88 protein-coding genes, 4 pseudogenes and 1 riboswitch (2 of these 93 only partly in view) are annotated in these 115,343 nt (G+C 70.6%); of the genes and pseudogenes, 68 read left to right on the top strand and 24 right to left on the bottom strand.

Going from position 1 to position 115,343, the window contains the following annotated elements; all coding sequences use genetic code 11:
• Positions 1–118, top strand: the final stretch of a protein-coding gene (locus OG349_RS10865) for a DUF2255 family protein (protein WP_327234416.1). It extends 245 nt beyond the left edge of the window; the window shows 118 of its 363 coding nt (coding positions 246–363); its start codon lies off the left edge, out of view; the stop codon is at positions 116–118.
• Positions 119–217: 99 nt separating this feature from the next.
• Here the strand turns inward: OG349_RS10865 and OG349_RS10860 are convergent, their stop codons facing one another.
• The gene (locus OG349_RS10860) at positions 218–631 is read right to left on the bottom strand and encodes a DUF6415 family natural product biosynthesis protein (protein ID WP_327234415.1); all 414 of its coding nucleotides are present in this window, start codon (positions 629–631) and stop codon (positions 218–220) included.
• A complete protein-coding gene (locus OG349_RS10855; RefSeq protein ID WP_327234414.1) occupies positions 628–1,071 on the bottom strand; it encodes an ATP-binding protein in 444 nt (147 codons plus the stop codon). The genes OG349_RS10860 and OG349_RS10855 overlap by 4 nt, the downstream gene beginning before the upstream one ends.
• 274 nt (positions 1,072–1,345) lie before the next feature.
• Between OG349_RS10855 and OG349_RS10850 the strand changes: the two genes are divergently transcribed.
• The 3 genes from OG349_RS10850 to OG349_RS10840 are packed head-to-tail and all read left to right on the top strand — an operon-like array spanning position 1,346 to position 2,642.
• Positions 1,346–2,227: a helix-turn-helix domain-containing protein gene (locus OG349_RS10850; RefSeq protein WP_327234413.1), complete on the top strand. Its 882-nt coding sequence runs from the start codon at positions 1,346–1,348 to the stop codon at positions 2,225–2,227.
• 5 nt (positions 2,228–2,232) lie between these two features.
• The gene (locus OG349_RS10845) at positions 2,233–2,448 is read left to right on the top strand and encodes a DUF397 domain-containing protein (protein ID WP_327234412.1); all 216 of its coding nucleotides are present in this window, start codon (positions 2,233–2,235) and stop codon (positions 2,446–2,448) included.
• The gene (locus tag OG349_RS10840; RefSeq protein WP_327234411.1) at positions 2,445–2,642 is read left to right on the top strand and encodes a DUF397 domain-containing protein; all 198 of its coding nucleotides are present in this window, start codon (positions 2,445–2,447) and stop codon (positions 2,640–2,642) included. Before OG349_RS10845 ends, OG349_RS10840 begins: the two co-directional genes overlap by 4 nt.
• A 282-nt stretch (positions 2,643–2,924) precedes the next feature.
• On the opposite strand, the gene OG349_RS10835 is transcribed toward OG349_RS10840, so the two are convergent.
• On the bottom strand, positions 2,925–4,409 hold the full coding sequence (locus tag OG349_RS10835; protein WP_327234410.1) for an aldehyde dehydrogenase family protein: 1,485 nt from the start codon (positions 4,407–4,409) through the stop codon (positions 2,925–2,927).
• Between the two features lie 104 nt (positions 4,410–4,513).
• On the opposite strand from OG349_RS10835, the gene OG349_RS10830 reads away from it, so the two are divergent.
• Entirely contained in the window at positions 4,514–5,077 is a 564-nt protein-coding gene (locus tag OG349_RS10830) for a TetR family transcriptional regulator (protein ID WP_327234409.1), read from the top strand.
• A 59-nt stretch (positions 5,078–5,136) separates the two neighbouring features.
• On the opposite strand, the gene OG349_RS10825 is transcribed toward OG349_RS10830, so the two are convergent.
• Complete coding sequence (locus tag OG349_RS10825; protein ID WP_327234408.1) at positions 5,137–6,270, bottom strand: FAD-dependent oxidoreductase; 1,134 nt, start codon at positions 6,268–6,270, stop codon at positions 5,137–5,139.
• A gap of 127 nt (positions 6,271–6,397) precedes the next feature.
• Between OG349_RS10825 and OG349_RS10820 the strand changes: the two genes are divergently transcribed.
• The gene (locus tag OG349_RS10820) at positions 6,398–6,736 is read left to right on the top strand and encodes a hypothetical protein (RefSeq protein ID WP_327234407.1); all 339 of its coding nucleotides are present in this window, start codon (positions 6,398–6,400) and stop codon (positions 6,734–6,736) included.
• Here the strand turns inward: OG349_RS10820 and OG349_RS10815 are convergent.
• Positions 6,672–7,682 (bottom strand): aldo/keto reductase, encoded by a 1,011-nt coding sequence (locus OG349_RS10815; RefSeq protein WP_327234406.1) that lies wholly within the window; start codon positions 7,680–7,682, stop codon positions 6,672–6,674. The two genes, OG349_RS10820 and OG349_RS10815, sit on opposite strands and share 65 nt — an antisense overlap.
• Before the next feature lie 167 nt (positions 7,683–7,849).
• Between OG349_RS10815 and OG349_RS10810 the strand changes: the two genes are divergently transcribed.
• From OG349_RS10810 to OG349_RS10790, 5 genes are all read left to right on the top strand, one after another.
• On the top strand, positions 7,850–8,716 hold the full coding sequence (locus tag OG349_RS10810; RefSeq protein WP_327238524.1) for a helix-turn-helix transcriptional regulator: 867 nt from the start codon (positions 7,850–7,852) through the stop codon (positions 8,714–8,716).
• Between the two features lie 71 nt (positions 8,717–8,787).
• Positions 8,788–9,261: a MerR family transcriptional regulator gene (locus OG349_RS10805; protein WP_327234405.1), complete on the top strand. Its 474-nt coding sequence runs from the start codon at positions 8,788–8,790 to the stop codon at positions 9,259–9,261.
• On the top strand, positions 9,258–9,590 hold the full coding sequence (locus OG349_RS10800) for a thioredoxin family protein (RefSeq protein ID WP_327234404.1): 333 nt from the start codon (positions 9,258–9,260) through the stop codon (positions 9,588–9,590). Before OG349_RS10805 ends, OG349_RS10800 begins: the two co-directional genes overlap by 4 nt.
• Positions 9,591–9,748: 158 nt before the next feature.
• The gene (locus tag OG349_RS10795; protein ID WP_327238523.1) at positions 9,749–12,034 is read left to right on the top strand and encodes a HelD family protein; all 2,286 of its coding nucleotides are present in this window, start codon (positions 9,749–9,751) and stop codon (positions 12,032–12,034) included.
• 124 nt (positions 12,035–12,158) lie between these two features.
• Positions 12,159–14,282, top strand: coding sequence for a SpoIIE family protein phosphatase (locus OG349_RS10790; RefSeq protein WP_327234403.1), 2,124 nt, complete (start codon positions 12,159–12,161; stop codon positions 14,280–14,282).
• Positions 14,283–14,924: 642 nt separating this feature from the next.
• On the opposite strand, the gene glgB is transcribed toward OG349_RS10790, so the two are convergent.
• The 4 genes from glgB to OG349_RS10770 form a co-directional block, all read right to left on the bottom strand.
• Positions 14,925–17,126: a 1,4-alpha-glucan branching enzyme gene (gene glgB, locus OG349_RS10785; RefSeq protein WP_442806376.1), complete on the bottom strand. Its 2,202-nt coding sequence runs from the start codon at positions 17,124–17,126 to the stop codon at positions 14,925–14,927.
• A 725-nt stretch (positions 17,127–17,851) separates the two neighbouring features.
• Entirely contained in the window at positions 17,852–19,300 is a 1,449-nt protein-coding gene (locus OG349_RS10780) for a maltokinase N-terminal cap-like domain-containing protein (protein ID WP_327234401.1), read from the bottom strand.
• 192 nt (positions 19,301–19,492) lie between these two features.
• A complete protein-coding gene (treS, locus tag OG349_RS10775; protein WP_327234400.1) occupies positions 19,493–21,217 on the bottom strand; it encodes a maltose alpha-D-glucosyltransferase in 1,725 nt (574 codons plus the stop codon).
• Positions 21,214–23,202: an alpha-1,4-glucan--maltose-1-phosphate maltosyltransferase gene (locus OG349_RS10770; protein WP_327238522.1), complete on the bottom strand. Its 1,989-nt coding sequence runs from the start codon at positions 23,200–23,202 to the stop codon at positions 21,214–21,216. The genes treS and OG349_RS10770 overlap by 4 nt, the downstream gene beginning before the upstream one ends.
• 521 nt (positions 23,203–23,723) lie before the next feature.
• Here OG349_RS10770 and glgP point away from each other — a divergent pair.
• The 4 genes and pseudogenes from glgP (at position 23,724) to OG349_RS10750 (ending at position 29,675) form a co-directional block, all read left to right on the top strand.
• Positions 23,724–26,411, top strand: a complete 2,688-nt coding sequence (gene glgP / locus OG349_RS10765) for an alpha-glucan family phosphorylase (RefSeq protein ID WP_327234399.1) — start codon at positions 23,724–23,726, stop codon at positions 26,409–26,411.
• Between the two features lie 182 nt (positions 26,412–26,593).
• Positions 26,594–27,823: pseudogene (locus tag OG349_RS10760) on the top strand (alginate lyase family protein); the annotation flags it as partial.
• Entirely contained in the window at positions 27,803–28,258 is a 456-nt protein-coding gene (locus tag OG349_RS10755) for a ricin-type beta-trefoil lectin domain protein (RefSeq protein WP_327238521.1), read from the top strand. The pseudogene OG349_RS10760 and the gene OG349_RS10755, both read left to right, overlap by 21 nt.
• Before the next feature lie 175 nt (positions 28,259–28,433).
• Positions 28,434–29,675 (top strand): alginate lyase family protein, encoded by a 1,242-nt coding sequence (locus OG349_RS10750; RefSeq protein WP_327234398.1) that lies wholly within the window; start codon positions 28,434–28,436, stop codon positions 29,673–29,675.
• Positions 29,676–29,760: 85 nt separating this feature from the next.
• Here the strand turns inward: OG349_RS10750 and OG349_RS10745 are convergent, their stop codons facing one another.
• The 4 genes from OG349_RS10745 to glgX form a co-directional block, all read right to left on the bottom strand.
• On the bottom strand, positions 29,761–31,794 hold the full coding sequence (locus OG349_RS10745) for a M4 family metallopeptidase (protein WP_327234397.1): 2,034 nt from the start codon (positions 31,792–31,794) through the stop codon (positions 29,761–29,763).
• Positions 31,795–32,357: 563 nt separating this feature from the next.
• Complete coding sequence (locus tag OG349_RS10740) at positions 32,358–34,259, bottom strand: ABC transporter ATP-binding protein (protein WP_327234396.1); 1,902 nt, start codon at positions 34,257–34,259, stop codon at positions 32,358–32,360.
• Entirely contained in the window at positions 34,256–36,136 is a 1,881-nt protein-coding gene (locus OG349_RS10735) for an ABC transporter ATP-binding protein (RefSeq protein WP_327234395.1), read from the bottom strand. The genes OG349_RS10740 and OG349_RS10735 overlap by 4 nt, the downstream gene beginning before the upstream one ends.
• A 72-nt stretch (positions 36,137–36,208) precedes the next feature.
• Positions 36,209–38,473: a glycogen debranching protein GlgX gene (gene glgX, locus OG349_RS10730; RefSeq protein WP_327234394.1), complete on the bottom strand. Its 2,265-nt coding sequence runs from the start codon at positions 38,471–38,473 to the stop codon at positions 36,209–36,211.
• A gap of 150 nt (positions 38,474–38,623) precedes the next feature.
• On the opposite strand from glgX, the gene OG349_RS10725 reads away from it, so the two are divergent.
• The 13 genes from OG349_RS10725 (at position 38,624) to OG349_RS10665 (ending at position 52,247) form a co-directional block, all read left to right on the top strand.
• Positions 38,624–39,844 (top strand): L,D-transpeptidase, encoded by a 1,221-nt coding sequence (locus tag OG349_RS10725; RefSeq protein ID WP_327234393.1) that lies wholly within the window; start codon positions 38,624–38,626, stop codon positions 39,842–39,844.
• Positions 39,845–39,988: 144 nt separating this feature from the next.
• Positions 39,989–41,296, top strand: coding sequence for a L,D-transpeptidase (locus OG349_RS10720; RefSeq protein ID WP_442806375.1), 1,308 nt, complete (start codon positions 39,989–39,991; stop codon positions 41,294–41,296).
• A gap of 101 nt (positions 41,297–41,397) precedes the next feature.
• Complete coding sequence (locus tag OG349_RS10715; RefSeq protein WP_327234391.1) at positions 41,398–42,168, top strand: enoyl-CoA hydratase/isomerase family protein; 771 nt, start codon at positions 41,398–41,400, stop codon at positions 42,166–42,168.
• 261 nt (positions 42,169–42,429) lie between these two features.
• Positions 42,430–42,954: an ATP-binding protein gene (locus OG349_RS10710; RefSeq protein ID WP_327234390.1), complete on the top strand. Its 525-nt coding sequence runs from the start codon at positions 42,430–42,432 to the stop codon at positions 42,952–42,954.
• Positions 42,955–43,124: 170 nt separating this feature from the next.
• Entirely contained in the window at positions 43,125–43,769 is a 645-nt protein-coding gene (locus tag OG349_RS10705; protein ID WP_327234389.1) for an ADP-ribosyltransferase, read from the top strand.
• 102 nt (positions 43,770–43,871) lie between these two features.
• On the top strand, positions 43,872–44,087 hold the full coding sequence (locus tag OG349_RS10700) for an EF-hand domain-containing protein (protein WP_161309364.1): 216 nt from the start codon (positions 43,872–43,874) through the stop codon (positions 44,085–44,087).
• A 208-nt stretch (positions 44,088–44,295) separates the two neighbouring features.
• The gene (locus tag OG349_RS10695) at positions 44,296–45,108 is read left to right on the top strand and encodes an MIP/aquaporin family protein (RefSeq protein WP_327234388.1); all 813 of its coding nucleotides are present in this window, start codon (positions 44,296–44,298) and stop codon (positions 45,106–45,108) included.
• 194 nt (positions 45,109–45,302) lie between these two features.
• Positions 45,303–46,361 (top strand): L,D-transpeptidase, encoded by a 1,059-nt coding sequence (locus OG349_RS10690; protein WP_327234387.1) that lies wholly within the window; start codon positions 45,303–45,305, stop codon positions 46,359–46,361.
• Between the two features lie 134 nt (positions 46,362–46,495).
• Positions 46,496–46,891: an LPXTG cell wall anchor domain-containing protein gene (locus OG349_RS10685; protein WP_327234386.1), complete on the top strand. Its 396-nt coding sequence runs from the start codon at positions 46,496–46,498 to the stop codon at positions 46,889–46,891.
• A gap of 71 nt (positions 46,892–46,962) precedes the next feature.
• Entirely contained in the window at positions 46,963–47,640 is a 678-nt protein-coding gene (locus OG349_RS10680) for a class F sortase (RefSeq protein WP_327234385.1), read from the top strand.
• Positions 47,641–47,778: 138 nt separating this feature from the next.
• Positions 47,779–48,561 carry an SAM-dependent methyltransferase gene (locus tag OG349_RS10675; RefSeq protein WP_327234384.1) on the top strand — a complete coding sequence of 261 codons (783 nt, stop codon included), beginning with the start codon at positions 47,779–47,781 and terminating at the stop codon, positions 48,559–48,561.
• Positions 48,562–48,687: 126 nt separating this feature from the next.
• Complete coding sequence (locus tag OG349_RS10670) at positions 48,688–50,037, top strand: bifunctional glycosyltransferase family 2/GtrA family protein (protein ID WP_327234383.1); 1,350 nt, start codon at positions 48,688–48,690, stop codon at positions 50,035–50,037.
• Entirely contained in the window at positions 50,034–52,247 is a 2,214-nt protein-coding gene (locus OG349_RS10665) for a glycosyltransferase family 39 protein (RefSeq protein WP_327234382.1), read from the top strand. The genes OG349_RS10670 and OG349_RS10665 overlap by 4 nt, the downstream gene beginning before the upstream one ends.
• Positions 52,248–52,278: 31 nt before the next feature.
• On the opposite strand, the gene OG349_RS10660 is transcribed toward OG349_RS10665, so the two are convergent.
• On the bottom strand, positions 52,279–53,433 hold the full coding sequence (locus OG349_RS10660) for a PP2C family protein-serine/threonine phosphatase (RefSeq protein ID WP_327234381.1): 1,155 nt from the start codon (positions 53,431–53,433) through the stop codon (positions 52,279–52,281).
• A 232-nt stretch (positions 53,434–53,665) separates the two neighbouring features.
• Here OG349_RS10660 and OG349_RS10655 point away from each other — a divergent pair, with 232 nt between their 5' ends.
• From OG349_RS10655 to OG349_RS10645, 3 genes and pseudogenes are all read left to right on the top strand, one after another.
• Entirely contained in the window at positions 53,666–54,763 is a 1,098-nt protein-coding gene (locus tag OG349_RS10655; RefSeq protein WP_327234380.1) for a hypothetical protein, read from the top strand.
• Positions 54,764–54,881: 118 nt separating this feature from the next.
• Positions 54,882–55,268: pseudogene (locus OG349_RS10650) on the top strand (nuclear transport factor 2 family protein); the annotation flags it as partial.
• Positions 55,242–55,730, top strand: coding sequence for a YybH family protein (locus OG349_RS10645; protein WP_327238520.1), 489 nt, complete (start codon positions 55,242–55,244; stop codon positions 55,728–55,730). The pseudogene OG349_RS10650 and the gene OG349_RS10645, both read left to right, overlap by 27 nt.
• A 54-nt stretch (positions 55,731–55,784) precedes the next feature.
• Here the strand turns inward: OG349_RS10645 and OG349_RS10640 are convergent, their stop codons facing one another.
• Complete coding sequence (locus OG349_RS10640) at positions 55,785–57,239, bottom strand: tyrosine-type recombinase/integrase (protein WP_327234379.1); 1,455 nt, start codon at positions 57,237–57,239, stop codon at positions 55,785–55,787.
• A gap of 44 nt (positions 57,240–57,283) precedes the next feature.
• Between OG349_RS10640 and OG349_RS10635 the strand changes: the two genes are divergently transcribed.
• The 5 genes and pseudogenes from OG349_RS10635 to OG349_RS10615 all read left to right on the top strand — a co-directional run.
• Positions 57,284–58,720 (top strand): IS1380 family transposase, encoded by a 1,437-nt coding sequence (locus OG349_RS10635; RefSeq protein ID WP_327238519.1) that lies wholly within the window; start codon positions 57,284–57,286, stop codon positions 58,718–58,720.
• 998 nt (positions 58,721–59,718) lie between these two features.
• Positions 59,719–60,546 (top strand): glycoside hydrolase domain-containing protein, encoded by an 828-nt coding sequence (locus OG349_RS10630; RefSeq protein WP_327234378.1) that lies wholly within the window; start codon positions 59,719–59,721, stop codon positions 60,544–60,546.
• A 714-nt stretch (positions 60,547–61,260) separates the two neighbouring features.
• On the top strand, positions 61,261–67,533 hold the full coding sequence (locus OG349_RS10625) for a DNRLRE domain-containing protein (protein ID WP_442806374.1): 6,273 nt from the start codon (positions 61,261–61,263) through the stop codon (positions 67,531–67,533).
• A gap of 137 nt (positions 67,534–67,670) precedes the next feature.
• On the top strand, positions 67,671–67,952 hold the full coding sequence (locus OG349_RS10620) for a hypothetical protein (RefSeq protein WP_327234377.1): 282 nt from the start codon (positions 67,671–67,673) through the stop codon (positions 67,950–67,952).
• A 135-nt stretch (positions 67,953–68,087) separates the two neighbouring features.
• Positions 68,088–68,249: pseudogene (locus OG349_RS10615) on the top strand (IS5/IS1182 family transposase); the annotation flags it as partial.
• Between the two features lie 11 nt (positions 68,250–68,260).
• On the opposite strand, the gene OG349_RS10610 reads toward OG349_RS10615, so the two are convergent.
• Positions 68,261–69,078 (bottom strand): IS5 family transposase gene (locus OG349_RS10610; protein WP_327234376.1). Its coding sequence is split into 2 segments (ribosomal slippage): positions 68,261–68,730 and positions 68,730–69,078, totalling 819 coding nucleotides; the frame shifts between segments, so codons are not numbered across the junction.
• Between the two features lie 90 nt (positions 69,079–69,168).
• Here OG349_RS10610 and OG349_RS10605 point away from each other — a divergent pair.
• Both OG349_RS10605 and OG349_RS10600 read left to right on the top strand, forming a co-directional pair.
• The gene (locus OG349_RS10605; protein ID WP_327234375.1) at positions 69,169–69,615 is read left to right on the top strand and encodes a hypothetical protein; all 447 of its coding nucleotides are present in this window, start codon (positions 69,169–69,171) and stop codon (positions 69,613–69,615) included.
• A gap of 40 nt (positions 69,616–69,655) precedes the next feature.
• Positions 69,656–70,578 (top strand): annotated as a pseudogene (locus OG349_RS10600) (transposase family protein).
• 519 nt (positions 70,579–71,097) lie between these two features.
• Here OG349_RS10600 and OG349_RS10595 read toward each other — a convergent pair.
• From OG349_RS10595 to gcvT, 4 genes are all read right to left on the bottom strand, one after another.
• Positions 71,098–72,480 (bottom strand): L-serine ammonia-lyase, encoded by a 1,383-nt coding sequence (locus tag OG349_RS10595; RefSeq protein WP_327234374.1) that lies wholly within the window; start codon positions 72,478–72,480, stop codon positions 71,098–71,100.
• Between the two features lie 191 nt (positions 72,481–72,671).
• On the bottom strand, positions 72,672–73,940 hold the full coding sequence (gene glyA, locus OG349_RS10590; protein WP_161311766.1) for a serine hydroxymethyltransferase: 1,269 nt from the start codon (positions 73,938–73,940) through the stop codon (positions 72,672–72,674).
• A gap of 17 nt (positions 73,941–73,957) precedes the next feature.
• Complete coding sequence (gene gcvH / locus OG349_RS10585; RefSeq protein ID WP_327234373.1) at positions 73,958–74,335, bottom strand: glycine cleavage system protein GcvH; 378 nt, start codon at positions 74,333–74,335, stop codon at positions 73,958–73,960.
• 153 nt (positions 74,336–74,488) lie between these two features.
• The gene (gcvT, locus tag OG349_RS10580) at positions 74,489–75,625 is read right to left on the bottom strand and encodes a glycine cleavage system aminomethyltransferase GcvT (protein ID WP_327234372.1); all 1,137 of its coding nucleotides are present in this window, start codon (positions 75,623–75,625) and stop codon (positions 74,489–74,491) included.
• 169 nt (positions 75,626–75,794) lie between these two features.
• Positions 75,795–75,893: riboswitch (glycine riboswitch) on the bottom strand.
• A gap of 206 nt (positions 75,894–76,099) precedes the next feature.
• Here gcvT and OG349_RS10575 point away from each other — a divergent pair.
• The 10 genes from OG349_RS10575 to OG349_RS10530 all read left to right on the top strand — a co-directional run bounded on the left by OG349_RS10575 (position 76,100) and on the right by OG349_RS10530 (position 87,901).
• Positions 76,100–76,828: an AAA family ATPase gene (locus tag OG349_RS10575; RefSeq protein WP_327234371.1), complete on the top strand. Its 729-nt coding sequence runs from the start codon at positions 76,100–76,102 to the stop codon at positions 76,826–76,828.
• A gap of 89 nt (positions 76,829–76,917) precedes the next feature.
• Positions 76,918–77,652 carry an enhanced serine sensitivity protein SseB gene (locus OG349_RS10570; RefSeq protein WP_327234370.1) on the top strand — a complete coding sequence of 245 codons (735 nt, stop codon included), beginning with the start codon at positions 76,918–76,920 and terminating at the stop codon, positions 77,650–77,652.
• Positions 77,653–77,808: 156 nt separating this feature from the next.
• Positions 77,809–78,594 (top strand): enhanced serine sensitivity protein SseB C-terminal domain-containing protein, encoded by a 786-nt coding sequence (locus OG349_RS10565; protein ID WP_327234369.1) that lies wholly within the window; start codon positions 77,809–77,811, stop codon positions 78,592–78,594.
• Between the two features lie 487 nt (positions 78,595–79,081).
• Positions 79,082–80,083, top strand: a complete 1,002-nt coding sequence (locus OG349_RS10560) for an ABC transporter permease (protein WP_161309848.1) — start codon at positions 79,082–79,084, stop codon at positions 80,081–80,083.
• Positions 80,084–80,147: 64 nt separating this feature from the next.
• On the top strand, positions 80,148–81,929 hold the full coding sequence (locus OG349_RS10555; protein ID WP_327234368.1) for an ABC transporter substrate-binding protein: 1,782 nt from the start codon (positions 80,148–80,150) through the stop codon (positions 81,927–81,929).
• Positions 81,930–82,045: 116 nt separating this feature from the next.
• Positions 82,046–83,044 carry an ABC transporter permease gene (locus OG349_RS10550; RefSeq protein ID WP_161309850.1) on the top strand — a complete coding sequence of 333 codons (999 nt, stop codon included), beginning with the start codon at positions 82,046–82,048 and terminating at the stop codon, positions 83,042–83,044.
• The gene (locus OG349_RS10545; protein ID WP_327234367.1) at positions 83,041–84,141 is read left to right on the top strand and encodes an ABC transporter ATP-binding protein; all 1,101 of its coding nucleotides are present in this window, start codon (positions 83,041–83,043) and stop codon (positions 84,139–84,141) included. The genes OG349_RS10550 and OG349_RS10545 overlap by 4 nt, the downstream gene beginning before the upstream one ends.
• Positions 84,138–85,352: an ABC transporter ATP-binding protein gene (locus tag OG349_RS10540; protein ID WP_327234366.1), complete on the top strand. Its 1,215-nt coding sequence runs from the start codon at positions 84,138–84,140 to the stop codon at positions 85,350–85,352. Before OG349_RS10545 ends, OG349_RS10540 begins: the two co-directional genes overlap by 4 nt.
• Before the next feature lie 88 nt (positions 85,353–85,440).
• A complete protein-coding gene (locus tag OG349_RS10535; protein WP_327234365.1) occupies positions 85,441–86,094 on the top strand; it encodes a trimeric intracellular cation channel family protein in 654 nt (217 codons plus the stop codon).
• Positions 86,095–86,737: 643 nt separating this feature from the next.
• Positions 86,738–87,901: a cysteine desulfurase family protein gene (locus OG349_RS10530; RefSeq protein ID WP_327234364.1), complete on the top strand. Its 1,164-nt coding sequence runs from the start codon at positions 86,738–86,740 to the stop codon at positions 87,899–87,901.
• Here the strand turns inward: OG349_RS10530 and OG349_RS10525 are convergent.
• Positions 87,898–88,632, bottom strand: a complete 735-nt coding sequence (locus OG349_RS10525; RefSeq protein ID WP_327234363.1) for an N-acetylmuramoyl-L-alanine amidase — start codon at positions 88,630–88,632, stop codon at positions 87,898–87,900. The genes OG349_RS10530 and OG349_RS10525 overlap by 4 nt on opposite strands.
• Positions 88,633–88,693: 61 nt before the next feature.
• Between OG349_RS10525 and mnmA the strand changes: the two genes are divergently transcribed.
• Complete coding sequence (mnmA, locus tag OG349_RS10520) at positions 88,694–89,827, top strand: tRNA 2-thiouridine(34) synthase MnmA (protein ID WP_327234362.1); 1,134 nt, start codon at positions 88,694–88,696, stop codon at positions 89,825–89,827.
• A gap of 33 nt (positions 89,828–89,860) precedes the next feature.
• The gene (locus tag OG349_RS10515) at positions 89,861–90,784 is read left to right on the top strand and encodes an acetamidase/formamidase family protein (protein WP_327234361.1); all 924 of its coding nucleotides are present in this window, start codon (positions 89,861–89,863) and stop codon (positions 90,782–90,784) included.
• 28 nt (positions 90,785–90,812) lie between these two features.
• Here the strand turns inward: OG349_RS10515 and OG349_RS10510 are convergent, their stop codons facing one another.
• Entirely contained in the window at positions 90,813–91,598 is a 786-nt protein-coding gene (locus OG349_RS10510) for an alpha/beta hydrolase (RefSeq protein WP_327234360.1), read from the bottom strand.
• Between the two features lie 91 nt (positions 91,599–91,689).
• Complete coding sequence (locus OG349_RS10505; protein ID WP_161308308.1) at positions 91,690–92,019, bottom strand: DUF427 domain-containing protein; 330 nt, start codon at positions 92,017–92,019, stop codon at positions 91,690–91,692.
• 106 nt (positions 92,020–92,125) lie between these two features.
• Between OG349_RS10505 and OG349_RS10500 the strand changes: the two genes are divergently transcribed.
• From OG349_RS10500 to OG349_RS10450, 11 genes are all read left to right on the top strand, one after another.
• Positions 92,126–92,665: a TIGR00730 family Rossman fold protein gene (locus OG349_RS10500; protein WP_327234359.1), complete on the top strand. Its 540-nt coding sequence runs from the start codon at positions 92,126–92,128 to the stop codon at positions 92,663–92,665.
• A 62-nt stretch (positions 92,666–92,727) separates the two neighbouring features.
• A complete protein-coding gene (locus OG349_RS10495) occupies positions 92,728–93,417 on the top strand; it encodes an SDR family oxidoreductase (protein ID WP_327234358.1) in 690 nt (229 codons plus the stop codon).
• Positions 93,414–94,424, top strand: coding sequence for a methionine synthase (locus OG349_RS10490; RefSeq protein WP_327234357.1), 1,011 nt, complete (start codon positions 93,414–93,416; stop codon positions 94,422–94,424). The genes OG349_RS10495 and OG349_RS10490 overlap by 4 nt, the downstream gene beginning before the upstream one ends.
• Before the next feature lie 21 nt (positions 94,425–94,445).
• Positions 94,446–96,746: an NAD-dependent DNA ligase LigA gene (gene ligA / locus OG349_RS10485; RefSeq protein WP_327234356.1), complete on the top strand. Its 2,301-nt coding sequence runs from the start codon at positions 94,446–94,448 to the stop codon at positions 96,744–96,746.
• Positions 96,747–96,985: 239 nt separating this feature from the next.
• Positions 96,986–99,097, top strand: coding sequence for a putative bifunctional diguanylate cyclase/phosphodiesterase (locus tag OG349_RS10480; protein WP_327234355.1), 2,112 nt, complete (start codon positions 96,986–96,988; stop codon positions 99,095–99,097).
• A 201-nt stretch (positions 99,098–99,298) separates the two neighbouring features.
• Complete coding sequence (gene gatC / locus OG349_RS10475) at positions 99,299–99,595, top strand: Asp-tRNA(Asn)/Glu-tRNA(Gln) amidotransferase subunit GatC (protein WP_150487524.1); 297 nt, start codon at positions 99,299–99,301, stop codon at positions 99,593–99,595.
• Positions 99,596–99,601: 6 nt separating this feature from the next.
• The gene (gene gatA / locus OG349_RS10470) at positions 99,602–101,131 is read left to right on the top strand and encodes an Asp-tRNA(Asn)/Glu-tRNA(Gln) amidotransferase subunit GatA (RefSeq protein WP_327234354.1); all 1,530 of its coding nucleotides are present in this window, start codon (positions 99,602–99,604) and stop codon (positions 101,129–101,131) included.
• Positions 101,128–101,370 (top strand): hypothetical protein, encoded by a 243-nt coding sequence (locus tag OG349_RS10465; RefSeq protein ID WP_161308315.1) that lies wholly within the window; start codon positions 101,128–101,130, stop codon positions 101,368–101,370. The genes gatA and OG349_RS10465 overlap by 4 nt, the downstream gene beginning before the upstream one ends.
• A 16-nt stretch (positions 101,371–101,386) precedes the next feature.
• The gene (gatB, locus tag OG349_RS10460) at positions 101,387–102,895 is read left to right on the top strand and encodes an Asp-tRNA(Asn)/Glu-tRNA(Gln) amidotransferase subunit GatB (protein ID WP_327234353.1); all 1,509 of its coding nucleotides are present in this window, start codon (positions 101,387–101,389) and stop codon (positions 102,893–102,895) included.
• 139 nt (positions 102,896–103,034) lie between these two features.
• A complete protein-coding gene (locus OG349_RS10455; protein ID WP_327234352.1) occupies positions 103,035–104,342 on the top strand; it encodes an SLC13 family permease in 1,308 nt (435 codons plus the stop codon).
• A gap of 257 nt (positions 104,343–104,599) precedes the next feature.
• On the top strand, positions 104,600–106,033 hold the full coding sequence (locus OG349_RS10450; protein ID WP_327234351.1) for an RICIN domain-containing protein: 1,434 nt from the start codon (positions 104,600–104,602) through the stop codon (positions 106,031–106,033).
• 17 nt (positions 106,034–106,050) lie between these two features.
• On the opposite strand, the gene OG349_RS10445 is transcribed toward OG349_RS10450, so the two are convergent.
• Positions 106,051–106,977: an oxidoreductase gene (locus OG349_RS10445; protein WP_327234350.1), complete on the bottom strand. Its 927-nt coding sequence runs from the start codon at positions 106,975–106,977 to the stop codon at positions 106,051–106,053.
• A 151-nt stretch (positions 106,978–107,128) separates the two neighbouring features.
• On the opposite strand from OG349_RS10445, the gene OG349_RS10440 reads away from it, so the two are divergent.
• The 7 genes from OG349_RS10440 to OG349_RS10410 form a co-directional block, all read left to right on the top strand.
• Positions 107,129–107,773: a TetR family transcriptional regulator gene (locus OG349_RS10440; protein ID WP_327234349.1), complete on the top strand. Its 645-nt coding sequence runs from the start codon at positions 107,129–107,131 to the stop codon at positions 107,771–107,773.
• Positions 107,774–107,829: 56 nt separating this feature from the next.
• Positions 107,830–108,426 (top strand): TetR family transcriptional regulator, encoded by a 597-nt coding sequence (locus OG349_RS10435; RefSeq protein ID WP_327234348.1) that lies wholly within the window; start codon positions 107,830–107,832, stop codon positions 108,424–108,426.
• Positions 108,427–108,589: 163 nt separating this feature from the next.
• A complete protein-coding gene (locus tag OG349_RS10430; protein WP_327234347.1) occupies positions 108,590–110,836 on the top strand; it encodes an MMPL family transporter in 2,247 nt (748 codons plus the stop codon).
• The gene (locus OG349_RS10425; RefSeq protein WP_327234346.1) at positions 110,814–111,356 is read left to right on the top strand and encodes a GNAT family N-acetyltransferase; all 543 of its coding nucleotides are present in this window, start codon (positions 110,814–110,816) and stop codon (positions 111,354–111,356) included. The genes OG349_RS10430 and OG349_RS10425 overlap by 23 nt, the downstream gene beginning before the upstream one ends.
• A gap of 115 nt (positions 111,357–111,471) precedes the next feature.
• Entirely contained in the window at positions 111,472–112,125 is a 654-nt protein-coding gene (locus OG349_RS10420; protein WP_327234345.1) for a hypothetical protein, read from the top strand.
• Between the two features lie 231 nt (positions 112,126–112,356).
• Positions 112,357–112,530 carry a hypothetical protein gene (locus tag OG349_RS10415; RefSeq protein ID WP_327234344.1) on the top strand — a complete coding sequence of 58 codons (174 nt, stop codon included), beginning with the start codon at positions 112,357–112,359 and terminating at the stop codon, positions 112,528–112,530.
• 146 nt (positions 112,531–112,676) lie between these two features.
• Positions 112,677–115,343 carry the 5' portion of a helix-turn-helix transcriptional regulator gene (locus OG349_RS10410; RefSeq protein ID WP_327238517.1) on the top strand. Its footprint extends 363 nt past the window's final position, so only the first 2,667 of its 3,030 coding nucleotides appear in the window; its start codon is at positions 112,677–112,679; its stop codon lies off the right edge, out of view.

The following is a 115,343-nucleotide window of genomic DNA, read 5'->3' as shown; positions in this document are numbered from 1 at the left end:
CAACGAGAACGTGGACGGCGCGTACAGGTCGAAGTACGCCGCAAGCCCTTCGCTCCCGGATCTCCTCAACCCGGACGTCCGCGGCCTGACCCTGCGCGTGATCCCGCAAGGCGGCTGAGCCGGACGGCCGGTACTCAGCGACGCCAGAGCGCGAGGACGAGTGAGCCCCCTACGGCCGTCACCGCGAGGACGTAGAGGGCCTGCGCCCTGAGCGGGCTCACCGTTCCTTCCCCGTCCGGTGCGACCGGTACAGCGCGGTGAGCGATTCGGCGACCGCCGCCAGGGCGCGCAGGTGCTCGTACGCGGTGAAGGGCGGGGTGTCCGGGCCCGGCCGTACACGCGGATCGAGCAACGCGTACGCCTCCCGGTGCACCGCCCGCGCCGGCGGGGCGTCGGTGTCACCGAGGTCTTCGCGCAGCAACAGGTGTACGTGGCCCCGGAGTTTGGTGGTCGTGATGTCCACCCAGGCCCGCTCGGGGAGGTCGAGGCGCCGGGCCAGGGCCTGTTCGACGGTGTGCGCGATGGTCAACAGGTCGACGGGGAGGGCGGCTTGGTCCGTGCGCCCCAGCGCGGCAAGTAATCGACGGAGGGTGTGACTGTCCGTCGAAAAGAGCGAGTCGTCGTGGTTCACGGCGAACTGGCCCCCTCCGTGGCCACGGTGCACCAGGTACGAGTCCCCCGCCGCCCCCACTGCCGCGCGAGCGCCGCGACGAGGAACATGCCACGCCCGGTCTCGTCCTCGGCGTTCGGCGGCCGCACCTTGACGCACGCGCGTGACTGATCGTCCACCTCGATCCGTACGTCCCCGGCCCCGTCGTACGCGAAGAGAAACCGCACCCGCCCGCCCCGCCCGTGCACCACGGCGTTGGTGACGATCTCGCTGACGAGCAGTTCGACGGTCTGAACGGTGTCCTCGGCGAATTCCCGCTCCCGGAGAAGCGCCCCGGCGACGCGCCGCGCGTACGCGACACGGCGGGTATCCGGCGCGAAGGAGAGGCTCAGCCGTAGTGCGTCCCCTATGCCGACGAGGTTGGTGGGGGCGGGAGTTGGGCGCTGCGTGAGGGGAGGCATCGCGGGTCCTTTGCGTTGAACCGGGCCGGCCGAGCATGCTCACGCACAGCGTCGACTTCGCTGCAATGCGTGAGTTTCGGGTACAGCCTGTCACTGGCATCGCTAGCCTTGGAAGCGTTCTCGTGGAAATCCACGAGCAACTTTCCGCGTGAATTGCCCTCCCTGTGAGGGGCGTTCACGAGCTACAACGGTGTCTCCCGCTCTGACGCAGAACGTTCCTTGCGGTGGTGGGAAGAACGCCGACACACTGGGAAGTGCGCAGAGAGGACAGCAGATGATCACGGACATCGAGTCGGCAACGCCCGCTCTGTGCCGGTTGCAGTTAGGCAGCGAACTGCGTCAACTTCGGTTGGAGGCCGGACTGACGTCGACGCAGGTCGTCAGGAAACTACTCTGGAGTCCCTCCAAACTGACCCGTTTGGAGACCGGGGAGAACGCCACCGTCGAGACGTCAGACATCATGGCGCTCTGCCAGATCTTCGAGGTCGACGCGGAGACGGCTGAAGAGCTGAAAGGCTACGCGGCGGTCACCAAGACCAAGCGGGACTGGTGGCAGTCCAAGAAGTACCGGCCAGTCATCACCCCGAGTTTCAAGGCGTTTCTCGGTCTTGAGGCCACCGCTTCGGCGCTGTACGACTACGAGTCGGAGTTCGTCCCGGGCTTGCTCCAGACCGAGTCGTACGTGCGCGTGATCTACCAGCGCGCGCACCAGGGCCTCAGCGACGCGGAGATCGACCGGATGGTCGATGTGCGCATGACGCGACAAGCAGTCCTCCACCGAACCGACTCGCCGCTCAAGTTCACTGCGATCATCAACGAATCGGTGTTGCACCGGCAGGTGGGAGGGCCGGACGTGATGCGCGCGCAACTTGCCCACATCATCGAGGCGGCCTCTGCACCCAACGTCCGGGTCCAGGTGATTCCCTTCAAAGCGGGGGCCCACCCGGGCATGAACGGGGCCTTCATGATCTTGCAGTTCCGCGACCGCGTGACCCTCAAACCCATCGCCTACTTCGAGAACTTGGCGGACGGCTGGGTCACCCGGCGGGAAGGGGACGTGGAGATGTACGAGGACGCGTTCAGCGACCTACAGGCGCTTGCCCCAGGGCCACAGGAGTCCCTGAGCATGATTGAGAAAGCAATGAAGGAGCATTGATACCGATGACCACCACGGCTGACGCGCTGATCGGCGCCGACTGGTTCAAGTCCAGCTACAGCAACGACCAGGGCGGAGCTTGTCTGGAGGGCGCCCGCCTCGTCGGCGGCGCGATGGCCGTACGCGACTCCAAGCTTCCGAACAGCCCCGTATTCGTTCTTACCGGCCCCGCCTGGGCTACCTTCGTTTCGGCCCTCACCGACAGGGAGTTCGGCGCATGAACAACGTGCAGTGGTTCAAGTCCAGCTACAGCGACAACAACGGCGGCAACTGTGTGGAGGGCGCCCGCTTGGCCGGCGGCGCGATGGCCGTACGCGACTCCAAGCTCCCGAACAGCCCCGCGTTCGTGACGAACGCCCCCGCGTGGACCGCGTTCGTCGGAGCCCTCGCCGAGGGGGAGTTCGGCGCGGTGTGACCGTAAAAGGGCTGCTCCCCACCCCGGGAGCAGCCCTGGGCAGTCGCCCCGGTCCGGCCGTGGCTCCGTTCCGGATCACCGGTCACATGAGAGGGCGATGGGAGGACGCGTACTCGTCCGCAGCGCGGTGAGGGCAGGCGGCCAGGCTGCCGCGCACCGGACGATCGACCCGGGCCAACGGCTCGGGGACGCGATCGACGTCCCCGTAACAGTCGTACATCTGCGTCCAGTTCACCACCTGAGCATGGAATCGTCCCGGGGTGCCGAGGTCCCCGCCACGCGTCAGAGGTGGACCATCACCGTCTTCGTCTCCGTGTACGCGTCCAGGACCTCGATGCCGTGTTCGCGGCCCAGGCCCGACTGCTTGAAGCCGCCGAAGGGGACGGTTCCCGCGCTCATGTCGGCGTACGCGTTGATCCAGACCGTGCCCGCGCGCAGGCCGCTCGCCGTGCGGTGGGCGCGTTCCAGGTTGGTGGTCCATACCGAGGCGGACAGGCCGTAGATGGTGTCGTTGCCCTGGGCTATCGCGTCGGCGGTGTCGGTGAACGTCATCAGGGACGCGATCGGGCCGAAGATCTCCTCCCGTACGACACGGGCGTCCGGGCCGACGTTCTCGATCAGGGTGGGCGGCATGTACAGGTCGTGGCCGAGTTCGCCGGCCGTGTGGAGTGTGCCGCCCTCCTCGCGGGCGATGTCCAGGTACGAGGACACCTTCGCGAAGTGCTGGGGGGAGGCCAGCGGGCCCATCCGGGTGTCCGGGTGGAAGGGGTCGCCGAGGGTGAACAACTCCATCTCCTGGAGCAGGAGTTCGCGGAAGCGTTCGCGGACGGACTCCTGGACGAAGATCCGGGTCCCGGCGACGCACCCCTCGCCGCTGCCCTGGGCGAATCCGGCCACGGCGCCCTTCGCCGCGGCCTCCAGGTCGGCGTCGTCGAAGACGATCGTGGGGGACTTGCCGCCCAGTTCCAGGGTCACGCGCTTGAGGTCCTTGCTGGAGACCTCCAGGATGCGCTTTCCGACGGCCAGGGACCCGGTGAAGGAGATCTTGTCGACGCCCGGGTGGTGGGTGAGGGCCTCGCCCGTCGTGACGCCGTCGCCGGTGACGATGTTGACGACGCCGGGCGGCAGGTCGGTGGTCCGGAGCAGTTCGCCGATCCGCAGCGCGGACAGCGGGGACCAGGCGGCCGGCTTGGCGACCACGGTGTTGCCGGTGGCCAGCGCGGGCCCCAGTTTCCAGGCCAGTTGCAGGACGGGGCCGTTCCAGGCGGTGATCGCTCCCACCACGCCCAGCGGCTGGCGCAGGGTGTAGTTGAAGACCGCCGGATCGGACGGCGCGGTCTGGCCGTAGATCTTCGTCGGCCAGCCCGCGTAGTGCCGGAAGACCTCGACGGAGTGGTCCACGAGCCAGCGGGTCATCCACAGCGGGCCGCCCATGTCGAGCGAGTCCAGGACGGCCAGTTCCTCGGCGTGGGCCTCGATGACGTCGGCGATCTGGAGCAGCACCTTGCCGCGCTGGTACGGGGTGATGTCCGCCCACGACGGCGCCTCGAAGGCCCGCCGGGCCGCGGCCACCGCCAGATCCACGTCCTCGGCGCCACCGGAGGCGACGCGCGCCAGCACCTGACCCGTGGCGGGATCGAACGTCTCGAAGGTCGTACCGGCTCGGGGCGCGGTCCATACGCCGTCGATCAGCAGTTTCTTGGCCGCGCCGTCGAGGAACGCGGGGGCGGGGCGCGCGGCGGCGTCCAGCGTCAGGGGGATGGTCATGAGGGTCTCCTGGTACGTGGCAAACGAACTGGTTCGTTCTTCTCCTCGAACGTACCCCGGCCGCCGCGATGAGGCAAACGAACCAGTTCGTTTAAGATGGGGGCATGGACAAGGGACAGGCCAGCAGGCGACGCCTCCTCGACGCCGGCGCCGTCGAATTCGCCGCCCACGGCATCGCCGGCGCGCGGGTCGACCGCATCTCGGCCGACGCGAAGGTCAGCAAGGCCCAGATGTACGCGTACTACGGCAGCAAGGAGAGCCTCTTCGACGCGGTCCTCATCGACCAGGTCGCAGGCATCCTCGACGCCGCGCCGCTGACCCCCGAAGATTTGCCCGGCTACGCCGTCCGCCTCTACGACGCGTACCTCGACCGTCCACAACTGGTCCGCCTGGCCACCTGGGCCCGCCTGGAACGCACCCCCACGGGTTTCCTGTTCACGGAGGCGGACGAGATCCCCAAGATCGAGGCGATCGGCCGGGCGCAGGCCGCCGGGCACATCGACCCCGCCCTGTCGGCGGCCGACGTGCACTCGATGGTGATCTCCATGGCCATGACCTGGTCACCGAGCAGCCTCACCTACACGGCGACCACGGCCGACCCACCCGCCGACCACGACCGCCGCCGCAGCAGCCTGGCGACCGCGGTCCGCCACGCCTTCACGCCCTGACCGACCCGCTGCCCCCCGCACCTGTCGGCTGAGGCGGCTTCGGGACACGCGCCCACTGGTCAGGACCGCCCTTGCGGAACGCCGTTGAAGAAGTCGATGAAACCGAACGGCGCGCGGTCGCCCAGGACCAGGTCCAGGATTTCGTGCGCGTCGGCGTAGAAGGCCTGGCTTCGGGGGAACAGTTCCTCTTCGTAGGCGGTGAGGGCCGCTTCGATGTCGTCGGGGTGGGCGGCGATCGCCTTGGCGAGTTCCGCGCCGTCGAACATCGCCAGATTGGCGCCGTCCCCGGACGGCGGCATCAGGTGCGCGGCATCCCCGAGGAGCGTCACCCCGGGCGTACGGTCCCAGCGGTGTCCGTCCGGGAGCGTGTGGATCATGCGCGCGACCGGGGCGGTCCCGCCGTCCGTGATCAGCGCGGTGAGGTGGGGGGCCCACCCGTCGAACTCGGCCGCGATCCGGGCGCTCGCGGCGGCGGCGTCGGTGAAGTCGATGCCGGCGACCCACTCCGCGGAGCGGTTCAGCTCCACGTACGTGTGCAGGACGTTCCCCGCCTCGCGGTGCGCGACGATTCCCTTCCCCGGGGTCAGCGCGTACATCGCGCCGTCGCCGACCGCTTCGGCCGTCGCGGAGTGCCGCTCGTCGACGTCGTGCAGATATGTCTCGACGAACGTCGTGCCTACGTACTCGGGCCTGGCGTCGGAGAGGAGCGGCCTGACCCTGGACCAGGCGCCGTCGGCTCCGACGAGGAGGCCGGTGGTCACGGTCGAGCCGTCGCTGAGGGCCAGCTCGTGCCGGCCCCCGCCCAGCGCCCGGACACCTGAGACCTTGCTCGCCCACCGGACCGTCCCCTCGGGCAGGGAGCCGAGCAGGATCCGGCGCAGGTCGCCGCGCAGCACCTCGGGGCGCGACGTCGAGTCGCCGGGGACGTCGAGCAGCAGCTTGCCGTCCTTGTCGAGCACGCGCGACGCGTCGGCGCCCTCGTGGATGATCGCACGGAACTCGTCGGTGAGGCCGGCGTCCGCGAGCGCGCGCTGCCCGTCGTCCTCGTGGATGTCGAGTTGGCCGCCCTGTGTGCGTGTCGCGGCAGTGGCGTCGGCCTCGTAGACCGTCGCGGGGATGCCGTGGACGTGCAGGACGCGGGCGAGGGTGAGGCCCCCGAGGCCGGCGCCGACGATCGTGACGGGTGTGGTCATCGTGATTCCCTTCCGAAGATGGATGGAACTCCGTTCCACTCCTTATGTTGGAACGAAGTTCCAACGTGAGTCAAACCGGCCGGCACGGCGACCAGGACACAGCAAGCCGATCGACGCACACGCGTGGATGGGTGCCCTGCTCTCCCGTACGCCGTCGCCGGTCGCGATGCCGCAGATGTTCGAAGGCTTCGGCGGACACCTCCAGGCGCTCGGCGTGCCCGAACGGGCGCGGTTCGACTCCGCGTCCGCGCTCGTGAGCCACACCCCCGGCGTCGCCGGGCAGAACGCCGCGAACGCCCAGCTGTTCCCGTACGGCACCGACCGGGCGGCGGTCCTGGGCGAGGCCGCCGCGCAATGGGCACGGCTCGATCCCGCCCCCGTCGGACGGCCCGCCGCCCCTGTCAGAAGCGCCGCAGGCGCTTGTCCGCCAGGGATGGGGGTGTGTAGTAGATGTCGTTCTGGTTGACGTTCGTGCCTGGGGGGACGATGTCGTCGATACGGTCCAGGATGTCGTCGCTCAGTTCGGTCTCCGCGCCCGCCAGTAGGTCGTCCAGGTGCTCGGGGCGGCGGGGGCCGATGAGGACCGACGTGATCGCCGGGTGGGAGCGTACGAATGCCGTGGCCAGGTGGGACAGGGGCATTCCCGCCTCCACCGCCAGTTCTGTCAGGCGTCCGACCGCCTCCGCCTTGGTCTGGTTGGCCGGGACGGACAGGTCGAAGGTCGCGGGGCCCCTCGCCGCGCGGGCGCCCTTCGACGGGTCGGCGCGGCCCGAGAGCCAGCCGGAGCTGAGTGGGCCGTAGGTCAGGACGCCCATGCCGTAGCGCTGGACCGTGGGCAGGACGCTCGACTCGATGCCGCGCAGCAGGATCGAGTACGGGGGCTGTTCCGTACGGAAGCGGTGGTGGCCGCGCCGTTCCGCCGTCCACTGCGCCTCCACGATCAGCTCGGCCGGGGTGCACGAGGAGCCGATGGCCCGGACCTTGCCCGAGCGGACCAGGTCGGAGAGGGCGGCGAGCGTCTCGTCGATGTCCGTGTGGGGGTCGGGGCGGTGCAGTTGGTACAGGTCGATGTGGTCGGTGCCCAGCCGCCGGAGGCTGTTCTCCACCGCTTGTACGATCCAACGGGGCGAGCCGCCCCGGCGGTTGAGGTCGTCACCCATCGGCCAGCCGAACTTCGTCGCGAGAACGACCTCGTCACGCCGGCCCTTGAGCGCCTTGCCGACGATGTCCTCCGACTCGCCCTCGCTGTAGACGTCCGCGGTGTCCACGAAGTTCACCCCGGCGTCCAGGGCGCGGTGGATCATCCGTACCGACTCGTCGTGGTCGGTGTTGCCCATCGCGCCGAACATCATCGTGCCGAGCGCGACCTCGCTGACCGACATGCCCGTACCGCCCAGAACCCTGCGCTTCATCGCTCGCTCCTCGGCCCTTCCGTTCCGGTGACTCACCTTTCACACAACCATCGGTGCGTGCGGTTCGCAGGGGTGGCGGGGAGCCCCCTTTCACCGGGGGTCCGGTAGTACCCCTCTCGCGCGGCGCGGCGCCGTCCGCCCCGTCCTACGCTGGACGAGTGACCGACATGTCCTCCTCCGGCGGCAACTCCGAGCTCCGGGAGTTCCTGCGCTCGCGCCGCGCGCGCGTCACCCCCGAGGACGCCGGGCTGCCCCCGCACGCCGGCGCACGCCGGGTCCCGGGGCTGCGGCGCGAGGAGGTCGCCCAGCTGGCGGGGGTGAGCGTGGACTATTACGTACGGCTGGAGCGGGGGCGCGGCAGCAACGTCTCGGAGAGCGTGCTGGACGCCGTCGCGCGCGCCCTGCGGCTGGACGACACCGAGCGCGGTCACCTCTTCGCCCTGGCCAGGCCCACCCGCAAGCAGGGCCGGCCGCTGCCGCCCCAGCGCGTACGGCCCGGGATGTACCGGATCCTGGACACGCTGACCGACACCCCGGCGCTGGTGCTGGGCCGCCGTACGGATGTCCTGGCGTCGAACCCGATGGCGCGGGCGTTCTACACGGACTTCGAGGCGCTGCCGCAGCGGGAGCGGAACATGGCCCGCTTCCTCTTCCTGGACGAGGCGGCCCGCGACCTGTACGTGGACTGGGCCGCGTCCGCGCGCGGCACGGTCGCCGCCCTGCACCTCTACGCGGGGCGCAACCCCCACGACCCCCGGCTGGCCGAGCTGATCGGCGACCTGTCGCTGGGGGACCAGGACTTCCGCCGCTGGTGGGCGGACCATGACGTGCTGCGCCGTACGTACGGGAGCAAGCGGTACCACCACCCGCTGATCGGCGAGCTGACGCTCGACTACGAGGCGCTCAACCCGACCGGTGACCCGGAGCAGACCCTCGGCATCCACACCGCCGAGCCGGGCAGTCCCTCGGCGCACGCGCTGAGCCTGCTGGCGGGCTGGACACGGGAGCCGGCCGCCGGACACTCCGTGCCTTGACCGTTGCCTTGGCTCGGCCCTCGGCCCTCGCCCTTGGCTTGACGCCGACGTCAACGCTTACCGTCGACACCATGCGCATCGGCGAGCTGGCGGAACGGGCAGGCACCACCACCCGGGCCCTGCGGTACTACGAATCACGCGGGCTGCTGCCCGCCCGGCGGGCGGTGAACGGCTACCGCACGTACGACGAGGACGATCTGCGGCTCCTCCAGCAGATCAGGACCCTCCAGGACTCCGGGTTCGACCTGGAGGAGACCCGGCCCTTCGTGGAGTGTCTGCGCGCCGGGCACCCGGCCGGGGACGCGTGTCCCGCCTCCCTCGACGTCTACCGCCGCAAGCTCACGGAGCTGGACGGGCTGATCGACCAGCTCCGGTCGGTCCGCGCGCGGGTCGGGGCGCAGCTGGCGCAGGCCGAGGCGGAACTGCCGGGCGGTCCGGAGCCTCTGTGCGACCTGACCGACGCGCTGGCCGAGGGAATTCATCGAACGCGCCAAACACGTCAAACACGTCGAACACGTCAAACTCACGGAGGTACGGACGCATGATCACGATCGAGGGTGTGGACGCCGTCACGGACACGGACTTCGACGCGGTGGTAATAGGGGCCGAACTGCCGGTCCTGGTGGAATTCACCGCCGACTGGTGCCCGCCGTGCCGGCAGCTCGCGCCCGTCCTCGGCGCCGTCGCCGCAGAGGAGGCCGGCCGCCTCAAGATCGTTCAGCTCGACGTGGACACCAATCCGGTGATCACGGCGCGGTACGGCGTGCTCGCCATGCCGACGCTCCTGCTGTTCCGCGACGGCGAGCCGGTGAAGTCGATGGTCGGCGCCCGGCCGAAGCGCCGGCTGCTGGAGGAGCTGGCCGACGTGGTCTGACGCCTTTCGCGCGTGAAAAAGCCCCCACCGAATTGACGGTCGGGGCTTGCGTCCGCGTATATTGGTTGTTTCATGTCTCCGTGCGATGTGCGATTAAAGACATGTCTCAAGCAATGGATGCAGCGTATTGGACAGGGGCTCAATTGTCAACCGAGGAATTGCAGAACGAACAGCAATTCGTCACTCTCCTCTACGAGCGACTCGACGCGCTGAGGGAGCAGGCCGAGGACGCGGTGCGGGCCACCGCCGGACAGGTCAGCACCGGCCGGCAGGCGAGGGTCGAGCGTGACATCACCGTGGCCGAGCAGTCCGGCCGGGTCTCCTCCCTCAACGCCGTCGAGTCCGGCCTGTGTTTCGGCCGGATCGACCTCGCCGACGACACGATCCACCACATCGGGCGCATCGGCATACGGCGGGACGACGAGGAACGCACCCCCCTGCTGGTCGACTGGCGCGCCCCCGTGGCCCGGCCCTTCTACCTGGCCACCGGCTTCGAGCCCATGGGCCTGCGGCGCCGCCGCCACCTGACCACCCAGGAGCGCCGGGTCACCGCCTTGCACGACGAGATCATGGATCTCACCGACACCCGCCGCACGGGGTACGAGGACGCGGACGCCGACGCCGTCCTGCTCTCCGCGCTCAACTCCGCGCGTACGGGCCGGATGGCCGACATCGTCCAGACCATCCAGGCCGAGCAGGACCGCGTCATCCGCGCCCCGTACCGGGGTGTGCTGGTGGTCGAGGGCGGGCCCGGCACCGGAAAGACGGCGGTCGCGCTGCACCGGGCCGCGTACCTGCTCTACGCCTACCGCGAGCAGCTGGCCCGCCGCGCCGTGCTGATCGTCGGGCCGAACCCGGCCTTCCTCGGCTACATCGGCGAGGTGCTGCCCTCGCTCGGGGAGACCGGTGTGCTGCTGGCGACGACCGGGGAACTGTTCCCCGGCGTACGGGCCGCCGGGACGGACACCCCGGCGGCGGCCGAGGTCAAGGGCCGCCTCGGGATGGCGAAGGTGCTCGCCGAGGAGATCGCCGACCGGCAGTCGCTGCCCCAGCCGAGCGTCGAGATCGCGCACGAGGACCACGGCACACTCGTCCTGGACCGCGAGACGGCGGCCGAGGCCAGGCAGCGGGCCCGCGAGACCGGCCTGCCGCACAACCTGGCCCGGCCGACCTTCGCCTTCCGGGTCATCGACGCGCTCACCGCGCAGCTCGCGGAGCGCATCGGCGCGGATCCGGAGGGCGGGCCCAACCTGCTGTCCCCGGAGGACGTGGCGCAGCTCGGCAAGGAGGTCGCCACCAGCCGTGAGGTGCAGGCGGCGATCGAGTCGCTGTGGCCGGCCCTGACCCCGCAGCAGTTGGTCGCCGACTTCCTGGCCGCGCCCTGGCGGCTGGACGCGCGCGACGCGGCGGCCGTACGCCGCCCCGGTATCAGGACCGGCGCGGACGCGCCGATCGACTGGACCCCGGCGGACGTGCCGCTGCTGGACGAGGCGGCGGAGCTGCTCGGCGAGGACGACAGCGCGGCACGCGCCGCCGCCGCGCTGGAACGGCAGGAGCAGATCGCCTACGCCCAGGGCGTGTTGGAGCTGTCGTACGGCTCCCGTACGCAGGAGTTCGAGGACGAGGACGAGTCGGAGGTGCTGGCGGCCCACGACATCATCGACGCGGAACGGTTCGCGGACCGGCACGAGGAGGCGGACACGCGCAGCGCCGCGGAGCGCGCGGCGGCCGACCGGACGTGGGCGTTCGGGCACATCGTCGTGGACGAGGCGCAGGAACTGTCCGCGATGGCCTGGCGGTTGCTGATGCGCCGCTGCCCGAGCCGGTCCATGACGCTGGTCGGCGACCCGGCCCAGACCGGGGACGCGGCGGGCTGCGACTCGTGGCAGCAGATCCTCCAGCCGTACGTCGGCACCCGCTGGGAGCTGTCCCGGCTCGGCGTCAACTACCGTACGCCCGCCGAGATCATGGAGGTCGCGGCGGAGGTACGGCGGCTCGCGGACCCGCTCTTCGAGCCGCCGAGGTCCGTACGGTCGACGGGTACGGCCCCGTTCGTACGGGCGGTCGCACCGGCCCTGATGGCGCGTACGGCAGCCGAGTTGGCGGCGGAGCACCCCGGCGAGGGGCGCCTCGCGGTGATCGCACCACCGGCACTCGTCCCGGCACTCGGCGCCGAACTGCCCGACGCGTCCTGGGGAGTTACGCCCGACCTGACCCGCCCGGTGGTCGTGCTCGACCCCCGCCAGGCGAAGGGGCTGGAGTTCGACACGGTGATCGTGGTCGACCCGGAGGCAATCCTGGACGGCTCGCCACGCGGGACGAACGACCTGTACGTGGCCCTGACGCGGACGACCCAGCGGCTGGGAATCGTACGGAACGCGGAGGTGCCGTCGCGGTTGAAGTCGACGAGCGTGTCCGGCACGAGCGGCGGGGAGGCGCCGTAGGGCTCCCCGCCCGGGATGTCGCCGTCCCGGGCGGGGACTAACATCCACATATGGGTGATATTCGATCTGGCCGGTTCGACGTCCCCCTGGGGGAAGCGGGCGGCGACGCGGCCCCTGGGGCGGCGTGAGCGTGGCGGAGGACGGCGCCTCCGTCACGGCGGAGATCGAGCGAGCCCTGACGGACGTGGGACAGGCCACCGGTGCGCACATCGGGGTCGTGTACCTGCTGGAGCCCGGGGACCGGGCCGTACGGATGGGTTTTGTGACCGGCCTGTCCCGGAGGGTCGCCACGCCCTGGACCCAGGTGGCGCTCGCCTCGACGGTCCCGGTGGCCGAGGTGGTGCGTGAGGGGCGGCCGGTGTGGGTGCCCAGCCACACGGACATGGCCCGCCGCTTCCCCCGTACGGCCCTCGCCCTGCCGTACCACATGGCCCTCGGCGTCGTACCCCTGTCGTCCGGTGCCACCCGCTGGGGGGCGCTGCTCCAGATCTGGCCCGGTACGCACCCGCCCGAGCTGTCCGACCAGGAGACACGGGCGCTCGACGAGGGCGCCCGCCGTATCAGCGGCCTCCTCCTGCGGGCCGCGGAGGAGGGGCGTCCGGTACGGCCCACGGAGCTGCGGGCGGTCGACCCGCCGCCGACCCGGCACGCGGAGCCCGGAGCCGAGCTCACCGAGCGCTTTCCGGAAGGCGCCTGCGCCCTGGACCTCGAAGGGCGCATCACCTTCCTCAACCACACCACCGTGGACCTGCTGGGCGGCACCCGTGACAGCCTGTTGGGGGCCCGGCCCTGGGAGGTGCTGCCCTGGCTGAACGACCCGGTCTACGAGAACGCGTACCTCGGCGCGCTGTTCAGCCGGCTGCCCGTGTCCTTCACCGTCCTGCGGCCCCCCGACCGGTGGCTGGCCTTCCACCTCTATCCCGACGCCACCGGGGTCAGCGTCCGCGTCACGCCCGGGGTGGCGCCCGGCGACGGGCACGACCCGGTCCTGACGCCGGCGCCGGCCGCCGCGGGAAACGCGCGCCCCGGGGCCCTCTTCCAGCTGCTGCACCTGTCGTCCGTCCTCACCGACGCCGTCGGGGTGCGGGACGTGACGGAGACGGTCACCGACCAGATCATGCCGGTCATCAACGCCCAGGCGATGGCGCTGGTCACCGCCGACGCGGGGCGGCTGTCGGTGATCGGCTTCCGGGGCTTCCGGAAGGAGATCGCGGTCGGCTTCGACGGCCTCTCCCTGACCGCGGACACCCCGGTCGTCCGGGCGGTCCTGAACGGTACGCCGCTCTTCTCGACGGACGGCGACGAACTCAGACGTACCTCCCCGAACGTCCGACTGAGCCCGGAGAAGGCCTCGTTCGCCTACCTGCCGATGTTCGCCTCCGGGCGGACGATCGGCTGCTGCGTGCTGGGGTACGACCGGCCGCACGCCTTCCCCCCGGACGAGCGCACCGCCCTCATCTCCCTGGCGGGGGTGATCGCGCAGGCCCTGGAGCGGGCCCGGCTGTACGACTCCAAGAACCAGGTCGCCCTGGGCCTCCAGGCCGCGCTGCTGCCCCACGACCTGCCGAGGATTCCCGGGCTCCAGGTCGCGGCGCGCTACCTGCCGGCGACGCGTGGCCTGGACATCGGCGGTGACTTCTACGACCTGATCCGGCTGGACGACACGTCGGTCGCGGCGGTCATCGGGGACGTACAGGGCCACAACGTGAACGCGGCGGCGCTGATGGGGCAGGTCCGTACCGCCGTCCACACGCACGCGAGCGCGGGCGCGCCTCCGGACGAGGTGCTGGCGCGCACCAACCGCCTGCTGATCGACCTGCGGTCCACGCTCTTCACCAGCTGCCTGTACGCGCACCTCGACCTGCGGCACCACCGGGCGCGGCTGGCGACGGCCGGTCACCCGCCGCCGATCCTGCGCCATGCCGACGGCCGTACGGAGATCCTGGACGTCCCGACCGGGATCCTCCTCGGCATCGAGCCGGAGGCGGAGTACCGCACGGTGGAGGTACCGCTGCCGCCGGGGGCGGTACTGGCGCTCTACACGGACGGCCTGGTCGAGGTCCCTGGCACGAGCCTGGACACGTCGATCGCGGCGTTGGCGGGGCGGTTGGGGCGGGCGGATACGGCTTCGCTGGACGCGCTGTCGGAGTCCTTGGTACGGAGGGCGGGGCGGACGCGGCAGTCGTTTCGGGGGAGCGATGACATTGCGTTGCTGCTGGTGAAGTTGGAGCGGTACGTGGGTGGGTGACGGTGGGGGCCGCGCCGCCGCCGGAGAGTGTCCTCAAGCGCCGGACGGGCTGGGTGGGTGCGGATGCGGATGCGGATGCGTGGGCCGTGGGCGGGGGCGCGCGGCCTGCGGCCTGGCGTTGTCCTCAATCGCCGGACGGGCTTGAATTGCGCCGCCCGGGGTGGGGACGGGGGTGCAGGCTGTGGGTGCGGTTGCGCGGCCTGCGGCCTCGCCGTGTCCTCAATCGCCGGACGGGCTGGGTTTTGCCTCGGGTGGTGGGGACGGGGGTGCGGGTTGTGGGTGGGGTTGCGCGGCCTGTGGCCTTGTTGTGTCCTCAAGCGCCGGACGGGCTGGGTTTTGCCGTGCGTGGTGGGGGTGTGCGGGTTGGGGGCGTGGCTTCATCGAGTGCCTTCCGCGCTGGTGGACGAAGGGCGGCCACCTCAAGCCCGTCCGGCGATTGAGGACAAAGCGTGGCCGCAGGCCGCGCCGCGTGGAGGTGGTGCCGCGCGGGCGGCCTGGGGGCGGAGAGTTGCGCCGTTCCCGCGCCGGCGGACACAGCGCGGCCACACCGAGCCCGTCCGGCGATTGAGGACATGGCGCGGCCGCGTGGCCGCTCGGCCGCCTCCAGCCCGTCCGGCGATTGAGGACAAGGCCGGGGACGCGTCAGGGGGTTGGGCGCAGCCAGATCGTTGCCAAGGGAGGGAGCGTGACGTGGAGCGACGCCGGGTGGCCGTGGGACGGGGCCGACTCCGGTTTCACCGGCTCCGGGTTCAGGACGTCGCTGCCGCCGTATCGCGCCGCGTCCGTGTTCAGGACCTCCGTCCACGCCGCGTACTGCTCCGGCACCCCGAGGCGGTAGTCGTGCCGCACCACCGGCGCGAAGTGCGAAACCGCCAGCAACGGCGAACCCGCCGCGTCGAAGCGCAGGAACGCGAACACGTTGTCCTCCGCCGCCCCGCCGTCCACCCACGAGAAGCCCTCCGGGGAGGTGTCCCGCTCCCACAGCGCGGGCGTCGCGCCGTAGACCGTGTTCAGGTCGCGGACCAGGTCCCGTACCCCCCGGTGGTCCGGCGCCGCCTCGTACGACGGGTCCAACAGCCACCAGTCCGGGCCGTGGCCCTCCGACCACTCCGCGCCCTGCGCGAACTCCTGGCCCATGAAGAGCAGTTGCTTGCCCGGGTGCGCCCACATGAAGCCCAGATAGGCCCGCTCGTTCGCGCGCTGCTGCCACCAGTCCCCGGGCATCTTGGAGACCAGCGCCCCCTTTCCGTGCACGACCTCGTCGTGCGAGATCGGCAGGACGTAGTTCTCGCTGTACGCGTACACCATGGAGAACGTCATCTCGCCGTGGTGGTACCTGCGGTGCACCGGCTCCTTGGAGACGTAGTCCAGCGAGTCGTGCATCCAGCCCATGTTCCACTTCAGCCCGAAGCCGAGCCCGCCGAAGCCGTCCGGGCCGACGAGGTGGGTCGCGCGGGTGACCCCGTTCCACGCCGTGGACTCCTCGGCGATGGTCACCACCCCCGGACAGCGCCGGTAGACGGTGGCGTTCATCTCCTGGAGGAACGCGACCGCGTCCAGATTCTCCCGGCCGCCGTGCTCGTTGGGGGACCACTGGCCCGCCTCGCGGGAGTAGTCCAGGTAGAGCATCGAGGCCACCGCGTCGACGCGCAGGCCGTCGATGTGGAACTCCTCGCACCAGAACACCGCGTTGGCGACAAGGAAGTTACGGACCTCCGTGCGGCCGTAGTCGAACTCCAGCGTTCCCCAGTCGGGGTGTTCGGCACGCTGCGGGTCCTCGGACTCGTACAGCGGCCGGCCGTCGAAGCGCGCCAGCGCCCACTCGTCCTTGGGGAAGTGGGCCGGGACCCAGTCCACGATGACGCCGATGCCCGCGCGGTGCAGCGCGTCCACCAGGAAGCGGAAGTCGTCGGGGGTGCCGAGGCGGGAGGTCGGGGCGTAGAAGCCGGTGACCTGGTAGCCCCAGGAGCCGCCGAAGGGGTGCTCGGCGACGGGCATCAGCTCGACGTGGGTGAAGCCGAGATCCTTGACGTAGGCGGGTAGTTGGACAGCCAGTTGACGGTACGTCAGACCCGGGCGCCAGGATGCGAGATGGATCTCGTACACGGAGAACGGCGCCTCGTGCACGGCGCGGTCGGCGCGGTGCGCCAGCCACTCCTCGTCCTGCCAGACGTGGTGCGACTCGGTCACGATCGACGCGGTGGCGGGCGGCACTTCGGTGCGGCGGGCCATCGGGTCGGCGCGCAGGGTGTGCGTGCCGTCCGGGCGGGTGATGTCGAACTTGTACAGCGCGCCTTCGCCGATGCCCGGCACGAACAGCTCCCACACGCCGGTGGCGCCGAGCGAGCGCATGGGCAGGCTGGTGCCGTCCCAGTAGTTGAAGTCGCCGGAGACCCTGACGCCGCGGGCGTTGGGCGCCCAGAGGGTGAAGCGGGTGCCGGTGACGCCCTGGTGGGTCATCGGGCGGGCGCCGAGCGCCTTCCACAGCTCCTCGTGGCGGCCCTCGCCGATCAGGTGCAGGTCGAGGTCGCCGAGGGCGGGGAGGAAGCGGTACGGGTCGTGGACCTCGACGTCGTCGACGCCGTCGGTGTCGCCGTAGCGGATGAGGAGGGAGTACGCGGGGACGGCGGGGAGGGGGAGGACACCGGAGAAGAAGCCGTCGCCGTCGTCGTGGAGCGGGGTGCGGGTGTTGTCGTCGTCGGTGAGGACGGTGACGGCGTGGGCGTAGGGGCGCAGGGTGCGGATGGCGATGCCGCCGCCGCTCGGGAGGGGGTGGGCGCCGAGGAGGGCGTGGGGGTCGTGGTGGGAGCCGCTGAGGAGGCGTTCGCGGTCGGTGGGGTCCAGGGGTGGGGCGGAGGGGTTCGGCGCGGGGGTGGGGGGCGTGGCGTCCTTGGCCCCCTGGGCCTCGTTGGTCCCCTGGGCTCCCTGGGCCTGCTTGTCCTTCTTGGCCTGCTTGGCCGGTTTTTGCTGCTTGGCGTCGGCCTTGGCCTCTTTGCCGCTTGCGGGCTTGTGGGGGCGGTCGGCGGGGGCCGCCGGGACGGACGGGGTGCCGGACGGGGTGTCGGGCGACGACGGACGGGCGGTCACGGGTGGTGCCTCCTCGTTGGGCGGGGTGAGGTGTCTCGGTGCGGTGCGCGGCCCTGCGGCCTCGCGTTGTCCTCAATCGCCGGACGGGCTTGATTCTCGCGGTCCGCGGTGGGGATGCGCGAGCGGTCGGTGGGGTTGCTGGGCCTGCGGCCTTGCGTTGTCCTCAATCGCCGGACGGGCTTGATTGTCGCCCCTGCGGTGGGGATGTGCGGGCCGTGGGTGGGGTTGCTGGGCCTGCGGCCTTGCGTTGTCCTCAATCGCCGGACGGGCTGGAATTTCCCGCACGTCGTGGCGATGTGCGCGTTGAGGGTGGGGGCGCGCGGCCTGCGGCCTCGCTGTGTCCTCAATCGCCGGACGGGCTTGATTGTCGGCCGGGCGGCATTGATTCCGCTCCGTCGGGCCGGTCTGATCGGTCTCCGCCGGGCGTGCGGACATATCAAGCCCGTCCGGCGATTGAGGACAACCCGGGGGCGGGGAACCTGTCACCGCTCGCCCGCCAGCCGGCGAATCGCGGCCATGGGGACCGGGAGCCAGTCCGGGCGGTGGCGGGCCTCGTACAGGACCTCGTACACCGCCTTGTCCGTCTCGTACGCCCGCAGCAGCTCCGGCTCCGCGCGCGGGTCCGTGCCCGACGCCTGCGCGTATCCCTCGCAGAACGCCGCGCGGCACCGCGTCGCCCAGTCCGCACGCCACGGCTCGTGCGAACGCGCCGCGTAGTCGAAGGACCGCAGCATGCCCGCCACATCGCGGACCGGTGGCTGTGGGCGGCGGCGTTCCGCCAGTGGTATGGCCGGTTCGCCCTCGAAGTCGATCACCGACCAGCGGCCGTCGGGGGTGCGCAGCGCCTGGCCCAGGTGCAGGTCGCCGTGGACCCGCTGCGCCGGGCGGCCCCGTGCCGCCTCGTCCAGGCCCGCCAGCGCGTCGAAGGCCGTCCGCAGCCCGGGGACGTACGGCATCAGGGCGGGGACCGCCTGCGCCGCCACGTCCAGGCGGGCCGTCATCGCGTCCGCGAACTGCGCCGTCTGGCGCCGGCCCAGCGTCACGGTCGGGAGGGCCGCAGCCAGCGCCAGATGCACCTCGGCCGTGGTCCGCCCCAGCGAGCGCGCCTCCGACGTGAACTCCCGGTCCGCGCCCAGCGCCGCCAGCGCCAGCTGCCAGCCGTCCCGCGATCCGCGCAGATACGGCTGGAGCACACCGAGCGTGAGCGTGTCGTCGCTGCCCGTCGGATCGTCCGCCTCGAACCACGCCACCGGCGCCGGCACCCGGTCGCAGCCCTCCGCGGCGAGGGCCAGCGGCAGCTCCAGATCCGGGTGCGGGCCGGGGAAGACCCGGCGGAGGATCTTGAGGATGTACGCGTCGCCATGGACGGCGTCGCCGTGAGCGTCCCCGTAGACGAGGGACGAATTGGATTGTTCCGCGTCCAGCAGCTTTCCGGTCAGGGCCGCCGGGATCGGCCGCGCGCGCTCGAACCGTAGCGGTCCCCATGACCCTGGGTTGCGCAATCGTTCCAGCAGCAGCTCCGCCACGCGCGGATCGTGCAGGCCCTCGTACACCGTGAGCCCGGCCAGCGGGCCCTGCGCCGCCCGGCCGAGGCGCGCCGCCGCGAGGTGCGGGGGCAGGGCCTCCCGGACGCCGAGCAGCAGCTGGTAGCAGTCGCCGGCCGAGGCGGAGACCCCGGCGGCGCCCTGTTCGACCCGTACCAGCAGGTGGAGCAGGGCGGGGTCGCCCGGGTGCGCGGGACGCAGCTCGGTGACCGTCACCGGCACAAAACCGGTGACCGTACGCCCCTTGCCCGCGAACCAGCGCTGGCGGGGCAGCCAGTCGTGGAGCAGGGGCGCCAGCGATCCGAGGAGCGCCGCCGCGTCGGTGGGTGACACGGCGCGGTGGGGAGCGCCGTACGGCGTGATCCGGGTGGATGCAGCCTTCGTCATGGCCTCGCGTCCTTTCCCCGGGCACACCACAGGATGCGCAGAGTGTCCCGGATTGCGGCATCTGCTGTCCGGCTGTGCGGGACGTGTCGGGTGACGATGATCCGTACGGACTCGATTCCGTACGCGTCGGACGTGGGGAACGTGCCCCGTGCGGGGCGGTGGAAACACCGCCCCGCACGTCATCCGGTCGCGTCAGCTCGACGCGACATCCTTCCTGAGCCTGAACCAGTAGAAACCGTGGCCCGCCAGGGTGAGCAGGTACGGCCACTCGCCGATGGCGGGGAAACGGACCCCACCGATCAGCTCCACCGGGTGCCGCCCGCTGAACTCCTTGAGATCCAGCTCGGTGGGCTGGGCGAAGCGCGAGAAGTTGTGGACGCACAGGACGAGGTCGTCGCCCTTGCCGTCCTGGGAGGGCGCTTCCCGCAGGAACGCCAGCACCGCCGGGTTCGACGACGGCAGCTCCGTGTACGAGCCGAGCCCGAAGGCCGGGTTCTGCTTGCGGATCTCGATCATCCGCCGGGTCCAGTGCAGCAGCGAGGACGGCGAGGCCATCGACGCTTCCACATTGGTGACCTGGTACCCGTAGACCGGGTCCATGATCGTCGGGAGGTAGAGCCGGCCGGGGTCGCTGGACGAGAATCCCGCGTTCCGGTCGGGGGTCCACTGCATCGGGGTCCGTACGGCGTCCCGGTCACCGAGCCAGATGTTGTCGCCCATCCCGATCTCGTCCCCGTAGTAGAGGATCGGGGAGCCCGGCAGCGACAGCAGCAGAGCCGTGAACAGCTCGATCTGGTTGCGGTCGTTGTCGAGCAGCGGGGCGAGGCGGCGCCGGATGCCGATGTTGGCGCGCATCCGGGGGTCCTTGGCGTACTCCGCGTACATGTAGTCGCGTTCCTCGTCCGTGACCATTTCGAGTGTCAGCTCGTCGTGGTTGCGGAGGAAGATGCCCCACTGGCAGTTGGTGGGGATCGCCGGGGTCTTCGCCAGGATCTCCGAGACCGGGTAGCGCGACTCGCGCCGTACGGCCATGAAGATCCGCGGCATCACGGGGAAGTGGAACGCCATGTGGCATTCGTCGCCGCCCTTGGCGTAGTCACCGAAGTAGTCGACGACGTCCTCGGGCCACTGGTTGGCCTCGGCGAGCAGCACCGTGTCGGGGTAGTGCGCGTCGATCTCCTTGCGCACCCGCTTGAGGAACGCGTGGGTGGCCGGGAGGTTCTCGCAGTTGGTGCCTTCCTTCTGGTAGAGGTACGGCACGGCGTCCAGCCGGAAGCCGTCGATGCCCAGGTCCAGCCAGAAGCGCAGCGCGGAGATGATCTCCTCCTGCACGGCCGGGTTCTCGTAGTTGAGGTCCGGCTGGTGCGAGAAGAAGCGGTGCCAGTAGTACTGCTTGCGCACCGGGTCGAAGGTCCAGTTGGAGGTCTCCGTGTCGACGAAGATGATCCGGGCGTCCTGGTACTGCTTGTCGTCGTCGGCCCAGACGTAGTAGTCGCCGTACGGTCCTTCGGGGTCCTTGCGGGACTCCTGGAACCAGTCGTGCTGGTCGCTGGTGTGGTTCATGACGAAGTCGATGACCACACGCATGCCGCGCTGGTGCGTGGCGTCGACGAACTCCACGAAGTCGGCGAGGTCGCCGAACTCGGGGAGGACGGCGGTGTAGTCGGAGACGTCGTAGCCGCCGTCGCGCAGGGGCGACTTGAAGAACGGCGGCAGCCAGAGGCAGTCGACACCGAGCCATTGGAGGTAGTCCAGCTTGGCGGTGATGCCCTTGAGATCACCGATGCCGTCTCCGTTGCTGTCCTGGAACGAACGCACCAGAACCTCGTAGAAGACGGCTCGTTTGAACCAGTCGGGATGACGGTCCTGGGCCGGGGTGTCCTCGAACGTGTCGTGGACGGGCTCGTTGACGATCATGATGTGGGTGACCCTCCGATCGGCGGGGACGGTCGCAGGACCACGACGTGCGCGGGCGTGACGCCCGGCTCTAGGCGCACGTAGTTGGCCCTGCCCCAGTGATAGGTCTCGCCGGTGAGCTCGTCGCGCACCGGGACGGTCTCGTGCCATTCGAGGCCGAGCCGCTCCATGTCCAACGAGACCGTCGCCTCCTGGGTGTGGTGAGGGTCGAGGTTGACGACCACCAGAACGATGTTCGAGCCCGCCCGCTTGCTGTACGCGATGACCGCTTCGTTGTCGGCATCGTGGAAGTGGATGTCGCGCAGCTGTTGCAGCGCGGGGTGCCGCCTTCTGATCCGGTTGAGCGTGGTGATCAGCGGCGCGATCGTACGGCCCTCACGCTCGGCCGCCTCCCAGTCCCGGGGCCTCAGCTGGTACTTCTCGGAGTCACGGTACTCCTCGCTGCCCGGCTTGGCGGGGGTGTTCTCGCAGAGTTCATATCCCGCGTACACACCCCACGACGGCACCATCGTCGCGGCGAGCACCGCGCGCACCTCGAACGCCGGCCTGCCGCCCTCCTGGAGATAGGCGTGGAGGATGTCAGGCGTGTTCACGAAGAAGTTCGGACGCATGTACGCGGCGGTCTCGCGGGACAGCTCGACCAGGTAGTCCGTCAGCTCCCGCTTGCCGGTCCGCCAGGTGAAATACGTATACGACTGCTGGAAGCCGACCGCGCCCAGCGTGCGCATCATCGCGGGGCGCGTGAACGCCTCGGCGAGGAAGATGACATCGGGGTCGGTGCGGTTGATGTTGTTGATGACCTTCTCCCAGAAGACCACCGGCTTCGTGTGCGGGTTGTCGACGCGGAAGATCCGTACCCCGTGGGACATCCAGTACCGCAGCACGCGCACGGTCTCGCGGACCAGGCCGCGCATGTCGGCGTCGAAGGCGATCGGGTAGATGTCCTGGTACTTCTTCGGGGGGTTCTCGGCGTACGCGATGGAGCCGTCCGCGCGGTGGTGGAACCACTCCGGCTTCTTCGCGACCCAGGGGTGGTCGGGGGAGCACTGGAGCGCGAAGTCGAGCGCGATCTCCATGCGCAGGGTGCGCGCCGTCTCCACGAAGTGGTCGAAGTCCTCGATCGTGCCGAGGTCGGGGTGGATCGCGTCGTGACCGCCGTCCGCCGAGCCGATCGCCCAGGGCACGCCGACGTCCTCGGGGCCCGGGGTCAGGGTGTTGTTGGGGCCCTTGCGGTGGGTCGTGCCGATGGGGTGGACCGGGGGCAGATAGACGACGTCGAACCCCATCGCGGCGACCGCGGGCAGCCGCTCGGCGGCCGTACGGAAGGTGCCGCTCACCGGCGGCTCGCCCTCCTTCACCACCGCGCCCTCGGAGCGCGGGAACAGCTCGTACCAGGAACCGAACAGGGCCCGCCTGCGCTCGACCAGCAGGCGCGCGGGGCGCGAGGAGGTGACCAGCTCGCGCAGCGGGTGACGGCCGAGCGCGGCGGTGGCGTCCTGGGAGAGGGCGGCGGCCAGCCGGGCCCCGGCGGGGCGGTCCCGGTCGCGCAGCGCGTCGGCGGCGGCGAGCACGGCCTCCCGGCCGTCCTTCTTCGGTACGCCGACGGCGGCGCGTTCGTACAGGTCCGCCCCCTCGGCGAGGACCAGTTCGGTGTCGATGCCCGCCGGGATCTTGATCCCGGCGGTGTGGCGCCAGGTCGCGACGGGGTCGCTCCAGGCCTCCACGGTGTAGGTCCAGCGGCCTTCCTCGGTGGGGGTGACCTCGGCGCCCCAGCGGTCGGTGCCGGGGGCGAGCTCGTGCATGGGGGTCCACGGGCCGGGGCGGCCCGATGGATCCGTGAGGACGACATTGGCCGCCACCGCGTCATGGCCCTCGCGGAAGACGGTGGCGGTGACCTGGAAGGTTTCACCGCTCACCGCCTTCGCGGGGCGTTTGCCGCAGTCGACGAGCGGATGGACGTCCAGGACGGGAATGCGACCAATCAGCGGTTTCACTGGATCACCTGGGTGCTGTGCGGGCGTGACAGGCAGGGCGGGTGCTTCGGGTGGTACGGGTGGTCTGGTGGAAGGGGTGGTTGGAACGGGGGAAACGGGGGGAACGGGCGATGTGGATGAGGACCTGTGGGGGCTCCGTAAGTTCTGTGGTCTTTTGGGATGTTTTACCGTTCTTTGTAGCTGCTCGGTCGGCGACTGAGAGGCTGCGGCCATGTCGGCTCCCGTCCGCGTTCACTCGAATAGCGCTGGATCGTGTGCCGTACGTACCGCATGAGCCTTCCCAATATTTTCCGCCGGACAATCTGTTCGCGTGTATCTCCTACGTCATCAGGAGATGAACGGCTACCCTTTCCACCCTCTCGGCCATCCCTCCCGCCACCTCCCCAGGGGGGCGCACACCTCAATGCGCCGTGGTTGGAACGGGGGGCGTACGGCTACCGTCGGGGGGACGGTGGGACGCACATCGTCGTGTGTCCCCTCCAGCCCGTACGTCCCCTGCGAAGGTGGAGCACGTGAAGGCAATCCGTCGGTTCACCGTCCGCCCCGTCCTGCCCGACCCGCTGCGACCACTCGGCGACCTGGCGCGCAACCTGCGCTGGTCCTGGCACACCGAGACCCGAGAGCTCTTCGAGTCCGTCGACCCCGCCGGCTGGCGGCAGGCCGACGGCGACCCCGTGCGGTTCCTCGGGGGCGTCTCCGCGGCCCGCCTCGCCGAGCTGGCCGAGGACCGCGCCTTCCTGCGCACGCTGAGCGCCGCGTCCGCCGGCCTCGACACGTATCTGCACGGCCCCCGCTGGTACCAGGAGAACGACGGAGGGGGTGGGGAGCTGCCCGCCGCCATCGGCTACTTCTCGCCCGAGTTCGGCGTCACCGCCGCGCTGCCGCAGTACTCGGGCGGGCTCGGCATCCTCGCCGGCGACCACCTCAAGGCCGCCAGCGACCTCGGCGTACCGCTGATCGGCGTAGGCCTGCTCTACCGGCACGGATACTTCCGGCAGTCCCTGTCCAGGGACGGCTGGCAGCAGGAGCAGTACCCCGTCCTCGACCCGAACGAACTGCCGCTGACCCTCCTGCGCGAGGAGGACGGCACCCCCGCCCTGGTGGCCCTCACCCTGCCGGGACGGCGCACGCTGCACGCCCGCGTCTGGCAGGCGCAGGTGGGCCGCGTCCCGCTGCTGATGCTCGACTCGGACGTCGAGGAGAACGGCCCCGGCGAGCGGGACGTCACCGACCGGCTGTACGGCGGCGGCAGCGAGCACCGGCTCCTCCAGGAGATGCTGCTCGGCATCGGCGGGGTGCGCGCGGTGCGGACGTACTGCCGGCTCACCGGCCACGCCGCGCCCGAGGTGTTCCACACCAACGAGGGGCACGCCGGCTTCCTCGGCCTGGAGCGCATCCGTGAACTCGCCGACACCGGGCTCGCGTTCGACGCGGCATTGGAGGCCGTCAGGGCCGGTACGGTCTTCACCACCCACACCCCCGTGCCCGCCGGCATCGACCGCTTCGACCGCTCGCTCATCGCGCACCACTTCGGCGACGACGGCGAGCTGCCCGGGGTGGACGCCGAGCGGATCCTCGCCCTCGGCCTGGAGACCTACCCGGGCGGCCAGCCCCACCTCTTCAACATGGCCGTGATGGGGCTGCGGCTCGCCCAGCGGGCCAACGGGGTCTCCACCCTGCACGGCGCCGTCAGCCGCGAGATGTTCTCCGGGCTGTGGCCGGGCTTCGACCCGGAGGAGGTGCCGATCGGCTCCGTGACCAACGGGGTGCACGCGCCGACCTGGGTCGCGCCCGAGGTCGCCCGGCTGGGCGCCGAGCGGATCGGCACCGAACGGGCCGAACACGCCCTGTCCGTGGGCGGCGAGCCCCGCTGGGACTCGGTGGAGGACATCCCGGACGCCGACATCTGGGCCGTACGGAGGTCGCTGCGCGGGCAGTTGGTCGAGGAGGTACGGGAGCGGCTGCGCGCGTCCTGGCTCCAGCGGGGCGCGGCGGAGGCCGAACTGGGCTGGATCGACGGCGTGTTGGACCCGGACGTCCTGACCATCGGCTTCGCCCGCCGGGTCCCCTCGTACAAACGCCTCACCCTGATGCTGCGCGACCGCGACCGGCTCAGGGCGATGCTGCTCCACCCCGAGCGGCCCGTCCAGATCGTCGTCGCGGGCAAGGCGCATCCGGCGGACGACGGCGGCAAGCGGCTGGTGCAGGAACTGGTGCGGTTCGCCGACGACATGCGGGTGCGCCACCGGATCGTCTTCCTGCCGGACTACGGCATGCGGATGGCGAAGAAGCTCTACCCGGGCTGCGACGTCTGGCTGAACAACCCGCTGCGGCCCCTGGAGGCATGCGGGACCAGCGGGATGAAGGCCGCGCTCAACGGCTGCCTCAACCTGTCGGTGCTGGACGGCTGGTGGGACGAATGGTTCGAGCCGGACTTCGGCTGGGCCATCCCCACGGCGGACGGGGTGACCGCCGACGAGAACCGCAGGGACGACCTGGAGGCGGGCGCGCTCTACGAGCTGATCGAGGACCGGGTCGCGCCGCGCTTCTACGACCGGGACCGCCGGGACGGCGGTGACGGGGGCAGTGGCGACGGCGAGGGGCTGCCGGGCCGGTGGATCGAGATGGTCCGCCGCACGCTGATCACGCTGGGGCCGAAGGTGCTCGCGGGACGGATGGTGCGTGACTACGTGGAGCGGCTGTACGCGCCCGCCGCCCGCGCCCACCGCGCCCTGGACGCCGCCACCGCGACCGAACTGGCCGAGTGGAAGGGCCGGGCGCGGGCCCTGTGGCCGCACGTGTCGGTGGACCACGTCGAGACGGTCCCGTCCGCCACGGCGTCGGTGGAGACCACGGCCGGCGGTACGGCGGAGCTGGGCTCGACCCTCGCCCTGCGCGTCCGGATCGGCCTCGGCGACCTGCGCCCCGACGAGGTGGAGGTGCAGGCGGTGGCCGGGCGGGTCGGCTCCGACGACGCGATCGCGGACGCGCAGACCTTCCCGCTCAAGCCGGCCGGCGGCCCCGATCCCGAGGGGCGCTGGGTGTACGAGGGGCCGCTCTCCCTGGACCGCACGGGCCCGTACGGCTACACGGTCCGGGTCCTGCCGGCGCACCCGCTGCTCGCCACGAGCGCGGAGCTGGGGCTGGTGGCCCTGCCCGCGGAGACGGCGGGGGACGGCGCGGGGGTGCTGATGCGCTGACGCGCGGGCTTTGAGATTCTCGCTGGTCAGGGCCGGGTTCCGCGGAGCCCGGCCCTCGGCGTGCGCCCAGTGGGCCCATAGGTCTAGACCTTGACGTGCTCATGAGGATCGCTTTACGTTCAGCGTTCAACAAGGGTTCCCCGCCCTGGTGACCTGGTTACGCCGACCGGAAGGCATCCCCCATGCGCCCTCGGATCATCCCCAGAGTTCTCGGACTCGCCGCCGCCCTGACGGCGGTCACCGTCACCGCCCTCATGGCGCCGGCCACCGCCGCGCCCGTGCGGGCGGCCCCCGCCACGGCCCCGGCCGTCGCCGCCGCGCCCGCCGTCTTCACCCACCCCGGGGTGAACCTCAGCACCGCGCAACTCGACTTCGTGCGCGGCAGGGTGCAGGCCGGGGCGCAGCCCTGGAAGGCCGCGTACGACCAGATGATGGCGAGCAAGTACGCGTCCCTGTCCCGTACCGCCAAGCCCCGCGCGGTCGTGGAGTGCGGGCCGGTCTCGAACCCCAACAACGGCTGTACGGACGAGCGGGAGGACGCGATCGCCGCCTACACCGACGCGCTCGCCTGGTACATCACGCGTGACGAGCGCTACGCGCGCAAGTCGATCGAGCTGATGGACGCCTGGTCCAGCTCGATCCAGAACCACACCAACGACAACGCGCCGCTCCAGACGGGCTGGGCCGGCTCGTCCTGGCCCAAGGCCGCCGAGATCATCAAGTACGCCTACGGCAACTGGCCCAACTCCGCCCGGTTCTCGACGATGCTGCGCGACGTCTACCTCCCGAAGCTGGTGAACGGCTCCAACCGCACCGGGAACTGGGACCTGACCATGCTGGAGGCGGCGGTCAGCATCTCCGTCTTCCTTGAGGACAGGGCGAGTTACGACCGCGCGATCGGCCACTACCTGGAGCGCGTCCCCGCCTTCGTCTACCTCTCCTCGGACGGCGCGCTGCCGAGGACGGTGGCGAGCCAGAACCTCACCACCCGGGACCAGATCGTCGGATTCTGGTTCGGGGCCAACACCTTCGGCTCCACGATGAACGGTCTCACCCAGGAGACCTGCCGGGACTTCGTCCACACCGGTTACGGCATCTCCTCCATCTCGCACGTGGCGGAGACCGCCCTCCTCCAGGGGCAGGACCTGTATCCGCAGGTCGGCGAGCGGCTGCGGCAGGCGCTCGGCTTCCAGGCGAAGTACGAACTCCAGGCCGAGCCCGTCCCGTCCAGCCTGTGCGGCGGCTCGCTCACCCGTGGCCTCGCGGCGGTCACCGAGGTCGGCTTCAACGCCCTGCACACCCGCCAGGGCATCGCGATGGCCAACACCCAGACGCTCACCGAGCGGCAGCGGCCCTCCGGCACCAACAACCTGTTCGTCGCCTGGGAGACCCTGACCAACGCCGAGAACCCGGTCGTCCCCGGCCCCGGCGGCGGCACGCCGCCCACCGACCCGCCCACGTCGCCGAGCGGGCGGATCACCGGGTACGGCGGCAAGTGCGCGGACATCAACGCGGCAAGTTCCGCCAACGGCACGGCCGTACAGATCTATGACTGCAACGGCAGCTCCGCCCAGAACTGGACGGTGTCCCAGGACGGCACGATCCGGGGCCTCGGCAAGTGCCTCGACGTGGCCGCGGCCGGCACGGCCAACGGGACGCCGGTGCAGATCTACGACTGCAACGGGACCGGCTCGCAGCAGTGGCAGAAGGCCGCGAACGGCACGCTGGTCAACCCGCAGTCCGGGCGCTGCCTGGATGTGACGGGACCCAGCACCGCCAACGGCACCAAGCTCCAGATCTGGAGCTGCACCGGCGCGGCCAACCAGCTCTGGCAGCTGCCCGGCTGACCGGCGGCCCGCGTGGGGGGCTCGGGAGCGGCCCAGGTGATCAGCATAGGTCCAGACCTTGACGTGTTCATGTGTTGGTCCTAAGTTCCTCGTTCCAACAGGGTTCACAACTTCACCCCAAGTTCACATGGGTGAACCGAGTTGAGGACCTCCACTGACCCGGAAGGCCCCCCACATGCGCCCCGGACACATCGCGAGAGTCCTCGGACTCTCCGCCGCCCTGGCCGGCGTCACCGCCGGCGTCTTCATGGCTCCCGCCTCCGCCAAGGCCCCGGAGGAGGTGACGGCCGCGGTCGCCGCCCCGGCCGTCGCCGCCGCCCCGGCGGCCTTCACGCACCCCGGCGTGAACCTCAACACCGCACAGCTCGACTTCGTACGGAGCAAGGTGCAGGCCGGGGCGCAGCCCTGGAAGGCCGCGTACGACCAGATGGTCGCGAGCAAGTACGCGTCCCTGTCCCGTACCGCCAAGCCCCGCGCGACCGTCGAGTGCGGTTCGTACTCCAATCCCAACAACGGCTGCACGGACGAGCGTGAGGACGCGATCGCCGCGTACACCGACGCGCTGATCTGGTACATCACGCGCGACGACGCCTACGCGCAGAAGGCGATCCAGCTCATGGACGCCTGGTCCGGCACCATCAAGGACCACACCAACTCCAACGCGCCCCTCCAGACCGGCTGGGCGGGCTCGTCCTGGCCCAAGGCCGCGGAGATCATCAAGTACGTGCGCGGCAACTGGGCCAACTCGGGCCGGTTCGACACGATGCTGCGCAACGTCTACCTGCCGAAGCTCCTCGCCGGTTCCAACTCCAACGGGAACTGGGAGCTGACGATGGTGGAGGCGTCCACCAGCATCGCCGTCTACCTCAACGACAAGGCCGCGTACGACAGTTCGATCAGCCGCTACCTGACCCGGGTGCCGGCCTACATCTACCTGGCGTCGGACGGCGCGCTGCCGAAGACGGTCCCGAGCCAGAACCTCAACACCACGGCGAAGATCGTCAGTTACTGGCAGGGCCAGAGCACGTTCGGCTCGGCGATGACGGGTCTCACCCAGGAGACCTGCCGGGACTTCGTCCACACCGGTTACGGCATCTCGTCGGTCTCGCACGTCCTGGAGACCGCGCGCCTCCAGGGGCAGGACCTGTACCCGCAGGTCGGCGAGCGGCTGCGGCAGGCGCTGGGCTTCCAGTCCCGGTACGAGATCCAGGCGCAGCCCGTCCCGTCGAACCTGTGCGGCGGCAGTGTGGTCCGCGGCCTCGGCCCGATCACCGAGGTCGGGTTCAACACCCTGAACACGCTCCACGGGGTGGCGATGGCCAACACCCAGACGCTCACCGAGCGGCAGCGGCCCTCCGGCACCAACAACCTGTTCGTCGCGTGGGAGACGCTGACGAACGCGGGCAACCCCAACTAGCCCGCGGCGGAGTCCTGTCGCACAGCGAAGTGCCGCCCGGAGTGATCACACTCCGGGCGGCACTTTTTCCTTCAGGTGCTACGGGTCAGAACTGGAGCTTGAAGCTGTTGATCCGGCCGGTGTCCGCCGCCGCGACGTCCTGGACCTTGAGCTTCCAGGCACCGTTGGCGACCTCCGAGGAGGCGTTCACGGTGTACGTCTCGACCACGTTGTCCGCCGAGTCGCCGCTGCTGGCCGCCTTGACACGGTAGGCCGTGCCGTCCGGGGCCACCAGGTCGATGACCAGGTCACCGCGCCAGGTGTGCGTGATGTCCACGCTGACCTGGAGGTTGGTGGGCGCGTTGCCCGTGATGCCGGTGACGTTGACCGTCGAGGTCACCGCGGCGCCGTTGTCCGGGATGGCGACCTGGGTGGTGGACTCGAAGACCTTGCTCGGGTCCGGCGGCGGGGTGCCCGAGCGGGTGCCGACGTTGATGGCGGCCCAGGCGTCCTGCACGGCCTTGTACTCGACGCTGCTCGTGCCGCCGTAGAGGTCACTGGCGACCGCGAGCGTGCCGGTACGGGCGGCCGCGTAGTTCGTCGAGGTGCCGAACTTCGTGGAGAGCGCCTTGAACCAGATCTGCTCGGCCTTGGCCCGGCCGATGCCGGTCACCGGCAGGCCGTCCGAGGTCGGCGAGTCGTAGGTGACGCCGTTGATGGTCTTGACGCCGCTGCCCTCGGAGAGCAGGTAGAAGAAGTGGTTCGCCGGACCCGAGGAGTAGTGGACGTCGATGCCGCCGAGGCCCGAGTACCACGCGTCCTTGGACGCGCCGTCCTTGCTCGGCTTGTCCATGTAGCGCAGCGGGGTGCCGTTGCCGTTGATGTCGATCTTCTCGCCGACCAGGTAGTCCGCGGGGTCCGCGGGCTGGTTGGAGTAGAACTCGACGGCCGCGGCGAAGATGTCGGAGGTGGCCTCGTTGAGGCCGCCCGACTCACCGCTGTAGATCAGGCCGGCGGTGTTGGCGGTGACGCCGTGGGACATCTCGTGGGCCGCCACGTCGATGGACGTGAGGGGCTTCGCGTTGCCCGAGCCGTCGCCGTACGTCATGCAGAAGCAGCTGTCCTGCCAGAACGCGTTGACGTAGTTGTTGCCGTAGTGCACGCGGGAGTACGCGCCGACTCCGTCACCGCGGATGCCGGTGCGCCCGTGCACGTTCTTGAAGTAGTCCCACGTCTCCGCGGCACCGTAGGCGGCGTCGGCGCCCGCGGTCTCCGTGTTGGAGGCGACGCCGTTGCCCCAGACGTCGTCGGGGCCCGAGAAGAGGGTGCCGGTGCCCGACGTACCCCGGTTGAGGTTGTACGTCTTGTGGCTGCCGCGCGTGGAGTCGGTCAGGTTCCAGGTCGAGCCCGACTGGAGGGACCCGAGGGTGACCTGGCCGCTGTACTGCGTGTTGCCCACGCCGTTGTCGACGCCCTGGTACTCGAAGATCTTCTTGCCGGTGGCCGCGTCCGTGATCACGTGCAGCTCGTTCGGGGTCCCGTCCTGCTGGAGCCCGCCGACGACCGTCTCGTACGCCAGGGTCGGGGTGCCGTTGGCGGCCCAGACGACCTTGCGCGGGGCGCGCTCGGCGGCGGTCTTCTTCGAACCGTCCGCCACGGCGAGGCCGAGGGCCTGCTTCTCGGCGACGGCCGGGGTGACGTCCGCGGAGAGGTCGACGTTCTTCAGAACGGCCTTCGACGACTTCGTGACCGACTCGGTCTTCCCCGCCTTCGTCTCCTCGACGATGAGGTCACCGCCGAGGACCGGCAGGCCCGCGTAGGTGCGCTCGAAGCGGGTGTGCGTGGTGCCGTCGACGTCCTGCACGACGTCACGGACCGCGAGCTTCTCCTGTGCGCCCAGGCCGAGCTCCTTGGCGGTCTCCGCCTTGGAAGCGTCGGCCGCCTTTATCAGCGCGGTGCGCTGGGCGGGGGAGAGATCGCGCGGCAGCGCACCGGGGTCCGCCTTGCCGGCGACCGGTGCCTTGGGGGCGCTGTCGGGCTGTGCGGTGGCGGTACCTGCCTGCACACCGACGGTGAGAAGAGCTGCTGCGGCGATCAGAGCGCCGGTCGCGGTGGCACGACGGCTGGGCGTGGGTCTCACGCGAACTCCTTCTGCGATGGGGGTACCGGGCCGCACGGTGAGCAGCCCGGGCAGAGCCTGCGGAGCGAATGCTGCGGTACGAAGTGACGCCGTACCGGTGGTGCGGAGAACGGGGGAAGAGTCGCAGTCGGGGCACCCGTCTGTCAGGACCGCGTCAAGAAGTTGGCCGGAAATCGTCCGGTGCCCGAAAGGCCCTGTTCGTTAAGCGGACGTTTCGCCGGTGATCACCGCGATGCCGCCGCAGGTTCTCCCCGCCCCGACCTGCCGGACTTCGTCCCGGCCAAACTCGAATGTGTCATCGATGAACACAGTGTTGACCACGGGAAAGCGAACGCACGCGCGGCCCACTCGAACTGTGGCGCATTCCGTGCCCCGGACCGGACGCCGGGCGGCCGCGGCCGGGCCGCAGGGGGCCAGGGCGCGCACCCGTGGAACCTCCCCTGCCGCTCGCGGCGACCCCGGCCGGACGCTGTACGGGACGCACGTGGCCGGTCCGACCACGCGGCGAGGCGGGGTGACGGGTGTGGCAGGACCGCGAAGAGCCGCCCGGACGCGCCCCGGCGTCACGCCAGGCTGTCGCGCCACGCGCGGTGCAGGCCCGCGAAGCGGCCCGTGCCCGCCACGAGGTCCGCCGGGCGGCCGTCCTCCACGACGCGGCCGTGTTCCATCACCAGCACCCGGTCCGCGATCTCGACCGTCGAGAGGCGGTGGGCGATCACCACCGCCGTACGGCCGCGCAGGACCGTGTCCATCGCCCGCTGCACCGCCCGCTCGCCCGGGATGTCCAGCGAACTGGTCGCCTCGTCGAGGATCAGCACCGCCGGGTCGGCGAGCAGGGCCCGCGCGAAGGCCACCAACTGGCGCTGGCCCGCGGAGATGCGGCCGCCCCGCTTGCGGACGTCCGTGTCGTACCCGTCCGGCAGCGTCGCGATGAACTCGTGCGCCCCGATGGCCCTCGCCGCCCCCTCGATCTCCTCGCGGGTCGCGTCCGGGCGGCCGATCGCGATGTTCTCCGCGACCGTGCCGGAGAACAGGAACGCCTCCTGCGTCACCATCACGATCCCGCGCCGCAGTTCGGGGGTGTCCAGCTCGCGCAGGTCGACCCCGTCGAGCAGGACGCGGCCCTCCGTCGGGTCGTAGAAGCGCGCCAGCAGCTTGGCGAGCGTGGACTTGCCCGCGCCCGTCGAGCCGACGACCGCGACCGTCTGGCCGGCCGGGAGGGTCAGGTCGAAGCGCGGCAGGATCTCACCGCCCGTACGGTACGAGAAGCTCACCCCGTCGAAGACGACCTCGCGGCCCGGCAGATCGCCCGCGAGGGCCGGCAGCGGACGCGGCGACGCGGCCTCCGGCACCGAGGGCGTCTGGGCCAGCAGCCCCGCGATCTTCTCCAGGGAAGCCGCCGCCGACTGGTACGAGTTGAGGAACATCCCGAGCCGGTCGATCGGGTCGTACAGCCGCCGCAGGTAGAGCACCGCCGCGGCCAGCACCCCCAGCGCCAGCGTGCCGTCCGCCACCCGGTACGCGCCCCAGAGCACGATCCCGGCGACCGCCACGTTCGCGACGAGCCGGGAGCCGACGACGTAACGGGCCATCTCCAGCAGGGCGTCGCCGTTGCTGAGCCGGTGCCGGTCGTTGAGCCGCTCGAAGTCCGCGTCGTTGGCGCGCTCGCGGCGGAAGGCCTGCACCGGCCGGATGCCGTTCATCGTCTCCGCGAACTTCACGATGACGGCGGCGATCGCGGTCGAGCGGATGCCGAAGATCCGGCCCGCCCGCTTCTGGTAGAGCCGTACGAGCAGATACAGCGGCACGAACGAGATCACGGCCAGCGCGCCGAGCCCCAGGTCCAGGTAGAGCAGCATCGCCGAGATGTAGACGAACGCCAGTACCACCGCGATGAGTTCCTGGAGGCCCTCGCTGAGCAGCTCCCGCAGCGACTCCACGTCCGTGGTCGACCGGGAGATCAGCCGGCCCGAGGTGTAGCGCTCGTGGAAGTCCACACTCAGCGCCTGGGCGTGGCGGAAGATCCGGCCGCGCAGGTCGAGGAGCACGTCCTGGTTGATCCGCGCGGAGGCCAGGATGAACGCCCACTGGAAGCCGCCCGAGCCCAGCGCGCAGATCAGATACCCGGCCCCGACGGCGACGACGGGACCGTGGTCGCCGTCGCGGAACGCCGGCACCCCCCGGTCGATGGCGTACGCGACGAGCAGCGGGCCCGCCTGGGACGCGGCCTGCTGGAGCAGCAGGAGCAGCGTGGCCACGATCACCCGGGGGCGGTGGGCGCGCAGCAGCGAGCGCAGCAGGGTGCCGGTGGCGCGCGGGGGAGCGGGCAGGGCGTCACGGTCGAAGGGGTCGCCGGACGACGGAGCCTTCGTGAGGGAGGGCGCGGCGGCGGTGACGGCAGTGGCGGTGCCGTCCGCGGGCTGCCCGCCGCCCGTGTCCGTACCGGTCGAGGTGGACGTACTCATCGGGCGTTCTCCTCCGCGGCCTCAACAGCCTCCATGGCCTCAGCGGCCTCGACAACCTCGGCGGCCTGTGCAGCCTCCAGCGCTTCGGCGGCCCCCGCTCCCGCGCTCGCGCCCGACATCAGCCACGCGTACTCCTCACTGCTCCGCAGCAGCTCCTGATGCGTGCCGACCGCCGTGATCCGGCCCCCCGAGATCAGCGCCACCCGGTCCGCCAGCAGCACCGTCGAAGGCCGGTGCGCCACCACCAGCGCGGTGGTCTCCCGCAGCACCCGCCGCAGGGCAGCCTCCACCAGCGCCTCCGTGTGCACGTCCAGCGCCGAGAGCGGATCGTCCAGCACCAGGAAGCGCGGCCGTCCCACCACCGCCCGCGCCAGCGCGAGCCGTTGGCGCTGGCCCCCCGAGAGGCTGTGACCCTGCTCGCCGACCTGGGTCGCCGTACCCTCCGGCAGATCCTTCACGAACCCGGCCTGGGCCACGTCCAGCGCCCGCCCCAGGGCCTCCTCGCCCGCGCCCTCCGCGCCCATCAGCACGTTCTCCCCGACACTCGCCGAGAACAGCGTCGGCTCCTCGAACGCCACCGACACCAGCTCCCGCAGCCGTGCGCGCGGCATCAGCCCGACGTCCTGGCCGTCGAGCGTGATCCGCCCCGCCGTCACCTCGTGCAGCCGGGGGACCAGCGCGGTCAGCGTCGTCTTGCCGGAACCGGTCGCCCCGACCAGCGCCATCGTCTCGCCCGGCCTGATGTGCAGGTCGATCCGGTCCAGTACGGGCACGGAGTCCGCCTCGGCGTCCGGATAGCGGAACGACACCCCCTCGAACCGCAGCCCGCCCGCGCCCTCCGGCGCCGCGCTCCCCGTACCCGCCGCGTCGGCGTCGTCCTCGACCTCTTCCGGTACGTCCATCACCTCGAAGAATCGCTCGGTCGCCGTCGCCGACTCCTGGCTCATCGCCAGCAGGAACCCCAGCGACTCCACCGGCCACCGCAGCGCCAGCGCCGTCGACAGGAACGCCACCAGCGTGCCCGCCGACAGGTCACCGTCCGCCACCTGGATCGTGCCCAGCACCAGCGCCGCGCCGATGGCCAGCTCCGGGAGCGTCATGATCAGCGCCCAGATGGCCGCCAGCAGCCGGGCCTTGGCCAGCTCGGTGGTCCGCAGCGTCCCGGCGAGCGCGTGAAAGGCGCGGGACTGGCTGCGATGCCGGCCGAAGCCCTTGATGATCCGGATGCCGAGCACACCCTCCTCGACCACCGTCGTCAGATCCCCGACCTGGTCCTGCGCCTGCCGGGCGACCGCGGTGTACCGCGACTCGAAGAGCGAGCAGAGGACGACCAGCGGCACGACGGGAGCGAGCAGCACCAGCCCGAGCGACCACTCCTGCATGAGCAGGATCACAAAGCCGGCCAGGATCGTGACCGCGTTGACCAACAGGAACGTGAGCGGGAACGCGAAGAACATCCGCAGCAGCATCAGGTCCGTCGTACCGCGCGAGAGCAGCTGCCCCGACGGCCAGCGGTCGTGGAAGGCGACCGGGAGCCGTTGCAGGTGCCGGTAGAGGTCGGCGCGCATCGACGCCTCGACCCCGGCCAGCGGGCGCGCCACCAGCCACCGCCGGAACCCGAACAGCACCGCCTCGGCGATCCCCAGGAGCAGCAGGTACAGCGCTCCCCGCCAGATGCCGCCGGTGTCCCGGTCGGTGACCGGGCCGTCCACCATCCACTTGAGGATCAGGGGGAAGACCAGGCCGAGGCAGGACGCGACGATCGCGACAAAAGCCGCACCTGCGAGGCGGTGGCGTACGGGTCGCACGTAGGGCCACAGTCGCAGCAGGGACTGCGCGGTGGACCGTTCCTTGGTGGCTGCATGTTTTTCGGGCATCAGGGGCGAGCCTACGGTTCACCACTGACATCGCTCATGTGGTTTTCCCGACACCCGGCTCCGCCGGGGCCCTCACCCGGTGGCACCCGGCTCCGCCCGCACCCGGAACAGCAGCACCGACCTCCCCGGCAGCGTCACACCCGCCCCTCCCTCGTGGACCGTGCCCGGCTCCTCCGTCTGCTCCTCCAGCGAGGTGTCCACGACCAGTTCGTACGCCTCCGCCCACGGCGGGCCCGGCAGGACGAACTCCACCGGCTCCGGACCCGCGTGCAGGACCGTGAGGAAGCTGTCGTCCGTGATCTTCTCGCCCCGCGCGTCCCGCCCCGGGATGTCCCGCCCGGAGAGGAAGAGCCCGAGCGTCGAGGCCGGCGCGTACCAGTCGTCGTCCGTCATCTCCGTACCGCGCGGGGTGAACCACGCGAGGTCCGCCAGCCCGTCGGGCGCCTGCGGCCGGCCGGAGAAGAAGGCTCGGCGGCGCAGGACGGGATGCGCGTGCCGCAGCGCCAGCAGGCGGCGCGTCAGCCGGTACAGGCCGTGCGCGCCCGGCTGGTCCAGCAGCGACCAGTCGAGCCAGCTGACCGCGTTGTCCTGGCAGTAGGCGTTGTTGCTGCCCCCTTGCGTACGGCCCATCTCGTCGCCCGCGACCAGCATCGGCACACCCGTCGACACCAGCAGCGTGGTGAGCAGGTTGCGCAGCTGGCGCCGCCGGAGGGTGTTGACGGCCGGGTCGTCGCTCTCGCCCTCCACCCCGCAGTTCCAGGAGCGGTTGTCGTTCGTCCCGTCCCGGTTGTCCTCGCCGTTCGCCTCGTTGCGCTTGTGCTCGTACGACACCAGGTCGCGCAGGGTGAAGCCGTCGTGGGCGGTGATGAAGTTGACGGAGGCGTACGGCCGCCGGCCGCCCCACGCGTACAGGTCGCTGGACCCGGACAGCCGGTAGCCGAGATCCCTCACGTCGGGCAGCGCGCCGCGCCAGAAGTCCCGTACGGCGTCGCGGTACCGGTCGTTCCACTCCGTCCACAGCGGCGGGAAGGCCCCCACCTGGTAGCCGCCGTTGCCGACGTCCCACGGCTCCGCGATCAGCTTCACCCGGCGCAGCACCGGGTCCTGGGCGATCACCGCGAGGAACGGCGACAGCATGTCGACGTCGTGCATGGAGCGGGCCAGGGCCGCCGCCAGGTCGAAGCGGAAGCCGTCGACGCCCATCTCCGTGACCCAGTAGCGCAGCGAGTCGGTGATCAGGCGCAGGACGTGCGGCTGGACGACGTGGAGGGTGTTGCCGCAGCCCGTGTAGTCCGTGTAGGCGCGGGGGTCGGACTGGAGGCGGTAGTAGCCGCGGTTGTCGATGCCCCGCAGGGAGAGGGTCGGGCCCTGCTCGCCGGCCTCGGCGGTGTGGTTGTAGACCACGTCCAGGATGACCTCGATGCCCGCCGCGTGCAGGGCGCGGACCATTTCCTTGAACTCCTCGACCTGCTGGCCCCGGGTGCCGCCCGCCGCGTACCCCGCGTGCGGGGCGAAGTAGCCGATCGAGTTGTAGCCCCAGTAGTTGTGCAGGCCCCGGCGCAACAGGTGGTCCTCATGGGCGAACTGGTGCACCGGGAGCAGCTCGACGGCGGTCACGCCGAGCCGCTGGAGGTGGTCGATCGCGGCGGGATGGGCCAGGCCCGCGTACGTGCCGCGCAGCTCCTCCGGGATGCCGGGGTGGAGCTTGGTGAAGCCCTTCACGTGCAGTTCGTAGATGACGGAGTCGGCCCAGGGGGTCTTCGGGCGGCGGTCGTCGGCCCACTCGTCGTCGGGCGCGTCGTCGTGGACCACCACGCCCTTGGGGACGTACGGGGCGGAGTCGCGCTCGTCGCGGACGGTGTCGGCGACCTGCCGCTGCGGCCAGTCGCGCACATGGCCGTAGACCTCGGGCGGCAGCCGGAAGTCGCCGTCGACCGCGCGGGCGTACGGGTCGAGCAGCAGCTTCGCCGGGTTCCAGCGGGCGCCGGTCCAGGGGTCCCAGCGGCCGTGGACCCGGAAGCCGTACCGCTGGCCAGGGCGGACGCCGGGCACGAAGCCGTGCCAGATCTCATGGGTCAGCTCGGTCAGCGGCAGCCGGGTCTCGATCGTCCCGGGACCGCGCGGGCCGTCGTCGAAGAGGCACACCTCGACGGCCTCGGCGCCCCCGGCCCAGAGCGCGAAGTTGGTGCCCGCGACGCCGTCGGGCCCGACGCGGTAGCGCGCCCCGAGCGGGGTGGCCGCCCCGGGCCACACGTCCAGGCGGCGTATGCCGGTCTCCGCTCTCCCCCTCTCCCGCACCGATTCCCGCACTGCCTCCTGCTCGGCTGCGCTCGTCACCTGACCGGCCTCCCGCGGCTCGTCGGCCTCGCGGATCGGTGCGCACGGCGTCCCGGCCGTGGCTCTCCTCGCGTGGTCCTCCCTCTGTTCTTCCCTCATGAGACCCCGCCCTCACGTTTCCCCCGGAGGGGGGTGGTCGTTGGGCGGGACGTGAGACACGTACTGAAGCGGGCAGGGACCGGCACGGCCGTCGCTCTGGCAGGAGCAGGACTGGTGGCGGCCCTGGCCGGCCTCGTGGGATGCACCAGTGGCGGAAGCCTGCCCGAAGGGAAGTCGGGGGCCCCGGGCGACACGATCCGGATCACCCCCGAGGACGGCGCGAAGTCCGTCCGGGTGTCCGGGCGGATCGAGGTGAGGGTGCCGGACGGCCGTATCGAGCGCGTCACGGTGGCGCGGGTCGAGGACGCGCGGCGCACCGAGCTGCCGGGCCGTATCTCCCCGGACGGCCGGACCTGGCGCCCGGGAAGCGGCGCGCGGGTCGCGCCCTCGGCCAAGTACAGCGTCGACGCGGTCGCCGTGGACGGCGCGGGGCGGCGCTCCGCCCGGCACAGCACCTTCACGACGGCCGTTCCCCAGGACCGTTTCATCGGCTACTTCTCGCCCGAGAACCGCTCCACCGTCGGCGCCGGGATGATCGTCTCGTTCGACTTCAACCGGGCGATCCGGGACCGCGCGGCCGTCGAGCGGGCCATCGAGGTCACCGCCGACCCGCCGGTGGAGGTCGTCGGCCACTGGTTCGGCGACGAGCGGCTCGACTTCCGGCCACGGGAGTACTGGGCCCCGGGCACCGAGGTCACCGTCGCGGTGCGGCTGCGGGACGTCGAGGGCGCCCCGGGTGTCCTCGGCATCCAGGAGCGGACGACCGGCTTCACCGTGGGCCGCTCGCAGATCTCCCTGGTGGACGCGGAGAAACACACGATGGAGGTACGGCGGGACGGCGAGCTGCTCTCGACCCTGCCGATCACGGCGGGCGCCGCCAAGACCCCCACGTACAACGGGAAGATGGTCGTCACGGAGCTGCACGACGTCACCCGCATGGACGGCAGGACGGTCGGTTTCGGCGGGGAGTACGACATCAAGGACGTGCCGCACGCGATCCGGCTCACGACCTCGGGCACCTTCCTGCACGGCAACTACTGGGCCGCGCCTGCCACGTTCGGCTCCGCCAACGTCAGCCACGGGTGTGTCGGGCTGCTGGACGTCAAGGGCGGCGGCGAGGAGACCCCGGCGGGGTGGTTCTTCGACCGGACCCTGATCGGTGACGTCGTGGAGGTCGTCCACTCACGTGACCGGATCGTGGCTCCCGACAACGGACTTGGCGGCTGGAACATGGACTGGACGGAGTGGAGGAAGGGCTCCGCACTCCGCTGACCTGCACCCGTTGGGACGGAACGGTGACAATCACGAGATCTTCCCCATGCTTGCGATGTGATTGTCTGACGCTGGGCGCGGGCAATCGGCGCGCGAGAGTGCGGGCCGTGGCGGGGCCAGGCCGTGCGAGGGGAGACGACCATGGTGAACGGCTTGCCGATATCGGGGACTTCAGGGATACCGGGGACATCGGCGGGACCGGTCCGCGGTCCGCGGGGCCGGCGACCGGACGGACGGCGGGGGCGCGGGAAGCGCGGACTGCTGGCGCTGGCGCTGGGAGGAGTGCTCCTGGTGGTCACCGCGTGCGGGGGCGGGGACGACGGCTCCGACAAGGGTGCCTCCGCCGGCAAGGGCGGCGGCAAGGGTGCGGCCTCGGTGGAGAACGCGGCGTCCGTCGCGGTCGTGACGGTCGCGCCGAAGGACGGCTCCAAGGCGGTCGCGACCACGGGGGTCCTCAAGGTCTCCGCCGACCGGGGCAAGTTGACCTCGGTCACCGTCAAGGACGACAAGGGCAACGAGGTCGAGGGCAAGCTGACCGCCGACGGCGCCGACTGGGAACCGACCCAGCACCTCGCCGGCTCGACCAAGTACAAGGTGCACGCGATAGCCAAGGACGCCGACGGCCGGGAGTCCGCCAAGGACACCACCTTCACGACGCTCGTGCCGCAGAACACCTTCATCGGCCAGTACACGCCGGAGAACGGTTCGACCGTCGGCGTCGGCATGCCGGTGTCGATCAACTTCTCCCGGGGCATCACCGAGCCCGACGCCGTGGAGAAGGCCATCACGGTGACGGCGGAGCCGTCCGTACCGGTCGAGGGTCACTGGTTCGGCAACGACCGGCTGGACTTCCGGCCTGAGAAGTACTGGGCCGCGGGCACGAAGGTGACCGTCGAGCTCAACCTCGACGGGGTCGAGGGACGCCCCGGGGTCTACGGCGAGCAGGCCAAGTCGTTCTCGTTCACCATCGGCCGCAGCCAGGTCTCGACGGTCGACGCGAGCGCCCACACGATGAAGGTCGTGCGGGACGGCAAGCAGATCAAGAACATCCCGATCACCGCGGGCGCGCCGTCGACCACCACGTACAACGGCCAGATGGTGATGAGTGAGAAGTACGAGGTCACGCGGATGAACGGCGCGACCGTCGGTTTCGGCGGCGAGTACGACATCAAGGACGTGCCGCACGCGATCCGGCTCTCCACCTCCGGCACCTTCGTGCACGGCAACTACTGGGCGTCCTCGGGGACGTTCGGCTCCGCCAACGTCAGCCACGGCTGCGTGGGGCTGCGGGACGTCAGGGGCGGCGGCAAGAACGGCACCCCGTCCGCGTGGTTCTTCGAGCAGTCGATCATCGGCGACGTGGTGATCGTCAAGAACTCGAAGGACAAGCAGATCGCCCCGGACAACGGCCTCAACGGCTGGAACATGTCCTGGGCGGAGTGGACGAAGTAGGTCGCCTCGCAAGCACTCCCACCGCCTGAACGGCCGGGCCCGGCGCACTGTGACCAAGTGCACCGGGCCCGCCGCCGTTAATCCCCGTTAACCTGCCACCCATGGCTACCGTGAACCTCGAAGTCTCCGACGGCGTCGGCACGATCCGGCTCGACCGTCCCCCGATGAACGCGCTGGACGCCTCGATCCAGGACCGGCTGCGCGAACTGGCCGAGGAGGCCGGCCGGCGCGACGACGTACGGGCCGTGATCCTGTACGGCGGCGAGAAGGTCTTCGCGGCCGGCGCCGACATCAAGGAGATGCGGGACATGGACCACGCGGCCATGGTCCTGCGCTCCCGGGCCCTCCAGGAGGCGTTCACCGCCGTCGCCCGCATCCCCAAGCCCGTCGTCGCGGCCGTCACCGGCTACGCGCTCGGCGGGGGCTGCGAGCTGACGCTCTGCGCGGACTACCGGATCGCCGCCGACAACGCGAAGCTGGGCCAGCCCGAGATCCTGCTCGGGCTGATCCCGGGCGCCGGCGGCACCCAGCGGCTCGCCCGGCTGATCGGCCCCTCCCGCGCCAAGGACCTCATCTTCACGGGCCGTCAGGTACGGGCCGACGAGGCCCTCGCGATCGGTCTGGTCGACCGGGTGGTCCCGGCGGCCGAGGTGTACGAGCAGGCGCACGCGTGGGCCGCCGCCCTCGCCCAGGGGCCCGCGCTCGCGCTGCGCGCGGCCAAGGAGAGCGTGGACGCGGGTCTGGAGACGGACCTGGAGACGGGCCTCGCGATCGAACGCACCTGGTTCGCAAGCCTGTTCGCGACCGAGGACCGGGAGCGCGGCATGCGCTCGTTCGTGGAGGACGGCCCCGGCAAGGCGCGGTTCCTCTGATCCCGCGTTTCCGGGCTCTCGTGCTCTCGGTCTCCCTGTTCCGTCAACCGCGTGCACGGCTTATCACAACCTTAAAAGGGCCTTAAGGAAAATGCCGTGATCGCTGTTGGTGATCATCCGAATGCGGGTTGTCATCCCAGGTCAGGGTGGCTGTCGGAGGACGTCGGGTGCCTTGGGCATATGCCTGACGCCCTGTCTGGAATGACTCATTCCGGGGGGTTGAATCCCCCGGAACGCCCCCGGTGACGGCTCCGGGCAGCCATGATGGGAGACATGGCGGGCCTGGAGGGTGTGGAGCAGCCGCGGCAACGCGGCAGTGCGACCGCTGCGCGTTGGATTCCGGCCGCCGAGGACGAACAGGCGCTCAAAGCCCTGGAGTTGTACGGCAATCCGACGGACGGCGAGGTGCGGCTCCCGTCCCGCCCGGAGTCCGCCTCGGCCGCCCGGAAGATCACCCACACGGTGGTGCTGCACCAGTGGGCCCTCTCCCCGCAGACGGCCGAGCAAGCGGTGCTGCTCGTCTCCGAGCTCGTGGGCAACGCGGTGCGTCACACGGGCGCGCGGGTCTTCGGTTTACGCATGGTCCGTCGCCGTGGCTGGATCCGGATCGAGGTGCGCGACCCGTCGCGCGGACTGCCCTGTCTGATGCCGGTGCAGGAAATGGACACCAGCGGGCGCGGCCTCTTCCTGGTGGACAAGCTGTCCGACCGGTGGGGCGTGGATTTACTGCCCCGGGGCAAGACGACCTGGTTCGAGATGCGCGTCGCCGACCGCCAGGTCCCCTGACACTTCCCCCACGGACTCACTCCGTCACCCTCGCACTCTTCTCCCTGCGCCACCCGGGTGACATCCCTTGGCCACAACTCGCCATTTGATGGCAGGAGTTCGACAGGGACACGCCGCCGTACGGGTGACGGTCCCCCTACGGCCACCGTGCGGGCGGGAGGGTGCTCCCCATGATCACCACTCGTCTGCGGCGCCGGGCCGCCGCCCTCGCCCTGTCCGTCACCGCCGTACTGGTCCCCGCCTCGGTCACCGAGGCCGCGCCCGCCGCCCCCCGTACCGCCGCTCCCGCGGCCGTGACCGCAGCCGCCCCCGCCGCCCTGGCGGCCCCCGCGTCCTGTCCCGTCCTCTACGACCCGCTGTTCGCCGCGGCGGACCGCCGGGTCGACCTGAGCAGGATCACCCCCGAGCCCGCGTGGCGCTCCGACTGCCGGCAGCTGTACCGCGCCGACGGCCGCGCGCCCGCCGTCGTCTTCGAACAGGGCTTCCACCCCAAGGCGCCGCTCGACGGGCAGTACGACATCGAGAAGTACGTGCTCGTCAACCAGGACTCGCCGTACGTCTCCACCACCTTCGACCACGACCTCTACAAGCAGTGGAGGAGCGGCTTCAACTACTACGTCGACGCCCCCGGCGGGATCGACGTCAACAAGACCATCGGGAACACCCACAAGTGGGCGTCCCAGGAAGAGGTCGCCTTCATCGGGGGCATCGCCCGCGAACACATCGTCGGCGCGTGCCCGGTGGACAAGAAGAAGAAGGTCGAGATCATGACGGAGTGCGTGGACAACCCGCACTACCGCCCCTGGCGCGGCTGACCGGGACGCGCGGCCCCCCGCCGCCCGGGCTGCCGCCGTTCGGGTGAGTGCGGGCGGATAATCTGGGTCCGTCAACACAGCATGAACGAAGGGGCGGACACAGTGGCGGACATCGACGACGCGCGTAAGGCATTCGACCGGTTCGACGCCGACGGCGACGGACTCATCACGGCCGTGGAGTACAAGAGCGCCATGGCGCAGCTCGGTGACTTCCACGTCACCGAGACCGTGGCTCAGGCCGTCATCAACGCCCATGACGCCAACGGTGACGGCCTGCTGACCTTCGACGAGTTCTGGGCCGCCCGCAAGGGCGAGTGACCCCGCGCCGCACGTGAGGCCCGGCTCCGGCCGGGCCTCACGCGCGACCGCCCCGGGTGACCGCCCCGCACGAGTGCCCCGGGTGAACGCCCCCGTCGCCGTCCTGGGGCCGACAGTCACTCATATGCCTCCGCCGCCCTGCCGACATGACCGTTTCATGCTTATTTGGTCATGACCGCGGCTCGGAACTAGGTGGAGGCAGGCGCTCATGGCAAAGGGATTGAGGAACACCCTCGTCGGGGAGATGGCCGCGGAGTTCGCCGGCACGTTCATCCTCATCATGTTCGGATGCGGCGTGGTGGCGCAGGTGCAGGCACCGAACCTCGGCGACCACGACAGCATCGCCTGGGCGTGGGGCTTCGGCGTCATGCTCGGTGTGTACGTGGCGGCCCGGGTCAGCGGGGCCCATCTCAACCCCGCGGTGACCCTGTCCCTCGCGGTCTTCCGCGGCTTCGCGTGGCGCAAGGTGGCGCCGTACGCCTTCGCCCAGACGCTGGGCGCGTTCTGCGCCGCGCTGCTCGTGCGCTGGAACTACACGGAGATCCTGGCGAAGTTCGACCCGGGGCACACGTTCAAGACCCAGACGGTCTTCTCCACCCTCCCCGGCAACGGGGTGCTGCCGGTCAGTGAGTACGGCGCGTTCCGCGACCAGGTCATCGGTACGGCGCTCCTGGTGATGGTCATCTTCGCCATCACCGACCTGCTGAACACGCCCCCCGGCGCCAACCTCGGCGCGCTGATCACGGGTCTGCTCGTGGTCGCCATCGGCATGGCGTGGGGCGCCGACGCCGGATACGCGATCAACCCGGCCCGTGACTTCGGCCCCCGTCTCGCGAGCTTCATCACCGGCTACGACACAGCCTGGCGGGACCAGTACGGCAACTTCTACTGGTGGATCCCGATCGTCGCCCCGCTCGTCGGCGGACTGGTCGGAGCCGCGTTCTACAAGTTCGTGATCTCCACGTTCCTGCCCGTCGCGCAGAAGCAGGAGCAGGGACGGGCCCCGATCGCGGACGTCTGACCGACCGGATCGCCGGATCGTCCTACGGCGGGTGCGGGCCCTCAGGGGCCCGCACCCGCCGTTTTGGCCGTTGCTTTACGTGCGCCTTGCAACCGCTTTGCCATGGTTCATGTCTCTATGGGTGGAGGGGCGGCTATGGGGGCGGATGTCAGGTCCTGGGACACATGACGGCACATGACGGAGCGGAGTACGGAATGGGCACGCGCACGCGCAGGGGCATCGCCAGGGGCAGGATCAAGAGCGGCGGCATAGGCATCGCGCTGGCCACCACCGCGGTGCTGCTGGGGGCGACCGCCTGCGGGGCGAGCGCCTCCGCCTCGGGCTCCGCCACCGGCGCCGCCGCCTCGGGCGCCGGCGCGCGGACCGCGACCCACGCCACTCACGCCGCCCTGACGCCGAGCGCGAGCCCCGCGGCATCGGCGTCCCGGCCGGCCGGACCGCCGATGCTGCTGGACACGATCACCCCCCGGACGGGCACCACCGTCGGCGTGGCGATGCCGGTCTCGGTGAACTTCACCGACCCGGTCGCGCCGTCCGCCCGCGCCGGGATCGAGAAGCAGCTGAAACTGACCACGTCGGTCCCGGTCAACGGGGCCTGGCACTGGTTCGGCGACAAGCGGGTCGACTGGCGGCCCGCCTCGTACTGGCCGAGCGGTACGAAGGTGACCCTGGACGCCGAGCTGACCGGCGTCACCGACGGCCACGGCCGCTACGGCACCCACGCGTACCACCACAGCTTCACCGTCGGCAGCGACACGGAGGCCACCGTCTCCGCCTCCGGTCACACGATGAAGGTGACCCGCGACGGCAGGACCGTCCGTACGCTCCCCATCGACGCGGGCAGCAAGGACTGGCCCTCCTGGGACGGGACCATGGCCGTGGTGGGCAAGGCGAAGACGGTCCGTATGACGTCGTGCAGCGTGCACATCACCTGCGACAAGAAGGACCCGGACTTCTACGACCTGACGCTGCCCTGGGACGTCCAGCTCACCGCCTCCGGCACGTATCTCCACTACTCCACCGGCGACCCCCGGCCCGGTCACAGCAGCGGCTCGCACGGCTGCGTGCACCTGTCGCTGGCGGACGCCAAGTGGTTCTACGACTACGTCAAGCAGGGCGACCCGGTCACGATCACGGGCTCCCCGCGCGGCAACGCGGCGGCCGACAACGGCTACGCCGACTTCAACCTGACCTGGACGCAGTGGCTGGCGCAGAGCGCGACCGGCGCGCAGGTGACGCCGGTCACGCTCTGAGAACGCGCTGATGTGATGACCACAGCGTCCTGACAGGTTCCTCATCACTTCACGCCAGCCTGGGAGCGAGCCCGGGACCCCGGCCACCGGGGTCCCGGGCTCCACCGAGTTCCCGCTGGAATGGAGCCATTCCCATGAGTCACCGTCCCTCCGCGCGTTCCGTCGTGCTGGTCGCCGCGACGCTCTGCGCCGTCCTCGCGCCGTCCGCCGCCGCCTTCGCCTCCGACGCGCCCTCGGCGAAGGCCGACCGGTCCGCCGCCGCGGCGTCGGCCCGCCCCCAGCGGGCCGCGCCGCAGGACCCCACGAAGGCCGCCGAGCCCGTCCGGTCGGCAGCCCCGTCCCCCGTACCGGCCACGGGCCGCCCCTCGGCGGTGCCGCGCGGCGGTGTGGCGGCCGGTGAGCGGCCCGCGTCGGGCGGGGGCGACACCGCCGCGCTCGCCGGCTCGGCCGCGGGTCTCGCCCTGCTCGCGGGAGCGGGCGCGTACGTGCTCCGCCGCCGTACCACCACCACCGCCCACCGCAGCAGCTGACCGACTTCCGAGGGGCCTCCGTCCGGCCGGGCGGGGGCCCCTCGGTGCGCCGTACCGCCCAGGAGACTTCCATGCCTCGTCCGCAGCAGGACCCGCGACCACACACGCACCACCGCCCCGCGCTTGCCCGCCTCGCCCTCGCCCCGGCCGCCGTCCTGGCCGTCCTCGCCCTCCTCACCACCGGATGCTCGTCCGGCTCCGGCTCCGGCTCCGGCTCCGACACCGAGGCCGCCGCCCAGGCCTCCCCGCCGGCCGGCTCCTCCTCCCCGGAAAGCCCCGGGGGTACGAAGTCCTCCGCGCCGCCCGCCGCCGACCCCGCCCGCGTCACCATCCCCTCCCTCGGTGTGGACAGCTCCCTGATGGCCCTCGGCCTCAACAAGGACGGCACCGTCGAGGTGCCCCCGGCGGACCGGGGCATGACTGCGGGCTGGTACACGGGCGGAGCCGTACCGGGCGAGCCCGGCGCCGCCGTGATCATCGGACACAACAGCACCCGCCTCGGCCGGGCCGTCTTCCACGACCTGAAGAAGATCCGCGAGGGCGCGGACATAGCCGTACGGGACACCCGCGGCGCGACCGCCCACTTCACCGTCACCGGCACCGAGACGGTCGGCAAGACGTCCTTCCCGACGCGGAAGGTCTACGGCCCCACCGACACGCGGGCGCTGCGGCTGATCACCTGCGACGGCGCGTTCGACGCGCAGGGGCACCCGGTGGACAACCTCATCGTGTACGCGACCCTGAGCTGAGGTTCTCCTCCCCAACCCGCCCCGGAGGCGCGGTCGTTGGTGTGGCAGGATGCGTCGGGGCGGTGGTGGTCCGCAGCGGGGGACAGGTCGGCACACGTCCCAGCCCCGTGGCCCGGCCAGACACCCTTGGAGCCCTTCATGACGCCCGGTACGCCGAAGTCCCAGGTCGACACGAGCAAGCCGCACCCGGCCCGTATCTACGACTACCTGCTCGGCGGCAAGGACAACTACGCCGTGGACCAGGCCCTGGCCGGCCAGCTGACCCCCGAGGCACAGGAAGGCGCCCGGCAGAACCGCGCCTTCATGCACCGGGCGGTCGGCTGGGTGGCCCGCAGCGGCATCGACCAGTTCCTGGACATCGGTACGGGCATCCCGACCGAGCCGAACCTTCACCAGGTCGTCCAGGAGGTCGATCCCAGGGCGCGGATCGTCTACACGGACAACGACCCCATCGTGCTGCGGCATGCCGAGGCCCTGCTCATCAGCACCCCCGAGGGGCTCACCGACTACATCGAGGCCGACGTGCGGCGCCCCGAGGAGATCCTCGATCACGCCCGCTCGCTGCTCGACTTCCGGCGCCCGGTGTCGCTGTCCCTGATCGCCCTCATGCACTTCGTGCCGGACGAGGACGACCCGTACGGCATCACCCGTACCCTGATCGACGCCCTGGCGCCCGGCAGCGTGCTGATCCTCTCCCACCTGACCGGGGACTTCCTCACCCCGGAGCAGAACCGGATCTCCGAGTACCGGTCCAGCGGCATCAACCTGCGCCCCCGTACCCGCGCGGAGGTCGAGCGGTTCTTCGACGGGCTCGACCTCATCGAGCCGGGCCTCGTCACCCACTGGTACAAGGACACCCCCGCGCCGGCGGACAGCACGGGCACCGACCTGCTCTACTCCGGGATCGCCCGCGTCCGGTGAGCGGGTCCGGTGAGCCGGTCCGGTGAGTCCGCCGACCGTCCACCGATCCCGGCCGCCCGGCGGACTCATATGCGCCCCACAGGTTCACCACACTGAGGTGACAGCGGCCGCGGCGAGTGTCGGAGCATGCGAACCGACACTGTGTGGGGCGCCCTCCCGGCCCGGGAGCATCTCCTGGCCGACGCGACCGTCGCCCCCCTGCTCGACGTGACGATCCCCGTCCACAACGAGGAGCGGGACCTTGAACCGTGTGTGCGGCGCCTGCACGGTCACCTGGCCGCCACCTTCCCGTACAGCTTCCGCATCACCGTCGCCGACAACGCCTCCACGGACGGCACCGCCGAGGTGGCAGTGCGGCTGGCCGCGGAGATCCCCGAGGTGCGCGCGTACCGCCTGGAGGAGAAGGGGCGGGGGCGGGCGCTCCGTACCGTCTGGACCGACTCGGACGCGCCCGTCCTCGCCTACATGGACGTGGACCTGTCGACCGGCCTCAACGCGCTGCTGCCGCTGGTCGCCCCGCTGATCTCCGGGCACTCGGACCTGGCGATCGGGTCGCGGCTGTCCCGGTCGTCGCGGGTCGTGCGCGGTCCCAAGCGGGAGTTCATCTCACGGTCGTACAACCTGATACTCAAGTCCTCGCTCTCCGCGCGGTTCAGTGACGCGCAGTGCGGCTTCAAGGCCATCCGCGGCGATGTCGCCGAGCGGCTGGTGCCGATGGTCAAGGACAGCGGGTGGTTCTTCGACACCGAGATGCTCGTCCTCGCCGAGCGTGCGGGACTGCGCATCCACGAGGTGCCCGTGGACTGGGTCGACGACCCGGACAGCCGGGTGCACCTCGTCAGCACCGCCGTGGCCGACCTCCGGGGTGTCTGGCGGGTGGGGCGGGCCCTCGCGGTGGGCGCGCTGCCGCTGGACCGGCTCGCCCGGCCCTTCGGCGACGATCCACGCGACCGGCAGATCTCGGGTGTGCCCCGGGGGCTCGCGCGGCAGCTGGTCGGTTTCTGTGTGGTCGGGGCGCTGTCCACGCTGCTGTATCTGCTGCTCTACTCCGTCTTCCGTACGGTCGGCGGACCGCAGATCGCCAACGGCGCCGCGCTGCTCGTGTCGGCGGTCGTCAACACGGCGGCGAACCGGCGGCTGACCTTCGGGGTACGGGGGCGGCGCGGCGCGGTCCGGCACCAGGCGCAGGGTCTGGTGGTGTTCGCGATCGGGCTGGCGCTGACGAGCGGGTCGCTGGCGGCCCTGGACGCGGCTTCCGGCGATCCCGCGCACTCGACGGAGCTGGCGGTGCTGATCGCGGCCAACCTGGCGGCGACGGTGGTGCGCTTCCTGCTGCTGCGGGCGTGGGTGTTCCCGGACCTGCCCGACCCGCGTGACCGCTCCGAACTGCCTGATCCGCGTGACCGCTCCGAACTGCCCGACGCGCAGGACCGGTCCGACCTGCCCGACCCGTACGACCCGAGGACGGCCCGATGACCACGACCGTGTACCCCGGAGTCCCGGCGGAGGCCGCCGACGGACACCGCCGTACCACCGGAGGCGCCCTCGGACGCTTCTGGCGGGGCAGGCCGGAGGACTCGCCCGCCGTACGGCCGGCCCTGTTCGCCGTCCTCCTGGCCGCGCTCGTGCTCAACCTCTGGGATCTGAACGCGTCCGGATACGCCAACTCCTTCTACTCCGCCGCCGTGCAGGCGGGCAGTGAGAGCTGGAAGGCCTTCTTCTTCGGATCGTCCGACGCGGCGAACTCCATCACCGTCGACAAGCCCCCGGCCGCGCTGTGGCCGATGGCGCTGTCCGTACGGCTCCTCGGGCTCGGCGGGTGGCAGATCCTGCTGCCCCAGGCGTTGATGGGGGTCGGCACGGTCGCGGTGCTGTACGCGGCTGTCCGCCGCCGGTTCAGCGCCTCCGCCGGGCTGATCGCGGGTGCGGTGCTGGCCCTGACACCCGTCGCCGCGCTCATGTTCAAGTTCAACAACCCGGACGCGCTGCTGGCGTTGCTGATGACCGCCACCGTCTACTGCGTGCTCCGCGCGCTGGAGCGGGGGCGGACGAAGTGGCTGGTGTGGGCGGGAGTGGTGATCGGGTTCGCGTTCCTGACGAAGACGCTCCAGGCGTTCCTGATCCTGCCGCCGCTGGCGCTGGTGTACGCGGTGTGCGCGCCGGCGTCCCTGCGGCGCAGGTGCGGCCAACTCGCCCTCTCCGGGCTGGCCGTGGTGGTCGCGGGCGGCTGGTGGGTGGCGGTCGTCGAGCTGTGGCCCGCCTCGTCACGTCCGTACATCGGTGGTTCGCAGGACAACTCCTTCCTTGAACTGACCTTCGGCTACAACGGCCTGGGCCGCCTCAGCGGCGACGAGGCCGGCAGTGTCGGCGGGGGCGGTGGCGGGGGCGGCGGTGGCGGGAACAGCGCGGGCGGGACCGGCATCGGCCGGATGTTCAGCGAGTCGGTGGGCAGCCAGATCGCCTGGCTGCTGCCGGCCGCGCTGCTGCTGCTCGTCGCCGGCCTGGTGGTGACGCGGCGGGCGGCCCGTACGGACGCGACCCGTTCGGCGTTCCTGGTGTGGGGCGGGTCGCTGCTGATCACCATGGGTGTCTTCAGCTTCATGGCGGGGATCTTCCACCAGTACTACACCGTGGCGCTCGCGCCGTACCTCGCCGCTCTGGTCGGCATGGGCGCGGCCCTGCTGTGGCGCGAACGCGCGCATCTCCTCGCCTCCTCGGTGCTCGGGGTGACGGTGGCGGTGACGGCGGTGTGGTCGTACGTCCTGCTCGGCCGGACCCCGGACTATCTGCCGTGGCTGCGCTGGGCGGTGCTCGTCGGCGGTCCGGTCGCGGCGGTCGCGCTGCTGGGAGTGGGGCGCTTCGGGCGTCAACTCGCCCTGGGGGCGGCCGGTCTGGGCATCGCCGCCTCGCTGGCGGGACCGTTCGCGTACACGCTGACGACGGTCGGCACCCCGCACTCGGGGTCGATCATCACGGCGGGTCCGTCCGGCGTCAGGTTCGGCGGTGCGGGGGGACGTGGCGGCGGAGGTGGCGCCAGGTTCGGCGCGGGTGGCGAGGCGCCTCCCGGCGCCGTACCCGGACAGCAGGGGCAGGGCAGGCCGGCGCAGGGCGGCGGCCAGGGAGGTGGCCAGGGAGGTGGCCAAGGAGGTGGCCAAGGAGGCGGACAAGGCGGCGGCCAGGGAGCAGGCCAAGGTGCCGGTCAAGGCGGCGGCCAGGGCCAGCCCAGGGGCGCCATGCCCGGTGGTGGTACGGCTCCGCAGGGCCGGCCAGGCGGCGGCGCGGCCGGCGCCGGTGCGGAAGCCGGGGGTGCGGCCGGGATGATGGGCCTGCTCAACGGCACGGCGGTCAGCGACCAGGTCGCGGCGGCGGTGAAGAAGAACGCGGGGGATTACACCTGGGTCGCCGCCACCATCGGCTCGCAGAACGCCGCGGGCTACCAACTCGCCACCCAGCAGCCCGTGATGGCCATCGGCGGCTTCAACGGAACCGACCCGTCGCCCACCCTCGCCCAGTTCAAGCAGGACGTGGCCGACGGCAGGATCCACTACTTCGTCGCCGGGGGCCGGGGCTCGAACGGAGGCAGCAGCGGGCAGATCACCGCGTGGGTCGAGGCAGGCTACAAGACGGTCACCGTGGACGGCACGACCCTCTACGACCTGACCGCGCCGAAGGCCACGACCGGCTGAGGAGACGGGCTGACGGGCCGACGGCGCCGGGTCACCGTTCGGCGGCGTCCCCGGGGGCCGCCGTGACCACGAGGACGGCGGCGTCGTCGGCGAGCAGTTCCCCCTCGGAGTGCTGGACGAGGGCGGTGCGCAGGCGCTCCAGCAGTTCGTCGGGCGGCAGCCCGGCCAGCTCCCGCAACGTGTCCGTCAGGGGGAAGAACACCCCCTGGCGGTCACGTGCTTCCGTGACCCCGTCCGTGCACAGCACGAGCACGCAGTCCGCCGTGATGGTCGAGTCGAGCGGTGTGCGCGGTACGCCGATCAGCGGGCCCAGGCCGAGCGGGAGACCGGGCTCGCTCATCGCGATCTCCGTCACCCGGCCGCCGGCCACGACGTAGTGGGGCACGTGCCCGCACACCACGGTCGTCGTCCGCCCGTCGGCCCCCGCCTGGATGACCGTGGCGGTGACGAAGCGTTCCATGTCGGCGCCGTCGACCGAGGCGGCCGCGTTGTAGCGCAGCAGGGCGCTTTCCATCTGTTCCGTCAGCCGGACGACGTCCGGCTGGTGGAAGGCCGCCTCCCGGTACGCGGTGAGGACGGCGTGCGCGGCTCCCAGCGCGGCGAGCCCGTGGCCCTGGACGTCGCCGATGAGGATCCGTACCCCGTACGGCGAGTCCACCACCTCGTAGATGTCACCGCCGACGCGGGCGCCCTGCTGGGCGGCGAGGTAGAACCCGGTCGCCGTGAGCGGCCCCGCGGTCAGCGGGAAGGGCTGCAACAGCGTGTTCTGTACGGCGTTGGCCACCGCGCGGGTCTCCGCGAGGAGGTGCTCCCGCTGGATGCGGACCCGGGAGATCAGCAGGGTGGCGAGCACGAAGAGCGCGGTGGTGACGAGCGACAGGGCTTCGAGGACGGGGCGGCCCAGCGGGTCGTTCACCGCCTCCGCGACACTCACCGCCGCGACGGCCGCGGCGGAGATCAGCGCCTGGCGGCGGGTGCCGAGCAGGGCGGTGGCCAGCAGTCCCAGTCCTGACAGGCCGGCGAGCCGGATGTCGTTGCTGACGACCACGTCGGCGAGGAACAGCCCGACCGACAGGACGACCGACACCACACACGCCCAGAGACCCCAGGCCGGGGACGGTTCGTCCAGGTCGCGGATCTCGGCCGACAGCCGCGCCCGCGCACGGCGAAACGGCTTCCACGTCACGAGGGGCACCGGGCCCGGACGTCCCCCGGCGGACAAATCGTATGGTCGCGCACCGGATCAGTGTCACCGACGGCACGGTGCGGGCGCCGAATGCCACGCCGTCCCGCCCGGCCACGGTGCACGTCACGGGCCCCGTGGCGTACCCGGGGGTTCCCGGCGCCGGGGCCGGTGTCAGTGGGCCGTGTGATGATCACGGACGATGACGGGCCTGGGAAGGGACGGGGAGCACATCATGAGTGAGGGGTCCATACCGGACGAGGAGTGGGAGCGGTTCCTGCGCGAGGCCGCGGCCGGGACGCCGGGCGCGCCCGAGGAACCGTCGGCGCGGGCACGGATGGTGACGCGGCGTCTGGCGGCGGAGACCGGCCCCCCGCCGGGGTGGCGGACCCGCACACCGGCCCGGCGGCGCCGGGGCAAGGGCTGGTACGTGCTCGGACTGCTCGTCGCGATCGGTGTGCTGGTCGTGGCACTGCTGCCGGGCCGGCTGACCGGGTGGTGGGGGAACGGGGACCCCGACACCGGCAGCGCGCCGCTCGCCGCCGAGACGGCCCGCCCCGACCAGCCGCCGCCCACCGAGGCGGCGCCCGGACTTCCCACCGCCGACGACCCGTTCAGGGGCTCGCCCGCACGGCTGTGGAGCGACGGGGCGACGGGTCTGGGTCTGCCCGTGGCACGGGCGACCGGCTGGATGACGAAGGCGGAGGTCGCGCGGGCACTCGACCGCAGCCGCGCCTTCCTGGTCGCGTCCAGCCTGGACCCGGGGGTCCTGCGCGGAGAGCGGCCGGCGAAGGCGATCGCGGCGGTCAACCCCCAGCAGCGGGACGTCCAGGACTACCTGGCGGCCACCTTCACCGCACCCACCCGGGAGAACAGCCCTCTGCTGCTGTTCAGCCGTTTCGACAGCACGAAGGTGCGGCTCGCCGGTGACGTGGTCAAGACCCGGGGGCTGATCACGTACCGGGAGGGCGAGCGCGGCGCGGTCGAGGTCAGGACCGACGTCACGTACGTCTATCCGCTCGTACGGGCCGCGTCCGGCAGCGACGAGGTCGCGCGCACGATCGTGCGCCGCGAGGTGGTAATGAGCTGGGACGACCCGGCGAAGGTGTACATCGAGCCGGGCACGTTCTCGCTCGTCTCGTACAAGGTGGACTCCGCCAACGGCGGCTGTGACACGTCTGCCGGCTACTTCACCCCCGCGTTCCGCGCCGAACGCGCGGTCACGGGCCAGGGCGAGGGCCCCGAGGCCGACCCGTACGACCGCAGCACTCCGATGGACACCCGCATGCGGGACGCGGACGGCGTGGGGTGCGGGAAGGCCAGCCGGTTGTGAGATGAGTTCGGTGGCGGCCGGGAGTCTGCCCTTCGGCAGGCGGGCCGACCGGGCCGACACACGCCCGCACACACGCGCCGTGACGCGGCGCCGACCGGAAAGGACAGCGAACGTGGCCGTGACCGAGGACGAAGAGCGGATCCGGGGTCTGATCGAGCAGTGGGCCGGGGCGGTGCGCCGGGGCGATATGGACGGGGTCCTGGCGGACCACGCGGACGACATCGTCATGTTCGATGTCCCGCCCCCCTACGAGGGTGTCCGTGGCAGGGACGCCTACCGCGAGACGTGGCCGCCGTTCTTCGCGTGGCTGGCACAGGGCGCCGCGTTCGAGATCGAGTCGCTGGACGTCACCGCCGGGGACGAGGTGGCCTTCGCCCACGCCCTGCTGCGGTGCGGCACCCCGGAGGACCTCGCCGAACAGCCCGGGAGCCGTCTGCGGCTCACCCTCGGGCTGCGCAAGGAACAGGGCCGGTGGGTGGTGGCCCACGAACACCACTCCTTCCCCCACACCCCCGCCACCGGGCCCACACCCGCACCCGCCGCCGCGGCCGAGCAGGAGGTCCGCGCGGTCCACCAGCGGTGGTACGACGGCACCGCCGCGAAGGACCTGGACGGGCTGATGTCCCACATCGCCGAGGACGTCGTCTCGTACGAGCACAGCGAGCCGCTCCAGTACGTCGGCCGGGACAGCATCCGGGAGGAGTGCGAGCGGGGGCTCGAAGCGGCTGCCGGAGCCGTCGACTGGGACGTACCGGACCTCAGGGTCCTGGTCCGGGAGGACATCGCCGTCGCCTGGGGCCTCAACCGCATGCGGGCGGAGCAGCCCGACGGGGAGACGGCGGAAAGCTGGTCACGGGGCACGCGTGTGTTCCAGCGGAGGGACGGCGAGTGGACGATGATCCACCAGCACGTCTCGTTCCCCTTCGACCCGGAGACCGGCCAGGCGAAGTCCGATCTCCGTCCGTAGGAAGTCGGACCTCCGTCCGCAGGAGACGTACGCGTTTCGCCCGGCGGCCTCGTCCTAGCACTCGATGATGTTCACCGCGAGGCCGCCCCGGGCCGTTTCCTTGTACTTGACGGACATGTCGGCCCCCTGCTGCACTATGCCCTTGAGCTGCATGTTCGAGGGTATCCGAGGAGCGATCCATGCCCGCAGGGACTTCTCAGGGACTTTCGGCCGGGAGGGGTCCCGCAGCCAGGCGTCCATCGCGGCGAGCCCTCGCTGCCCCGCACCGGGCATGAAGTGGGCGTAGTGGTCGAGCGTGACCTTCGGTGTCGAGTGCCCGAGCCATTTGGACAGGCTGACGACCGACTCGCCGGCCTCCAGCTGCACGCTGGCGTAAGTGTGGCGGAGGACGTGGAACATGTCCTCGCGTGGGGCGGCATAGCGCGGGACCCGGCGGATTCGGTTGCCGTCGTGCCGCACCTTCTCGCCCACGGGCTTGATCAGCCCGGCGGCGGCGAGCGCACGCTTCCAGCTGCGGTCGTTCCAGGTGCGGTAGTAGATGCGGTTGCCGTGCGACGAGGTGAGGATCAGGTCGACCGTGATCGGCTTCCGCTGGCGCTCTTCGAGCGCGGTGGTGGGGGGCTCCGGGTTCCGCCAGGGCAGCGTGCAGGAAGTCGACGGGAATCGGCGGAAGTGAGCTCGGGCCCGGAGCGCGAGGTTGGCCGGCAGGGGGACCTCACGGGTCTTGCGCCCCTTGGGGAGCGAGAAGTAGGGGCGCCCCTTGATGTCCCACCTGAGCTGGCGGCGGACGTGGACGACTCCAGCCGCGAAGTCGAAGTCCTCTTCGGCGAGACCGAATGCTTCGCCTTGGCGCAGCCCGAGGCCGATGCCGAGATCGACAGCGATCTGGTAGCGGTCTTGCAACCCCGCGCGGACGGCGTTGACGACCTCACGTGACCACGCCTTGGCCTTGCTGTCGATCGCTCGTGGGGGCTTGACGCTGTTCTTCACCTTCATCGGGTTGCGCAGTAGACGCTGGTCGTCGACGGCACTGCCGAGGATCGAGGACAGATGTCCCCAGATCACCTCTGCCGTCGACTCTTCGACCCTCGTGAGCAGTCCGGCCTTGAAGGTCCGTAGAGCGGAGGCGTCGATCTCACGCAGGGCGTAGTCGCCCATCAACGGGATGATGTGATTCCAGATGCGGCTGCGCATCGGGTCCGCCGTCGAGGGCTCGTCGGAGCGGCCCGCCCACCAGTACTCGGCGATGTAGTCGGCGAGAAGGATCTCCCCCTTGCGGGGATCGACGAACTCACCACGGCTGGAGTCCGTCTTGGCGGTGGCGAGCCACTGCTTCGCGTCCTCGCTCGTGTGGAACGACCGGTCCTGGATACCCGGAATCCCCTTCACCCGATAGCGCTTCCCGGTGCCGTAGATCGCGGTCCGCTCCCGCTTCCCGGTCAGCTTGTCGGGGCGCTTCTTAACCTCGCCGTTTCGGTTGGGATGAGGCCGGAAGCGGGGTGGAAACACGAAAGTGCCTTCTGAGCTGGAACGATGAACCTTGTCGAGGGGTTCTGTCGGTCCAAGCGGAAGGCACTTTCTGCGTGCAGGGTATCGGTTCTCGTCCCAAGCTCCACGTCTCCGCAGACGGTTCGGGGGTGGTCGGGCACACCGGGGCACGTTTGCTGGCGGATCTCGCCGAGGCCACCGGCCTGTTCACCGCGTACTCCACTGCGCTCAGGCCGCTACGACCACGCGGCACCGGGCATGATCCGGGCCGGACCGCCACCGATCTCGCGGTGATGCTCGCCGACGGCGGTGAGGCGATCGGGGATCTGGCCGTGCTGCGAGACCAGGGCGAGGTGTTCGGCCCGGTCGCCTCCACGCCCACGGCCTGGCGGTTGCTCGCCGACATCGACAAAGCTGCGCTCGCTTCGCTGCGAGCGGCTCGCGCTTCGGCCCGGGAAGTCGCCTGGATGCAGGCCGCCGAGACCGGCGAGGGCATACCCGCTGTCCGAGCCGGCGGACGCGAACTTCCCGGCCTGGTCCTGGACCTCGATGCCACGCTGATTACCTGCCACTCAGAGAAGGAACAGGCCGCGCCCACCTATAAGGGCGGTTTCGGCTTCCATCCGCTGCTGTGTTTTCTCGCGAACACCGGCGAGGCCGTGTCCGGCCGGCTGCGGCCGGGCAACTCCGGAGCCAACACCGCCGCCGATCACATCGCGGTACTGGGCGACGCCCTCGCGCAGATCCCCGACGCTCACCGGCACGGCACCGCAATCCTGGTCCGCGCCGACAGCGCCGGATCCGCGAAAGCCTTCCTGGCCCACATCCGAACCTTGCGCGAGCACGGGTTGGACCTGCGTTTCTCGGTCGGATACGCCATCACCGAGCCGGTCCGCCGCGCAATCCGCTCGCTGCCCGAAGACCTCTGGCATCCCGCCCTGGACCAGAACGGGACGCTGCGCAACGGCGCCGAGGTCGCCGAGCTGACCGGCATGGTCAACCTTGCCGGCTACCCGGCCGGCACCCGCATCACCGTGCGGCGCGAACGACCCCACCCCGGCGCCCAACTATCGCTGTTCGACCTGGACGAGGGCCTGCGGCACCAGGTATTCCTTACCGACACCCCTTACTCCAGCGGCGGCTCCGCGCAGTTCCTGGAGGTCCGCCACCGCGGACACGCCACCGTCGAAGACCACATCCGGTGCGGCAAGAGCACCGGCTTCGGCCGCTTTCCCTCCCGCCACTTCACCATCAACGCCACCTGGCTCGAACTCAGCCTCGCGGCAATCGATCTCCTCGTCTGGGCCCGCGTCCTCCTGCTGGACGGCGAACTCGCCGCTGCCGAACCCAAGAAACTCCGCTACCGACTGCTGCACGTCGCCGCCCGCCTCACCCGCGGCGGCCGGCGCCTCCGCATGCGGATATCGGCGACCTGGCCCTGGAGACACGAACTGGTCACGGCCTTCCACCGCCTCGCCGCACTGCCCCGACCAGTTGGCTGACCGGCCGCCCCCACCCACCCACGACCGAAGGACCCTGGAGAACCCGACCACCGCGCCGGGACTCCACCATGCCCAGGCAACAAAATCGCCTCGACCACCCCACATCTGGTGATCAGCGACGCCGCTTCAGCCCAACCGAAACGGCGAGGTTAGCTCACGGGCCAGAGGCTTTCCGATGGACGCTCCCAGGAAGGTCTGTGGGAGTCTGACAGCCCCGGTGATTCGGCTCTTGTGGCTAGCGGTGCCCGTCCCGGTGGCCAACTGGTGGCCGGACGCCTTTGGATGACGTAACAAGGGGTAGCACAGACCAACCGGCCGCGCATGCTCTGATCAGGCAGAACGTCACTCAGCAGCATGGCGCGGCACCAGACAACACGAACGCTCACGGTCTTGTAATGCGTAGGTCGTCGGTTCGAATCCGACAGGAGGCTCCAAGGCTAACCCCAGGTCGGGCCGCTGACCTGGGGTTTCTGGTTTTGTTTGGCCTTGGGATTCGGGCTAATCGGGCGCGTGTGGTCTGTGCATCGCAATGCGTAGGTCCGAGGTTTGCAGTCGGTGGACATGCTCGACTGCAGGGCCGTGAGCTGGGCTTTTATTTCATTCGGCTGGACATTCACTGCCGTGTGGTGGCCAATCGGAGGCCAAACGCGCAGCGGTTGTGCAGCCCTTCCGGGAATTGGAGGCGTGCCTCGGGACGCAGAGCTGTGTCAACCCGACAATCATGCGTCCGTCGCACCACATGCTGGGGCCGTTCTGGGAGCCGACCGCGAAATGTCGTTCTCAATGGCAGCGCCCCGACGCTCGTCGACAGCGCGGGGGGTCTGAGGTTGAGTGCGCAGGAACAAGCCCAGCGGAGTCCAGTGTGTGACGGGCTGGTGCTAGCGTCCGCCGGTGCGGCTACGAGCGGGTGTACTTGTGCCTCGAGGCCGCATCGCATGACCCCTGCTGGTGAGGGCATCGGCGGTCAGGGCTCTTTCAAGATCAGAATGGGGTGGGGAATGTCCAAGCACAGGTTGTCCAGGAGAGGCCGCTACATCGCCTGGGCGGTGGCGGGTGTGGTCGCGGCCGGGGGCGCGGGGGTCGCGGCGCAGACGTCGATGGCGGCGGGCGCGCTGCCCGCGCAGAAGACGTACACCGGGCGGGCCTTCGACGCCTGCACGGCGCCGTCACTGGCGGCGATGAAGGCCTGGCACGGAGGGCTGTACGGAGCCGCCGCGGTCTACGTCGGGGGGAAGAACCGCGGCTGCGCGCAGCCGAACCTGACCGCGTCCTGGGTCAAGTCGGTCAACGCCACCGGCTGGAAGCTCATCCCGCTGTACGTGGGCGCCCAGCCGCCCTGCCAGAGCGGCAAGAGCCCCGAGAAGTTCACCGCGGCCAACGCGGCCTCCCTCGGCGCGAGCAACGCCACCGACGCCGTCACCAAGGCCTCGGCCCTCGGCATGAAGGCCGGCAGCCCCGTCTACCTCGACATGGAGCCGTACACCCTCACCGACAAGGCCTGCAACGACGCCGTACTCACCTACGTACGGTCCTTCAGCAAGACCCTGCGCGCCAAGAACTACCGCGCCGGCTACTACGGCTTCAGCAGCTCCAGCGCCAAGGCCATCGCCACCGCCACCAACAAGACCGACCTGCCCGGCAACCTCTGGTACGCCCTGTGGGACAACAAGTACACGACCACCACCGACTGGCCCTGGGACCCCAAGCTCTTCACCAACCACAGCCGCGCCCACCAGTACATGGTCAACAGCAAGGAGACGCGGGGCGGTTACACCATCACCGTCGACCGCAACGCCTGGGACGCCCCCGTCGCGATCGTCGGCTGAGAGTGCCGCAGCCGGGTGAACTCGTAGGGTAGGAGCCCCGGACGGTGCGACAGGCGGCCTTCTGCCGAGTACGGCTCCGACAAGGAATGGCATGGGCTCAGCAGAAGGCCGCGTTTTGTCGCGTCACGAATACCGGCAGGGACTCATGCGCCGCCAGATGAGGTTCACTCCGGAGTAGTCCGGCCGGGAATGTGTTGCGCACCAGGACGATAGGACGCCTGGGGGCGGCACCTGTCTGTGCAAACGGAATCCCCACTCCGGCGCGGAGCTATGGAGCCAGCGGTCGGCCACATCCGAAGTGCGTCGAGACACCGCCACTCCTGTGCCGTGCTCGCGCACATCAGGCATGCGGCGGTTACATCCAGGACAGGGCGGCGCACCCGTGCCGTGGTGCGACTGGGTTCAGGTGGTCCCCTCCGGACACGAGTCTCCGGGCGCCAACTTGACTGACAGACGGCGTGATTGCGATCGCAGGACCGAGGTCCAAGTGGTGTTAGTCCAATGAAATCGATGGTTGCTCACGGGGCAGTAGCGGCAAAGTGGCCAATAGTGGGTGTGAGGGTTTAACTGGTCAGCATGATCAACATCACATGCTCTTACGCTTAGTGATGTCAAAACTGCGCCCTGTGTGTAATTTTGCGATCTTTTGGTGATCGTTAGGTTCACATAAGCGTCACGGATGTGTCGCTCGTGTGGATGGGAGATCGAACACTCATGACCCTTCATAGAGCCGTGCGTCACCAGCGAGGGCGACCGCAGGCCCTGCTAGGTCTGCGTTACACGGCCGGGAGTCTCGCCCTGATCCTGGCCGTGACCCTGATCGACGGTGCGAGTGTCGCGGTGGCCACTGTGCCCGAGGGCCCCGTTGCTGCGAAAAGCTCAGCGCCCGCGCCGACGCAGGCGGCGGACCTTCCTTCCGCGCGCGTCGCTGCGCGGCTGTCGGGCAAGCGTGTCGAGGCGTTGTCGGAGCGCACCGAGACGTCGACGACGTGGGCGAACAAGGACGGTTCGCTCACCACCGAGCTGGCCGCGGGGCCAGTTCGTTTCCAGGACGATGCCACCGGGGCGTGGCGTGATGTCGACCTTGACCTGGTCGCCAACGCTGAAGGTGACGTTGAGCCCAAGGCGCATCCCCGCGGGTTGAGACTGGCCGGGAAAACAGGCGTTCCTGCTACCTCGCTGAAGTCCGCCCAGAAATCCGAAGCCGCCGACTTGGTGACGCTGGGAGAAGGCGACCAGCAGATCGCGCTTCAGTGGCGGGGTGGCCTGCCGGCTCCGAAACTGGACGGAACACGCGCCGAGTACGTGAACGCGGTGCCCGGCGCCGATGTGGTGGTCGAGGCGACACGTACCGGTTTCGAGCAGTTCGTAGAGATCAAGCAGCGGCCCACGTCCGACGCCTACGCCTACACCCTGCCGCTGAGGGCCAAGGGCCTGAAGGCGACCCAGCAGGACGACGGCAGCCTGCTCTTCACCGACAGGAAGAGCGAGAAGCAGGCTGTCATGCCCGCCCCCGTGATGTGGGACGCCACGGTCGACAAGGCATCCGGGGAGCATACCCATCGCGCCCGTGTGGGTATGAAGGTCGTTCCGGCCAAGGGGGGCGTCGACCTGGTTCTCACCCCGGACGCCGAATTCCTCGCGAACCCGGAAACTACGTACCCCGTTACGGTCGATCCTTCGACGTCCTCGCTGGGCAACGTCTTCGACACGTACATCCAGCAGGGCGAGACCGTCGACCTCTCGACCGACGTCGAGTTGGACTTGGGCAACCCCGGCACGACGAACGCGAACGGCACCCCGCGTACGGCCGAGTCCTTCATCACCTGGAACACGGCTCCCATCCAGGACGCCCTGGTCTCCACCGCGAAACTCAGCCTGTGGAACTTCCACTCCGGCAACACCACCTGCACCGCCCAGCCCTGGGAGGTCGGTTCGGCCGCCAAGGCGTCAACCTCCTCGCGCTGGACGGCTCGACCGGCCTGGACCGCCACGAAGGCAACCTCGACGGAGACCCGCGGCAACACCGCTTGCACCGCGGCCCCTGACGGTTGGATCAACGCCGACGTCACCACGCTGGTCCAGGAATGGGCGTCAGCGAAGAACACCACCTCCGGCATGGGCCTGCGCGCTGTGAGCGAGGCCGCGACCGCCCAGTGGAAACGCGTCAACTCCGCCAACGCCGCGACGAACCCCCCGAAACTGGTCGTCACCTACAACTACCGGCCCCGTACCGGCACCGACCAGCAGGCGGGACCACCGTTCTTCAAGAACACCACGGGCAACTGGTTTGTCAACACCATGACACCCACGCTGCGCGACACCTTTGTCGACCCGAACAACGACAAGGTCGACGGCACGTTCCAGATCTTCGACAATGCGACAGGTGCTCAGGTCGGCGATGTCCTCGTGTCGCCGTACGTCCCCTCCGGGCAGCCGGCCTCGGTGACCGTTCCGGCCGGCCTGCTGACAAACGGCAAGACGTACAAGTTCCGCACGTCGCCCTACGACGGCACCAGCTACAACGTGGGCTGGTCGGCGTACGCGGTCTTTACCGTGGACACGTCCGTGCCCTCCGCGCCGTCCTCCGTCGCCTCGACGGACTACCCGAGCGGCCAGTGGGTCAAGGGCGCGGGTCAGGCGGGCCAATTCACCGCCGTCCCGGCAGCCGGTGACCAGAACGGTATCGAGTGGTCCCTCGACGGCACCTCGTGGACCAAGGTCGCCACGAGCGGTACCACCACCCCAGTGATCATGTCCGTCACCCCGCCCAAAGCCGGAACCAACACCCTCCAGGTCCGCGCGACAGACAAGGCGGAAAACAAGTCCGAGCCGATCACCTACACCTTCCACGCCGGTCCCGGCGGTGTGACCCTGCCCGATGACGGCACCCGCACCGCCGCCCGCGTTCCGCTCCTGGCCGAGGCCGACGGCACCAAGTTCGACAAGGTTGCCTTCTCCTGGCGCCGCGGTGACGCCGACACCTGGACCGCTGTCCCCGCGCAGGATGTAACCAACAGTGGTCAGGCCATTGCGTCATGGCCGATCACGCTGTCCTCGGGCAAGAGCCCGAAGCTGACCTGGAACGCCACCTCGACCGTCGACCCCGACGGCGCGGTACAGATACGGGCGGAATTCACCGGTCCTGCCGGTGCGACCGCAGCGTCCGACCCGATCACCGTGGTCGTGGACCGCAGCGCGGACGGGGCCGCATCCGAGAGTGTCGGCCCCGGTACGGTGAACCTCCTTACCGGCGACTACACACTCTCCGACACTGACGCCGAGTTCTTCGGTATGACGGTCAACCGCACCGCATCCTCCCGTTCACCCCAGGCAGGGGCCGACCAGCAGGGCCAGACGCCGATCTTCGGCAAGGAATGGTTGTCGGGCACCGTCGCGGACGTCGTCGACTCCGACTTCACCGAAATCCGCAAAACGTCCGCCACCTCGCTCGACGTGGTCACCAGCGACGGTTCCACCGTCACGTTCACCGCCAACGCCGCAGCCAGCGGGTGGGTCCCCGAACCGGGGTCTGAGGACCTGACCCTCATGGGCGTCCTCACGACCGGTTCGTTCACGCTGTCTGACACGGCGGGCACGGTGACGACCTTCTCCAAAGTCGCCGCCGGTGCCACCACGTGGACAGTGACAAGCTCGCTGGCGGACGGACTGGCGAACTCCACCACCAAGGTGGTTTCGGAGGCAGTCACGATCGACGGCACCGTCCGGGCCCGCCCCAAGCGCATCATTGCCTCCACCACCACGACCACCCTGGCCGCGTGCGACGCGGCCCCGTCGACGAAGGGCTGCCGGGTCCTGGAGTTCGTGTACGCAGGCACCACCACCGCCACGTCATCGACCCTCGGTGACGTGAAGGACCAGGTCTCGTCGGTCAAACTCTGGTCGACTGCCCCCGGTGCGGCCACATCCACCGCAACCCCTGTCGCCGCCTACAACTATGACGGCTCAGGACGCCTCAGGAACACCTGGGACCCACGGATCTCCCCGGCGGTAAAGACGGCCTACACCTACGACAGCTCCGGCCGGATCACTACACTCACCCCGCCCGGACAGCTCCCCTGGACGTTCACCTACGGCCAAGCGGGCTCCAACCCGACCTCCGGGCCCGGGATGCTGCTCAAGACTTCCCGCGCCACGCTCACGCCCGGCAGCGCCTCCCAGACGAACGGCACAGCCGAGAACAACGTGGTATATGGCGTGCCGCTGACTGGCAGTTCCGCCCCGAACAACCTCGGAGCCGCCGCCATCGCGTCCTGGGGGCAGACAGACGTTCCTACCGATGGAACAGCTGTCTTCCCTGCTGATCAGGTCCCGTCCGCGAACGACGGTGCCGCCCTGGGCGCGGGCGCCTACACGCGCGCCACCGTTCACTACCTGAATGCCTCGGGTCGCGATGTCGACGAGGCCACTCCGGGTGGCCACATCGCGGCCACCGAGTACGACCAGTTCGGCAACACGGTCCGCGTGCTGACCGCCGCGAACCGGGAACTGGCGCTCGGCACGACCTCGGCACAGAAGAGCCAGCTGGTCGACCTCGGCATCAACGCGCTCTCCTCCGCGGAACGGGCGCAGCTGCTTTCCAGCACCTCGGTATACGACGCCACCGGTACCAGGGAAACCGACGTCTACGGACCACTGCGGCAGATCACGCTGGCGGCCGACCTCGCCAGTGGCTCCTTCACGGTCGCCACGGCGGGAAGCCAGGCCCTCGCTCGCCAGCACTCCGTCAAGGCGTACGACACCGGGCGTCCCACCGACGGCACCGCCGTCGTAAAGGACCAGGTCACACGGCAGACGGACGGTGCACAGCCGCGGTTCTGGCCCGACCTGCTCGCCGATCCCCGTGCGGTCGCCATCGGGTTCGACTGGGTCCTTGGGCAGCCCACCAGCGTGACCAATGACCCCGGTGGGCTGGCGGTCACCACGGCCACCGCCTACAACAGCCAGGGTCAGGTCATCAGAACTACGAAGCCTGCGTCCACAGGAACCGATGCCGGCACGACGCTCGCCACGTACTACACGGGCGACGGCACCGGCCCTTGCGGCGGCAGGCCGGAATGGGCCGACGCGCTGTGCCGCACCACGCCGGCCGCGGCTGTTTCCGGCGGGGGGACCAACCCCAGCCAGCTCCCCGAGAAGACCGTCGAGTACGGGCTCTTCGGACAGACCGCGAAGGTTACGGAGACGGCCAACAGTGTCACCCGCACCACCACGACGGTCGTCGATGCCGCAGGCCGTCCCACGACGGTCACCATCACCGGTGGCATCGGCGCAACCGTGCCCGTGACGACCCTCTCCTACGACATTGACACCGGGATCCAGGACAAACAGACATCGACAGCCGGCGGCACCATCGCCAAAACGTATGACCAGCTCGGCCGTGAAACGTCCTATGCAGACGCCGATGGCGGGACTACCTCGACCCAGTACGACGCGCTGGACCGGCCTGCCAAGGTCATCGACAGCGTGCCGTCGACCACCATCTACACCTACGACACCGCAGCCGACCCGCGAGGCCTCGCGACATCGGTCACGGACTCGGTCGCGGGCACGCTGACCGCACGCTATGACGCCGACGGCACCCTGATCGGCCAGGGTCTACCCGGCGGCTTCACCATGAAACTGGAGCAGGATCCGGCGGGAACACCCGTCACCCGCACGTACACCCGTGACAGCGACGGCACCGTGCTGGTTTCCGACAGCGTCACATCCACGGTGCAGGGACAGGTTGCCACCCACGCCGGCACCCCCGGTGTCACGGCCTCGCAGTCCTACACCTACGACAAGGCGGGCAGGCTGGCCCGGGTCCAGGACACGAGCACCGACGCCGTCTGCACCACCCGGTCCTACACCTTCGACAAGAACTCCAACCGCAAGACGCTGGCCTCCGCCACCGCCGCAGTCAACGCCGACTGCACCACCACGGGCGGTACCACTACGTCCTACGGCTACGACAGCGCGGATCGCCAGGTGAGCTCCGGCACCACCTACGATGCGCTCGGCCGCACCACCGTCCTGCCTGGCTCCACTGTCGCGTACTTCGCGAACGACCTCGCCCAGCAGCAGACCGTCGGAACCCAGCGCCAGACCTGGACGCTGGACTCCAACATGCGATTCCGGTCCTGGACGCAGGAGACCAACAACGCGGGCACGTGGAGCCAGACCGAGGCGAGGACCAACCACTACGACTCCGACTCCGACAGCCCTCGGTGGATCGTCGAGAACAACACCAGCGGAGCCCTCACCCGTAATGTGAGCGGCCTTGACGGCAATCTCGTCGCCACCACCACCAAGACCGGTGGCGCGGTCCTCCTCATGGCCAACCTGCACGGCGACATCACCCTCGCCCTGCCTGCGGACACTGCCCAGGCTCCGACTGTCCTCGACGCGGACGAGTACGGTAACCCCCGTGCTGGACAGGCAGCCTCGCGCTACGGCTGGCTCGGCGACGAGCAGCGGTCCAGCGAGACCCTCACCGGTCTTACCCTCATGGGCGCCCGTCTGTACAACCCGGTGACCGGCCGCTTCCTCCAGACAGACCCGGTAACGGGCGGCAGTTGCAACGCCTACGACTACGTGTGCGGTGACCCCGTCAACATGGTCGACCTCGACGGGAGGATGGCCGCACTGGCCCTCGTGGGCGCCGCCGGACTCGGAGTGAGCGCAGGCACCGCACTCGCTATCATCGGCGTCGGAGCTGTGCTAGCCATCATCGGGCTCATCTGGTGGTACGGGAAGAGCTGGGCCATCCGCAAGGTCAAGTACCTGTGGAAGGAAGCCAAGAAGTCCGGCAAGGCCAAGGGCAACGACGTCCCTGACTTCGCGAAGGGGCAGCGCAGGCACGCCGGTGAAACGCTGGACAAGGCGACGGACCGGGTGATGAGGCACGGAAAATACCGTCCGCCGTACAAGAAGGGACCTGGATCCATCTACAACAAGGTGCGGAAGTACCTGTCCCGGAACTGACGGCGCACGACGGCCGCTGAGTCCTGAGAACTCGACCGGCCCACCAGGGACCCGGATCCTCTCCGTATCGTTCGTCAGGTGCGAACGGGATCCGGGTCCCCTTTGCAGAACGCGATAGAACGAAAGGCGTTACAACGATGGCTGGACCCACCACGGTCTACCTGCTGTGGCATGTACACCACCGTGCCGAAGAGGACGGCGTGATCCGGCACTTCGCCGAACCTGACGACTACTGGTCCGACGAAGAGGAGGGTGACGACCCCAAACACCTCGGCACCTATTCGAGCCGCGAGGCCGCTCAGGGGCGTATCGAGCGGGCCCGAAAGCTCCCCGGGTTCGCCGACGAACCCGACTGCTTCTACATCCAGGAGTCCGTCCTCGACGAGGACGAATGGCCCGATGGATTCGTGGAGGCATAGTGCAGTCCCTTCGCCGTCACTGAGCCCTTTTCAAGCTGGTGGTGCTGAAGGCGAGTTGGACTGTGCTGCGTCACGACGAAGCTCCTGGTAGACGGGTCCTCGACCAAGATCACCCGTGTCCGCCAGGAGCTTCGCGTGTTTGTCCAGCCGTCCTCGATTGATCTGTCCAGCCGCACTTTGCGGTTCCTGACCGGGCAACTGACAGCCCGGCGGCAGGAGATCGGAACGCGGTGGCGGCGCCTTCCTGCCGGACATCAGGCCCTGCTCGCCCTGGCCCACCTGCGGTGCGGTGACACTTAGACCGTGTCCTATGTGGTGAGGGGGGCGAGTCGTTTGTAGCAGCAGATAGCGGGGGCGAGGCCGAGAAAGGCCAGGTAGTTGCGGGGGTAGCGTTCGTAACGGTGGTTGAGACGGCGGTAGCCGGTCAGCCAGGACATGGTGCGTTCGATGACCCATCGTCGGCGTCCTAACCGTTCGCTGGACTCGACGCCTTTGCGGGCGATGCGCACGCCGATGCGTGTGCCCCGTAGCCATTTTCGCAGGTGGGGGACGTCGTATGCCTTATCTGCGTGCAGGCGTTGGGGCTTGAAGTAGCGGCCGCGGTGGGGGTCGTGTCTCGTTTGGTGACCCTCGATCATGGGCTTCAGGGCGAGGCTGTCGTGGGTGTTTGCCGCGGAGAGGCCGACGAGGAGGGGCAGTCCGTTCGCGTCGGACAGGACGTGCATCTTGGAACCTGGCTTGCCCTGGTCCACGGGGCTCGGACCTGTGAGTTCGCCCCTTTTTTAGCCCTCACGTGGGCGGAGTCGAGCACGGCCCGTGACAGGTCGAGCAGGTCGGCGTCGTCCAATCGGTGCAGGATCTCCTCGTGCAGCCGGCCCCAGACGCCGGCTCTCGACCAGATCAGGAACCTGCGGTGAGCCGTGGACTTCGATATCCCGAAGCACGGTGGCAACGCCCGCCAGGCGCATCCGCTGACCAGGACGTAGATGATCGCCGCGAACAGCGTCTCATCAGGCGTGTCCTGCGTCCCGCCGCCCTGCGGCCGCACCTTCGACGGAGGGATCAGCGGCTCCGCGATCTCCCACAGTCCGTCCGGAACAATCCAACTCCACGTACCCCGCCCCATGCCCGACCCAACGAGCCAACCCCACATAGGACACGGTCTAACGACGTTGTGCGCGATTGAGGTCGGGCATCCGTAGCGGAGGATGGCCCTATGCATGCTCTTTTCGATAAACCCGAAGTCCGTCGGGTCTCGCGAGGCGAGTACCCCTTGTGGGACGAGGCTCTCGCGGTCCTCAACCAGGACTTGGCCGTGACTCTTCCTGAGCAGGGACCTCTGCAACTGCTGGCCCAGCCTTCCTACGAGGCGGGCGAGCCGGAGTATGTCTACGTTGCCCTGGCCAACGGCGAGTGGCACGGCAGTCATCTGTACCCAAAGACGGCAGAAGACTCTGCTCATGCCTTGGCGATCGTCGCCGACGCCGCGCAGGAAACCGTCGCTGAGCGTCTGTGGCAGGCGTGGCCCCTGTGTGTCGAACACAACCTGGGCATGCATACGCGCGACGTGGAGGGGCTGCTCTCCTGGTGGTGCGCCGGGAGGCGGTCGGAGGGCGGGCCGGGCCACATCTGTGCGGCCGTGGGCGCGCTCGACACCTTCTGAGCGCCGTGACGTGAAGGGGCCTGTCGGGTTGGATGTTGATGTGACGCTATACCTTGGTCGCACGGCCTTGTCCCACCCCGTCTTCACCGGCCTTCAGCTCCGTCGACTCGGTGCGCTGGTCGGCGAGTTGGCTCATGCGTGGATGGCCTCTGAGGGGGCCGACTACACAACCGCAGGGGTCGCGACCGTTTGCGAGCCGCCGGGGCCGGCCCGAACCATCAGTTGGTGTTCACCGACCGGATCATCATCACCCTGGTCGTCCTGCGGTTACAGCTTCCTCACGCAGCTCTGGCTGTGCTCTACGGCGTGGACCGCTCCACGATCACCCGCGCCGTCCATGAGATCCGTCCGCTGTTGGCTGCCCGGGGCTTCGCTGTGCCAGGACGCCTCGACCTGCGGCTTCGCACGTTGGAGGACGTATTCGCCTACGCGGCGGCCGAAGGCGTGGAACTGAGGTTGGACGGCACCGAGGTCCGGGTGCGCCGCCCCGGGGCGAACAGGCCAGGACGGCGCGCGTTCGTCTCGGGGAAGATGCGGCAGAACACCAAGAAGACCACCGTCGTCACCGACGAGCCGGGCCGCACCCTTTGGGCTGGCGCGTTCCGGCCCGGCCGCATGCACGACCAGACAGCGGTGAAGACCGCGGGCATCTGCGACTTGTTCGAGCGATACCCCGCGGTCAAGGCTAAAGTCGATGCCGGCTACCAGGGACTGGCCAAGCAGTTCCCCGACCAGATCCAGGCCCCGCCCCTGAAGCCGAAGAAGGACGCTCCGCCGGAAACCCTCGCGGCGTGGGATGCCGCCCGCCACCAGCAGTCATCAGAACGAATCCGCGTCGAGCACGCCAACGCCGAGCACAAGCAGTGGCGAACACTCCAGCGGTACCTCGGACGCCGCGAGTACTTCGACGAAAGCTACGCGGCGGTTGCCGGCCTGGTCTCCGACCGCACCGCCAAGAGGTGATCACCCACCCAACAACCCGCCAGGCCAACACGCCCCGACCTCAATCGCACACAACGTCGTAACTCCACACGTCGAGCCGGCCATCCACTGGAACAAGCCATACAGAAGACGCCCCTCATTGTCCCGTACAGATGCTCGGCCACCCGGAGAGCGACAGACCGTCTGCGAGTGCGGGGGCAGCCCGCGTGACGAAGTCTTCCCAGACGAGAGAGGACCTTGTGATGGGAACCATTCCGGACGCAGGGAGAACGCCCGGATCAGGTCCTATCCGCTACACGACTTCCAAGGACGCAACCCTGCCGAGGCGCCGTGAGCACAGTGACCGCGCGCCTCTTCGTGAGCTGGGAGATCCCGCTGTAGCACCTGGTTGAAGCCCGTCCGGCGGCCGGAATTCCAGGGACTTTTCAGGGACTTTCAGCTCTGTCAGAGGGACTTTTGAGGGACGATCCACCGCACAAACGGGGAAGCCTGTGACAGAGCTGAAAGACCCGAACCCACAGGTCAGCAGCCGCTATATGGTCAGCACTCGATGATGTTCACCGCGAGGCCGCCCCGGGCCGTTTCCTTGTACTTGACGGACATGTCGGCGCCCGTCTCCTTCATGGTCTTGATGACCTTGTCCAGGGAGACCTGGTGCCTGCCGTCGCCGCGCAGGGCCATCTTCGCCGCCGTGACGGCCTTCACGGCCGCCATGCCGTTGCGTTCGATGCACGGGATCTGGACCAGGCCGCCCACCGGGTCGCAGGTCAGGCCCAGGTTGTGTTCCATGCCGATCTCGGCGGCGTTCTCGACCTGTTCCGGGCTGCCGCCCAGCACCTCGGCCAGGGCGCCCGCGGCCATCGAGCAGGCCGAGCCGACCTCGCCCTGGCAGCCGACCTCGGCGCCGGAGATGGACGCGTTCTCCTTGAAGAGCATGCCGATGGCGCCCGCGGAGAGGAGGAAGCGGACGACGCTCTCGTCCTTCTCCGCCGCGCCGGCGCCGCCGGCCGCGAAGTTCATGTAGTAGTGCAGGACCGCCGGGATGATGCCCGCGGCGCCGTTGGTGGGGGCGGTGACGACCCGGCCGCCGGCGGCGTTCTCCTCGTTCACGGCCATCGCGTAGAGCGTGATCCACTCCATGGCGTGAGCCTGCGGGTCGCCGTCCGCGCGCAGCTGGCGCGCGGTGTTCGCGGCCCGCCTGCGGACCTTGAGACCGCCGGGCAGGATGCCCTCGCGGGACATGCCGCGCGAGACGCAGGCCTGCATGGCCCGCCAGATCTCCAGCAGCCCGGCCCTGATCTCGTCCTCCGTGCGCCAGGCCTTCTCGTTCTCCATCATCAGCGCGGAGATCGACAGGCCCGTCTCGCCGGCCAGCCGCAGCAGCTCGTCGCCGGTGCGGAAGGGGTGGGCGAGGACCGTGTCGTCCAGCTTGATGCGGTCCTCGCCGATCGCGTCGTCGTCCACGACGAAGCCGCCGCCCACCGAGTAGTACGTCTTCTCCAGGAGCAGGCCGCCGTCCGCGTCGTACGCGAGGACGGTCATGCCGTTCGCGTGGTACGGCAGGACCTCGCGGCGGTGCAGGACCAGGTCCTCGTCCACGTCGAAGGCGATCTCGTGCATGCCCAGCAGATTGAGCCGCCTGCCGCCGCGGATACGTTCCGCCTCGGCGTCCGCGCGCTCCACGTCGACCGTACGGGGGGAATTGCCCTCCAGGCCGAGGAGGACGGCCTTCGGGGTGCCGTGGCCGTGGCCGGTCGCGCCGAGGGAGCCGTACAGCTCCGCCCGGACCCTCGCGGTGTGGGCCAGGAGCCCCTCGTTCTTGAGCCGGCGGGCGAACATGCGCGCCGCGCGCATCGGGCCGACCGTGTGGGAACTGGACGGGCCGATACCGATCGAGAAGAGGTCGAAGACCGAGATGGCCACGGGAGGGACTCCTAGCTGGTTGGTAGACGCCGTTGTCTGCCGGGGTGGTGCAGAGGTCACGGGTGTACGGGGTGCGGGGCACCGCGCTCACGGTCCAGTGTGCGCGGTGCCTCACGAACGCGAGCCGTACGGAGAGCCGTACGGACGATGACGTTCCGGTGTGGCGATGAGGGCCCGGGCGGGGCCGGTGCCTACAGGCCGGGGTAGAGCGGGTGCTTCTCGGCCAGCGCGGTGACCCGCGCCGCCAGTGCCTCACGGTCGAAGTCGGGCTTGAGGGCGGCGGCGATGATCTCCGCGACCTCGGCGAAGTCCTCGGTGGTGAAACCGCGGGTCGCGAGCGCCGGGGTGCCGATCCGCAGGCCCGAGGTGACCATCGGGGGGCGCGGGTCGTTCGGGACGGCGTTGCGGTTGACCGTGATGCCGATGCCGTGGAGCCGGTCCTCGGCCTGCTGGCCGTCCAGCTCCGAGTTCCGCAGGTCGACCAGGACCAGGTGCACGTCCGTACCGCCGGACAGGACGGACACACCGTGCTCGGTGACGTCCGCCCGCACCAGGCGCTCGGCGAGGATCCGGGCGCCGTCCAGGGTGCGCTGCTGGCGCTCCTTGAACTCGTCCGAGGCCGCCACCTTGAAGGAGACCGCCTTGCCCGCGATGACGTGCTCCAGGGGGCCGCCCTGCTGACCGGGGAAGACCGCCGAGTTGATCTTCTTCGCCAGCTCCTGCGTGGAGAGGATCACTCCGCCGCGCGGGCCGCCGAGGGTCTTGTGCGTGGTCGTGGTGACGACGTGGGCGTGCGGCACCGGGTTCGGGTGCAGGCCCGCGGCGACCAGACCGGCGAAGTGCGCCATGTCGACCATCAGGTACGCGCCGACCTCGTCCGCGATCCGGCGGAAGGCCGCGAAGTCCAGCTGACGGGGGTACGCGGACCAGCCGGCCACGATCAGCTTCGGACGGGACTCCTTGGCGAGGCGCTCGACCTCGGCCATGTCGACCTGACCGGTCTCGGTGTCGACGTGGTACGCGACGACGTTGTAGAGCTTGCCCGAGAAGTTGATCTTCATGCCGTGGGTCAGGTGCCCGCCGTGGGCGAGGTTGAGACCCATGATCGTGTCGCCGGGGGAGAGCAGCGCGAACATCGCCGCCGCGTTCGCCTGCGCGCCGGAGTGCGGCTGCACGTTGGCGTGCTCGGCCCCGAACAGCTCCTTCACACGGTCGATCGCGATCTGCTCGATCACGTCGACGTGCTCGCAGCCGCCGTAGTAGCGGCGGCCGGGGTAGCCCTCGGCGTACTTGTTGGTCAGGACGGAGCCCTGGGCCTCCATGACGGCGACCGGAGCGAAGTTCTCCGAGGCGATCATTTCGAGCGTGGACTGCTGACGGTGGAGTTCGGCGTCGACAGCGGCGGCGACGTCCGGGTCGAGCTCGTGGAGCGGGGTGTTCAGAAGCGACTTCGAAGACATCACAGTCCCTGGGGTGTCTAGTTGCCGGAAAATTCCGTGTACTCGTCGGCGGTGAGCAGGTCTCCCGGCTCCTCCGTGACGCGCACCTTGAACAGCCAGCCACCCTCGAAGGGGGCGGTGTTCACCAGCGACGGGTCGTCCACGGCGTCCTGGTTGGTCTCCGTGACCTCACCGCTCACCGGCGAGTACAGATCGCTGACCGACTTCGTCGACTCCAGCTCACCGCAGGTCTCACCGGCGGTGACCGTGTCACCGACGTCGGGGAGCTGGACGTACACGACGTCACCGAGGGCGTTGGCCGCGAACTCCGTGATGCCGACGGTCGACACACCGTCCTCGGCGGCCGTCAGCCACTCGTGCTCCTTGCTGTAGCGCAGCTGCTGGGGGTTGCTCATGGGCTGAATTCTCCTGTACGAGGGGTAGTGGTCGGGACGGCCGTCTTGAGGATCGAGACGGGACGGGAGGGACGGGAGGGACGTTCTGGCCGCCCGGCCGGACCGGCCGGGCGGGACGGGCGTCGCGGGACTGTGACGTCCGAGACGTCCGTATCACTTCCGGCGCTTGTAGAACGGGAGCGCCACGACCTCGTACGGCTCGTGGGACCCGCGGATGTCGACCCCGACACCCGCCGTCCCCGGCCCGGCGTGCGAGGCGTCGACGTACGCGATGGCGATCGGCTTCCCCAGGGTGGGGGAGGGGGCGCCCGAGGTGACCTCGCCGACGACCTCCCCGCCCGCCACCACGGCGTACCCGGCGCGGGGGACGCGGCGGCCCTCGGCGACCAGGCCGACCAGCTTGCGCGGCGGGGCGGCGGCGGCGCGCTCGGCGGCGGCCTCCAGGGCCTTGCGCCCGACGAAGTCGCCTCCGTTGGAGGTCTTGTCGAACTTGACGACCCGGCCCAGGCCCGCGTCGAAGGGGGTGAGGGCCGTGGACAGCTCGTTGCCGTACAGCGGCATGCCCGCCTCCAGGCGGAGGGTGTCCCGGCAGGACAGCCCGCAGGGCACCAGGCCGACCGGGGCGCCGGCCTCCGTCAGCGCCTGCCAGAGCGTCTCCGCGTGCGCGGGATTGACGAACAGTTCAAAGCCGTCCTCGCCCGTGTAGCCCGTACGGGCGATGAGCGCGGGGACGCCCGCGACGGTGCCGGGCAGGCCCGCGTAGTACTTCAGGCCGTCCAGGTCGGCGTCCGTGAGCGACCGCAGGATGCCGGGGGACTCCGGACCCTGGACCGCCAGCAGCGCGTACGCGTCCCGGTCGTCCCGTACCTCCGCGTCGAAGCCCGCCGCGCGGGTGGTCAGCGCGTCCAGGACCGTCTGCGCGTTCGAGGCGTTGGCGACGATCATGTACTCGTCCTCGCCGAGGCGGTAGACGATCAGGTCGTCGAGAATCCCGCCGTCCTCCTGGCAGATCATCGTGTACCGGGCACGGCCGACGCCGACCGCGCCGATGTTGCCCACCAGCGCGTGGTCCAGCAGCTGGGCGGCCTGGGGCCCGGTGACGGTGATCTCGCCCATGTGCGAGAGGTCGAACAGACCGGCCTTCGTACGGACCGCGAGGTGTTCGTCGCGCTCGCTCCCGTACCGCAGGGGCATGTCCCAGCCCGCGAAGTCGGTCATGGTCGCGCCCAGCGCGCGGTGCACCGCGTCGAGGGCGGTGAGGCGGGGGGTGCTGCTCGGGGCAGAGTTCATGGTGGTGACTCCCAGGGCATGACGACGAGGACGGTCCTCCCCATCTGTCATCGGAACCTGAGAGGTTCACCACGACCGCACGGAACCACGGACGACTCTCCGTACGTGCTCACGGTCGTGACTTGCACCTTGGGTGGGACCGCGACGGCGGCCCGCTTTTCAGATCTGCCTCATCCACGCGGTACGGGGCCTGAGAGATTCAAGGGGAGAACTTGCTCCTTCGGCGCCCGGCGCACACGGTGAACCGGGACTCTCCCGCGCGGATTCAAACGGCCTGTATGCAGTTGGCGCCGTCATCATCGCACGCATCGTGGGCGCGTGGGGGAGGGAGTCCCTGAACATGGCGACGACCCGCCACGCCCCGTGAAAGGCTTGCGTGGCATTACCAATTCTTTACACTTTGTGGGGCAAGAGTCTGGCAGGGGTCGAGGGCCAGTCAAGGGCCAGGGTGTCCGACCTGACAGGGGGACGGCGATGACGTCGCAGGGGTCCGGTGCGTATGTGACAGCGACAGGGGTGGCGGCGACCGGGGTGGCGCCGGGGGCGGCGGGCGTATCGGCGTCCGGATTGCCCGTCCAGCCCGGAGTGACGGCCGCCCGGGACGTCCCGGCGCGGTCCGCGCCGGTGGTCCGCGATCTGCGCGGCCGCGACGGCAGGGTGCCGGGCACCCTCCACTTCGCGGCGGGGGACGTCGTGGTCGTCTCCGGGCTGCCGGGCAGCGGCAAGTCCACGCTGATACGGAGGACGGCGGCCGGCGGTGGCATCGACTCCCAGGACACCAGGGACCGCTGGGCGCGCCGGCTGCCCCGATCCGTGCCGTACGCCATTTACCGCCCGCTGGTGCGCGTCGCCCACTACGCCGGGCTGTGGCGCGCGCTGCGCTCCGGCGAGAGCGTGGTCGTGCACGACTGCGGTACGCAGACCTGGGTACGGCGCTGGCTGGCCCGCGACGCCCGCGTGCGCGGCCGCCGCCTCCACCTCGTCCTGCTGGACGTCACGCCCGGGGTGGCCCGCGCGGGCCAGCGCGAACGCGGCCGGGGCGTCTCGGGGTACGCGTTCGCCCGCCACCGGCGCGCGGTCCGCCGCCTTCTCAAGGACGCCGAGTCGGGCCGCCTCCCGGGGGGCTGCGCCTCGGCGACCCTGCTGGACAGGCCGGCGGCCAGGACCCTGTCCGCCATCACGTTCACGGGCGGTCCGCCCTGACGCGCTCCGGGCGGTACGCCCTGATGCACTCCGACCAGAGGCCTTAGGGTGCTGCGGCAGGCAAGCAGGTGAGTGGAGGGGTGGAGCGCGTGGACACAGCATGGCCCGGCAACGAGCTCGAAGAGGTGCTCGCGGCCTCGCTCGGGAACGACGCCGCGGGCGGACGGCTCGTGGAGGTGCTCGGGCGCAGCCAGGTCTGGGTGCCGCTGCCCCAGGGCGGCGGCCCCGACAGCCAGAGTCTCGATCTGCCCACGATGGAGATCGAAGGCGCCCCGTACGTCCCGGTGTTCAGCTCCGAGCAGCAGTTCATGGGGTGCGTCGGCGCCCACATGCCCTTCACCGTGGCCCCGGCGCGCGAGTTCGCGCGCGGGCTGCCCCCGCAGCTCGGGATCGTCCTGAACCCCGGCGGCGCGGTCGGCATGCCGCTGCCGCCGCTCGCCGTCGCCGAGCTGTGCCGGGTGGGCCGCACCCCGCTCGACGGCCCCGCCACCGGCGGCCGGGTCCGGCTCTTCCAGCCGGACTGGCAGGAGGACCCGGTCGACTTCCTCGCCGCGGCCTCCGCCGAGTTCGAGGCGTCCGGGGTCGTGGTCTCCGCCCGCCGCGCCCTCGCCAGTGTCGAGGCCGAGCCGCCCGTGCTCTTCGTGGGCGTCCAGCTCGCCTCCTGGGAGGCCACGGACCGCAACGCGCCGATGGACGCGCTGGGCCGCGCGCTGGGCCGGGTCCAGGTGCCCTGGCCGGTCAACCTCGTCCTCCTGGACATGACGCAGGACCCGGTCGGCGCCTGGATGCTGGCGCGCGTGCGGCCGTTCTACCAGCGCGGGTAGGGGCGAGCCGGGCGTACGGGCAGGTGCGCCCCGGGACGCGCGGACACGCGGTCGGGTCACTGTCGGCGGCGGCACCTAAGCTGGTTTCATGACGGGCCGCGCCGCGTTGCGGGGGGAGACGGTCGAATGGTGGATCGAAGAGGGGCGGGACCCAGGGTGAGCGCGTCAGGTACCGCGGCGGCCGGCCGGGCCGAGCAGCTGCTCCGCCAGGTGACGCCAGGACGCTACGACGCGTACGAGGCGCTGCTCCAGGCCCTGGCGGAGGACCGGGTCTGGATGCTCCTCTGGCAGGGCCGCGCGGGCTCGCCCGACGCCCAGTACGGCAACATGCAGGTGGAGGGCCTCGGTTACGCGCCCTGTGTGACCTCCGCCCAGGAGCTGGCCGTCAGCGGCTGGACCCGTACGCACGAAGTGGTCACCGGCCGCGACATCGCCCGCGTCCTGTATCCGGACCGCTGGGGGATCTGGCTCAATCCGCACACCCCCGGCGGCGGCGTCGGCATCCCCTGGCTCGACCTGCGCCGGATCGCCACCGGCCTCGACCGGATGCCCGCGGGACCGCTGCGGCTGTCCGAGCCGGCCGTCGAGATCCCGCAGTTCTACGCCCAGCTCACCCAGAACGCGCACCGCACCCCCGCGGTCCGGGCGCTGCGCCGCGCCTGGGTCCAGCCGGCGCTCGGCGCCCCGTACCTGGCCATCGGCCTGGACCTGTACGACACGAGCCCGGCCTCCGTCGACTCCGTACGGACGATGATGCGGCAGTCGGTCGGCGCGGTCCCGGAGGGGCTGCCCGTCTCGACGGTGGCGATGTCCGACGAGTACGACCCGGTGACGATGTGGCTGCGGGCCAACACCCGGCCCTTCTACGACCGTGAGGCGCACGCGTCCCCGGCCCCGGCGACGGGGTACGGATATCCGCCGCCCGCGTCCCGCGGCTACTGACCGTCCGGCGCTCACTCAGCGTCGCGCGCTCACTGAGACGGAGCGCTCCGCACAGAGCGTGCACACTACATCCACCCGTGTCCGGCAAAACGGATATAGCGGGCGGGGAATCGGCTCGGACGCGCGTAGAGCCGCCCGGGTCGTGAGCTTGAGAGCGGAATGTCCACTCTTCGCCGGAAGGTGGGGTATTGGCGCGCTTGATGGTCATATCGCCGTCAATGACAGTCGTCCGCCCATGGTTACCCGCAGTCCGGATAACGGAACACCTCTAACAGCATCACGGTTAGGCATCCATTCCCCTGGGGGGCTGGCGGGTGATCACAGCGGCAATGAAGACTCCCCGCATGCATGGCCTTTCGGGCCTGTGTGCGAGTAGCTCGGCCCGCGTGACGGAGTCAGACCACTGCTCGCGCTGCTTAAGGGAACGGGCCGCTACAGCGGCAAGTGCGGGCCGGTCACCGCCGGTTGAGAGAGGGTTTCTGCCACGATGACGGCACCATTGCACGAGCCGACCACCGAAACGGCCCCGAGCGCGACTGAAGAAGTCGCCGCCGTTGCGGGGAAGTCGGTCCAGGGGCGTTCCCTCAGCCGGATCGCCTGGGGGCGCCTGAAGCGGGACAAACTGGCTCTCGCCGGCGGCACCGTCGTGCTTCTGCTGATCCTGGTCGCGATCCTCGCGCCCCTGATCACCCACCTGGCAGGGCAGTCGCCCGACGACTACCACGAAGACCTGATCGACCCTCTCTTCTCGACCCCGACGGGATCCTTCGGCGGCATCAGCGGCGACCACTGGTTCGGCGTCGAGCCGGTCAACGGCCGCGACATCTTCGCCCGGATCGTCTACGGCGCCCAGGTCTCGCTGCTGGTCGGCTTCCTCTCCGCCCTCGTCGCGGTGGTCTTCGGCACGATCCTCGGCGTCCTCGCCGGCTACTTCGGCGGCTGGCTGGACTCGCTCATCAGCCGCGTGATGGACATGCTGCTCTCGTTCCCGCAGCTGCTGTTCATCATCGCGCTCGTCTCCGTCATGCCGAACGACATGCTCGGCCTGAGCGGCAGCGGTGTGCGGCTCCTGGTGATGATCCTGGTGATCGGCTTCTTCGGCTGGCCGTACGTCGGCCGTGTCGTCCGCGGCCAGACGCTCTCCCTGCGCGAGCGGGAGTACGTCGAGGCGGCCCGCAGCCTCGGTGCCGGGCAGACGTACATCCTGTTCAAGGAGCTGCTGCCCAACATCATCGCGCCGATCATCGTCTACACCACGATGATGATCCCCACGAACATCCTGACCGAGGCGGCCCTGAGCTTCCTGGGTGTAGGGGTGAAGCCCCCCACCGCTTCATGGGGGCAGATGCTCTCCTCCGCGGTGAGCTATTACGACTCGGACCCGATGTACATGATCATTCCGGGTCTGGCCATCTTCATCACCGTGCTCTCCTTCAACCTCTTCGGCGACGGCGTGCGTGACGCGCTCGACCCGAAGGGTTCGCGCTGAACTGCGGTACATCAAAGCCCGTCCATTCCACACGGGCAGTTACTCACACGGAGGATCCGAGATCGTGACATCCCTACGCACCAGAGGTCGGCGCAAGCAGGTCTTCGCCGCTGCGTTCGTGTCCGCGGCACTGCTGGGCACCGCGGCGTGCGGCGGCGGCAGCGACTCGAAGGACGAGGGCGGCAAGAGTGCCGCCGCCGGCTTCGACGCGGGCAACAACAAGATCGCCAACCCTTCCGCCAAGAAGGGCGGCACGCTCAAGTTCGCGAGCGTCCAGGACACCGACTCCTGGGACACCACGCGCGCCTACTACGGCGTCGTGTGGAACTTCATGCGGTACTACAGCCGCCAGCTGGTGACCAACAAGGCGGAGCCGGGCAAGCCCGGCGCCGAGGTCACCCCGGACCTGGCGACGGGCCTGGCGAAGGTCTCCCCCGACGGGAAGACCTACACGTACACCCTGCGTGACGGCATCACCTGGGAGGATGGCAAGACCATCACCTCCGAGGACGTCAAGTACGGCATCGAGCGCCAGTGGGCGCAGGACGTGCTGTCCGGCGGTCCGGTCTACCTGAAGGACGTCCTGGACCCGAAGGGCACGTACAAGGGCCCGTACAAGGACACGTCCAAGGACGGCCTGAAGGCCATCGAGACGCCGGACCCGAAGACGATCATCTTCCACCTGCCGACGCCGAACTCGGACTTCCAGGAGATGCTCGCCCTGACCTCCTCGTCCCCGGTCCGCAAGGACAAGGACACCAAGTCCAAGTACGGTCTGCACCCGTTCTCCTCGGGCCCGTACAAGTTCGAGTCCTACACGCCCAACAAGGGCACGGTGCTCGTCCGTAACACCGCCTGGAAGCAGTCCTCGGACCCGGTCCGCAAGGCGCTCCCGGACAAGATCACGATCACGCTCTTCACCAACGCGGACGAGATGGACAACCGTCTCCTCGCGGGCGACTACGACCTGGACTTCTCGCAGACCGGTCTCTCCCCGCAGGCGCGCATCAAGGCGCTCAAGGAGCACAAGAACAACCTGGACAACCCGGTCTCGGGCTACATCCGGTACGCCGTGTTCCCGCAGAGCGTGAAGCCGTTCGACAACATCCACTGCCGCAAGGCGGTCATCTACGGGGCCGACCACAAGTCGATCCAGACCGCGCGTGGCGGCCCGCTCGCGGGCGGCGACATCGGCACGAACATGCTGCCCCCGTCGGTCCCCGGCTCCGAGGGCCAGAAGTACGACCCGTACAACGTGCTCGCGAACGACGGTACCGGCGACATCGCGAAGGCCAAGGAAGAGCTCAAGGCCTGCGGTCAGCCCAACGGCTTCAAGACCACCATCGCGGTCCGTAACAACAAGCCCGTCGAGGTCGCCAGCGCCCAGTCGCTCCAGGCGTCGCTGAAGAAGATCGGCATCACCGCCGAGCTCGACCAGTACGACGGTGCGCAGACCTCGGGCATCATCGGTAACCCGACGATCGTCAACAAGAAGAACTACGGCATCATCATCATGGGCTGGGGCCCCGACTTCCCGTCGGTCCAGGGCTATGGCGTGCCGCTGTGGGACAGCAAGTACATCCTGCCCAGCGCCAACAACAACTTCGCGCTGATCAAGGACCCGAAGATCGACGCCAACTTCGACAAGTTCACCACCGAGCTCGACCCCGCGAAGAAGGCCTCCATCGCGACCGAGATCAACCACCAGGTGAGCGAGGGCGCGTACTACCTGCCCTTCACCTTCGAGAAGTTCATCAACTGGCGTTCCAGCCGGCTGACCAACGTCTACACGACGGACGGGTACAGCGGTAACTACGACTTCACCAGCCTGGGCGTTGTGAAGTAACCACCACCGGTACACCCGCCGTACGGCACGAAAGGCAGGTGAAGGCCGGCGTGGCGTGATCGCGGGCCACCGGACGAACTCCGGTGGCCCGCGGTCCCGCCGCAGGGCCGAGAGCAGTGCTCGCATACCTCATCAGGCGGCTCATGGCCGTCGCAGTGATGCTGGTGGTCATCATGTTGGTGGTCTTCTGCATCTTTTTCCTTGTCCCCAAGTGGGCGGGCGTCGACCCGGCCACGATGTACGTGGGCAAGACGTCCGACGCCGCGGCCGTGGAGGCCATCCGGCAGAAGCTCCAACTGGGCGACCCGATCTTCGTCCAGCTCTGGGAGTTCTTCAAGGGCATTTTTGTCGGGCGCACCTACTCGGCTGGCGGCGACGTCACCAACTGTGCCGCTCCCTGCTTCGGTTACTCGTTCCGCAGCGAGCAGGCCATCTGGCCGGTGCTCACCGACCGTCTGCCGGTGACCCTGGCGCTGGCGCTCGGTGCGGCCGTCCTGTGGCTGGTCTTCGGCCTCGCGGCGGGTGTGCTGTCGGCGCTCAAGCGCGGTTCCTTCTGGGACCGCGGCGCGATGCTCGTCGCGCTGAGCGGCGTCTCGCTCCCCATCTACTTCACCGGTCTGCTCTCGCTGGCGATCTTCCACTACAGCCTGGGCTGGCTGGACGCCTCGTACGTACCCCTGGCGGACAGCTTCACCGGATGGTTCGGCGGCATGATCCTGCCCTGGGTCACGCTCGCCTTCCTGTACGCGGCGATGTACGCCCGTATCACCAGAGCCACCATGCTGGAGGTGATGGGTGAGGACTACATCCGCACCGCCAGGGCCAAGGGCCTGAGCGAACCCGTCGTCATCGGCAAGCACGCCATGCGCTCCACGATGACGCCGATCCTCACCCTGCTCGGCATGGACCTCGGCGCCCTCATCGGCGGCGCGATCCTCACCGAGACGACCTTCAGCCTTCCCGGCCTCGGCCAGGCCGTGCTCAAGGCGATCAACGACCGGGACCTGCCGGTGATCCTGGGCGTCACGCTGATCACGTCCCTCGCGGTGATTCTCGCGAACCTGGCCGTGGACATCCTGTACGCCGTGATCGACCCTCGAGTGAGGCTCGCATGACCGACCTGAGCAGGACGGGCTCCGCCATCGGCGAGCCCGTCGCCGGGGGCACCCGCCCCTCCGAGGCCTTTCTCGACGTACGAGACCTCCGCGTCCACTTCCCCACGGACGACGGTCTCGTCAAGTCGGTCGACGGGCTCAGCTTCCAGCTGGAGAAGGGCAAGACCCTCGGCATCGTCGGCGAGTCCGGCTCCGGGAAGTCCGTCACCTCGATGGGCATCATGGGGCTGCACACCACCGGGCAGTACGGGAAGCGCAAGGCACAGGTCTCCGGAGAGATCTGGCTGAACGGCGAGGAACTGCTCACCGCCTCACCGGACCGGGTGCGCAAGCTCCGCGGCCGGGACATGGCGATGATCTTCCAGGACCCGCTGTCGGCCCTGCACCCGTACTACACCATCGGCAAGCAGATCATCGAGGCCTACCAGGTCCACCACAAGGTGGACAAGAAGGCCGCGCGCCGCCGCGCCATCGAGATGCTCGACCGCGTCGGCATCCCGCAGCCCGACAAGCGGGTGGACTCCTACCCGCACGAGTTCTCGGGCGGTATGCGGCAGCGCGCGATGATCGCGATGTCGCTGGTCAACAACCCCGACCTGCTGATCGCCGACGAGCCGACCACGGCTCTCGACGTGACGGTCCAGGCCCAGATCCTGGACCTGATCCGCGACCTCCAGAAGGAGTTCGGCTCCGCGGTCATCATCATCACGCACGACCTGGGCGTCGTCGCCGAACTGGCCGACGACATCCTCGTGATGTACGGCGGCCGGTGCATCGAGCGCGGGCCCGCCGAGAAGGTCTTCTACGAGCCCCGGCACCCCTACACCTGGGGTCTGCTCGGTTCCATGCCGCGCATCGACAGGGAACAGACCGAGCGCCTCATCCCGGTCAAGGGCTCCCCGCCCTCCCTGATCAACATGCCGACGGGCTGCGCCTTCAACCCGCGCTGCCCGTACGCCGACGTACCCAAGGGCAACATCACCCGCACCACGCGGCCCGAGTTGACCCAGGTCGAGAGCGGGCACTGGGCGGCCTGTCACATGTCGGAGCAGGACCGGGACCGCATCTGGACCGAAGAGATTGCGCCCAAGCTGTGAGCGAGGACAAAGACGTGACGATTCCCGCCCAGAGCGCCGGCGCCGGCCTCCTGACCAAGGACCCCGCCCCGGGCGAGACCCTGCTCAAGGTCACCGGGCTCCAGAAGCACTTCCCCATCAGGAAGGGCCTCCTCCAGCGCCAGGTCGGCTCGGTCAAGGCCGTCGACGGCATCGACTTCGACGTGCGCGCCGGTGAGACGCTGGGCGTGGTGGGCGAGTCGGGCTGCGGCAAGTCGACCATGGGCCGGCTGATCACGCGCCTGCTGGAACCGACCGGCGGTCAGATCGAGTTCCAGGGCCGTGACATCTCGCACCTGGGCGTGCGCGGGATGCGCCCGATGCGGCGCGACGTCCAGATGATCTTCCAGGACCCCTACTCGTCGCTGAACCCGCGGCACACGATCGGCACGATCGTGTCCGCGCCGTTCAAGCTCCAGGGCGTGGAGCCCGAGGGCGGCGTCAAGAAGAAGGTCCAGGGACTGCTGGAGCTGGTGGGGCTCAGCCCCGAGCACTACAACCGGTACCCGCACGAGTTCTCCGGCGGCCAGCGCCAGCGCATCGGCATCGCCCGCGCGCTCGCGCTCAACCCCAAGCTCGTCGTCGCCGACGAGCCGGTGTCCGCGCTGGACGTGTCGATCCAGGCGCAGGTGGTCAACCTGCTGGACGACCTCCAGGACGAGCTGGGCCTGACGTACGTGATCATCGCCCACGACCTGTCGGTCATCCGGCACGTCTCGGACCGGATCGCGGTCATGTACCTCGGCAAGATCGTGGAACTGGCGGACCGTGAGTCGCTGTACGCGGCTCCGATGCACCCGTACACGAAGGCCCTGATGTCCGCGGTGCCCGTGCCGGACCCGCGGCGGCGCGGTGCGAAGAGCGACCGCATCCTGCTCAAGGGCGACGTGCCGTCGCCGATCTCGCCGCCGACCGGGTGCCGCTTCCACACGCGGTGCTGGAAGGCGACGGAGATCTGCAAGACGATCGACCCGCCGATGCAGCTGCTGAAGCCGGGCCAGCAGGTGGCGTGCCACCATCCGGAGAACGCGCCGGATCAGGCGCCGCAGGACACGGTGCTGCTGTCCGCCGCGCGGGACGCGATCGAGCTGGTGACGCCGAAGGCGTCGGAGCCGTCGGAGCCCGCTGCTCCCGGGACCGGTCCCGAGGCGTCTTCCGAGGCGGGCGGGGCGCAGGGCACCACCAAGGAGTAGGCCCGAGGCGAGGCCGAGAGCAGGCGGCGAAGAGGCGGGCCGGGAGCCTCCTGGTACCCCGGCCCGGGGCGCCCGGCACAATGACCGGGTGCTCCACGACCTCATCACCCCCTCCGTCCAGCACGCCCTGGACCTCGCCGGGATCTTCGTCTTCGCGATATCCGGCGCCCTGCTCGCCGTCCGGAAGAACTTCGACGTCTTCGGCATGGCCGTGCTCGCCGAGGTCACCGCGCTGGGCGGGGGCCTGCTGCGCGACCTGGTCATCGGGGCGGTGCCGCCGGCGGCCTTCACCGATCTCGGCTACTTCTCCACCCCGCTGGTGGCGACCGCGCTGGTGTTCTTCCTACATCCGCAGGTGGAGCGGATCCAGGGTGCGGTGAACGTCTTCGACGCGGCGGGGCTCGGACTCTTCTGTGTCACCGGTACGACGAAAGCGTACGACTACGGCCTCGGCCTGACCGCGTCGGCGGCGCTGGGGCTGGCGACGGCGGTCGGTGGCGGTGTCCTGCGGGACGTCCTGGCCAACGAGGTGCCGTCGCTGCTGCGGTGGGACCGCGATCTGTATGCCGTGCCGGCGATGGTGGGGGCGGCGGTGGTGGCGTTGTGCATACGCTTCGACGCGCTGAACGGGGTGACGAGTGGGGGCGCGGTGGTGATCGCGTTTGTGCTCCGGCTTCTGGCGATGCGGTTTCACTGGCGTGCGCCGCGAGCGTTGCGGCCGGTGGTGGGTGCGGGTTCCTGATTGTCCTCAAGCGCCGGACGGGCTGGTTTGTGGCGTCTGCCCGGTGCGTTTGGTTGCGCTTACTGATGTCCTCAATCGCCGGACGGGCTTGGGTTTGTCGTGGTGACGGGGGGCGGGGCCTGCGGAGGTACGTATGTCCGGACTGCATGTTTTACGGCGCCTCAGGAGCTCCGGACATTCACGGTAGCCATGCGCCACAAAACACGCTTTACGTCCGGACACACGCACCTCCTCCGACCCCACCCCCCTCACGCCGGACGGGAGACGCAACGACTCCCCGCCTGGGGTGGGCCGGGTAGTAACGCGGGCGTGGAAGGGGGACGGGCAGGGGTCGTGTCCGGAACGTAGAGCGTGTTTTGTGTCGCGTGGCTACCGGTGAACAAAGCAAGTGCCCGAACGCGACGTAAAACATGCAGTGCAGGACACGACCCCTGCCCGGCCCCCGGCGACAACCCGCACCATGGCCACCGGCCCGCAGCGGGCACAACCAAGCCCGTCCGGCGATTGAGGACAATCAGTAAGCCGCACCCGCCCGCACCGGGCAGACGCCACAAACAAAGCCGGTCCGGCGATTGAGGACAACACGAACCGCAACGGACCCCCGCGCCGCCCGGCGGTAACGGCTCGTAGAATCGGGGACATCATGGCTTACCTCGACCACGCCGCGACCACCCCGATGCTGCCAGAGGCGATCGACGCGATGACCGCCCAGCTCGGCCTCGCCGGCAACGCGTCCTCGCTCCACGCCCCCGGCCGCCGCGCCCGCCGTACCGTCGAGGAGGCCCGCGAGGCGCTCGCGGAGGCTCTGGGCGCGCGGCCCAGCGAGGTGGTCTTCACCTCGGGCGGCACGGAGGCCGACAACCTCGCGGTGAAGGGTCTCTACTGGGCCCGCCGCGACGCGGACCCGGCCAGGACACGCGTGCTCGCCAGCCCCGTGGAACACCACGCCGTCCTCGACGCCGTCGACTGGCTCGGCACGCACGAGGGCGCGACCGTCGAGTACCTGCCGGTCGACGCGTACGGCAGGGTCCGCCCCGAGACGCTGCGCGAGGCGATCGCGCGTGACCCCGACGACGTGGCCCTCGCCACCGTCATGTGGGCCAACAACGAGATCGGCACCCTCACCGACGTACCCGAACTGGCCCAGATCGCCGCGGAGTTCGGCATCCCGCTGCACTCCGACGCCGTCCAGGCCTTCGGCCAGACCGAGGTGGACTTCGGCGCGTCGGGGCTCGCCGCGATGACCGTCTCCGGTCACAAGATCGGTGGCCCGTACGGCATCGGCGCGCTCCTGCTGGGCCGGGAGTACACCCCCGTGCCCGTCCTGCACGGCGGCGGTCAGGAACGCCGTGTGCGCTCCGGCACCCTCGACGTGCCGGCCATCGCCGCCTTCGCCGTCGCGGGCCGGCTCGCCGCCGAGGGGCGCGCGGACTTCGCCCGGGAGATCGGCGCCCTGCGGGACGAACTGGTCGACGCGGTACGGAAGTCCGTCCCCGACGCGGTCCTCGGCGGCGACCCCGTCGACCGCCTCCCCGCCAACGCGCACTTCAGCTTCCCCGGTTGCGAGGGCGACTCGCTGCTCCTCCTGCTCGACGCCCAGGGCATCGCCTGCTCGACGGGCTCCGCGTGCACGGCGGGAATCGCCCAGCCCAGCCACGTCCTGCTGGCCACCGGCTCCGATCCCGACCTGGCGCGCGGCACCCTGCGCTTCTCGCTCGGCCACACGTCGACCCGCGAGGACGTCGAGGCGCTCGCGGCGGCGATCGGGCCGGCGGTCGAGCGGGCCAGGAGCGCGGGCCTCAGCTAGGCCTTCCGGGTGCGTGCCGGGGTCGGTGGGGACGTCGGTGTCGGCGGCACGTCGGGCGCGTCCCTTGCCTCCCTTACCAGCTTCAAGTAGCGGCCCCAGTCCCAGTGGGGGCCCGGGTCCGTGTGGTCCGTGCCCGGGACCTCCACGTGGCCGATGATGTGCCGGCGGTCCACCGGTATCCCGTACCGCTCGCATATCTGCGCCGTCAGCCTCGCCGACGAGCGGTACATCGCCGTCGTGAACGAATCCCTGTCGTCCACGAACCCTTCGTGCTCGATGCCGATGGACCGTTCGTTGTACGACCGGTTCCCCGCGTGGAACCCCACGTCCAGCTCGCGGATCATCTGCGCCACATGACCGTCCTTGCGCACCACGTAGTGCGCGGCGGCCGCGTGACCCGGGTCCCGGAAGACCTTCAGCGCCGTCGCGTAACTGCCCTGGACGACATGGATCACCACCCGGTCCACGCGGTAGTCGTCGGGGCGGTCCGCCCGCCGCCAGTTCGCCGAGGAGGCCGCGACCCACTCCGCCGCCGCGTAGTCCAGCTCGCCCTCCTTGCGCGGCTTCTCGATGCCGGGCACCCGCCACCAGTACGGCGCCAGCCTGTCCCGCGCCAGGACGCCCGCGCCCAGCACCGCGGCCGCGCCGCCGATCAGCACCGCCCGCCGCCCGGGTCTGCCGCTGCCCTCGCCGGTCCCGCCCGCACGCCGGCTGCCCTTTTTCTCGCCCATGTGATCGTCAACGCATACTCACGCGACTGTGGTTCCCCGGTCCACGTACTCTGGTGGGGCTATGACTCAGACAACCCAGCGTCCCCTCCGTGTGCTCGCCGCCATGTCCGGCGGTGTGGACTCCGCCGTCGCCGCCGCGCGCGCCGCCGAGGCGGGACACGACGTGACCGGCGTCCACCTGGCGCTCTCCGCGAACCCGCAGTCGTTCCGCACGGGCGCGCGGGGCTGTTGCACGATCGAGGACTCCCGCGACGCCCGCCGCGCGGCCGACGTGATCGGCATCCCCTTCTACGTATGGGACCTCGCGGAACGTTTCCGCGAGGACGTCGTGGACGACTTCGTGGCCGAGTACGAGGCGGGCCGTACGCCCAACCCGTGCCTGCGCTGCAACGAGAAGATCAAGTTCGCGGCGCTGCTGGACAAGGCCCTGGCCCTCGGCTTCGACGCGGTCTGCACCGGCCACTACGCGACGGTCGTCACCGGCCCCGGCGGCGCGCGCGAGCTGCACCGCGCGAGCGACATGGCCAAGGACCAGTCGTACGTCCTCGGTGTCCTGGACGAGCGCCAGCTCGCCCACGCGATGTTCCCGCTGGGCGACACCCTCACCACGAAGGACGAGATCCGCGCGGAGGCCGAGCGCAGGGGCCTGGCCGTCGCGAAGAAGCCCGACAGCCACGACATCTGCTTCATCGCGGACGGTGACACCCAGGGTTTCCTGGCGAAGCGCCTCGGCAAGGCCGAGGGCGACATCGTCGACGAGTCCGGCGCCAAGATCGGCAGCCACGAGGGCGCGTTCGGCTTCACCATCGGCCAGCGCAAGGGCCTGCGGATCGGCCACCCGGCCGCCGACGGCAAGCCCCGCTACGTCCTGGACATCTCGCCGGTGGACAACACCGTCACGGTCGGCCCGGCCGCCGCGCTGGACGTCACCGCCCTGACCGCGATCAAGCCCCGCTGGTGCGGCGGTACGGCTCCGGAGGGGCGGGGCACGTACACCGCGCAGCTCCGCGCCCACGGCGACGAGACACCGGTCGAGGCGGAACTGCGCGACGGCACGCTGCGCGTCACGTTCGACGCCCCGGTCCGTGGTGTGGCCCCGGGGCAGGCGATCGTGCTCTACGACGGCACACGCGTGGTGGGTTCGGCGACGATCGCGACGACCGAGCGGCGCCGTACCGACGCGCTGGCGGGCTGACGGGCGAGTCGAACCTCCTAAGGAAGGGCTCACGTGGCCGAACACCGGCTGGACTCCGTGCCCGGCACGGTCACCAACGTCTTCTCGCGCGACCTGCCCCCGGTGCTGACCGTCGACCCGGGGGACACGGTTGTCGTCCACTCCCTGGACGCGTCGGGTCACCTGGAGCGGCAGCGCACCCCGGGGGAGCAGCGGCCTAAGATGTTCGGCGGCCGGCCGGGGCACTGCCTCGCCGGCCCGATAGCCGTGCGCGGCGCCCGTCCTGGGACGGCGCTCGCGGTGCGGGTGGAGTCCCTGCGCCCCGACCCGTGGGGCTGGACCGTGGCCGCCGCCGCGGACACCCCGCTCAACCGGCGGCTCGGGCTCGCGGACGCGGAGCCGTCCTGGCTGCTGTGGGAGCTGGACGCCGACGCGGGTACGGGGACGAACCAGTACGGGCACACCGTGTCGCTGGCCCCCTTCCTCGGCGTCATCGGCCTGCCGCCCGCCGAACGGGGCGAGCATCCCACCGTGCCGCCCCGGGTGGCGGGCGGCGGCAACATCGACTGCCGGGAGCTGGTCGCGGGATCGACGCTGTTCCTGCCGGTCACCGTGGACGACGCGCTGCTGTGCGTCGGGGACGGCCACGCGGTCCAGGGGGACGGCGAGGTGTCCGGTACGGCGGTGGAGTGCGGCATGACCACCCGGCTGACGCTGGACGTGGAGACGGCGCCGCCGGTGCCGACCGTGCACGCGGTGACTCCGGCGGGCCGGATCACCTTCGGCTTCGACGCGGACCTGAACGAGGCGTCGGCGCAGGCCCTGGACGCCATGCTGACGTGGATGGGGTCGCTCTTCGGGCTGGACCGCGCGACCGCGCTGGCGCTGGCGAGTGCGACGGTCGACCTGCGGGTCACGCAGGTCGCCAACCAGGTGTGGGGCGTGCACGCGCTGCTGCCGACGGGCGCGGTGCGCTGACCCGGAGCGCGGGGCGGGGGAGGGGACGTCACGCCGTGAAGAAGTCCGTCAGCACCGGCGCCAGCACATGCGGCGCCACTTCGTGCGTCTGACCCGTCAGGGTGCGGTGACGGCCGCGAGGCAGGGCCGAGGCCACTGCCTTCGCGGCCGCGCGTAACGCTCTCGTACTGGCTCCGCCGTCCACCACCATCCCCCGGGTCCCGATCGTCGCCAGCCGGTCCAGGGGGACCGGTTCCAGGCCCACCAGGGCGTTGTCGTACGCCAGGGTGTGCGCGATCGCCCTCAGTCCCGGCCAGACCGCCGACCGGCGCATCCCCGCGATCAGGTCGTGCGGTGTGCCCACCATCGACAGGAACAGCTCCACCGCGCCGTCCCGCCGCCCCTGGGCCAGCAGGTCGGTCAGCCGCTCGGTGAACGCCTTGCGGCCCGGCAGGACCGAGACGTCGGTGGGGTACGGGGGCTCGTACAACGCGAACTGGGTGATCGGCAGCCCGGCCGCCGCCGCCTCCAGGACGAGGATCGCCCCCGCCGACATGCCGTACACGGAAGCGCTGCCACCCGCCTCCGCGATCAGGCTCGCCAGGTCCTCGATCTCGCGCCGCACCTCGTACGGACGGGTGTCACCGCTCGCGCCGCGCCCCCGGCGGTCGTAGACGAACACCTCGAAACGCGGCGCGAGCAGCTCGGCGAGCCGGGTCTCCGTCTCGGCGGTGCCGAGGGTCCCGCTCACCAGGATCAGGGGCGGTCCGCCGCCCGTCCGCCGGTACGCGATGAGAGTGCCGTCCCCCGACTTCGCCTTGCACGCAATGTTCATACCGGGGGAGACCGGCGGGGCCGGCACAACTCATCGCTCGGGCGCGGACATTCTTTTCGCGGGCTCCCTCACGCCTCTGCGCGGCCCACGCTCAGGCTGCCAGGACCTCGGTGTCGTAGAAGCAGAAGTGGCCCTTGATCCGCGCGACTTCCTCCTTCGGCTCCTCGTACCCCCAGACCAGGTCAGGGGCATCGGGGAGCGACCAGTACGAGGCGTCGCCCTTCCACGGGCAGTGGGTGCTCGTGTCCGACGAGGTCAGCAACTCGGTCCTGACGTCCTCCGGCGGGATGTAGTAACGGACCGGCAGGCCCGTCTCGTGCAGGAGCAGCGGGCGGCGGCTCTCCGCGAGCACCTGCCCGTCCCGGACGACGCGTACGTGGGTGGTGCCCTGCTCGATGGTGATGGTGTGCCCTGCGGCCATGATCATCCGTCCCTTCGGGATGTACGGCGGGGAGTGCCCGCCCCACACCCTTCAGCACCGGACCACCGCGTGGTCTTCCCGACACCCCGACCTTTACGGTGGTCGGATGAACATCTGTGTCTTCCTCTCCGCCGCCGACCTCGACGAGCGCTACACCGGCCCCGCCCGCGAATTCGCCGAACTGATCGGCAAGGGTGGCCACACGCTGGTGTGGGGCGGTTCTGACAGGGGGCTGATGGGGGTCGTCGCCGACGGCGTGGAGAAGGCCGGCGGCCGGCTGGTCGGTGTCTCCGTCGGTTTCCTGGCGGACTCGGCCAGGGCCACGGCCGACGAGATGGTCTTCGCCCGCGATCTGGCGGAGCGGAAGGCGCTGCTCCTCGCCAAGGCCGACGCGATCGTGGTCATGGTCGGCGGGGCGGGCACGCTGGACGAGGCGACCGAGATCCTGGAGCTGAAGAAGCACGCCCTGCACAGCAAGCCGGTGGTGCTGCTCAACACGGCGGGCTTCTACGACGGGCTCAAGCAGCAGCTCCAGCGGATGGACGAGGACGGCTTCCTGCCGGTGCCCCTCCTCGACCTGGTCTTCTTCGCCGAGGACGGGGTCGGCGCGCTCGCGTACCTGGAGGAATCGCTCGGCGTGCAGTGAGCCGGAAGAGCGCGCGAGCGCGCGGGTGCGGGGCGGTGTTCCCGTGATGCGACGATGACCCCATGGCTACACATCTGATCACCGGGGCCGGTTCCGGCATGGGAGCGGTCGTCGCCCGCCGGCTCCACGAACGCGGCGACGACCTGCTGCTGATCGCCCGCGACGCGGGCCGCGGCAAGGAACTTGCCGCCCTCTATCCCGGCTCCCGCGCGCTCGTCGGCGACCTCGCCGTCCCCGACCGGCTCGCCTGGGCCATGTCCCACCAGGTGCTGCCGGACCGCCTGGACTCGCTCCTGCACTTCGCCGGGGTGGTCGACCTCGGTCCTGTCGGGGACTTCTCGCCCAAGGGGTGGCACCACCAGCTCAACGTGAACCTGATCGCCCCGGCCGAACTGACCCGCCTCTTCCTGCCCCAACTGCGGGCCGCCAAGGGGCAGGTGATCTTCGTCAACTCGGGGTCCGGTCTGCGCGCGAACGCCGAGTGGGCCGCGTACGCCGCGTCGAAGCACGGCCTCAAGGCGCTCGCCGACGCGCTGCGCGAGGAGGAGCGGCCGAACGGGGTCCGGGTGACGTCCGTCTATCCGGGGCGTACGGCGACCCCGATGCAGGTCAAGATCCACCAGCACGAGGGCAAGGAGTACGACGCGTCGAGCGTCATCGACCCGGAGTCGGTGGCGACGGCGTTCCTCACGGCGCTCGACCTGCCGCGTGACGCGGAGATCCACGACATGACCGTCAGGCCGGGCCGATGAGCGACGACACGCCCCCCGGAGTCCCGTGGGGCCCCGCCACCGGCGTCGGGTCCATGCCCGGCGGGGACGCGCGGGAGACGGCCCGTCAGGTCACCGGGACCTTCGAGGGCTTCCCGTACCTGCCCGAACTGCCCGCCCGGGGACCCGGCGCCGACATGATCGGTCGTACGGTCGGCCTGCTCGCCGAGGTCTACGCGCGCGTGGAGCCCAGCGGGTGGCGCATCGGCGACCGCCCGGGGCGGGACACCAAGCGGGCCCGGTCCTGGCTGGGGGAGGACCTCGACGCGCTGGAGGAGTTCACCCAGGGGTACGAGGGAGCGCTCAAGGTCCAGGCCGTCGGACCGTGGACGCTGGCCGCCGCCCTGGAACTGCGCAACGGCGAGTCGGCGCTCAGCGACCCCGGCGCCTGCCGGGACCTCACGGCGTCCCTGGTCGAAGGGCTCACCGAGCACCTCGCGGACGTACGCCGCCGCATCCCCGGCGCGCGGGTCGTCCTCCAGATCGACGAGCCGTCCCTCACCGCCGTCCTGCGCGGCCACATCCGGTCGGCCAGCGGCTACCGCACGCACCGCGCGGCGGACCGGCAGCTGGTCGAGGGCGCGCTCCGGCAGGTCGGCGCGGTCAACGAGGGGGCGGTGGTCGTGCACTCCTGCGCGCCCGACGTGCCCTTCGCCCTGCTGCGCCGGGCCGGCGTGGCCGGTGTCTCCTTCGACTTCGGACTGCTCACGGAACGTGACGAGGACACCATCGGCGAGGCGGTGGAGGCGGGCACGAAACTCTTCGCCGGGGTCGTGCCGGGCACCGACGCCCCATTGTCGGACCCTGCCGGTAGCGTCATGGGTGTCAGGACGCTGTGGCGCAGGCTGGGGCTGAATCCGGGGACTCTCGCCGAGTCCTTGGTGATCACCCCGTCGTGCGGTCTCGCGGGGGCCTCTCCCGCGTACGCACGCGAGGCGCTCGCCCACTGCGTCCGGGCGGCGAGATCACTCGCGGACAACCCAGAGTAACGGTAACGGGAGGACAAGACGGTGGCCGGCGAAAAGCACGCACAGCCCGCATCGGTGCCCGCGCAGGCGCGCGACCAGCACGCGCAGCTCGCTGAGCAGATCGAGGAGCACCGCTTCCGGTACTACGTGAAGGACCAGCCGGTCGTCAGCGACGCCGACTTCGACCGGCTGCTGCGCACCCTGGAGGGGCTGGAGGACGAGTACCCCGAGCTGCGGACGCCGGACTCGCCCACCCAGAAGGTCTCGGGGGCGTACGAAACGGAGTTCACGGCCGTCCAGCACCGCGAGCGGATGCTGTCCCTGGACAACGCGTTCGACGAGGAGGAGCTGGCCGCCTGGGCCGACCGCGTAGCCAAGGACGTCGGCACGACGGACTACCACTTCCTCTGCGAGCTGAAGGTGGACGGCCTCGCGGTCAACCTCACCTACGAGCACGGCAGGCTGACCCGCGCCGCCACCCGCGGCGACGGGCGGACGGGCGAGGACATCACGCCCAACGTCCGGACGATCCAGGAGATCCCGCACCGGCTCGCGGGGGACCGGATCCCCGCCCTGGTCGAGATCCGCGGCGAGGTCTACTTCCCGATGGAGGCGTTCCAGGACCTGAACGCGCGGCTGGTGGAGGCCGGTGACAAGCCCTTCGCCAATCCCCGTAACGCGGCGGCGGGTTCGCTGCGCCAGAAGGACCCCAAGATCACCGCCACCCGCCCGCTGCACATGGTCGTGCACGGCATCGGCGCGCGCGAGGGCTTCGACATCGACCGCCTCTCGCACGCCTACGAGCTGCTGCGGGAGTGGGGCCTGCCCACGGCCCGGCACAACCGGGTGGTCGACGGCCTGGACGGGGTGCGGGAGTTCATCACGACCTTCGGTGAGAGACGCCACTCCGTGGAGCACGAGATCGACGGAGTGGTCGTCAAGCTCGACGAGATCTCCCTCCAGGGCCGCCTCGGCTCCACCTCGCGCGCCCCGCGCTGGGCGATCGCGTGGAAGTACGCGCCGGAGGAGGTCAACACCAGGCTGCTGAACATCCGGGTGGGCGTCGGGCGTACGGGACGGGTCACGCCGTACGCGCAGGTGGAGCCGGTCACGGTCGCCGGCTCCGAGGTCGAGTTCGCCACGCTGCACAACCAGGAAGTCGTGAAGTCCAAGGGTGTCTGGATCGGCGACACGGTGGTCCTGCGCAAGGCGGGCGACGTCATCCCGGAGATCCTCGGCCCGGTGGTGGACCTGCGTCCTGACGACGCGTACGAGTTCGTGATGCCGGCCGAGTGCCCCGAGTGCGGTACGGCGCTGCGCGCGATGAAGGAGGGCGACATCGACCTCCGCTGCCCCAACGCCCGCTCCTGCCCCGCCCAGTTGCGCGAGCGGCTCTTCTACCTGGGCAGCCGCAAGAGCCTGGACATCGAGAACTTCGGGTATGTGGCCGCCGCCGCCCTGACGAAGCCGCTGGAGCCCGCCACTCCGCCGCTGCTGGACGAGGGCGACCTCTTCGACCTCACCGTCGAGCAGTTGCTGCCCATCAAGGCGTATGTCCTGGACCAGGACAGCGGGTTGCCCAAGCGGGACGCGAAGACCGGCGAGGACAAGATCGTCACGGTCTTCGCCAACCAGAAGGGCGAGCCGAAGACCAACACCCTGGCGATGCTGGAGCACATCGCCGCCGCCAGGCAGCGCCCGCTGGCCCGGATCATCACGGGCCTGTCGATCCGTCATGTCGGCCCGGTCGCCTCCGAGGCGCTGGCCCGGGTGTTCCGCTCCCTCGACCGGATCGAGCAGGCCACCCAGGAGGAGCTGGCGGCCGTCGAGGGCGTCGGACCGACCATCGCCGCGTCCGTCAAGGAGTGGTTCGAGGTCGACTGGCACCGCGAGATCCTGCGCAAGTGGCGGGCGGCGGGCGTCCGTACGGAGGACGAGGGCGGCGGCGAGGACGAAGGCCCGAGGCCGCTGGCCGGCCTCACGGTCGTGGTCACGGGCACCCTGGAGAACTACACACGTGACGGCGCGAAAGAGGCGCTCCAGGCCCTCGGCGCGAAGGTCGCCGGGGCCGTCTCGAAGAAGACGGCGTTCGTGGTGGCCGGCGAGAACCCCGGGTCCAAGTACGACAAGGCCATGCAGCTCAAGGTGCCGGTCCTGGACGAGGCGGGGTTCGCGATCCTGCTCGAACAGGGCCCGGAGGCGGCCACGGAGGCCGCGGTGACGCCCGAGATCACCGATGGGGCCCCGGCGGTCACAGCGGCCGGAACGGGCCCTGAGCAGGCACCTGAGCAGGCCCCTGAGCAGGCCGCCGAGCCGGACCCCCCGTCAGACCCCGCGAAGTAGCGGGCCACGGGGGCCCGATCGGGGCCTCAAGCTCACCCGTTCGGCGCAAATCCGTTGGATACGGATGGGCGGGTTGCATTCGGGCAACAGCTGTAGAGCGCTGCCCGCCAGGGCACTTGGCGGCCTACTGTTGAGTCGTGCGCCTGTCGTGCACGGCCGCGTGGAGGGATGCCGGCCGTGGTGGCATGACAACGTGCCATCGCGTGGCATCGGCTCCGCCGGCTGTGAGAGGGACGGGAATGAAACCGACCGAGAGCGCCGCCCCGGTCTCACCCCCGCGCGGTTTCGCGGCATTTGCGGGGATGACGGAGAGATTCCCCGCCGCTGTCGTCGGAATCGCCGTGGTCGTGCTGACCACCGGCATCGTCCGCACGGTCCAGGAGGACCGGGCGCTCTTCCCCGGCGGCACCGAAGGCTGGTCGCTGGCCGTCCTCACCGGCATCATCGTCGGCCACCTCGTCGCGCTCGGCCGTGACCGCTGGTGGGGCGGCACGGGCTCCGGCGCGGCCCTCACCCTCGCCGTCCTGCTGCTGTACGGCTGGGTGCCGGCCGGACTGGTCAGCCTGGCCGTCGTGGTGCTGGTCGGCGTCGCCCGCCGCCACCGCTGGCGCCAGGGCGTCCTGAACGGCGCCGCGGACATCCTGGGCATAGGCTCCGCCGCGCTGGTCCTCGCCCTGTTCGGGGACGTCCCGACCGTCGCCGAACCCTGGCAGCCGCTCGACTGGGGCATCGGCGGCGTCGCCGAGATCGTGCTGGCCGCCTGCGCCCATCTCGTCGTCATGCGGGTCCTGCTCTGGTACGCGCTCACCCCGCAGGGCGGCGGCCTGCCCCACCTCGCCCGTACGGCCCTGATGCGCCAGGGCCTGGTCGCCGCGGCGCTGCTCGGCATCGCCCCGCTGATCTGCGTGGTCGCGGTGTCCCTGCCGGTGCTCCTGCCGCTCTTCTCCATCCCGCTCATCGCCCTCGACTCCACGCTGTGGATCGCCCGGGCGCGGGCCGAGGAGCAGCTGCGCGACCCGCTCACCGGCCTGCCCAACCGCCAGTGGCTGCTGGAGCGGACCTGGTCGGCGCTGGAGGAGGCCGAGTCGCTGGGCGCCAGGTCCGCGCTGGTCCTGATAGACCTCGACCGCTTCCGTTCGGTCAACGACACGCTCGGCCATCTCGCCGGTGACCGGCTGCTGTTGCAGATAGCGGACCGGCTGCGCCTCGCCCTGCCGCAGGGCGCGGAGGCGGCCAGACTCGGGGGCGACGAGTTCGCCGTCCTGCTCCCGACGTGCGACTCCACGACCAGCGCGCAGCGCGTGGCCCGCCACTTGGTCGCCGAGCTGTCCTCACCGCTGGACCTGGACGGCCTCACGCTCGTCCTGGAGGCCAGCGCCGGGGTCGCCGTCTACCCCGAGCACGCGCTCGACGCGGAAGGGCTGCTGCGCCGCGCGGACGTCGCGATGTACCAGGCGAAGCGGGACCGTACGGGCGTCGAGGTGTACGAGTCCAAGCGGGACTCCAACACCCCGGACCGGCTGGGCCTGCTGGGCGACCTGCGCCGGGCGCTGGACGCCGGCGAGGTGGAGCTGCACTACCAGCCGAAGGTCCGCTTCGACGGCCAGGTCGCGGGGCTGGAGGCGCTGGTGCGCTGGGTGCACCCGGAGCGCGGCCGGGTCCCCCCTGACGAGTTCATCGCCATCGCCGAGTCCTCGGGGCTGATGCCGCACCTGACCGAGTACGTCCTGGACACGGCTCTCGCCCAGGTCGCCCGCTGGCGGGCCCAGGGCCTGATGACCCCGGTGGCCGTCAACGTGTCGCCGCGCGACGTCCACACCCCCGGCTTCGCCGGTTCCGTCGCGGCCCGCCTCGCCCGGCACGGCGTCCCGCCGGGCTCCCTCCAGCTGGAGATAACGGAACACGTCCTGCTGGAGGACCCCCAGCGGGCCGCCGACACCCTCGCGGGCCTCACCGGGCACGGCGTGAAGATGTCCCTGGACGACTTCGGTACGGGGTACTCCTCGCTGGTGCACCTGCGGCGCCTGCCGGTGAGCGAGCTGAAGATCGACCGGTCCTTCGTGGCCCGGCTCGCCGTCGACAACGAGGACGCGGAGATCGTCCGCTGCACGGTCGACCTGGCGCACTCCCTGGGCCTGGTGGTGGTCGCGGAGGGCGTCGAGGACGACGAGACGTGGGAACGGCTGCGGGACCTGGGCTGCGACGCCGTACAGGGCTGGCTGGTGGCCGCCGCGATGCCGCCCCACGAGGCGACCGCCTGGCTGCGGGCGAGGAGCGAGCACGGCTGGCAGCGCCCGGCGGAGCTGGAGGCGGCCGCGCGCCGCGAACAGTCCGGCCAGGCCGTCCCGTAACGGATCAGGCTGTTCCGTAACGGATCGCGGGGTAGACGGATCGCGGCGTACCGAGGCGGATCCGGCCGTCCCGTGACCCGGTCCGGAGGCGCCCGCCGCGCTCACCCGGACGGGTCAGCGGCTAACCGTTTCGTGGGGAGGGGGCTCCGACCCATAGGATTGGGGCCGAAACCACTCTCACTCACCCCTGAGGATCGCCGCATGCCTGGCATCACGCGCGAGGAGGTCGCTCACCTCGCACGGCTGGCGCGTCTGGAGCTGAAGGCCGAAGAGCTCGAACACTTCGCCGGACAGCTCGACGACATCATCGGCGCGGTCGCCCGCGTGTCCGAGGTCGCCGACCAAGACGTACCGCCGACCTCCCATCCGCTGCCGCTGACGAACGTCATGCGCGCGGACGAGGTCCGTCCGTCGCTCACCCCCGCGCAGGCGCTCTCCGGCGCCCCGGCCCAGGAGCAGCAGCGTTTCAAGGTGCCGCAGATCCTGGGGGAGGACTAAACAGCCATGACGGACAGCAACACGGATGGCGGCACGACCATCAAGACCGACATCATCAGGCTCACCGCGGCCGCGATCGCCGCGAAGATCGCCTCGGGCGAGCTCACGGCCGTCGAGGTCACCGAGGCGCACCTCGCCAGGATCGAGGCCGTGGACGAGAAGGTCCACGCCTTCCTCCACGTCGACCGGGAGGGCGCGCTCGCCCAGGCCCGCGCGGTGGACGCGCGGCGCGCGGCCGGCGAGGAGCTGGGCCCGCTCGCCGGGGTCCCGCTCGCGCTCAAGGACATCTTCACCACCGAGGGCGTGCCGACCACCGTCGGCTCCAAGATCCTCGAAGGCTGGATCCCGCCGTACGACGCGACAGTCACCAAGCGGCTCAAGGCCGCGGGCGTGGTCATCCTCGGCAAGACCAACATGGACGAGTTCGCCATGGGGTCCTCCACGGAGAACAGCGCGTACGGCCCCACCGGCAACCCCTGGGACCTGACCCGGGTCCCCGGCGGCTCCGGCGGTGGCTCGTCCGCCGCGCTGGCCTCGTACGAGGCACCCCTGGCCATCGGTACGGACACCGGCGGCTCCATCCGTCAGCCCGCCGCGCTCACCGGCACGGTCGGCGTCAAGCCGACCTACGGCGGGGTCTCGCGCTACGGCATGGTCGCCTTCTCGTCCTCCCTGGACCAGGGCGGCCCCTGCGCCCGTACGGTCCTGGACGCGGCCCTGCTCCACGAGGTGATCGCCGGCCACGACCCGATGGACTCCACGTCCATCGACGCGCCGGTCCCCTCGGTGGTCGAGGCGGCCCGCAACGGGTCGGTCGCCGGGATGCGCGTGGGCGTCGTCAAGCAGTTCTCCGGCGAGGGCTACCAGGCCGGGGTCGTCCAGCGCTTCGACGAGGCGGTGGAGCTGCTCACCAAGCTCGGCGCCACCGTCGTGGAGCTGGACTGCCCGTCCTTCGACCTCGCCCTGTCGGCGTACTACCTGATCGCGCCGTCCGAGTGCTCCTCGAACCTCGCCCGGTTCGACGCCATGCGCTACGGCCTGCGGGTCGGCGACGACGGCACCCGGTCGGCCGAGGACGTCACCGCCCTGACCCGCGAGGCGGGCTTCGGCGACGAGGTCAAGCGCCGCGTCATCCTCGGTACGTACGCGCTCAGCTCCGGCTACTACGATGCGTACTACGGCTCGGCCCAGAAGGTCCGCACCCTCATCACCCGCGACTTCGAGAAGGCCTTCGAGCAGGTCGACGTGATCGTCTCCCCGACGACCCCGACCACCGCCTTCCCGATCGGCGAGCGCGCCGACGACCCGATGGCGATGTACCTCGCGGACCTGTGCACCATCCCGACCAACATGGCGGGCAACGCGGCCATGTCCCTGCCCTGCGGCCTCGCGCCGGAGGACGGCCTGCCGGTCGGGCTCCAGATCATCGCCCCCGCCCTGAAGGACGACCGGCTGTACAAGGTCGGAGCCGCCGTCGAGGCCGCCTTCGTGGAAAGGTGGGGGCACCCGCTGCTGGAGGAGGCACCGTCACTATGAGTAACGCGATCAGCAAGGCCAAGGGCTTCAAGAAGTCCAAGTCCGGCACCTACCTGTCCATGGCCACCACGGCCTTCAGCGCCCTCAGCGTCGCCAAGCAGGTCAAGAGGGCCCGTACCGAGCAGGACACGCTCCGCCTCGTCGATGCCGCCATCTCCGCCGCGGCCATCGTCACCGGCCTGGCGATCCTGTACCGCGAGCTGAAGCGCCTGGGCGACGACGACGTCCTGCTGGGCTGAGAGGGAATGTTTCACCGTGACCGTCACTGAACTCGTGCCGTACGAGGACGCCCTCGCTACGTACGATCCCGTCATGGGCCTGGAGGTCCATGTCGAGCTCGGCACCAGGACCAAGATGTTCTGCGGCTGCTCGACCGAGCTGGGGGCCGACCCCAACTCGCAGACCTGCCCCACCTGTCTGGGTCTGCCCGGCTCGCTCCCGGTCGTCAACGCGATCGGGGTCGAGTCGGCGATCAAGATCGGCCTCGCGCTCAACTGCGAGATCGCCGACTGGTGCCGCTTCGCCCGGAAGAACTACTTCTATCCGGACATGCCCAAGAACTTCCAGACGTCGCAGTACGACGAGCCGATCGCCTTCAACGGCCACCTGGACGTCCAGCTCGCCGACGGCGAGATCTTCCGGGTGCAGATCGAGCGCGCCCACATGGAGGAGGACACCGGCAAGTCGCTGCACGTCGGCGGCGCCACCGGCCGTATCCACGGCGCGTCCCACTCCCTGCTCGACTACAACCGCGCAGGCATCCCGCTCATCGAGATCGTCACCAAGCCGATCGAGGGCGCGGGCGCCAGGGCCCCCGAGGTCGCCAAGGCGTACGTCGCCGAGCTGCGCGAACTCATCAAGGCGCTCGGGGTCTCCGAGGCGCGCATGGAGATGGGCCAGATGCGGTGCGACGTGAACCTGTCGCTGCGCCCGCACGGCCGCGAGGAGTTCGGCACCCGCTCCGAGACGAAGAACGTCAACTCGCTCCGGAGCGTGGAGCGCGCCGCCCACTACGAGATCCAGCGCCACGCCGCGGTGCTGAACTCGGGCGGCACGATCGTCCAGGAGACCCGTCACTTCCACGAGGAGGACGGGTCCACCACGGCCGGCCGCATCAAGGACAACGCGGAGGACTACCGGTACTTCCCGGAGCCCGACCTCGTGCCGGTCGCCCCCGCCCGTGACTGGGTCGAGGAACTGCGCGCCGGGCTGCCCGAGATGCCGCGCGCGCGGCGGAACCGGCTCCGCGAGGAGTGGGGCGTCACCGAGCACGACATGCAGTCGATGCTGAACGCGGGCGCGATCGAGCCGATCGTCGCCACGATCGCCGCGGGCGCCCCGGCCGACCAGGCCCGCAAGTGGTGGATGGGCGAGCTGGCCCGCAACGCCAACGAATCGGGCCGCTCGCTGGACGAACTGCCCATCACCCCGGAGCAGGTGGCCCGGGTGGCTGCGCTGGTCGCGTCCGGCGATCTCAACGACAAGCTGGCCCGGCAGGTCCTGGACGGCGTTCTCGCCGGCGAGGGCGACCCGGACACCGTCGTGGAGAAGCGCGGCCTCAAGGTCGTCTCCGACGAGGGCGCGCTCGGGCTGGCCGTGGACGAGGCGATCGCGGGCAACGCGGCGATCGCCGACAAGATCAGGGCGGGCAAGGTCGCGGCGGCGGGCGCGCTGGTCGGCGCGGTCATGAAGGCCACGCGCGGCCAGGCGGACGCGGCGCGGGTGCGCGAGCTGATCCTGGAGAAGCTGGGCGCCGAGGGCTGATCCTCGGTCCGGGCGGGGATTGACCTCGCGCTGTGAGGACGAGGCCGACCTCGCGCCGTACGTCCGAGGCCGACCTCGCTGTACGTATGCCACCGGGGGTGGCGCACCTGACGGGTGCGCCACCCCCGACCTATGCCGGGTGCCCCAGGAGTGTGCTCTGAACGTCGTCGTCGCGGAAACCGTCTCCGTCGCGCTGCTGCTGGCCGTGCTGGCGTTCGCCGTCGTACGCCCCCGTGGGTGGCCGGAGGCGGTCGCCGCCGTACCCGCGGCGCTGCTGCTCATCGCCCTCGGTGCCGTGTCGCCGCACGAGGCGTGGCGGCAGACGCACAGCCTCCTGCCGGTGGTCGGCTTCCTCGCGGCGGTGCTCGTCCTGGCCCAGCTCTGCGCCGACGAGGGGCTGTTCAAGGCGGCGGGGGAGCTGGTGGCCCGGGTGTGCGGGCGCCGGCCCCGGCGGTTGCTGGGCGGGGTGTTCGCCGTGGCCGCCGTCATCACCGCGATCCTCAGCCTGGACGCGACGGTCGTGCTGCTCACGCCGGTGGTGTTCGCGACCGCCGCCAAGCTCGGTGCCCGGCCCCGGCCGCACGTCTACGCCTGCGCCCATCTCGCCAACTCCGCCTCGCTGTTGCTGCCGGTCTCCAACCTCACCAATCTGCTGGCGCTCACGGCGAGCGGGCTGTCGTTCACGCGGTTCGCGCTGCTGATGACCCTGCCGTGGATCGCGGCGGTGGGGGTGGAGTACGTGGTGTTCCGCCGGTTCTTCGCGGAAGACCTCGACGCGGATGAGGCCGCGGACACGGAAGTGGATGCGGGCGCGGACTCCGATCCGGTACGCGAGAAGACCACCCCCGTCCCCGTGTTCACCCTCGTCGTCCTCGGCCTGACCCTCGCGGGGTTCGTGGTCACCTCGTTCGCCGGGATCGAGCCGGTCTGGGCGGCGTTCGCCGGGGCGGTCGTCCTCGCCGTCCGCGCGCTGGCCCAGCGCCGTACGACCGTGCCCGGTCTCGTCCGCGCCGCCTCGCCGCTCTTCTGCCTCTTCGTCCTCGCGCTCGGCGTGGTGGTCAAGGCCGTCGTGGACAACGGCCTCAACACCGGGATCGAGCACCTGCTCCCGGACGGCTCCTCGCTGGCCGCGCTGCTGGCGATCGCCGCCGTGGCCGCCGTACTGTCCAACCTGATCAACAACCTCCCCGCGATCCTGGCCCTGTTGCCGGTCGTCGGGCCCTCCGGACCGGGGCCGGTCCTGGCCGCGCTGATCGGGGTCAACCTCGGTCCGAACCTCACGTACGTCGGCTCCCTGGCGACCCTGTTGTGGCGGCGCATCCTGCACGAGCACCGCACCGAAGCGGAGTTGGGGCTGTTCACCAGGCTGGGGCTGCTGACCGTGCCCGCCACGCTCCTGGTCTCGACGGTCGGGCTCTGGCTGTCGCTGCTCGCGTTCGGGAGTTGAGCCCGCGATGAGCCCCGTGGTGGTCCCGCGACGGTAAACAGCCGTCAAAAACCCGGTCTGCAACTCCTGTGGTCGGTGGGCAAGCCATTGACGCGCCGTTGGTCTAGTCCTTTACTCGTTCCCGTACCGGCCGGTTCACATGAACGGTCTCCGTTCTTTCACCTGAACCACCACGGCCGATCCCCATCCGCTCATTTCGGTACTTGTCTGCGCTCCACCCCCACATGTGTATTGATGCGTCCATGACAGGAGTTTCCGTGTTCCGATCCTGTACGAGAGCGCTGGCCGCAGTCCCGGCCGTGCTCGCCCTGGCCGCCACCGCGGTCGTCGCCACCGCCGGCGGCGCCAGCGCCGCGGCCAACCCGGGTCCCGGCTTCCCCGCCCAGTACGCGGCGCCCTACATCGAGACCTACGCCGCGCCGTCGGCGATGGCCAACGCCCGCAACGCCACCGGGCTCAAGTACTTCACCCTCGCCTTCATCATCGACGGCGGCGGCTGCAACGCCACGTACAACGGTGACACCCCCATCACCGACGCCGGCTGGACCTCGGCGATCAACGCCAACCGCGCGGCGGGCGGCGACGTGATCGCCTCGTTCGGCGGCGCCGCCGGCACCGAGCTGGGCCAGGCCTGCACCTCGGTGGCCGCCCTCAAGACCCAGTACAAGCGTGTCATCGACGGCCTCAACCTGACCCGGGTCGACTTCGACATCGAGGGCGACGGGGTCATCGACGACGACGCGGCCAACGACCGCCGCAACAAGGCGCTCGCCCAGCTCCAGCAGGAGTACGCGGCGGCGGGCAAGAAGCTGGACGTGCAGTTCACCCTGGCGACCGACCCCACCGGTCTGCCCCAGGACCAGCTCGACCTGCTCACCAACGCCAAGAACAACAACCTCACCGTCAACCTCGTCAACCTGATGACGATGGACTACGGGCCGGCGATGGACATGGGCAAGGCGGCCACGGACGCGGCCACCGCGCTGCACGCCCAGCTCGGCCGGATCTGGACCACCAAGACCGACGCGCAGCTGTGGGCGATGGAGGGCAACACCCCGATGATCGGGGTGAACGACACCACGGCCGAGGTGTTCACCACGGCCAACGCGAACACCCTCGCGGCCTTCGCCAAGGCGAAGGGCATCCAGGAGCTGGCCTTCTGGGCGCTCGGCCGGGACAAGGCCTGCGCGAGCAACGGCACCCTCTCCGACACGTGCAGCGGCACGTCGCAGAGCGCCTGGCAGTTCGCCGGCATCTTCAACGGGGTCACGGGCCCCGGTGGCGGCACCACCCCGCCGCCCACCGGTGCGACCGGTAAGATCACCGGACTCGGCGGCAAGTGCGTCGACGTGAACGCGGCGAGCAACGCCAACGGCACGGCCGTACAGCTCTACGACTGCAACGGCTCCACCGCCCAGCAGTGGACGGTGTCCACGGACGGTACGGTCCGCGCGCTCGGCAAGTGCCTCGACCTCGCCGCGGCGGGGACGGCGAACGGCACCAAGGCGCAGTTGTACGACTGCAACGGCACGGGCGCCCAGCAGTGGCAGAAGGGCAGCGGCAACACGCTGGTGAACCCCGTGTCCGGCAAGTGCCTGGACGTCGTGGACAAGTCCACGGCCAACGGCGCGCGGCTCCAGATCTGGACCTGCGCGGGCGGCACCAACCAGCAGTTCGTCCTGCCCGCCTGACGACACGGCGGCCCTGCTCAGGACCAGTGGTAACAGACGTGGGTCTGCTCCTCCGAGTCCGTCCACAGGGTCGCCGCCAGCCGGGCGTCGGACGCCGCCGCCGGCAGCTTGGCGGGCTGCGGGGTCTCGGGCGCGCCGCGCCTGCCGCCCGGCTCGTAGTAGCCGCCCGGGGTCACGTCCCGGGCGGTCGCCGCGTACAGCGAGGGCAGCGCGGCCTCCTCCGTACTGGAGCCGACGACCCGCCCGAGCGCGAGCTTCGACAGCCGCCGGGTGAGTCCTGAGCTGTGCTGCTGGAGCCCGGTGAAGGCCGAGCCCGGGTGGATGACCACGCTGGTCAGCGGCACACCGGCCGCGTCGGCCCGGCGCTGGAGCTCCTGCGCGAAGAGGATGTTGGCGAGCTTGGACCTGGCGTACGAACTCATCGGCCGGTAGCGCTTCACGCTCTGCGGATCCTCCAGGTCACCGGTGAAGGCCCGGGCCCCGGCGATCACCGCGCTGACCGTCACCACCCTCGGCGCGGGTGCCTTGAGCAGCAGCGGCAGCAGGCGTCCGGTGAGCGCGAAGTGGCCGAGGTGGTTGGTGCCGAAGGTCAGCTCGAAGCCGTCCTTCGTGGTGCGGCGCTCGGGGATGGCCATCACACCGGCGTTGTTGACCAGCAGATCCAGCGGGCGGCCGCTCTCGGTCAGCTGCCCGGCGAAGGCCGCGACGGAGGACAGGTCGGCGAGGTCGAGCACCTCGGCGCGCACCGTGGCGCCGGGAACGGCACCGGTGAGCCGGTCGGCGGCGGCGCGGACCTTGTCGGCGGAGCGTCCCGCCAGCACGACCTCGGCGCCCGCGCGCGCCAGCTCGACGGCGGTGACCTCGCCGATGCCGCTGTTGGCGCCGGTCACGACGGCGAGGCGGCCCTGCTGGCGGGGAAGGTTCTGTAGGGACCACTCGGACATGGGGCGGATCACTCCTCGGGACGGACACGTGCCTGGTGGGATAAGCGGGTAAGTAAGTAACTGACTGTCCAGTTACTTGACTGTAGACCCTGCTCTCCGGCGGATGCAAGGCCGACGCAACCGACCGGTTGGTCAGTTGTACGGTGGCTCCATGCCCAGAGACCCGCACGCCACGAGGAACCGCCTGCTGGAGGCCGCGACGGAGGAGTTCGCGGCGTACGGGATCGCCGGTGCCCGGGTGGAGCGCATCGCGGCCGGCGCGGGGGCGAACAAGAACCTGATCTACGTGCACTTCGGCAGCAAGGAGGGGCTGTTCGCGGCTGTGGTGGAGCGGGCCGTCGGGGAGCTGCTGGAGACCGTTCCGATCACGCCCCACGACCTGCCCGGCTACGCGGGCGCCCTCTTCGACTTCAACATGAGCCACCCCCGCCTGGTCAGACTGGCGCGCTGGTACGGGATGGAGCGTCCCGGCCGCCAGGCCGAGCTGCCGCTCGCGGTCGAGTCGACGCGCGCCAAGCTCGACGCGGTGGCCGCGGCGCAGGCGGAGGGCGCGGTGTTCGCGGGGCTGCCGCCCCGGCTGCTCCTGCCGCTGCTGTTCTCGATCGCCATGACCTGGTCGGACGGCGGGGTGGAGCCGGGCGCGCGGGACGGGGCGGCGCGGGACGGGGCGCCGGGGGAGGTGGCGCCGGGGGAGGCCGAGGGGGACGGCCGCGCCGCGGCTCTCGCGCACGCCGCGCGCCGGCACGCGGTGGTGGTCGCGGCGGAGCGTCTGGTACGGCCGGAACGGCACGGGTGACTGACCGTTCAGTTACGGACCGCCCCCCACCGCCCGTCCTTGTCTACGATGAGCCGGTGCCCCGAGACTCCCGTACGACCAAGGCCGGCCTCCTGCGCGCGGCGACGGACGAGTTCGCCGCGCACGGCATCGCCGGTGCGCGGGTGGACCGGATCGCCGCGGCGGCCGGGTACAACAAGAACCTGATCTACGTGCACTTCGGCAGCAAGGAACAGCTCTTCGACGCGGTGTACGAGGCCGCCGTCGCGGACATCCTGGCCGCCGCGCCCTTCGACGCCGACGACCTGCCCGGATACGCGGGCGCCCTCTTCGACTTCCACTTCGCCCACCCCCACCTCATGCGGCTCGCACGCTGGCACAGCCTGGAGCGTCCCGGCGAGGTGCTGCCGCTCGCCGAGCGGGCCAACGCGGAGAAGCTGCGGCTGCTGTCGGCGGCCCAGGGCGACGGCCGGGTGGACGCGGGCCTGCCGCCCCAGGCGATGCTCGCGCTGCTGGTGGGCATGGCCACGACGTGGGGCGAGGGCAGCCCGGAGCCCGGGGGCGCGGCCGGGAGCGCGGCGGAGATCGCCGCGCGCCGGCACGCGGTGGTGGTCTCGGTCGGGCGCCTGACCCGGCCGTACGGCGCGGGTCCCGCCGACGCGCCTGCCGCATAAGTTCCCGGCCGACGCGCACTGTGAGTAAACCCACGAAGCGGACAAATGATCATTATCGGCTGCGAGAGTGGCTCTCCGTAGGTCACGCGCTCTTCACCCCGGATTCCCCCGCCCCACGACGGGTGTTCACGGTGCGGAGCCACGAACCCCTGGGAGCACCCTCTTGGCAGCCCTCGCGCGATGGTGCGTCAGGCATCGCCTGCTCGCTGTCCTCCTGTGGCTGACCACGCTCGGTGGCGTCACGGTGGCGGCCCAGGTGATGGGGTCCTCGTACTCGAGCTCCACCAGCTCCGACACCTCCGGCAGCGAGTCCGGTCACGCGGCCCAGCTCCTCACCGAGAAGTTCCAGGGGCTCGGCGGTGACAGCGACTCCGTCGTCTGGCACACGGACCAGGGCTCGGTCCGTACGGGCAAGGTCCGCCAGGACATGAGCAGGACGCTCGCCACGATCGCGAAGCTCCCAGGAGTCTCGTCCGTCGTCAGCCCGTACGCCCCCGACGGCGACGGCCGGATCAGCGAGGACGGCCGTACCGCCTACGCGACCGTCACCTTCGACCGGCAGGCCGACGACCTCCCGAAGGCGCAGGCCCAGGCGGTCGTCGACACCGCGAAGGCCGCCGCCACGGACACCCTCGACGTGGACCTGGGCGGTGACGCCGTCGCCCTCACCGAAGGCTCGACGGGCGCCCACCTCACCGAGATCGTGGGGGTGGTCGTCGCCGCCGTGGTCCTCTTCCTGGCCTTCGGCTCGCTCGCCGCCAGCGCGCTGCCCCTCGCCACCGCGCTCGTCTCGGTCGGCACGGCGTACGCGGGCATCGTGCTCCTCGGCCATGTGATGACCGTCGCCGACTTCGCGCCCATGCTCGGCCTGCTGATCGGCCTCGGCGTCGGGATCGACTACGCGCTGTTCATCGTCACCCGCCACCGCAAGGGCCTCAAACGCGGGCTCACCGTCACCGAGGCCGCCACGAACGCCGTCGCGACGACCGGCAGAGCCGTCGTCTTCGCCGGGGCCACCGTCTGCATCGCCCTGCTCGGCATGCTGGTCCTCCGGCTCGGCTTCCTCAACGGCGTGGCGATCGCCGCCTCCCTCACCGTCGTGCTGACGGTCGCCGCTTCCGTCACCCTCCTGCCGGCCCTGCTGTCCTTCGTGGGGACGCGCGCCCTGAGCCGGCGCGAACGCGCGCGGCTCGCCACCCGCGGCCCCGAGCCCGACGTCCCCGGCGGCTTCGCCGTCCGCTGGTCGCTCTTCGTGGAACACCACCCCAAGCTGCTGGGCGCGGTGGCCGCCGGGGTGATGCTGCTCCTGGCGCTGCCCACGTTCTCCCTCCACCTCGGCACCTCCGACCAGGGCAACGACCCCGCGACGACCACCACCCGGCAGGCGTACGACCGGCTCGCCGACGGGTTCGGCCCCGGCGTCAACGGGCCGCTCGCGCTCGTTGCGCACCTCGACGGCGCCGACGACCGGCTCGCCATGGACCAGCTGCCCGACCTGCTCCGTACGACCAAGGGGGTGGCGTCCGTCGGGCCGATCATGTTCAACGGCAGCGGCGACACCGCGTCGCTCACCGTCGTACCGACGTCGGCCCCGCAGTCCCGGCAGACCAGCGAGCTGGTCGACCGGTTGCGCACGGACGTGGTCCCGCGCGCCGGGACCGACACCTCCTTGGAGGTGTACGTCGGCGGGGTCACCGCCAGTTACGACGACTTCGCCGCCACGATCGTCGGCAAACTGCCGCTCTTCGTCGGGGTGGTGATCACCCTCGGCTGTCTGCTCCTCCTGCTGGCCTTCCGCTCCCTGGGGATCCCGCTCAAGGCGGCGGTGATGAACGTGGCCGCCGTCGCCTCGTCCTTCGGGGTGGTGGTCGCGATCTTCCAGTGGGGGTGGGGGAGCGAGCTGCTGGGGCTCGGCGGCGGCGGGCCGATCGAACCGTTCCTCCCCGTGATCATGGTGTCCGTCCTCTTCGGGCTCTCCATGGACTACCAGGTCTTCCTGGTCAGCCGGATGTACGAGGAGTGGCTGGAGACCGGCGACAACAGACGGGCCGTACGGGTGGGACTCGCCGAGACCGGACGGGTGATCAACTCGGCGGCCGTCATCATGATTTCGGTGTTCCTGGCCTTTGTCCTCAGCGGTGACCGGGTCATCGCGATGTTCGGCATCGCGCTGGCCGCCGCGGTCGCGCTGGACGCCTTTGTCCTCCGTACACTGCTGGTGCCCGCGCTCATGCACCTGCTCGGCGGCGCCAACTGGTGGCTGCCGAAGCGGCTGGACCGGTGGCTGCCGCGGATCAGCGTCGAAGCGCCCGAGTACGGGCCCGGTGCGACGCTTCCCGGGCAGCATGAGGCACGCCACCGGGTGACGGCAGTGAAGAGGGAGTCGGATGTTCGCGACATCGCTGGGTGACGGGGCGGAGCTGCGCCCCCTGGAGCCCTGGCAGGCCGGGGAGTTCCTCGCGCACATGGACCGGGCCAGGACCCTGGTGGACGAGCACATCCGCTTCGCCCAGCTGGTCACCGACCTGCCGTCCGCACGCGCGGTGCTCACCTCGTACGCCGAGAAGCAGGCGGCCGACGGCGGGCGGATCCTCGGGATCTGGCTGGACTCCACGCTGGTCGGCGGGGTCCTCTTCCCCGCGTTCGACGCGGAGGCCGGGACGTGCGAGGTCGGGTGCTGGCTCGAACCGGCCGGTACGGGACGCGGACTGGTCACCCGGGCCGCCCGGACGCTCATCGACTGGGCCGTTCGGGAGCGCGGGATCCACCGCGTGGAGTGGCTGGTGTCCTCCGAGAACGGTCCGAGCATCCGGGTCGCCCAGCGGCTGGGAATGACCCGTGAAGGGGTGCTGCGGGACAACTATCCGCACCGGGGGAAGCGGCAGGACACCGAGGTCTGGTCGGTTCTCGCCCCCGAGTGGCGGCGGTGACCGGGCGCCGGGGACCCGCCGGGGTTCCGCCGAAAGGCCGCCGGGGGTTGAGCCACTTCCGGTCAGTTCCGGCGTTCTCAGGAAGTTCTCAGACTTCGCCCCTAGCGTGCGCCGTATGAACCCCACCTCCAAGACCCAGACCCCCGAGCCGGAGTCGTCCCAGGACCCCACGCCTGAGAACGCCGCGGCCACCGAGCCCAAGGCCGGGGAGAGCGACGTGCGTGACGAGGCGGTGCCCGCTCCCCGCAAGGCGGACCCCTCCGAGGGGACCGGCGCGGCGGACGGCGCGCTCGTGGTCGAGTTCGACGACGAGTCCGCCGACGACGGCGACGACGACTTCGAGGCCGAGCTCGCCGCCGAGCGCGGCCCCTCCGGCCTGGGCTCGATGGCCGGGGCCTTCCTCGCCCTGGCCCTCGGCATCGTCGGCCTGACCGGCACCTGGTTCGGCAAGGTCCTCTCCGAGCGCGAGGCGCTCTCCGGACAGGTCAAGCTGGACCAGAGCGCCACCGCCGCCAAGCAGATCTCCGAGGGGTACGCCGACGCGTGGCACGCCTCCGCCGCCGCCAACGGGGTCGTCGCGCTGATCGCCCTGCTCGTCGGCGCGATCGTGGTGGCCCTGCCGCAGCGGACCGGCTGGGTGCGTCCCGTCGCCGTCGCGGGAGCCGTCCTCGGCTTCGTGGGCATCCTGGTCTCGGTCGGCATGTACTTCGACATCTTCGCGTCGATCCCGGTCCCGCCCGCGCCGCCGGCCGCCCCGGCGGCTCCGTAGGCACCCGGCGGACGACCGTTTCCCCCTCGGCCTAAGGCTTACCGCGCTTTACCGCCGGAGCCTTAGGCCGTACCTATGTCCCCGGCCCCGCGCCTAAGGCCCCGGCGGCCGGGAAATGCGGCACTCTCCCGATGTGGGCGGACCCCCTGGGCGACGAAGGTGGAGGCATCACCGAACGGCATCACCAGATGCCGGAACAGATGCCGGAACCTTCGCCTCAGGGGGAACACCATGTTCGAGTACGAACTCCAGAAGATCCACACCGACGAGCTGCTGCGCCGGGCCGCCCAGGGGCGGCTCGTCCAGGAGGCCCGCGCCGCGCGCCGTGAGGCGCGGCGAGCCGCCAGGGACGTTGGGGAGGGGCCGGTGAATCCCCTCCGCGAACGCTTCGCGCGCGCGGCATGAGGCCGCAGGCCGTACCGCAGGCCGCTCCGGCGCGGGCCCTCGCGCCCGCGCCGGAGCGCGCGCCCGCCCACACGCGGGCGCGCACACCCGTCCCCGCGCCCGGCGCGCACGGACAAACCGGTACGCCAGGCTCGGGCAGTTGTGCGATGCTCGGCCGTGTGGATACCAGGTCCGTCAGCCCTGTGTTCGTCGGCAGAGCCGGCGAACTGACCGCCCTCACCGAAGCGCTCGCCCGCGCCGACGCAGGCGAGCCGCAGGCGCTGCTCGTCAGCGGTGAGGCCGGGGTCGGCAAGACCCGCCTGGTCGAGGAACTGCTCGACACCGCCTGCGCGCGGAAGGCCGTCGTCGCGGTCGGCGGCTGCGTCGAGATCGGCGCCGACGGACTGCCCTTCGCCCCCTTCTCCACCGCGCTGCGCTCCCTGCTGCGCCGCCTGCCCGACGAGCTGATCGCGGCGGCCGACGGCCAGGAGGGCGAGCTGGCCCGGATCCTGCCCGAGCTGGGGCAGTCGGGCCGGGAGGCGCTCGGCGAGGACTCCACCGCGCGCCTCTTCGAACTGACCGTCCGGCTGCTGGAGCGGCTGGCCGCCGACCGTACGGTGGTGCTCGTCCTGGAGGACCTGCACTGGTCCGACGCCTCGACCCGGAACCTCCTCGCCTACCTCTTCCGCGCGTTGCGCCGCGGCCGGCTCGTCGTGATCGCCACGTACCGCGCCGACGACATCCACCGCCGCCACCCGCTGCGCCCGCTCCTGGCCGAGCTGGACCGCCTGCGGTCCGTACGCCACCTCGAACTCGCCCGCTTCACCCGCGCCGAGGTCGCCACGCAGCTGGCCGGCATCCTCGCCGCGGAACCGGACGCGGCCATGCTGGACGAGATCTTCACCCGCTCCGACGGCAACGCCTTCTTCGTGGAGGAGCTGGCCTGCTCGTACGACACCACCGGCTGCCGCCCCGGCCTGAGCGAATCCCTGCGCGACGTCCTGCTCGTCCGGGTCGAGGCGCTGCCGGAGAACGCCCAGCGGATCGTACGGATCGTCGCCGAGGGCGGCACCACCGTCGAACACCCGCTGCTGCACACCGTCTCGCGGCTCGCCGAGGACGACCTCATCGAAGCGCTGCGGCTCGCCGTGGGCGCGAACATCCTGCTCCCGGTGGACGACAACAGCTACCGCTTCCGCCACTCACTGGTCCGCGAGGCGGTCAGCGACGACCTGCTCCCCGGTGAGCGCTCCCGGCTCAACCGCCGTTACGCGGAAGCCCTGGAGGCGCATCCGGGGTACGTCTGCGCCGATGTACGGACCACCCGCCTCGCCGGGTACTGGTACAACGCCCACGACGCGGCCAAGGCCCTGCCCGTCGTCCTGAGCGCCGCCGTCGAGGCCCGGCAGCGCTACGCCCACTCCGAGCAACTGCGGCTGCTGGAGCGGGCCATGGAGCTGTGGGACGACGCCCCGCCGGAGGTGCTCGCCACCCTGCGGCCGCCGGACGACGCCGAGGTCTACCCCGCGTGCGCCGGTGGTACGAAGACCACCGCGCTCTCCTACCTCGACCTGATGGCGGAGGCGACCGTCGCCGCCCGCTTCGGCGGCGACCGCGAACGGGCCCTGGCGATCTCCAAGAAGGCCATGCGGGTCCTGGAGCGGGACACCGACCCGCTGCGCGCCGCGTGGTTCTGGACGCAGCGCTCCCGGCTCATGCAGGACCTCACCCGCGGCGACGGCTGGCAGGAACTCGCCACCGCCCAGGACCTGGTACGCGGCCTGCCGCCGTCGGCCGTGCACGCCGACATCCTGGTCAACATCGCCAGCTGGGGCGCCCTGCACCGCCCAGGCCCCGAGGCGCTGGCCGCCGCGACCCGCGCGGTCGAGTACGCGGAGCTGGTCGGCGCCGAGTTCATCGAGCTGCACGCCCGGCTCACCCACGGCTGGCTCACCGCCGACGCGGGCGGTATCGAGGAGGGCCTCGCCGAGATGTACGCGGTGCGCGACCGGGCCGCCGAGATCGGCGCCGTCGGCATCATCGGCCGCGCCGGCACCAATCTGCCGTCCACGCTGGAGGCCGTGGGCCGCTCGGCGGAGGCGGTCACCGCCGCCGAACTGGCAATCGCCGTCTGCCACCAGCGGGGGCTCGCCAACTCGGAGAGCTGGGTACGCGGCAACCTCGCCCAGTCGCTCACCTCGCTGGGCCGCTGGACCGAGGCGGACCGGGTCCTCGACGAGGCGGCCGCGCTCGCCCTCTCCCGCAAGACCCGCGGCCTGATCGCCGACCGCCGCGCCGAACTGGCCCTGCGCCGGGGCGACCTGGCCGAGGCGCGGGCGCAGGTGGACGCGGCCCGCGCGTTCTACGGCACCCACGACCCCCAGCCGCAGCACTCCATCTCGCTGTCGAGGATGGCGATGAGCGTGGCCGCGCGCCAGGGCAGGCCGGCCGACGCCCGCGCGGAGTTCCAGCAGGCCGTCGGACGGGGCTTCCCGCCGGGCACCCAGCGGTACGCGCTCCCGCTGCTCTGCGCGGCGGTCGCGATGGAGGCCGGGGCGCTGGGCCTGCCGGGCACGGCGGGGGACCGGGCGCGGACCCTGGCCGCCGTACGGGCCGAGGCCAAGCGGCTGCCGACGATCGTGCCCGTCTGGCAGGCGTACGGCCTGCTGCTCGACGCCGAGCTGGCGCGCGCCGAGGGCCGTACGACCCCGGAACTGTGGGGGCGCGCGGCTGTCGCCTTCGAGCAGACCGGGCGGCCCTACGAGACCGCGCTGGCGCAGTGCGGCTGGGCCGCCGCCCTGCTCGACGCCCACGCCGACCGGTCGGCCGCGGCC

The organism is Streptomyces sp. NBC_01317, from assembly GCF_035961655.1.
GTDB lineage: Bacteria > Actinomycetota > Actinomycetes > Streptomycetales > Streptomycetaceae > Streptomyces.
This window is presented reverse-complemented; position numbering and strand designations above follow the sequence as displayed.

Bases quoted from the DNA above. Each gene is read 5' to 3' on its own strand.
- OG349_RS10855 (WP_327234414.1), bottom strand. From the start codon at position 1,071: ATGCCTCCCCTCACGCAGCGCCCAACTCCCGCCCCCACCAACCTCGTC.
- OG349_RS10850 (WP_327234413.1), top strand. From the start codon at position 1,346: ATGATCACGGACATCGAGTCGGCAACGCCCGCTCTGTGCCGGTTGCAG.
- OG349_RS10845 (WP_327234412.1), top strand. From the start codon at position 2,233: ATGACCACCACGGCTGACGCGCTGATCGGCGCCGACTGGTTCAAGTCC.
- OG349_RS10840 (WP_327234411.1), top strand. From the start codon at position 2,445: ATGAACAACGTGCAGTGGTTCAAGTCCAGCTACAGCGACAACAACGGC.
- OG349_RS10835 (WP_327234410.1), bottom strand. From the start codon at position 4,409: ATGACCATCCCCCTGACGCTGGACGCCGCCGCGCGCCCCGCCCCCGCG.
- OG349_RS10830 (WP_327234409.1), top strand. From the start codon at position 4,514: ATGGACAAGGGACAGGCCAGCAGGCGACGCCTCCTCGACGCCGGCGCC.
- OG349_RS10825 (WP_327234408.1), bottom strand. From the start codon at position 6,270: ATGACCACACCCGTCACGATCGTCGGCGCCGGCCTCGGGGGCCTCACC.
- OG349_RS10820 (WP_327234407.1), top strand. From the start codon at position 6,398: ATGGGTGCCCTGCTCTCCCGTACGCCGTCGCCGGTCGCGATGCCGCAG.
- OG349_RS10815 (WP_327234406.1), bottom strand. From the start codon at position 7,682: ATGAAGCGCAGGGTTCTGGGCGGTACGGGCATGTCGGTCAGCGAGGTC.
- OG349_RS10810 (WP_327238524.1), top strand. From the start codon at position 7,850: ATGTCCTCCTCCGGCGGCAACTCCGAGCTCCGGGAGTTCCTGCGCTCG.
- OG349_RS10805 (WP_327234405.1), top strand. From the start codon at position 8,788: ATGCGCATCGGCGAGCTGGCGGAACGGGCAGGCACCACCACCCGGGCC.
- OG349_RS10800 (WP_327234404.1), top strand. From the start codon at position 9,258: ATGATCACGATCGAGGGTGTGGACGCCGTCACGGACACGGACTTCGAC.
- OG349_RS10780 (WP_327234401.1), bottom strand. From the start codon at position 19,300: ATGACGAAGGCTGCATCCACCCGGATCACGCCGTACGGCGCTCCCCAC.
- treS (WP_327234400.1), bottom strand. From the start codon at position 21,217: ATGATCGTCAACGAGCCCGTCCACGACACGTTCGAGGACACCCCGGCC.
- OG349_RS10750 (WP_327234398.1), top strand. From the start codon at position 28,434: ATGCGCCCCGGACACATCGCGAGAGTCCTCGGACTCTCCGCCGCCCTG.
- OG349_RS10740 (WP_327234396.1), bottom strand. From the start codon at position 34,259: ATGAGTACGTCCACCTCGACCGGTACGGACACGGGCGGCGGGCAGCCC.
- OG349_RS10735 (WP_327234395.1), bottom strand. From the start codon at position 36,136: ATGCCCGAAAAACATGCAGCCACCAAGGAACGGTCCACCGCGCAGTCC.
- OG349_RS10715 (WP_327234391.1), top strand. From the start codon at position 41,398: ATGGCTACCGTGAACCTCGAAGTCTCCGACGGCGTCGGCACGATCCGG.
- OG349_RS10710 (WP_327234390.1), top strand. From the start codon at position 42,430: ATGATGGGAGACATGGCGGGCCTGGAGGGTGTGGAGCAGCCGCGGCAA.
- OG349_RS10705 (WP_327234389.1), top strand. From the start codon at position 43,125: ATGATCACCACTCGTCTGCGGCGCCGGGCCGCCGCCCTCGCCCTGTCC.
- OG349_RS10695 (WP_327234388.1), top strand. From the start codon at position 44,296: ATGGCAAAGGGATTGAGGAACACCCTCGTCGGGGAGATGGCCGCGGAG.
- OG349_RS10690 (WP_327234387.1), top strand. From the start codon at position 45,303: ATGGGCACGCGCACGCGCAGGGGCATCGCCAGGGGCAGGATCAAGAGC.
- OG349_RS10685 (WP_327234386.1), top strand. From the start codon at position 46,496: ATGAGTCACCGTCCCTCCGCGCGTTCCGTCGTGCTGGTCGCCGCGACG.
- OG349_RS10680 (WP_327234385.1), top strand. From the start codon at position 46,963: ATGCCTCGTCCGCAGCAGGACCCGCGACCACACACGCACCACCGCCCC.
- OG349_RS10675 (WP_327234384.1), top strand. From the start codon at position 47,779: ATGACGCCCGGTACGCCGAAGTCCCAGGTCGACACGAGCAAGCCGCAC.
- OG349_RS10670 (WP_327234383.1), top strand. From the start codon at position 48,688: ATGCGAACCGACACTGTGTGGGGCGCCCTCCCGGCCCGGGAGCATCTC.
- OG349_RS10665 (WP_327234382.1), top strand. From the start codon at position 50,034: ATGACCACGACCGTGTACCCCGGAGTCCCGGCGGAGGCCGCCGACGGA.
- OG349_RS10655 (WP_327234380.1), top strand. From the start codon at position 53,666: ATGAGTGAGGGGTCCATACCGGACGAGGAGTGGGAGCGGTTCCTGCGC.
- OG349_RS10630 (WP_327234378.1), top strand. From the start codon at position 59,719: ATGTCCAAGCACAGGTTGTCCAGGAGAGGCCGCTACATCGCCTGGGCG.
- OG349_RS10625 (WP_442806374.1), top strand. From the start codon at position 61,261: ATGACCCTTCATAGAGCCGTGCGTCACCAGCGAGGGCGACCGCAGGCC.
- OG349_RS10620 (WP_327234377.1), top strand. From the start codon at position 67,671: ATGGCTGGACCCACCACGGTCTACCTGCTGTGGCATGTACACCACCGT.
- OG349_RS10605 (WP_327234375.1), top strand. From the start codon at position 69,169: ATGCATGCTCTTTTCGATAAACCCGAAGTCCGTCGGGTCTCGCGAGGC.
- glyA (WP_161311766.1), bottom strand. From the start codon at position 73,940: ATGTCTTCGAAGTCGCTTCTGAACACCCCGCTCCACGAGCTCGACCCG.
- gcvH (WP_327234373.1), bottom strand. From the start codon at position 74,335: ATGAGCAACCCCCAGCAGCTGCGCTACAGCAAGGAGCACGAGTGGCTG.
- gcvT (WP_327234372.1), bottom strand. From the start codon at position 75,625: ATGAACTCTGCCCCGAGCAGCACCCCCCGCCTCACCGCCCTCGACGCG.
- OG349_RS10575 (WP_327234371.1), top strand. From the start codon at position 76,100: ATGACGTCGCAGGGGTCCGGTGCGTATGTGACAGCGACAGGGGTGGCG.
- OG349_RS10560 (WP_161309848.1), top strand. From the start codon at position 79,082: ATGACGGCACCATTGCACGAGCCGACCACCGAAACGGCCCCGAGCGCG.
- OG349_RS10545 (WP_327234367.1), top strand. From the start codon at position 83,041: ATGACCGACCTGAGCAGGACGGGCTCCGCCATCGGCGAGCCCGTCGCC.
- OG349_RS10530 (WP_327234364.1), top strand. From the start codon at position 86,738: ATGGCTTACCTCGACCACGCCGCGACCACCCCGATGCTGCCAGAGGCG.
- OG349_RS10525 (WP_327234363.1), bottom strand. From the start codon at position 88,632: ATGGGCGAGAAAAAGGGCAGCCGGCGTGCGGGCGGGACCGGCGAGGGC.
- mnmA (WP_327234362.1), top strand. From the start codon at position 88,694: ATGACTCAGACAACCCAGCGTCCCCTCCGTGTGCTCGCCGCCATGTCC.
- OG349_RS10510 (WP_327234360.1), bottom strand. From the start codon at position 91,598: ATGAACATTGCGTGCAAGGCGAAGTCGGGGGACGGCACTCTCATCGCG.
- OG349_RS10505 (WP_161308308.1), bottom strand. From the start codon at position 92,019: ATGGCCGCAGGGCACACCATCACCATCGAGCAGGGCACCACCCACGTA.
- OG349_RS10500 (WP_327234359.1), top strand. From the start codon at position 92,126: ATGAACATCTGTGTCTTCCTCTCCGCCGCCGACCTCGACGAGCGCTAC.
- OG349_RS10495 (WP_327234358.1), top strand. From the start codon at position 92,728: ATGGCTACACATCTGATCACCGGGGCCGGTTCCGGCATGGGAGCGGTC.
- OG349_RS10490 (WP_327234357.1), top strand. From the start codon at position 93,414: ATGAGCGACGACACGCCCCCCGGAGTCCCGTGGGGCCCCGCCACCGGC.
- OG349_RS10480 (WP_327234355.1), top strand. From the start codon at position 96,986: ATGAAACCGACCGAGAGCGCCGCCCCGGTCTCACCCCCGCGCGGTTTC.
- gatC (WP_150487524.1), top strand. From the start codon at position 99,299: ATGCCTGGCATCACGCGCGAGGAGGTCGCTCACCTCGCACGGCTGGCG.
- gatA (WP_327234354.1), top strand. From the start codon at position 99,602: ATGACGGACAGCAACACGGATGGCGGCACGACCATCAAGACCGACATC.
- OG349_RS10465 (WP_161308315.1), top strand. From the start codon at position 101,128: ATGAGTAACGCGATCAGCAAGGCCAAGGGCTTCAAGAAGTCCAAGTCC.
- OG349_RS10445 (WP_327234350.1), bottom strand. From the start codon at position 106,977: ATGTCCGAGTGGTCCCTACAGAACCTTCCCCGCCAGCAGGGCCGCCTC.
- OG349_RS10440 (WP_327234349.1), top strand. From the start codon at position 107,129: ATGCCCAGAGACCCGCACGCCACGAGGAACCGCCTGCTGGAGGCCGCG.
- OG349_RS10425 (WP_327234346.1), top strand. From the start codon at position 110,814: ATGTTCGCGACATCGCTGGGTGACGGGGCGGAGCTGCGCCCCCTGGAG.
- OG349_RS10420 (WP_327234345.1), top strand. From the start codon at position 111,472: ATGAACCCCACCTCCAAGACCCAGACCCCCGAGCCGGAGTCGTCCCAG.
- OG349_RS10415 (WP_327234344.1), top strand. From the start codon at position 112,357: ATGTTCGAGTACGAACTCCAGAAGATCCACACCGACGAGCTGCTGCGC.